Raw genomic sequence first — 115,343 nt, 5'->3', positions numbered from 1 at the left:
GATTTGGAATCAAAACATTGGCCACAAAGCCCAGTAATTCTGTCACAATAATCAAACTTGTCAAAAGCACGAGTACCAATAGAAAGTATTGCCAGAAAGGTACGGCATGCCAAGTATGATGATAATAGACAGCCGTTGGATAGTGCCAATCCCCCCATCGTCCGATCACCGACATGGCCGCAGTGATTCCTAGAAGCAACAGGCTGATCGTTGCCAGATGACCAATCATCTTTACCCCGACTTTACTGATCATCCTTATAGGGAAGACTTGTGGATAGGAATGGATCAGAGAAAAATGGCGCTTTTCTTCCAGCAAATTATCGCTAGCAAAAAATGCCAGGAATAAAAAGCCAAATCCCAATAACACTTGAATAGTCAACGCAACAGCAGTCTGCGCATTGTCAACAGTAAGAAAAGGAGCTTTTTCCTGTTCTTCTAATTGCGCTGCTACCACTTTATTTTGCTGCAATTGCCAGATAGATGGTAAAAAGGCTTTATCTGGTAAAGCGGTTTCCCATAATTGCAGCTGAATTGTTGCAATCTCTTCACTGGTCCGATTGAAACGAGGAAATTCTTCCATGATTAGATTCGAGGCTTGCCGATTAGATAATGTGTTGTTTGCCAGCAGCAGTTGATAGGTTTCTTGCTTGTCCTGAGATTCATTTGGATAATTCTGATAATTGTCTACAAGCCGTAATGCTTGCGCTTTTTGCATAGTGATTTCTGCCTGTACATTCACTGGTTCCATGAATGTAAGATAAAAAGCGAGCCCCACACCAATCAAGAACGCTGCCATCATCGTAAACAAAAAACGGCGCTGCCGAATCGATTTAGCCAGCAGATTTTTAAAGTAGTTCATTTATCAATCTCCTTAAAGCTTCAAAGTTATTTTCTCATTATACCAGATTCTGCCACTTAAATATTTTTTTTCAATAAAAAGCAAGAAAAATGTCCTTTTATAAATCCCTAAAATAGCATTGACAAACGTGAAGATAATCGGTAACATGTTTTTTAGACGTGATGGCTGCAATCAGCTGTCAGTCTACAAAAACAATAAGCAGACGTGGTGGAACGGCAGACACGCACGCTTGAGGGGCGTGTGAGCTTAGCTCGTGTGGGTTCAAATCCCATCGTCTGCATCGTACCGGCAAATTACTTCGGTAATTTGCTTTTTTTGTATTTCCAGTTCAATTAGTTGTATGCAATTGTTATTTATAAATCTATGACAAAAACACAACTAGGACGAAATTGCCGTCCTAGTTATGTGGTTTTGTCATTTTCGGTTATACTGTTTCTAAGTATTTCTTCTATTTGTCTATACGTAGAGTCAAACACATAGAAGATTGCATGGAAATTCTATCTTGATCAAAGGAGCGAGAACATGTCTGATGAACGATGGCTGCAATTGAGGAGACGCCGAAAAATCGAATTGTATCTTTGCTTGATCGTGGTTATGCCGATGGTCTACGGATTATGGTTCAATCTAATTTTTCTTATCAGATATACGACTTTACTTTTTTGCATTGCAGTACTCACGGCTCTCTATGAGTTGCTCAAACTTCTCTATGATAAAAGAAACCAAAAAAAAGAAACTAGAGTCAGCAAATAATTGCTTTTCATTTAGACCGTCGTTAGTCAGATCTCACTAATTAACAGCACTCGATTGACCAGTAAAAAAGAATGAACTTGTCTATAAAAAGACACAGACAACCGAGCTGTTTTGGTTTAAACATTGTTTGGTAAATACGTGCAGGACACTTTCTTGATCCTTTAGTATTTTTACACCATTCTCATCGATCTCCCCCTTAACATATACGTACGAATAAAATCATAAAAAAGGAGAAATAAGATGAAAAAAATCTGTTTCGTTTTGACTGCAAGTAATGGGCTCAGTTATACCACATTGTCACCAGCGTTCTTTTTTGCAGATTATTCTGAGCTTAAGAATTATTTCGCCAATGATTATGATGTCTCAATCAATTATTTCCGCGATAAAGACCAAGTGGATTATTTGGTTGTACCTGATCCATTTGTCCCGTTTGACAACGAAAATGATCTGCCGATCATCAATGTCCCAGCCAACTATTTTGTTACAAAAGACTATCAACAAATAAAAAAAACACTAGCTGCGTTTTTTATTAACAATCCCTAACTATACCAGAATAATAGCTACGGTTTTGAGCCAATCAATCGATTACAGGAGTTCATATTGAAAAATCAAATAAAGCTACATTATTACCCAAAAGTTTGGGCATCTTTACTCTATTTACTACTGATTTTTTTGGCACTATTTGCCTATTTATCAAAATATCTAGATATAACCTTTTTTACAGCGATTTACCCCGACTTTTATTTACACATTTCCAATTTCTCTATTAGCTTGATCATTGGTCTGCTAGGGTATTTTTGGTTATTGATGGGCGTCAAATTCACCTATACTCTCGGATTGACTATTTTCTTGCTGATTGCCAATTTATTAAGCGAAACGGTATTAGGCGTTATGAATACCCCCGATCCCCTAGACATGTTTTTTGGATTTGTTGGTACCCTGATTGCTGCTGTTCTACTGTGGGTGATCTCTAAATTTGGTCTCAAACTTGCAGCCGAAGAATCTCAGTAACTTTCTGCTTATGAATCTTTGGAAAAATAATTTGGTAACGAGACGCTTACTTGCTCTTTATCAAGCAAAAGGGGGTATTTTGACAACTAATGGCAGAATCAGCCTGTAAAAAGCAGCTTCTTCTCACTGACAGACGCTCGATCCATGCGCATGACGAAAGCTCTTTGCTCCTCAATTCTTTATGAGAAATTTTTTCAGATCTGTTTTCAGATTTCGATCACTAAAGTTAACGACCTACACTAGCAGCTACGCTGCTTTTTTGTTACTCTCTCTATCTTTCATGCGATTGAATAGGCATTTTAAAACTTATACTTATGATATAGTAATAAAAAAGAGACTAGGAGTTGATCGTATTGGATCCTTTTGAATCTGTTGCTGCAAAACTGACCGACTTGAACATTTCCTTTGAAGTGATCGAACACCCGCCTGCAAGTACAACTGCGGAAGCAGACAGCTATATTGCTGGAATTGATGGGGTTCGAACAAAATCGATGTTTTTAACCAATAAAAAAAAGACCGCCTATTATCTCCTAATAATGGACGATCAAAAACGGCTTGATCTAAATCTGCTCAAAGAAATCACTGGTGAATCACGAGTCAAATTAGCTTCTCCTGATCTTTTGAGGAAAAAAATGCACTTACCACCTGGCGTTGTCTCCATATTTGGGCTCTTAAACAATTCGGAGCGAGATATTCAGATTTTCTTTGAGCGCGAAATCACTAAAGAACCACGAATGAGTTTCCATCCTAATACAAATACCAAGACGATCTTCCTTGCTACCAAGGATGTATTCAACTTTTTAACGGTCAATGGCTTTTCTTATCAGATCATAGATATCTCCTGATTTTCATGGGGTTGTGCTGGAATCAGTCCGCACAGCCCTGATACTTTTTACTGGCATCTATTTTGTCAAACCCGCCAGTCACCCCTCATCAATGTGCACAAAACTTGCTGCCCGGCAAACTATCATCTAAAAGGTATTTTTTGCTTCACATCCGCAACTGACTTTCAAAAACAAAAAAGGACCCGCTGGCGGGTCCCCGCTTATTTTTTTGTCATTGATACTTTCATTAATTGATGTTTCCAGACGGATTGGACGCCATATAATCCAATCGCAAGAATACCAATCAATGCCAAGTAAGCAAATTTCGCCATTGGATCGATGCCATAATTAGTCATAAATGGGTCTTGAACAAATAGTACCAGCAAACTGGTTAAAATCAATGAAACCCATAGCGTATTCATCAGATGCCACCATTTCATGTTCCTGCACTCCTTTTTTGATATGCCAAGTATCTCATAAAGCCGATCTTTCCCCATCCGTCTTTAGACTGAAACTGCTATCAAGGATTCAAAAACATCAAAAGCTATCATTTTTACCTAGTATTCCATTTTGACTTGGATACCATTTGGATCCAATAAAGCCAAACGCCTACTTGATTCAAGAGTAAAGGATACATTTTCCTTCTCAAGATGCGTGAGCAATGACTCAAAGGCTTCTTTGTCTGGGAGCACAAAGGTATAATAAGCCAATCCTAGATCATTGTCTGCCATAGGAGTCACACCTTTGCCCATCCAAGTATTCGAGCCAATATGGTGATGATAATCTCCTGCCGCAAAAAATTTTGCTTGGTTCCCAAAATTATTTTTTAAGCTCAGTCCTACGACTTGGGTATAAAAAGTTTCTGTCTGGGCTAAATCAGCAACTTTTAAATGAACATGTCCCACAATAGTACCTGTGGGGAAACTTGATTGTTGGCTGTCTGCTGCTGCGACAACCCCCTCTGCATCCATTTCTTTTGTAATTCCAACAATTTCGCCATCTTCTCGAATATCCCATTCAGATTTTGGTTTATCACGATACACTTCAATCCCATTCCCCTCGGGATCTGTTAAGTACAATGCTTCGCTGTAGCCATGATCACTGGCGCCATCGATCGGTGCATTGCTTTGCAAATAATGGATCAATGTATTGCCTAAATCTTTGCGAGTCGGCAAAAGGAAAGCGACATGAAACAGTCCTGTTTTCCTTGTGAGAGGCAATGGATTTTCGACTTTGATCAATTCAAGCAGTATTTTCTCTGTCGTACCTAAGCGAGCTGTCTGCTGATTTTTTTCGATCAATGATAGTCCGATCACTTGAGTATAAAAAACAATCATTTTTTCTAAGTTGGCTACTTTTAAGACAACTTTCCCAATTTGAGTCTGTTCATGAAGTTGAAATTCTGGAATAATCACCGTCATTGTTTCTGCTCCTTTTCTCATCTCGAATGGATGACTTGTTACTTTAATAATAACACTAACTTAAAGTAAGTAAAGAGATTTGCTTGACTAGCAGAATTCTTCATTTTTTGCCAAAACACGCATCCTTCTCCCGAAGCGATCGGTGGCTGTCTCAATTTGTTGATAGCCCAATTTTTCATACAAACCTGTCAGCTGAGTGACAATATAGATCGTATCAAAACCGATCTGATGCAAGCGCCGTTCTGCAGCAGATACCAATTGCTGACTAAGATGATTGCCGCGATAGCTGGGAGCAACATACACGGTCGCAATAAAAGGAGCGACTTGAAGAGGGACAATATCCTCTTTGACGATCGTACAAAATCCAGCTAATTGATTGTGGGCAACAGCCACAAAAACGCCTTCCCAGTCGTTATAGCTTCTCTGACGCATCTTATTTGCTACAAATGTAGCAGCTTTCCAATCGACGCTGGCAATTTGATCCGCATAAGCCAACCAGTTTGGTTGATCTTTTTGCAAAAATTTAATTTCCATTTCAAAAACCCTTCCTTATTGAAATTAAGCAGCATTCGCATTATTTTACCACTTTCGGCTTGATAATTGTTTATTCGGAAACCCCTTTTGGCGTAGTTGGCTTCTCTAATATAATAAGTTCTTATAAAGCACAGACGATATAAAACGGCTGGCAAGCCCCCTCTAGGCTGCCAGCCGTTTTTATATCTGATTTACTTTCTGATCCATCAATACGCTTCATTGTAGATTCAGAACTGTTGATTGTTATTGAGTATGGTGGTCCAGAGTGGTTTGTTCTATGAACTAAAATTTTAAAACACCGTACTTTCACCATGTTTTCTCTCACCAAATTCCCAAATATCGATTGCTCCACCTGCATAGCCCTCAGCGATCAATGTTTCTAGAAAACTTTCTGGCTGCAAATAATGACTGCTACTGCGTAATTCTTCTTTGTCAATAGAAAAACTGCCTCCATGAGAGTGGTTGAAAAGAACAAAAGGCACTAGCTTTTTCTCATAAGGATAGGCAAAAATAAGCCGACACTGGTTCTTGTTAATTGAGTTCTAACAAAAACTTTTCGAGACAATCGTTTTCTCATAAAAGAACTTTCTTACAAGAACTATTGGTTCCTTTCTATGAAATGATCCAAACCTTTGCAACGTTTGCCGCTGTTTCACGAAAAATCACCATGAAGCACGAGAGGCTTACCATTTTCTTGGGAACGGTCAACTTCAATCCCCTGGCTATTCTCGATATGGAAGGCATGTTCAACATCGACTAATTCTAAACGGTCAAAATGAACATTTTTAGCACAGCCAATATAGAATCCTTGACTGGTCATCTCTTCCATTCCAGTCATCATAGCTGGTTTTCCGGGTATGGGCTCTTTTGCCATGGAAATTGCTACTTCATGAAACGAGATATCTGAAATGAATTGTTCAGATAAACCATAAATAAAACCAGCAGCAGCATGAACATTTCGCGCGGAGATATTGGCAAAATGAATTCTCCTAAACTGAGGAGTCTCCTCAGAGATTGGGTAAGGATTTTTATCCCAAACATACTTTTCTTTTCCTTTGGGACCACAAAAATAATACAAATTCAGCGTAAATGGGCAAATCACATTGTCCATAATTAGGTTGTTCACTCGAATATCCTCAATAACCCCGCCGCGTCCTCTACGAGATTTCAAACGAATGCCGCGATCGGTGTCTTGGAATATACAATTTGAGATGGTCACATTACGAATATCTCCGCTCATTTCGCTTCCTAAAACGACCCCACCATGACCATGGAGCATTTGACAGTTGCTGATCGTGATATTTTCACAGGAAACGCGTTCTTTTGTCTCTTCTGTTCCTGATTTAATGGCAATACAATCATCCCCTACATCGATCAAACAATTGCTGATACGAACATTTTTGCAAGACTCCGGATCAATGCCATCAGTATTTGGCGAGTCTGCAGGATTTTTGATCTTAATATTATCCACAGTGATGTCTTGGCATAAGATTGGATTGACTGTCCAGCTAGGAGAATTAACCAAACTAACATCTCGCAATGTGATTTGCTGACAAGAATCAAAACTGATCAGTTTTGGTCGCGGATATTCTAGCTGCTCTGGATGATCGCGAAAGACATCCCACCATTTCTGACCTTGACCATCTATCGTGCCAAAACCTGTGATTGCAATATTTTCGGCACCGTCGGCATAGATACAAGAAGCATAGACTTCCCGTTTCACCCCTTCCCAACGCGAAACCACCACTGGATACTCTTTGGGATCATCCGAGAATCGAAGAACAGCTCCCGGTTGTAGATGGAGTTCAACATTACTTTTTAATATCAGTGAACCTGTTGGATACACACCCGAGGCAAACATCAGCCTCCCTCCTCCTGCCTGATGAAGCTGATCGATATACCCTTGGATTGTTGCTGTCACTGACTTTTCATTTAAATAATCGTTGATGTCAATACTAATTTCCATTCTTTTCCCCTTCCTTCTTTAAAGGTTCTATTAAAAGGCTAGTTTGCACAGCTGTGCAAATCCTTTAAAGCGATCTGAATTTTTTGATCGAGATTTCCTTTGACTTGCTGAACGAAATTTTGCTGATTTTGGACCAATGTTTTCTGAATATCCTTATATGTGCGATGATAAATGAAACTTCCAAACCCTATTATTAAAACGCTTCCAATTATAGAAAATGGAAGGAAAATGTTATAAAAAAAGGTTGAATGTTTCTGAATAGCCCCTACCCTTTTCATGGGATTCCTCCTGTAATTACTGACAAAATCATTTCTTAAGATATTTCCATTCTAGCACAAAAAAATTCACATGAACACAGGTCTATAGAAAAAAGTTAACGTGTGCATCATTGGTATATTGACATTCTTATCTTTAAGAGATATGCTAAAACCAACGAGAAAGTTGAGGGATAAGTATGGTCACTATCAAAGATATTGCAAAAATCGCAGGCGTCTCCCATACCACGGTTTCAAGAGCGTTAAATGACAGTCCACTAATCAAGCCAGCCACAAAAAAGAAAATTGGTGACATTGCGCGTTCTTTAAATTATACGCCGAATGTCAATGCCAAAAGTCTAGTCAATCAGAAGTCGTATATTATTGGCCTTTACTTTTCTAATTTGTCGGCAGGTACATCGGATCGCTTTTTGGTTGAAGTGATCAAGGGGATCAATACCACCCTACCGCCAGAGTATCGCTTAGCGGTCCACGATATGACGACCCTCACCAGTCCAGTTGAGGACTTGCCAAGGATGGATGGCATCATCGTTATGAGTCAAAGCGATCAAGATGACACTTTCATCGAAGAAATCAGTCACTTAGATTTGCCGGTGGTCGTTCTCAATCGGCAAATTGATAGACCATCATTTTTAAATGTCACAAGCAATGATGCGCAAGGCGTTTATCAAGCCATTGACTACGCGATTCAGTTAGGCTATAAAAAAGTTGCGATCATTGAAGGCAAGCCAACTTTTCGTTCCAGTATAGAGCGTAAGAAAGGTTTCATGCGGGCTCTTACTGAGCACGGACTAGCGTTTCCAACAGAATACGCTGTCACTGGAGACTATTCTATCGAGAGCGGTCGAAAATGTGCCAAACAATTACTGGAACTTGCAGAGCCGCCAGAAGTGATTTTCTGTTCCAACGATGACATGGCCATTGGCGCAATCAACACTTGTCTTGAATATGGCCTTGCAATCCCTGCCGATATCGCCATTATTGGATTTGACAATGTCCCGTTTTCAAAATATACGAATCCCCCGTTGACAACCATTAGCAAGCCCGTTTTTGAAATGAGTCAGCTTGGGGCACAACTGCTTCTAGATTCAATCAACGGCTCTGTTTCACAAAAACAATACCTTTTAGATACAGAACTAACAATCAGAGATTCCCTCTAGCATTCGCTTCTTGAATGCTTTTGGCTGTTGCCAAAAATGTTAACGTGTGCAAAATGGCAGACGTTCATTATAAATCAATGAATATTGGAGGTTACAATGAAAAAAATAACTGAAATGACTCATCCTACTCGCAAGTCGGAAAAAGTGATTCAATTCGGCGAAGGAAACTTTATGCGAGGCTTTTTTAACTGGCAGCTACAGCAGATGAATAAGCAAGGTCTCTTCAATGGCAGCGCTGTAGTAGTCCAACCAATTCAACAAGGTCTAGGATCTCTATTGGCGGAGCAGAATCATTTGTATACGGTAATTTTAGAAGGATTAGCAGACGGCCGTCCTGTCCAAACCTCTGAGATCATCACGACGATTAGCCGCGTATTGAATCCCTATGAACAATGGCAGGATTATTTAGCTCTAGCTGAAATTGATGACTTGGACATCATTGTTTCCAATACGACTGAAGCAGGAATTGCCTTTGATCCTCAAGATAAATGGACAGATATGCCGCCAAAAAGTTTTCCGGCTAAATTAACTGCGCTGCTCTATCAACGATACCAAGCGAATAAATCAGGTTACACGATCATTCCCTGTGAGTTGATCGATCGAAATGGAGAAAAATTAAAAGCGTGTATCCAACAATATTGCTCACTGTGGCAACTAGAGGACAGCTTTCATACTTGGTTAGAAAATGAAAACACTTTCTGCTGTAGTTTAGTCGATCGAATCGTTCCTGGCTACCCCTATTCAAAAGCAGAGGAGTTGAATCAATTACACGGGTATGAGGACCGTTTGATGGTCACTGCCGAACCATTCATGTTGTGGGTGATCGAAGACCCATCGCATACCGTATCTCAGAAACTTCCATTGCCAGCTGCGAGTTTGAATGTAATCTTTACTGAAGACCTAACCCCCTATCGTGAACGGAAGGTGCATCTTTTGAATGGCCCTCATACAGCCATGGTCCCTCTGGCCCTTCTAGCTGGTTTGGCAACGGTTGAAGAGGTGATGCTTGATCCTGATTTTACATGCTTCATTGATGAGCTATTCAATGAAGAACTGATTCCTATGCTAGACCTGCCGCAAGAAGAATTGATCCAGTATGCGGAACAGATCAAAGAACGGTTTAAAAATCCTTATGTTCATCATCAACTGCAGTCGATCGCCTTGAATAGCGTCTCAAAATTTAAAGCACGTCTCTTGCCGTTGTTGCTCCGTCATCATCAGCAACAGTTACTGCCGCCAAGAATCCTTGCATCATTAGCCGGACTGATTTACTTGTATTTAACGACCGATTGTCAAGACGATGAAGCTGTGCTAGCTCTCTTTGAAAAGGCACGCGCCCTCGACTCTTCTGAACAAGTCAGTTTTATTCTAGGACAAGAAAAGTTATGGGGAGTGGACTTGAGCGTGTTCAACAAAGAAGTTTCACAAATGGTAGTGCTACTTTCAAACAAGGGTTCTCGATACCTCGTTGACTCATTAAAAAATGAGCCGACTCAAAAAAAGGCGGAATGATTATGACAGAAATAAAAAACAAGACCGATTTTCTCAAATTGCATCCAAAAGACAATGTTGCGGTTGCTTTGCATGCAATCACGAAAGAGACACAGCTTACATTTGAAGGGCGATCCTATAGTTTTACAGAGGAGATTCCTCAAGGTCACAAGATCGCACTTATTGATTTGAATAAAGGCGATCACGTCATCAAGTATGGTTACCCTATTGGTCATCTTTTGTCCGATGTAAAAGCTGGACAGTGGCTACATACCCACAATGTCAAGACCAATCTTTCAGGAACGCTGGCTTATACCTATGAGCCGAACCTACAACCAGTAGTGTATCCAAAAAGTCAATTGACTTTTAAAGGCTACCGGAGAAAAAATGGCAAAGTCGGGATTCGTAATGATTTGTATGTCGTACCCACAGTGGGCTGTATCAATGGAATCGCTGAGATCATCGTCGAAAATTTCAAACAAAGTCATCCCGACTTAGGAACTTTTGACTCGATCACGATTCTCAAACATCCTTACGGGTGTTCGCAATTAGGGCAAGATCACCAAAACACCCGGCAAATTTTGATTGATGCTGTGCAACACCCAAATGCTGGTGGGGTGCTCGTTTTCGGACTCGGATGTGAGAACAATACGGTCGCTGAATTTAAAGAAAAGCTAGGTGATTATGACACAGATCGTGTCAAATTCTTAGTCGCTCAAGAAAGCCAAGATGAAATCGAAGCGGGTGAAGCATTATTGCACGAATTGCTGCAAGCTACCAAAGACGACCGGCGGGAAGATGTGCCTTTAAGTGAATTAAAAGTTGGTTTAAAATGCGGCGGCTCAGATGGATTTTCTGGTATCACTGCCAACCCGTTATTAGGAGCATTTTCAGATTTCTTGGTTTCTCAAGGTGGCAGCACTGTGTTGACGGAAGTACCGGAAATGTTTGGTGCCGAGCAAGTATTGATGTCTCGTGCCAAAGACCAAGCAACTTTTGAAAAGATTCTTCATCTGATCAATGACTTTAAAGATTATTTTCTTTCGTATGGCGAACCTGTTTATGAGAATCCTTCTCCAGGCAATAAAGCGGGTGGAATCACCACATTGGAAGATAAGTCTTTAGGCTGCACGCAAAAATCCGGCACCTCTGCGGTCGTCGACGTCTTGAAATACGGAGATAAAATCCGCGAAAGCGGTCTCAGTCTTCTTGAAGGACCTGGTAATGACCTAGTGGCTGCTTCTGCTCTCGCTTCGGCTGATTGTCAGTTGGTCTTATTTACGACAGGACGAGGAACCCCCTTTGGTGCCTTTGTCCCTACGATGAAAGTTGCCACCAACCAAGAATTATTCGAGAAGAAACCCCATTGGATGGATTTCAATGCAGGTCGGTTATTATATGAACCAATGGAAGACGTTCTCGCTGATTTTATTCAAGCGATCATTGCGGTCGCTAGTGGGACCAAAACCCGTAATGAAGCAAATAATGTTCGAGAAATCGCCATCTTCAAGAATGGTGTCACTTTATAAACGAAGAAAAGAGGAAGCCAATGTTTTTAAATGATGATTTTTTACTAACGAATGACTTTGCCAAAGATTTGTATCATCAATACGCCAAGAAAATGCCTATCATTGACTACCACTGCCATTTAGATCCCCAAGAGATTTATGATGATCATCCTTTCCGAAATATCACCGAAGCTTGGTTGGCCGGTGACCACTACAAATGGCGGTTGATGCGGGCATGTGGAGTAGATGAATCGTTGATTACTGGCGAAGCAGCGGATTATGACAAATTTATTGCTTGGTGCCAGACAGTTCCTAAAATTATCGGCAACCCCCTTTACGTCTGGACCCACTTGGAGTTAAAACGTTTCTTTGGTGTCGATCTTATGATCAATGAAGAAAACGCGCCAGAAATCTGGCAAATCGTCAACCAAAAATTGCAATCAAAGACCTTTAGCAGAAGAGAAATCATCGCCAACAGCAATGTGCAACTCATTTGTACTACCGATGATCCGACAGATTCACTAGCATTTCATCGCAAATTGGCTAACGAAGAAAGCCGCTTTCGGGTATTACCAACCTTTCGTCCTGATAAAGCCTTAAATATCCAACAAAGTGGATTTAACGACTATATCGATCAATTAGCAACAGTTGTTGGCCACAGGATCGATAGCTATGAAGATTTGTTAACAGCACTTGACTGCCGAATTACTTTTTTTCACCAAATGAATTGTCGCTTATCCGATCATGCATTGGATCACTTGCATTTCCTAGAAAACAGCGTGTCTCCTCAAGCTATCTTTGAAAAAGCGAGAAATCAGGAAATCATTACAGAAGCAGAAGCAGCAGTCTATCGCTCTGCCCTCTTGCTTCATTTATTTGAACAATATCACAACCATGACTGGACGATGCAACTGCATCTTCATGCTTATAGAAACTGCAACACGAATATGCTCAATCAATTGGGACCTGACACAGGTTATGACGGCATCAACGATCAGCCGATCACTGGCTCACTTCAAGCATTACTGGATGCTGCGGAGAGGAAAGAGGCTCTTCCTCAAACGATTTTGTATTCATTGAATCCTAATGATTATGACGTACTGGTGGCACTGATGGGCTGTTATCAAAAAGAAAGTAAAAATAAAATACAATTAGGTTCTGGCTGGTGGTACAACGATACCCGTGCCGGCATGCGTCAGCAATTGACGAAGTTTGCAGATGGTAGCGTGTTAGCAAATTTTGTTGGTATGCTGACTGATTCCCGTAGTTTTCTTTCGTATACCAGACATGAATATTTCCGAAGAGTTTTTTGTGAATGGTTGGGAGAACTCATTCTTCGCGGCGAAGCACCATGTGATACCAGACAGTTAAAAGAATTTGTTGAAGGTATCTGTTACCAAAATGCAGCGGATTATTTTGATTTTTAGAGGTGGATGATGGTTAAACTAATTATTGCCGGTGATTCAACTGCTGCAACAAAAATGACTGACAAGCGTCCGGAAACTGGCTGGGGAGAAAAATACCAACCTTCCTCTCCCCAGAGGTTACGGTCATTCATTTAGCAATGAATGGACGTTCAACCAAAAGCTTCATTCAAGAAAAACGCCTCTTAGCAGCCGACGAGCAGCTTATACCCGGAGACTATTTCTTGATTCAGTTTGGGCATAACGATCAGAAAACAGATCCTGAACGAGGAACGACGCCAAAAGAACATCAAGAAAATTTAGCACAGTTTATTGCTGTTGCACAAAAAAGCAAGCAAATCCAGTTTTACTGACTTCTATCACTCGCTTGAAGTTCCATCAGCATAATGACTTGGATCACCTAGCCGCGTGACCTTATCCAGAAGCTATGAGAGATTTTGCTGCTGCCTTTGAGATTCCTTGTCTGGATATATTCACGATGACGCAAAACTATTTTTCCACATTTGCAACTAGGCAAGCTCGCCAGTATTTTTTGCATCTTTCAAAAAACGAATATCCGAATTATCCCGAAGGTATCAGTGACAATACTCACTTGAATGATCAAGGGGCTTTAATCGTTGCTCGCTTGATTTGTCAAGCAATCAAAGAAGCGAATCTTTCTCTCAGCAGTGAGATATTGCTGTAATTCGGTTAGAATTCTTTGTTTACCAATCAACAACAAGCAACGTGTTTCCACAGGGAGAAAAACACGTTGCTTGTTTATTTCAGCTATGTGAATGTCGCAGCCTTAGTGAATGAAGGGCTTGTTTCTTACTTTGCTTTATTATGAAAAAAGGTTGAACTTTACGGATAGAAAATTTTTTTACTGAGGCGCATCTTCAAACATCCAAACCAGCGAGCCGTGATACTCCCCGACATGATCCGTTGGTCGCAATAACAGCTTCAATCGATTCTCAGCTAATGTGGCGGATCCACTGCCTTCCCAGACCGGCTGTGCTTTGTCCGACAAGAGAATATCCCCTGTTTTATCAACAAAAATCAGCGCATCTCGCAGCTCTTGTTGCTGACTGTTTTTAAGCGGCGTATCGATTTTTACTTTCACTGTCCATTTGCTTTTTTCTAAGCGACTGTTATCTTCCACTTTGATTGGCTGACTTTCAGCAAAAAGATACTGATTAAAAGCTGGAATAGGGTGTGTTCCAAAAGATAAGACTGCCGGCACTTGCAGCCTTGGTCCTGACTCAGGAACAAACACGCGAGTTTCTGCTGCTGATTGATCCCCCTCTTTATTCTCTAGATATAATTTTACCTCTTTATTAAGCCATTCTTCTGGTACTTCGAAAACGACCGAGTCTTCCGTTTGTGTATTTCCCACATCATAGTTTCTTAGCACCTGTTTTTTCTCTCCATATTGGGCAACAACTTGGACGCTTTGATGGCTGTCATGGGAAAGGTCATAAGATAACTTGACTTCTTTAGAAAAGCGTGGAATCACGATTCTTTGTTGTCGGTCTTTTAATGTAAAGAGTAGTGGGACACCTTTTTTGTAATGATGGAAAACTTCTTGAGAACCTGGCATGACAATGATGTGGTCTTTTTCTTCTCGGATCGGATAGTAACCAGTAATGGTGGGATAGAACGAAGATAAATCAACAGAATGGGTGATCAGCCCTCTGATTTCCCCCGAATCTAAGAGTGGTTGATTGTTTTCATCAACAAAATTGATCTTCACTTCGTTATAGTAGTAAATGGACGCAGAAAGTTTTCCGATTAACTGTTCACCATCACCAATATCTTCATAAAGAATTGGTTGAAGTTGAAAACAGTCATTCTCGATCAGTGCAGGATCGACCGGTTGTTCTGCACTTCCAGTGAAGGTGTGGTGAATGATAAACTGATAACTATTGTCATAAAAGGCCCGGTTTTTTAGTGTAGAAGCTTTTGCATGAACAAGCAAATTCCCCTCATCATCGATGGTCTGGTCAAACCAATTTGTTCGATCCGTTCCAGAAAAATCTTTGATCTCGACTCCTTTTAATTGAAACTGATTTTGATCTGGATTTTCGATTCTGTAAGATAAAGTTGTTCGAGAATTGTTTGTTTCAGTGTAAGGAACTGTTTGTTGGAAACGAGTGATCACTTCATTGTTTTCAATGTTCTGAGTGGCTAGTGTTTGTGGATAGGCATAAGGAAATTCAACTGCTGGGAAAAAAACGGATAAATACTTTAATTCAGATATCCCAGCGATAGAAGATCTTGAGTCATTATTTTTGACAATAAACTGAAACTTCGAGATAGATTTTGTTGTGATTGCCAGTTTACAAGCATCATCTGACCAATTATCTGCGTTTCCTTGTCCTTTTAACGTCAAAGTGCCTTGCTCGTCTTCGCTGTATTGGATCGTGGAATCGGGAGCAGCAAAGATATGTTCTATGGCAGTAGCAGCCTGAGGAATTCGTATGTCTTTCCATTTGTTCAAACCCATTTCATTAAAAGTCGTCTTTAGTTGAATTGGCTGCATCTTATCGTCTAAAAATTCATAGGTGATTTCTGAGGTACCATTTGCCCATATTTTCAATCTTAGAAATTCGTTTTTCGTGATAAGCATATCCGCACCTGAAGGTTCCAACATCTTGACAGTCACCTTGACATTGACCGGTTGCCCTTGATAATACCCAACATTTCTTATCAGAGCAGCGCTCTCTTTTACAGAATTAATCCCAGTAACTATTCTTTCACTATTCACGACTCCAGACACTTTTTCTATCGTGGTTGATTCACCATTTCTCATAATAAAAGCATTATCTGCAGGAATCTTCTCGGTTAAAGCGTTGCGATAATAAGAGGATTCTATGATCGATCCCTCCGTTTGGGCAGCTGCCTTTTGCGTACTAACAAAGACACTACAAATAAATAGCATTGCTACTAGAAACCATTTTTTCATCTTAATCCTCCTAATTTAATTTGTTCTTTCTATCAATTGATTTAGTGGAAAATCGATAGAACCCCTAATTTATTTACTCATATCCACTGACAATTGAATAGTCTAAAAAATTTATCAAATAAAGAAAAAAACTAGAGCAAAGCTGCAAGAAAACTAACTGTTTGTTCTTTAGTAAGCGGCTCCCCCCCTTCTTCTTGATCGAACTTGGCTAGAACCACGATCCGCCTTCTCAGAGAAGAGGTTCTTCCATTCATTTTTTTATCGGAAAATTCGACAAAGAAAACCCCTACTCTTTGCAAAATCCATTGAGGATGTGCGAAGAATAGGAGCTTTTTTGATTGCTAAGTTCGCCTGTTTTAGAAATCAGGAACTTAGGAGGATTACTCAGGCTGTTTGCCAATATAAGCCAAAATACCACCGTCCACATAGAGAACATGTCCGTTGACAAAATTAGAAGCGTCAGAAGCCAAGAAGACAGCAGGACCGGCTAAGTCTACGGGCTCTCCCCAACGCGCTGCTGGCGTTTTTGCCACAATGAACTGATCAAAGGGATGACGAGATCCATCTGGTTGGATCTCTCTTAAGGGTGCAGTTTGCGGTGTCGCGATATAACCAGGGCCAATGCCGTTACACTGAATGTTTGCTTCACCAAACTCAGAACAGATGTTTTTGGTTAGCATTTTAAGCCCACCTTTAGCAGCTGCATAACCAGCAACGGTTTCGCGGCCAAGTTCACTCATCATAGAACAAATATTGATAATTTTGCCATGTCCTTTTTTGATCATGGAAGGCAAAACGGCTTTAGAAACGATGAATGGCGCATTCAAATCAACATCAACTACCTGACGGAAATCAGCGGCTGACATCTCCAACATTGGAATCCGTTTGATGATCCCTGCATTGTTGACTAAGATATCAATGACACCTACTTCTTCCTCTATGGTTTTGACCATTTCATTGACTGCTGCTTCATCGGTGACATCACAGACATAGCCATGGGCTTTGATGCCGGCTGCTTGATAATTTTTTAAGCCTTCATCGACTGATTCTTGTGTTAAATTATTAAAGACGATCGTTGCACCAGCTGCTGCCAAAGATTGGGCGATCGTAAAGCCAATCCCATAAACTGCGCCGGTAACTAATGCAATCTTGCCATCTAAACGAAAGTGATCCATTGAAAAATCCATCTTCATCCTTCTTTCTTTTATTATTTCAACTCATCCATGGGAACCATGTCCATATCTGTGTATGTGATGTTCTCCCCGCACATTGCCCAAATAAAGGAATAGTTGCTTGTTCCGACTCCAGAATGGATCGACCAACTTGGGGAAATGACTGCTTGCTCTTCTGCGACTACTAAATGTTTGGTTTCATCTGGTTTACCCATCATATGGAAAACTTTTGTGTCCTCATTGGCGAAATCAAAATAAACATAGGCTTCCATACGGCGTTCATGGGTATGACAAGGCATCGTATTCCAAGCGCTACCTGGTTCTAAGATCGTATACCCCATTTGCAGCTGGCAACTTTCACACACATTCGGATGAATATACTGATAAATCTTCCGTTCATTCAGCGTCAAGCCTTCACCTGTTTCCATTGGTTTGACCTGATCGATACTGATTTTTACATTCGGGTATTTATGATGTGCCGGTACACTGGATACATAGAATTTCGCCGGATCATTTGGATCTTTTGAAGAAAAGACTACATGTTTCGTTTCTTTTCCGATATAGTATCCGTCTTGCTTTTTCATGTCTTCTTTGGTGCCGTCAATTTCAATGGTTCCTGCACCGCCAATATTGATCACACCAAGTTCACGGCGTTCCAAAAAGTATTCTACGCCTAACTCTTTGCTCAATTGAATCTCTAATGGTTGATCCGTAGGCGTTACTCCGCCAAAGATCATGCGATCATTATGGGTATAAGTCAACTGGATCGTTCCGGGTACAAAAATTTTCTCTACCAAAAATTCATTGCGTAATTGTTCGGTACTATAGTGTCGAATATCTTCTGGGCTGTGTGTATAACGGGTTTCCATTTCTTGCATGCTGGTTCCTCCTAGCGAATGATTTTTCCAGATCCGGCTGCTAAAAATTCAGCTACTTCCGCTTCTGTAAATTGATTACAATCTCCATGAATCGTGTGCTTTAATGCAGATGCTGCGGTAGCAAAGTCAATGGTTTCCTGAGAGGAATACCCACTTAGAATGCCATGCAGGACGCCTGCACAAAAAGCATCCCCTCCGCCTACTCGATCAACAATAGGATCGATGCGGTGTTCTTGAGAAGCTGCATATTGGCCGTTACGCCAAAGAGTACCCATCAATGTATTAGCACTGGCGGAAAGCACTTCTCGTTTTGTCGAATAAAACAGTTCAATATTCGGATAACGCTGGTTCATTTGTTGGTAATAATACAGCAACTCATTTCCTTGCCCTGTATAGGCTGGAATCTCCATAAAAACTTGTGCATCCAACTTGCCCGCCGAACAATAATCGACCAAAGGAAGGATTTCCTTTAGAAAGGCGGCGGCTTCATTTGTCGTCCACAGTTTGCCACGATAATTGATATCGAAACTGATTTTGCAACCTGCTTTTTTCGCACGCTTAACAAGTGAAAGGGTCAAATCCCGCCACGTCTCGGATAACGCTGGTGTAATGCCGGATACATGGAAAAGTGCGACATCTTTAAAGATCGCTTCTGACCATTCATTGGTCTTGATTTCCGCAAAACTTGACCCTGCACGGTCATAAATGACTTTTGCTGCACGTTCTCCTACACCAGATTCCATATAGTAAGTACCCAGCCGGGGACCACCGCTTAGAAGCAGACTGCAATCCACTCCGTAATTGCGTAAATGATGGGTAACAGCTTTTCCGAGATCATTTGCCGGGACTTTACTTGCAAAAGAGACGTCGTGCCCATAGTTAGCTAAAGAGATAGCAACATTTGCTTCACCACCGCCATAGTGTGCAGCAAAATGTCCGCTTTGCTCCAAGCGTACACCAGAACTAGTCGATAAGCGCAACATAATCTCGCCTAAGGTAATAATTCTAGTCATCTCAGTTACCTCGAATGTCATTTAACTTGGCCACATATTGTGAAGCAACCGCTGTCACTTTCTCGAAATCACCACTAGCAGCTGGCGCTAACAAATTACCACCGACACCAACAGCGACCACTCCGGCATTGAACCACTCAGACATATTTTCCAAGCTGACTCCGCCAGTAGGCATAATATTCAATTGGGGCAATGGTGCTTTGAAAGCGGAAATGATACTAGGACCATAGGCACTTCCTGGAAACAGCTTGATGATGTCTGCGCCTGATTTCAAGGCTTCTTTCATTTCAGTGATCGTCATACAGCCTGGCAAATAAGGTACTTGATACAAATTACAAATCTCAGCTGTATCGCGATCAAATGTCGGACTGACGATATACTCTGCGCCAGCCATAATCGCTAAGCGGGCAGTCACTGCGTCAAGTACCGTGCCAGCTCCTATGATCACTTCTTGGTCCTCTTGATAGTCATTGACTAACTCTGCAATCACTTCAGCAGCTTGCGGAACCGTGAAGGTCAATTCAATTCCTTTAATACCGCCTCGGACGATGGCACGACTAGCTTCCAGCGCTTCTTGCCTTGTAGTGCCTCGAACGACTGCAACGATTCCACAGGCTTTTAACTTTGATAATCGCTCTACTTTTTTCATAAACCCCTCCGTTCTTAATTTCCTATTTGGAAATTAAGTTTTATTATAAAGAAATCTTATCTTTATTATACCTGGTCTTTTTTCTTTTGCAAGGGGTTTCCAAAAGTATTTCAAATGGCTGCTTCGATTTTATCTTTTGTGGCACGTATTTCTTGAAGCAATGTTTGTTTATAGCTCTCGGTCAATCGGTATTTTGGCAGACTGACTGAGAAAGCACCGACAATTTCCTCATCTTTCAAAAGAGCCGCGCCGATACAAAAAATCTCTTTCTCCATTTCTTCATCATCAAAAGCGATCTTCAGCTGACGCACTTCTCTTAACTCTTGATTTAATTTAAGAACATTCGTGATGGTGTTCTCAGTATAAGGTTGTAAAGGTGTTTCATCTAAATAAGCTTCATAGCTTGTCTCATCGAATTCTGCCAATACAGCTTTCCCCATCGCTGAGCTATATAAAGGTCTTGAAATTCCCACCTTCGACGACATGCGAATAGTTTGATTTTGAGGTTCCAGTTTATTGACATACAAGATTTCATTCGCTGTCAAAACCCCCAAATGGATGGTCTCATCGGCTTTTTCCTGCAATTCTTCCAAAAATGGCAGACTGATCTCTACCAAGTCAAGTTCTTGAATATTTTTATTGGCATATTTGACGAGTTTAGATCCTAAGCGGTATTCTTTTTGCTTGTCCTTTGCAACATAGCCGATCAGCTGTAATGTTTCGAGAATCTTTAACGCGGTTGAATTGGTTAAGTCTGTAGCAGCTGCAATCTCTTGCAACGATTTGTTGGGTTCTTCCGCAAGATAATCCATGATTTTCGCGGCTTTAATCAAAACAGTCCCATAGGGTTTCGTCATTTGTATTCCACCTTTGTTTTTTCTATATAAGAAATTATAATCTCTTATAATGAAATAAACAACCAAACTTATCCATCTTCTCTTGCGAAGACGGTATAAGAAGGTTGTTTAAAAAAAGGATAAAGAAAAAAGTTTTACTTTCTGTTTCTCTTCATTGTATGATGATATTACCACGAAAAGGAGCAATAGCATGGACTTAAATGTATTGACCAAAGGAAAAAAAATTTCCGAAAGCGAGCAGCACATCCTCACTTATTTGGTGTCTCATACGGACAAAATCGAAGGCGTCCCTTTGCGAAAAATCGCGCAAGAGCTTTATACTTCTCCAGCAACACTGGTGCGATTAGCACAAAAATTAGGTTTTTCCGGCTATTTGGAATTACTTTATTTCTTAAAAAATCGGCTGAATCGTCAAATGACCACTGAAGCAGCCATTGACTATCAGATCAACACAGAAGGCATTGCAGCCTCTATTGATGCGATCAAAGAAATTTATGCTCAAAACAATGATAAATTCATTACCATTTATGCCACTGGCTTTTCTGGTATCATAGCAGAATACCTTCATAAAAAAATGTTGGTTAATGGTATTAAAACTTTACTGGTGAGTGCTTCTGATTCCGGCGGTATCATTAGTAATAATATCGACAACATCAGTATGCTGATCACGATTTCTAAATCGGGGGAGACACAGAAAGTGCTAGAAAAAATGCAACTAGCGAATGACCATCAAATCCCCACTGTCCTTTTTTGCGGCAATGGTGAACACCGAGCCCATCAACTAGCAAATTTTTCTTTTGGTGTCACTGATGAACGACCATATGATACGCAGAACATCCAATATACGAGTTTTTACGGAAAGCTTTTACTGCTAATGGAGTACCTCGTAGAGGCATTTACTGCCGAAATCAACTAAAAGAGTCCGGGGCTTCAACATATGGAATAGCCAAAAAAATCTAGGATCACCCCTGCTATCTGGCTGGCCCGCTTCGCATCTACTCGATAAATGAAGCCATTCAGTTGCTTTCAGGTCGTTCAATCTTGTTGTTCAATCTCGCTGATACTTCAGCCGCAACCCTTTCTGCTAGTCAAAATAATGTTCAGCGAGCGACGCGTAGGCAGCGCTCGTTTTTTGATTCGGCGTAATGGTCTGCAAGTGGTCTCTTGCTGCCAAACGATGACCAAAATAAAGATCATAAAGACCAAAAATTGGTTCGTTTGCCGGTGACAAATAACATGTCACGCCCAAGATATCAGCTGTTAATTGTGCAATGGCTTTCGATTGGAAAACGCCACCGCTGATCGTCACTTCATCAGTAATTGCTGCCATTTCTTTTAAAACACCAATATTCAACAACATCCCCTCAATTGCTCCACGAATCATATCTGCCCGAGTATGTTGAATCGTCAAACCATGATAAGACGCCTTGATATCAGATGTCCAATAAGGAGCCCGTTCCCCATTGATAAACGGAAAAAAGCGCAGACCATGGCTACCGATTGTGGTTTCTTCAATGATTCTTGGGAGACTCTCATAGAAAGTGTCAGGATCTTGTGCCAATGTTTCTTTGATCCAAGCAAGGACGCACCCCCCATTATTCGACGGAGCACCAATGACATATTGACCCTCTTTAAGGTAATAACAAAAATTTTGCCGCTGATCGAACACCGGTTGATCCGTCACCTTTCGAACAGCAGCACTAGTGCCGATCGTCAAACTATTTTTGATTCCAGTCGATACATACCCTGCATAAGCCGCCAAACAGCCATCACTGGCGCCGCACATGATCTCTACTGTTTCATTCAATCCATAGCGAGCGGCAGCGGACGCAGCAATAGGAAACCGATCGGTCGTGTCACAGATTGGCGCAAACTGTTCAATGGAAAGGTCCAAATAGTGAAGAATCTCTTGACTCCAATTTTTTTCTTCAAGAGAGTAGAGGCCTGTTGCCGATGCAGTACTTCGGTCGATCCAAGGAGCTCCGGTAAATAAAAGCATCACCAATTCTTTCAGCCCATACCATTTCGTCTTGCCATCAAAACCGCCAGCGGATTTGAAGTGAAGCAACTTAGCAAATGGCGACATCGCATGGATCGGTGTCCCAGTCTGCCGATAAAACGATTCTGACAATGAGGATTGACGAAACTCTGCAATCACTTGGCTAGCCTGATTATCTGACCAAATATAGATTTCTTCAAATTTCTCATTTATCACTGGCATTAGACTATGCATCGCTGTACTGAACCCAATCACTGTTATTTGCTCTCGTAAAGAGGAGGGAATCTCCGTGATCCCTTTCAAAAGTACAGCTATAATTTCTGACGCAGACTGTGTGCGACCTTTTTCTGTTTTGGTATAAATAGGAAAAGAACGTTGATAAATGATTTTCCGTTCTTCCAACAAACCGATTTTTATTGCCGTCGTTCCAATATCAATCCCTAAAAACATTCCTCTCGCTCCCTTATCTCTGCTAATTCATTTCTATTTTAGCATACTTAAAAAAGATCCCCGCAAAAAGACCATTGCTCATCTCCCTTTGAATTCTTGACAAACATTTAGAATGTCAGTGATTCCAGCAAAAAAATCCGAATGATTGACAAGAGGGTTGGCAAACATCCAGCTTGCAGCCATCAACTACTGCACCACAGATGCACTCCCTCTCGTTTATCATTCAGATCCTCTATCTCCTCTGTCATCCTCAGACTTTTTAGTGAGCACTAATTGTTGTAAGGTTTTTCAAAGTGACATCTTTTGATCAGAAATGTTTCTCAGCATGTGAAACATTTTAGTGGAGTCCCGGCCAATAATCACCATTTTCTGAGACCAGATCATCTAAGAGATCTTTGGCTACTTTTGCGCTAGGAATGGTTTTGGAAAGGGTTAACGCCTGCCACATTTTTTGGTAACTCTTTTCCACATATGCCTCCACCACTAATTTTTCCACAGTGACTTGTTGGAACATCAAGGCTTGTTGGAAAGATGGTATCTTGCCTTGTGCCAAAGCTTCTGGTCCATCAGAGCCAACAATACAAGGAACTTCCACCATGGCATCATCAGGAAAGTTAGCGATTGCCCCGTTATTCTCAACAATCATGACCATTCGTTCATGCGTATTGAACGCAATTGCTCGTGCCAGATCCACAATAAATGTTGCATGAGCATCGATTTCAAATGCGATACCCTCTGCCGATCCTTGTTCGATGATTTTTTTCGCATGGTCGAAGACTCGCTTTTCTCTTCCTTCCATGACCTCATTCGAACGCGTATATTCGGGATGCTCTTTCATATGATCATAAACGTAATCTGGGTATAAGTAATATTTTAAATACGTATTTGGCAAATACTCTGGTGTCAGAGCCAAAAGATCTTTGGCTTTTTTGTGGGTTTCTTGCCAACTAGGATCTGTATGTTGGGTGTCCACTTCAACTTGAGTGAGATAGCCATTCTGTGCAACATATTCCCTGATTTGTTGGATGTATTCGTTGCCTTCTTTGTCCTTGATGCTGGTCCACCAGCCAAAATGATTCAAGCCAAAATAACGAACTTCTAAGTCTGCTGGATTTTTATCAATAATTTGCGACATCCGTCGCAAGGTGCCCACTGGCATATCGCAAATATTCAATACTTTTGCGTCAGGTCGCAACACACGACAGGCTTCTGCTACAATCGCTGCCGGATTCGAATAATTTAACATCCAGCAATCTGGCGAATACGTTTCCATATAATCAATGATTTCCAACATTCCGGTGATACTGCGCATACCATAAGCGATACCGCCAGGTCCGCAAGTCTCTTGACCGAACACACCATGGCGTAAAGGAACCTTCTCATCTTTTTCCCGCATGTCATATTTGCCTACTCGAATATGAGCCATACAAAAGTCAGCACCAGTAAAAGCTGCTTGCGGATCCGTCGTATAAGAAAATTCGATCTGTGGTGCCTGTTCTTTTAACAAGATCGTCAATGCTTCACCTAAAGTTCTTTGTCGCGCTTCATCATTATCATAAAGTGTCAGCTTTCTCAATGGGAAGCGGTTTTGATTATCTAACAGCATCATCACGATCCCTGGTGTGAAGGTACTTCCTCCACCGGCAATCACTACTGAAAAATTCTTCATCATTCAATCTCTCCTTCTCGTCCAAGAAACTTTTCTAATTCTTCTCGTACTTTTGGTACAGTCAATCCATAAACAACATGGACATTCTCACCATTCTTGATAACGCCTTTGGCTTGGGTTTCTTCTTTTAGCAATGTCTCATCCACTAGTTCTGGATTTTTTAGTTTCAAACGCAATCGTGTGTAACAGTTGTCAATCGTTTTAATATTACTGTCTCCACCTAAACCTTTTGTGATCAATGCTGAAATCGAGTCCGTTGGTACAGATGAAGGGATTACTTCTGCCGTCACTCCAACACCAGCTCCTGCTAACCGTTTCTCTTTGTACTCTTTTTTTGAATACAATTTTGTTTCATTCCCTTCATCTTCCCGACCGACTGTTTTCAAATTCATTTTAGTAATCAAAAAGCGGAAAAGAGCATAATAGAGAAAGAAAAATACTACGCCAACGGCGATATAGATGGGCCAGCGAGTCTTTTCAATCCCTAACGGCAAGTTATACAAAAGGAAATCAATAAAGCCATTCGGACCAATCGCTCTTGAGCCAAAAATATTCAAAGCAACCATACTCAGTCCACTTAATGCGGAATGGATCACGAACAAAACTGGTGCAACGAACATAAACGAAAATTCGATCGGTTCCGTTACCCCAGCAATAAAGGAAGTCACCACTGCTGGGATCAAAATAGCTTTGACCTTGACTCTATTCTCTGGTTTTGCGGTCTGATACATAGCTAGACAGGCACCAAGCAAGCCAAACATTTTTGAAATTCCTCGTGCATCCCAGATGACACTTTGCGAGAGAACCTTTACTGCCGGATCCGCAATTTCTGCAAAGTAAATGTTACGGGCTCCTTCAAAGACTTGACCACCGACTTCAGCGACTCCTCCAAGTGATGTATAGAGAAATGGCGTATAGATCAGATGATGGAGTCCAGTTGGAATCAATAATCTTTCTAGCGTCCCATACAAGAAGATACCGAAGTTTCCTGTTTCTTGAATGATTCCACCTAAGCCATCAATACCCGTTTGAATCACTGGCCATACGATCGAAGACAGAATGGCCAACAAAACGACGGCTGGAATCAAAATGATAAACACAAAACGAGCACCACCATATACCTGAAAGGCGTTATTGAACGTGGTATCGATGAAACGATTATGAATCAATGCAACAATAATTCCTAAAATGATTCCTAAAAAAACACCCATGTCTAAAACTTGAATCCCTAAGACCAGTGCTTGTCCTGATCCTTGAAGTGCATCTGCCGCTACTAGCATCCCCCGAAGTTCCAAGAATTTATTCATGGCATATAAGAATACCAGATAGCCTAATAACGCTGTAAAACCGGCTTCTGCCTTTTTCTTTTTGGCAAGACCAAGAGCGATCCCTACACAAAATATGATGCCGAGATTCGTCAAAATCGGTAGAAGCGAAGCAGATAATATACTCCCAAAACCAGTTGTGATCGGATTATCCAAAAATGGGAAACGCTCAATCAAACGAACGTTTGTGAAAACATTACCAATTGCGATCAAGATTCCGGCAATCGGCAATATCAGTACCGGAACAAACATGGCTTTCGAAAACTTCTGCATCGCATCCATCACTTTTTCTTTCATTGATGAGACTCCTTTACTTTTTTATCGGTAGGTATATTATAGGGAAGTTTGGCGTCCATTGGAACAGGAACCGCTTTCAAATCAACCTGTTGCAAAGTTTGGAATGCGTTTCAGCATTCTAACAAACTCCGCACAAGAAAAATAAAAAAGCGAACCTCGAATTGGCTCGCTTGAGATAACGTGATAGACGATTTTTTGATCATAACGGCTTCACAAAAAACAATTCCAACGGCTGTTCAAAACCTGGTACGTCCATAAGCAACCCACCGGCATCTTTGTAGCCACATTTTCGATAGAAATGCTGACCGCTCTCATCAGACTGAGTAGAGGTCATACACATCCCATACCCTTGTTTCCGCATTTCTGCTTCCCAAAGGCGGAGGAAGTGCCTTCCTCTCCCCTTTCTCTGCTGGGATTCGTTGACCACCAGCATGGTACAAAAGGGAGTGGTATCCCAAAACAATTGATAGCGAAGAATCCCCACAGGTTCTTCCTCATCGGTCAAGATCAACGCCTGTTGATCTTGGAACTTTTTTGCTAATCCTGCTTTTGACAAATGATTATCTAGCTCTAACCAGAATGTCATATCACTTTTTTGCGCATAACGAATCTTCAGCATTTTGGTTTCTCCTTGTCTTTTCCTGAATCGTAAAGCAGCACTATTTTTCTGTTGTTTCTCGGTATTCTTTCAACACAGCCAGAAACGCATCACCGTATTTATCTAACTTGTTTTGACCAACACCTTTGATCTGTAGAAATTCGATAGGAGTTTTAGGCTGCTGCTCCGCAAGTTCCCGCAATGTCTTGTCCGAAAAGACGACATACGGCGGCAAGTTTTGTTCTTGTGCGAGCGTCAATCGCAGGGAACGTAATTGGTCAAACAATTCGTCATCGACGACCAATTGACGTACTTTGGCTTGTTTCCGGTAAACCTTTGCCTTACCTAAAAGAACCTCTACACCGGCAGCTGACACACTGAGCAGGGGGTATTGTCCTTCCGAAGGGACTAAATAGCCTGATGCGGTTAAGTAGTCAATGAGTTGATTGACTTCTTTTTGTGACCAATCTTTCAACAAACCATAGGTTGGCAATTTTTCAAATCCCCATTGGGTGACTTTCTGATCTGCTGATCCGGTCAACACTTTCCCCACTAACGCTTTGCCAAAACGTTCACCCATTCGTTTCACACAGGACAACACTTTTTGCGTCTCAACGGTGATATCTACCTGTTCTCGTTCATCTAAGCAATTGCTGCAGCGGCCACAATCGGGACCGTCTTCCCCAAAATACCGCAATATGTAACGTTGAAGACACATTTGTGTATGCCCATATTGACTCATTTCTCTCAACTTGAGGTATTCATTTTGACGATACTGAATATCGGACTCAGATTGATCGATAAAAAACTGCTGAATCTGCAAATCCTGCGGAGCGTATAATAAAATGGCTTCGCTAGGTTCACCATCTCGTCCGGCACGTCCGGCTTCTTGATAATAAGATTCTAAATTACCGGGGATTTGGGCGTGGATCACAAAGCGCACATTGCTTTTGTTGATTCCCATACCAAAAGCATTGGTTGCTACCATCACTTGAAGACGATCAAAAAGAAAATCTTCTTGGTTTTGCGTACGTTCTTCTTCAGTTAATCCGCCATGATAGCGTCCAGCATTGATAGATTGTTGTTTCAATAAACGATAGATTCGTTCGACTTCTTTGCGTGTGCTGGCATAAATAATCCCTGATTGCCCTTTGTTCATCTTTAAATAGGTCAGCAAATAAGTATCTTTCTGCTCTTTGATAACTTCAAAAGATAGATTTTCGCGAGCAAAACCCGTTTTCACTTGGTTCTCTGGTGGAATCAGCAACAGTCGTTCAATATCTTGGGCAACTTTTGGCGTTGCTGTAGCTGTCAATGCCACCACCGTTGGCCGCTGATCAAAACTATGGATCGTTTCCGCTAAGCGTAAATAGCTAGGACGAAAATCATGTCCCCATTGTGAAATACAGTGGGCTTCATCAACAGCGAGTAGGGATATAGGAACATAGCGCAGCAATTCGCGAAAATGATCTGATTCCAAACGCTCTGGAGCGACATACAGGAGTTTGATTTCTCCTTTCGATGCTTGCCTTAACCGTTGGTTGATTTCCGGAGCTGATAAGGTACTATTGATATAAGCGGCCGGGATACCCATGTCATTCAATGCATCTACTTGATCTTTCATCAATGAAATCAATGGTGAAATAACTAATGTCAGACCGTCTAACAATAAAGCCGGGAGCTGATAACATACAGATTTTCCTCCGCCAGTCGGCATGATGCCTAAAACATTTTGATGAGAAAGAATGGCATTGATGATTGATTCTTGACCTTCCCGAAAGCTGGTATAACCGAATTTATCTCTTAAAACTTGATTGATTGATTGCATAATATCCTCTTTTCCATGTCCATTATACGAGAAAATCCAGTCATTTGAAATGGGAACAGTTTGGGAATCACTTTCGACAGGAACTTTCAGTCTTTGATTTTTTGAGAAAAATATGGAACAATGATTGAAACAAAAAAGGAGTTTGCAGTTTTATGGAAAAAATCGTAATTATCGGTGGCGGCATCATTGGGATGACCTTAGCAAATTATCTAGATACGACGAAGTACCAAGTGACCGTGGTTGACGACCCTACGGGACAAGCTACTAAAGCGAGTGCCGGGATCATTTCCCCCTGGCTTTCGAAACGGCGAAACAAACGATGGTATCAATTAGCTAAAGATGGGGCTGCTTTTTTCGAAAAATTGGCACAAGATTTCTCACTGACCACAGATATTTATCAACGCTCAGGTACATTGATCATTCGCCCAGAAAATCAGTTGGCAGCATTAGCGGAACTGGCGGAGGAACGGCGCAAAGAGGCACCGGAAATCGGTCAAATCACCTGTCTTTCTCCTGCTGAAACGCAGCAAGCTTTACCTTTGCTCAAACCACTCCCGGCTTTGAAAATTTCCGGAGGAGGTCGACTAGATGGCGCTGCTTATCTAGCGTTCCTAGAAGAACGGGCCCGTACCAATGGGGTCGTTTTCATCCAAGGGAAGGCTAGACTTTATAAAGAAAAAAATTGGGTCGTTTCTACTACATACGCAGAAATTCCAGCGGATCATGTTTGTTTAACCGCCGGACCAGGATTAGGCCAACTGTTAGAACACTTGAACTACCACGTCGATGTTCGTCCCCAAAAAGGACAGCTGCTCTCCTTTGAAACGACAGCGTCAGCAAAAGATTGGCCAGTGGCGATGTTAGAAGGCGAAGGCGATTTGATTCCTTTTGCGAATGGGAAGATCCTTTTAGGAGCGACTCACGAAAATGATGGCGGTTGGGATCTGACTCCCACTGAAGCAGCAAAGCAACAATTGCTGACTGGCATCGGTTCATTTTTGGCAGCCCCCGAGAAATTGTTTGCTGCGCCAATGACAGTTCGCGTAGGAACACGGGCCTATACTTCTGACTTTGCGCCATTTTTTGGACTGCTTCCCAGTGAGCCAGGATTAGTGGTCGCCAGCGGACTGGGGTCTTCTGGATTAACCACAGGTCCCTATATCGGTTATTTACTGGCTGAATATTTTAATCAAGGTCAGAACCCTTCTGAAAAGCAAAAACTTTTTGAGAAATATAGTAAACCTATAGCTGCCTATATTACTCAACGTCACTGATGGTAAAAAAAAGGAGCTGTGACAAAAGTCTTGTCGCAGCTCTTTCTTTCGAACAATTGGACAGAATATGCCGCAGCTGTTTTTGCCAGGTGCATCTCCCCTCTTGTTAAACCTCTTTTTTTCTTGAATTTAAGCGTTTAAAATTACCTTTTCTAATAGGGCACCGGCTTGATGATTTCCTTCAAGACCGATCGTTCCTGAAAATTGTTGGACACGTTCCATGTTCGTGATTAGGACGATGACCATCGTTTCTTTGCCTTGTTGTTCGATATAAGGCAAGTCCATCGCTGCTAGTTTCGATTGTGGGGTTACTTGCTCTCCTACTTTTACGAATACTTCAAAGCCTTTGCCATCAAGAGAAACTGTATCGATTCCCATATGGACTAGAACTTCCACACCATTCGATGTGGTGATTCCCACCGCATGTTTGGAAGGGAAAACCGAAGTGACTTCACCACTGACTGGCGAATAGATTTGGCCGTCTTTAGAGTGAATGGCATACCCTTCACCCATCATTTTTGTTGAAAACACTTCGTCGGGTACATCTTCCAATGGAATGTATTCTCCTTGCGTTACAGCATGTAAATCAAGTTCGTTGGTGAAGGTTTCTGTTTCTGCTTGATTAGGGACTAGGAAATAAGTCAGAGCAAAAGAGGAACCGATCGCCAAGACAATGCCTAGGACCGCATAGATAAAGTATTCACCAATATAAGCCGGCAAACTAAAGATACTGGATAAAATATAGCCATAGATCCTTACGCCAAAAAAGCTGATGAACGCTGATGCAATCGAACTACCGATGGTAGCTGCTAAAAATGCTTTTTTATATTTTGATAAAATCCCAAACAATGCTGGCTCAGTGATGCCCAGCAATCCTGACACAGCTGAGGACAAAATGATTGATTTTTCTTCTTTTGATCTTACTTTAAAGTAAATCGCTGCGGTTGCGCCGGTGATCGCCATATTTGCCATGAACATCATTGGCATCAACATATCATACCCTTGATTGGCAAAGTTTTGTAATGCGATTGGCGTCATTGCATGGTGTAATCCGGTAAAGATCGCAATTGGACGAATAGCACCTACAACAATTCCTGCCAATACAGGAGAAATCGTAAACAAGCCAGCTACACCATCTGCAAGCAAATTGCCTAAATGAATACTGATTGGACCAATAACTGTCAGTGTAATCAGTCCAGCCACAAACAAGGAAATCGTCGGTGTAAAGACGGTCCGCAGAACTTGCGGCAATACCTTGTCTACCAAGCGATAAATGTAGCTTAATGCTAAAACAGCAAAAATGATTGGAATAACGGTACCCGCATAATTGAAAACGGGAACTGGTAAAACCCCAAACAGTCGAAAGGCCGAAATATTGCCTTCAGCAACTGCATTCGTCATCGTTGGAAATTGTAATGTTGCAGCAATGGCGATTGCCAAGTATTGATTCGTTTTAAAGATGCGCGCAGCAGAAGCAGCAACAAAAAATGGCAAGAAGGTAAATACGCCGCTGGCGATCATATCAATGACTAAATACGTATCTGTTTGATTGGAAATCACATTTAAGGCAACCAATCCTGCCATCAACCCTTTAATCATTCCTGCCCCAGCGATTGCTGGAACAATTGGTCCGAATACACCGGAGACTGTATCCATAAACAACGAGACAGCGCCTTTTTTCTCTGAAGACTCTTGACTCTTTTCATCCAAACCAAGTTCTTTGGCTAATGGAGCATAATAATCCGCTACATCTGTACCGATCACCACTTGGAGCTGATTGCTTTGATATTTCGTTCCCACCACTTTAGGTATTTTTTCTAAAGCAGTATAGTCAACTTTCTTTTCATCCTTCAAATCAAAACGAAGCCGCGTCATACAATGCCAAGCATTATTGATATTCTCGGATCCACCAACATCTTTTATGATCTGTTTTACGATGTCTTCTTTCATCATCATTTTTTCCTCCTGTTGTTTGCTAACGGACTTGAATCTTGAGGCGCCTTTTCAAGTGGGTCCGTTTTCACACACATAGTAGCATGGCTGCACCCGCTTGTAAAACCAGTCCTTTTATTAAAAAAACCGACCAAAAAGGCTATGTATCAACAAATAAATAAGAATCTATCTAAAATTGGACTGGTTTTATGAGCCATAGCCATCTTTTTTTGGACCAAATTGACAGCGGTTGCTCTGCGTGTTTCAATGGCTATATCAACTAGATACAAAAATTGGAGTGAATAAAATGACACCAACGATCATCACCGACGTCAAATCCTTTGCGATCAAACCTGATCGCCATAACCTTGTTGTCGTTAAAGTAGAAACCAATAAAGGAATTTCCGGACTAGGCTGTAGTACGTTTCAATTTCGTCCTTTAGCAGTCAAAACAGTCGTTGACGAATATTTACGTCCCCTTCTGATGGGTAGAGACGCGAATGAAATCGAAGACATCTGGCAAGTCATGAATGTCAATTCCTATTGGCGCAACGGTCCGATCACAAACAATGCCATCTCTGGTGTTGATATGGCATTATGGGATATCAAGGGACAGTTAGCTGATATGCCTCTGTATCAACTGCTGGGGGGAAAAGCAAGAACCGCGATCCCTGCTTATACTCATGCGGTAGCAGATAATTTAGACGATCTCTATCACGAAATCGATCGCTTTTTGGCAGCCGGTTATCGCTATATTCGTTGCCAGCTCGGGTTCTATGGCGGGAATCCAAGCCAGCTGCAAACACCCGAAGAACCAATCTCCGGCTCTTACTTTGATCAGACAGATTATATGGAAACGACTTTGAAGATGTTCGCAGCGATCAAAGAAAAATATGGCAACCAATTTCAAATGCTGCATGATGTTCATGAACGCCTCCATCCGAATCAAGCCATTCAGTTTGCCAAAGCAGCAGAACCTTATCAGCTCTTTTTCTTGGAAGATATTCTGCCGCCTGACCAAAATCACTGGCTGACACAATTACGCAGTCAGTCAGCAACCCCCATTGCAACAGGTGAATTGTTCAATAATCCAATGGAATGGCAAGAACTAGTCAAAAATCGGCAGATCGATTTCATGCGGGCCCATGTATCACAGATTGGCGGCATTACGCCAGCATTGAAGCTGGCTCATTTTTGCGATGCGATGGGGGTTCGAATTGCCTGGCATACGCCTTCTGATATCAGTCCAGTCGGCTTGGCAGTCAATACGCATTTGAATATCCATCTGCACAATGCCGCGATCCAAGAAACGATCGAGTTGCCGGCAAATACCCAATCCGTGTTTGTTGGCAGTCCCCAACCCAAAGGCGGCTTCTTCTATCCAATGGAAAAAAGCGGGATCGGTATTACATTTGATGAAGAAGCTGCGGCTGATTTTCCGGTCGTTTACCGCCCCCATGAGTGGACACAAAGCAGAACGCCGGATGGTACACTAATCACACCTTAAATAATGATCCTAAAAAACTCAGCAGCCTGACTCAAATTGTTGAATCAGAGCTCTGAGTTTTTTTGATTTATCGTCTAGGAAATTTGTGGCTCTTCCTCTGCCGATCAATCGATGCGTGAACGATGGATTTCTCGATCGAAAGGTCGAATATAGGTGACTGCATAGTCGATGGCGACGATGTTGCTGAATTCATAGACCCGCCCATCTTCCAAAATTGCCCGATTCGTGATTTGCATCGCTGGGGTCCCCCGTTTGCACAGCAAGATTGCCGACTGGGCCATTGAAGTCGCAATCGGGGTATAACTACTGATGTAGTGGGAAATCCGATATCCGCAACTCTCAACATAGCGCTGAATTGAATGTTCTACTACCTCTTGAGTGACATTAGGAAATAATCCTACCGGTAGCTTCGACGTTTCTAGCTGTTCAATCTTATAATTGACGATTCGCACCCGTTCAAAGGTCCAAACTTCTTCATTGTCTGCTAACTGAAAGATTTTTTGTTCATCTGGGGTAGCGGGTGCTTTACTCAAAGAAATCATTTTGGAGTGGATCCGATCGTAAGGAGTCCGTGTCAAGGAATTAAAGATCATGGGATTTTTGACCCACTTCTCATGGATAAAGATTCCCGATCCTTGGACCACACGAACGATGCCGATTTCTTCTAAATTTTTGATTGCTTGTTGAATCGTAAAGCGGGAAACGCCATAATTTCTGGCAAGTTCTCTTTGATTCGGTAATTTTCCTTCAATAAATTCTTCCTGATAAATTTTACTAAGCAAATCTTGAACGATAAATTCTCGTTTTTTCATAAAAACTCCCCTCACTTGCTCTCAGCTGTCGCCAGAACAGATAGCCCATCTTCTAGAGCGATTGAAAGATGCACCTCACAGCAGATAGAGCATCGTCGCTTGTCCAGTATCATTACGAACTATTGTACTCGAATGTACTCGAAAATCAATCTGCTGAATCATTGGCTCTAGAGTTAAAAAATTAGAATCTGTATCAAACCAGGCGTGTCGCCACAGAAATGAGTATTTCTATATCAGCTAGCTTGATGTAGTTCATGAATGGTCAACACCTTAATCAAACAAGGATCAATCAAAAAAGATGTCACGAACTGTTAAACAGATTCGTCACACCATCGTATGAATCGATTATTGCACTTATTCCGAGAAAAAAATTAGTCGGACGGATCAGATTCCCAGTAATCCCGGAGTTCTTCATTGATTGTTTCAACATTCACTGATTCTCTTTGTTCCTCTGGTTGCTCTTCGTTTGGCACATCACCAACCGCTTTTAGACAATCAGGCGTGACTGTTTCACCTGCTTCAGCAGCCGTCAGTATTTTCTCAATTTTTATTTTGTGGGTCCAGTCAGCACCCATGTCATAAATGTAGGTCAGTGTTTGGCAGGTTTGGAAATCATGGTCGATCACTAATGCATTTGTAGGTTCCGTGTTCGGCACATCGATTGAATTATTGCCGGCAAGAAAAAGGTAGAGCTGTGAATCCTGCCATTGAAAAGCAATTTGGATCATATTATGGAGTTGTTCATAACTAATGCCTGCAGGAATGAGCATCCTTCGCCAAATCGGCGGCTTGAAACCTTCCAAATCAATACGGATTTGATATGCAGCGATTCTTTCTTCGCTAGCTTCAGGAACTTTTTTTATTGGAAAAGGGACGATTTTTGGCGATCGTTGATTTTCATAGGGATGTTCGATCGGAACCAAATCATGATCTTCCGGTTCGACATCATGAAGCATCTCTAGCATTGCCGCTTTCTTCTCTGAAGACCAGAAATGCGGTTTTGACATGCGAGAGTAAAACACAGGCTGTTTTTCTGCAAGAACAAAGATAATCTCTTGGTATTGTTCTTTTGTGATGTGCTGTTCTTTATACATGCAATAATAAAAATCTTCAATAGCTAATTTAGCAAAGGGGAGGAAATTCAAATCATAAGGAATCTCTTGAGGCATCATTTCCGTATAGACCCATTCGACAAACTCTTTGTCTGTCAGCATTCTTTTATTCGTCTTTTGTTCTGCACAAAAAATCAAATAAAAAACCGGATCTAAGTAATGATCTAAATCATCATTACTGACAACACTCGGACCGCCGAACAACGCGACATGATCCATCATGTGATCGATTACTTTTGCTAATTTTTTCAATGTTTTTTCCAAAAAAATACCGCTCCTTTCTATCAGTTTAACTTTGACGAAAAGAGCAGTAATTGTCAATCTTTTTTTTAATGAGCAAGCATTTCCTGTGCAATTTCTAATCCAGACAGATCAGTCGGATAGAACGTTGGCCAATGATCCATTTCCGACAATAATGCTTCTTGACTTTCATTGCCAAAATAAAGGTGAAAATGATGGGAATCAGTTGGTGCAATCGAGTGATCGCTAAATTGAATATATTTGAAGGCTGCATCGTTATCTTTTGATTCAAACAAATAACGGATGCCGCGATTCCCTGCTTGGTAATTCAAGATATTTTTGCCTACATATTGATAGGTTGCTTTCTTGGTTGTGCCATCTTCAAAGGTAAATGCCATCGTATCTCCTGTGATCGTAATTTCTGCAACATCTGTTTGGTAGCCAGTTGTATAATAGTCTTTGTATTCCTCGGCCGTCATGCTTTTATTCTGTTTTGCTTTGTAGTCAAAAACTTGATCCAGCGTGCCGTCTTTCAAATAAGGATAGACCGATTGCCACTTTCCCTTCCAGTCCGTGAGTGAGCGGTCTTGAACATCTGCGTCGTCGAAATACCCATTATAAACGGTTTTTTCTTTCTCTGCTTCTTTCACTTCTTTCTCATTGGCTTGTGAAGTAGTCAGCATCAATGCGTCTCGGTTTTGTTCCATGATGGAAATGTAATCTTCCCCACGATCCATTTGTTCCTGTGTCAATCCTTCCAGCGGATTCAAAACGGATAAATCGACACCAGCTTCTGTTGCCAGTGTTTTGGCAATACTGTCTTTGGCATTTTCTTCAAAGTAAATCGTCTTGATCCCGGTATCTTCTACAAAATGCTTCAACTCAGCAATACGTGCCGCTGAAGGCTCTTCATTGGGAGACAGTCCGGCAATCGGAACTTGTGTCAGTCCGTATTCCAAAGCGAGGTAGCCAAAAGCAGCATGCTGGGTGACAAAATGCGTTTGCTTGGCATTCTTAAATGCTGACTGATAAGAATCATCCAATGACTGCAATTTTTCTAAATAGGCCGCAGCATTCCTTTCAAAAGCAGCTTTCTTTTCTGGATAAGCCCTGCTTAGCTGATCACGAATGCTTGCTACTTGTTTGATTGCAAGGCTTGGTGCTAGCCAGACATGAGGATCTAATTCATGAGAGTGCCCTTCTTCATGATCGTGCTCGTGATCGTGGTCATGCTCTTCATCACCCGGCAGCAACACCATCCCCTCCGTAGCTTTCACAACGGTGACATCTCCTTCTTTCAATGTAGATTCAATGGCAGGAACCCACATTTCCATGTTCTCATTATTGTAAACAAAGACATCCGCTTCTTGGATTTTTGCCATATCTTTAGCCGATGGTTCATAGTCATGTGAGTCTGTCCCTGCCGGCATCAACAATTCGACATTGCCTTCATTTCCCACCACATTGCGAGTAAAATCATACATAGGATAAAAACTAGCGAGGACTTGAATCGTTGGATCACTTGATTGTTCTGTCTGTTCATTCGCTGATTCCTTTGTCACACTGCAAGCAGCCAACCCTAGAGCCAAAAGCGAAATACCTGTTATTTTTAAAAATTTCTTCATCTCTTTACCAGCACCCCTTTTTGATTTAGCAAAACGACCATTTCTCCTAAAAAAACATCAGAGAGCCTGTTACGATTTGCTTTTCACAAATCGTAACATTTACGTTTTACTTTCGATTAATTACTTTACACAAGGGAAAACAATCTGTCAACACCTAAAAAGATGTTTTTTATATGTCTATTCTTTCATATCTGCAGTGATTCATTTGTCTTTTTGCTCGCGCTGTCTGACTTGTTCTTTCAAATCGTCTGTGCTACACTCAGAAAGTAATTGAATCGAATTATCCACTAGGGGCGCTTTATGCTGAGATAGACAGTTTGTCTGGTCCCTTTGAACCTGATTTGGTTAATACCAACGTAGGGAAGTGGTTGCGCAGCTTATTTCGCGTTCCCATTTTTCTGTCTACCCGTGGATAGAAAAGGAGGAACGCTTTTTTTGTAGACAGAAAATCATTCGAAAGGAAGAATACTATGGAAAATTGTTCAATGAATCAAATCGATATCACGGGATGCCGCATCAGTCTTTATCCAATGAAAGATGATTTTGCCTCTCACATTCTTCGAAGCATCAAAGAGACCGATACCACAGCCGTTTGGCAGCAGACAGATCTTTTCAGTACACTCTACCGTGGTGAAGCTGCCAGTGTGATTGATGCGGCAGCAGCTCTTTTTGTCAATGCCTATGACCCAAAAACACATTTGGTCGGTGAGTTCACTTTTTCGAAAGGCTGTCCAGGAGATCTGGCTGGTGATGCCTTTCTCAGCGGCAAGCATGAACGGCCAAATCATCAGCAAATTACTGCAAAAGGTACGTTCATCGTTCAGTGCAAATATTCTTTTTATGTCTTTGGACGTGAAGATTATATGGAAGAAATTGCGCATATCGTCTCGTTGGCGGATGCCATGGGCTTACAACCGCAATCGGCCCATTACGTGACGCTACTATCTGGCACAGCCGCTCAATTATTCGCCTATTTTGAACAAGCACTGGCCTATGCACACGAAAAGCTGCCTCATTATGTTCTTGAAGGAACCGTTTCAGTCAATAGTCCCTCGTTGAAGGAGGCCTCTTTGCATGAGTAAGTGGCAATTAAAGGATGTGATCATGGTAGGCATCGTTTCTCTCGTATTCGGTGTCGTTTATTTAGGGGCCGTTCACTTGGGGGTTTTACTCAGCACCTTGTTAACCCCATTTGGCCTCGCCATTCTAGCGAATGAATTTCTCTTTGGGATTTGGTTTATGGCATCTGCATTTGCCGGTTACGTACTAAGAAAACCAGGTGCAGCCACGATTACTGAAATGATCGCCGCTTTGTTGGAGGTTTTCATGGGTAACTTTTATGGTCCAATTATCTTTGTCAGCGGCTTTCTTCAAGGAATCGGCACAGAGGCTGGCTTTGCCGCTTTTCGCTATCGAAAATTCGGCTGGTCTTCTTTGATCCTGGGAGCTTTGGGAGCGACTGTCACCAGTTTTATTTGGGGCATGATCCGTTCCAGCTTTCTTGATTTAAAGTGGCAATTACTGCTGACTATTTTCGTGATCCGTCTGCTTTCCGCGCTCCTTTTTTCAGCTGTCCTTGTTAAAGTGGTTTGTGATCACTTAGCAAAAATGGGGGTTTTGAATAGCTATCCGATTGCTCAACATACTCGCTTCAAACAAAGCCGTGTGAAAGAATGAGTTTAGCACTAGACTCCTGTGTCTTTACGATTGATGAGCAAAAACTTACCGCTACCTTTGAATTAGCTCCTGGGGAAATCAAAGGGATCTATGGTCCTTCTGGTTCAGGAAAAAGTACGTTTTTTCGCTTATTAGCCGGTTTGTCGGATCAAGGGTTCGAATCTGGACACTATGTGATCGATGAGAAAGATTTTACTGATTTATCCCCTGTACAACGGATTGCGTCCGTTAGTTTGATGTTTCAAAATCCCGATACGCAGTTTTGTATGCGAACTCCCCGAGAAGAGCTGTTATTTTGTTTGGAAAACAGAGCCATTCCATTAAACGAAATGACTCGTCGTATTGAGACGGCACTCGATTTTTGCGAGATTCGTCATTTAGAAGATCGAGTGCTGACAACCCTCTCAGGTGGGGAGAAACAACTAGTAGCGTTAGCATGCTGTCTTGTTTTAGAAAGCCGCTATCTTCTATTAGATGAACCTTTCGCTAATCTCGATTCGCTGACCGCCCAATCATTGATTGAAAAATTAACAGAAATTCAACAAAAAAAGAAAATCGGAATTCTTTTAATCGACCATCAAGTAGCACCGGTCGCTGACTGGGTGCAGGAATGGCTCCTATTAACAGATGCTTTTCAGTCGGTTCCTTCTCAGTTGCTTTTAGAGCAAGAAGAGCAGCTAAGACAAACTATGATTAAACCGTCCCCCACTCCTATTGAGCCGCAGCCCCTCTTGCGGTTTGTAAATTTTCGTTTGCCAATTGGCAGACATTCTCTGCTGATCAAAGACGAAGTCTTTTCGACCGGAGAACGAATAGGCATCACAGGAAAAAGCGGGATAGGAAAATCAACCTTTTTTAAAGCCCTGTTGCAGCAAGTTCCCTATGATGGAACAATCTATTACCAAGAGCAATGCTTGACCTCTCGCAGTCGTCCTTTTGATCGGATGAGCTGGGTCATGCAAAACCCGCAGGATCAGTTTCTAGCTTCCTCCGTGGCACAAGAATTAGCTAATGGTCAAGAAAGAGAGGATCTCTCTGAAAAGCTGAACCAATTGGGACTATGGGAGAAACAGGAAGATTCTCCTTTCCTATTAAGCCAAGGACAACAACGGCGATTAGCTGTTGCCTGTTTGATCGATCGTGAAATCCCGATTTTGCTTGTTGATGAGCCAACCTATGGACAAGATTTGCGGCAGTCTTGGCAATTGATGTCGTTATTGGCAGACAAAGCGGCCAGCGGTACACTGGTCTTCATCATTAGCCATGATTTGCGCCTTCTGTCAGATTTTTGTGACCGAACATTCGATTTCAATCATTTTGTAAAGGAGTCTTCCAATGAAGTACCGAAACCCAACAGTCAAGCTGCTGACTTTATCCGCGCTGGCTTTGCTCGTCTCTTTTCAAAATAATTTGTTGCTAAATAGCAGTTTGACTTTATTTTTCTTGTTGCTGCTCTTGGTTTATCTGCCTCTGAAAAAATTGCTCAAGTTACTTTTTCTCTTGTCTTTAAGTGCAGTCGGGATCTTTTTTACCGGGCTATTATTTTTTCAAGAAGGTCAAAACGGCAGCACGACAGCGGCATATGCCTATGGCATTCGTCTCGCCAGTCGCGTTTATTGTTTTGGGACATTAGGAAGTGTCTTTGCCGCTACGACCTCACTAACAGAGCTGATCTATTCTTTACAACAGCAACTTCGCTTGCCTCCTGTTTTTGCTTATGGCTTAATGGCAGCCTTTCATATGGCACCTATGATTCCTAAAGAGTACCGCAACATCCAGTTTAGTCTGAAATCTCGAGGAATCACTTATTCCAAACTATCCTTAAAACCACTGATTCCACTGATGGTCAAATCGATCCGCTGGTCAGAACTTCTAGCTGCAGCCATGGAATCTCGCGGATTTGTCGGTGATGCACCTCGAACCTATGCAGTGAATTATTTAGTCACCCTTAAGGATTGGTTGTTTGGACTTGGACTTCTTGGCGCTGGATTGATCCTTACCTTGCTTCCAGTATGAAGCTAAAAAAAGGGATAGAATAAACAACAAATCTGATTCTAAACAAAAAGATACCGCAAACAAGACAGCACTTGCTGAACTTGTTTGCGGTATTTGTTATTGATTAGTGAACTTACATTACCATTCGTTTCCCTTGTTTGATCTGAGAAATCATCACCAAAAAAGTGGTTGCTGTAATATAAATGGTGAAAACCAAATAAAGCTTTTTTACAATAGAAACAGTTTCACTCGTGACTAGATGACCGATTCGAGGCAAATGGAACAAAGGTTGGCCAAGTAATTGACTTTTTCTGATTTTGGTCGTTTCCATGTGGTCTTGATTGTCTCCGATCGTATACATCACTTGCTCATTTTGATCAATTGCAGCAATTCGCCGCGTGTATATTTGTTCCCCTTGATTCACAAAATAAGTGATTGCATCGCCGACAATCAAATTTTCTGCATCCACACTTTTAACAAATAATAAACTTCCAGAGGAATATGTTGGTTCCATTGCATCACTCTTCACAATAGCGATGCGTAACCCTAACATTTTTGGAATAACAATCATGAGTAAAGAAAGAAGCATAATAATTAATGTTGTAAAAGAAAGAAGGATACTTGTTTTAGAAATTTTTTTCATCACAGTTCTCCTTTATTTTTGATATTTTTGTATATTACGTTTATATTATAACGATTAATGATTTTTTTCAAATAATATGAGTCCGCTTTTTTAAATGGTTTTTTTATTAGTTATTTTATTATTTCTGGTATAACACCCATTATCATTTGACTTAATCAATTATTTTGTTTTATTCTAGACGTGAATAAAAAAACAGGAGAATTCATATATGTTTAAAAAAAATAACAAACTAAACTTGAAGAATGCAATTCCCTTCTTAACGATTTCTGCTTTTTCTCTGGGAATTATCTTGTTCTATATTTCTGCTCTGATTAATCCAGTGATCAGTCTTCCTTCTATTGAAAAACAGGAAGATTGGCTGTATTATTCTGCAGCAGAACCAGAAACAACTTTCGACAGTAACTATGTGAATTTTTTGCCTAATATTCCTACCAATGAAAATTTGGTAATGGAACGTAAAATCACCAATGAGCACTACTACCCGACATTGCTGTTGGTGGGCGATCATCAGAAAATGACGGTTTATTTAAATGATAAACTTTTATATACCAATAAAAAAGAAGTAGCAGAAGGTCTTGTGAATCCTGGGAAAACCCTCTCTTTTGTCACCTTGCCAGAAAATTACCAAGGCCAAACACTACGTATCTATGTATCTAGTCCTTTCAAAAATTATTCAGGATATCCCGCTGAGGTCTTTCTTGGTTCTTCAAACGCTTTAGTCAGTTATGTCTTTCGTCATTCGATTCCCAATATTTTCATGCTTCTTCTGACAGGTTTTATCAGCTTGCTTAATTTGATTTATGTAGGGATTAAATTAGTTAAGAAACGAAAATTACTCGTTTCGAAATTATTATTCAGTGCTTTTGCACTGTCAGCTGGACTAGAAGCCGGTTTTGGCGATATTCTTGGAGGGTTGCTCTTTAACCCCACCATAAATTCAGTGATGTTGAATGTCTTATCGATCATTACCCCAATGTTCTTGATCGGCTTTTATTTATCGAAAATGGAAGTTCTTCAACAGAAGTACAAGATTTGGGTGATCTTCCATGGCATTTGTGGTGCAGCAGCCATTTTATCTGTCTTTTCCCATCAACTCCACTTACCGGAGATTATGGATTATATCCATTTACTGAATATTTTTAGCACTTTTGTGACATCCTTCGCTGCCATCTATGAAGCGGTTAAAAAGAATCAATTTTTTGTTCTTTGTTCTCCCTGGATCGTTTTATCCGCGATTGGTCACTGCTTCATCTACATTCAAGATGTCCTAAACAGCGATCAATCAAAAATCAATTGGAATACGATTTTCTTCGTACTCTTGATTATTGTCTGCTGGTGCTATGATTTGCTGCGTTTGTTTTTCTATAGTGAGGGGAAAACAAAAAAACAGGATATCGCAGGACTCAAGATTCGCTTGTATGAAGAACAACAACCGATAATTCAACAACAAATCAATCAATGGCAACAAGCTTTTCTCGGTTTTCGCAAACAGTTGAATACTGCAAAAGTCATGCTGGAAGACAACAGTTTGCTGGGAGCTTTTGATCAAATCAACCTAATCGAGCAGACGCTAGAAGAATCCTGTCCAATCAAAAGTGAAGATCATTCTCTAACAACCCTGCTATTGACAAGTTATCAGCAATTGACTCAGCAAAAAAGCATTGAATTCTCTTATGATGTGGATATTCCCGCAATCAAAGAACTAGCTGAAGAAGATTTTCTACAATTATTTGCTCATTTAATGGACTATGCAATTCGGGAAACGTATCTACTCAAAGATCGCGCCCTGCGGAAGATTCATCTAAGTGCTATCAAACAGCAGAATCAGTTGTTCGTCAGCTGTCAGTTTCCAACTTTGGCTACTTCGGAAAAAGAAGCCATACCGAATATTGAAACCTTTGAAGAAGAAAACTATTTTGATCTTCAGATTATTGAAAAACTGACCCAGCAAAATTTTGGGTCTTGCTCGGTCTTACATGAGGAACAAGCCACTCGTTTTTCTCTGACATTTTCTTCAGATGGGTTGCCAGATTTCCTAGAGCTAGTCAGTAATGAATAACAAAATGACAAAAAAAGCTTGCTTTTTTCCGAGTTTCGATTTAGCATGAATGTAAGATTTGGATCAGTATTCTTATGATGGTTAAAGAGAGTTGGAGCAAGCTGGAAATCCAATACCCGCTAATAAGAAGAACCTGCCAATGGTAGTGACCGCAAAACGGTCGGTGTGAAGACCTTATCCTTCATGAGTTGGACTAGCAATAGTCAACAAAGGTGGTACCGCGAAATCCAAGCATTTCGTCCTTTTTATAGGACGGAATGCTTTTTTATTTTTTAAGGAGGAAAAACAATGACACAAAAAAATGATTTTACAGAATGGTACATTCAGACCATTCAAAAAGCCGAATTGATGGCTTATTCGCCAGTTAAAGGATCAATCATCTTCCGTCCTGATGGCTTTGAGCTATGGGAACATATTCAAGAAGAATTTAATCGCTTTTTAAAAGCAGAAGGCATTCGCAATGCGTATTTCCCAATGCTGATCCCCCAAAGTTTTTTCATGAAAGAAGCGGATCACATTGAAGGATTTGCTCCTGAATTGCCTTGGGTGACAGAAGTCGGTAATGAAAAATTAGAAGAACCATTAGCATTGCGTCCTACTTCTGAAACTATGATCGGTTCAGCCTTTTCTGATTGGATCAATTCTTACCGTGATCTACCATATGAAATCAATCAATGGGCCAATGTTTTTCGTTGGGAAAAGAAAACACTGCCTTTTCTCCGCACTTCTGAATTCTTATGGCAAGAAGGACATACCGCCCATGAAGATGAAGCAGATGCAAGAAAGCGGACGTTAGGAATTTTAGATGAATATGCACGTCTTTGCGAAGAATTTTTAGCCATTCCCGTGTACAAAGGACAAAAAACACCTTCTGAACGTTTTGCTGGCGCGGTGGATACCTACTCCATCGAAGCCATGATGAAAGATGGAAAAGCTGTCCAAGCCGGTACGAGCCATTATATGGGGACGAAATTTGCGGAAGCTTTCGATATTACTTATTTATCGAAAGAAAACAAACATACCTATGCACATACAACTTCTTGGGGTGTTTCTACACGTTTGTTAGGCGCATTGATCATGACTCACGGTGATGAAAATGGATTGGTTTTCCCACCAACGATCGCCCCTACGCAAATCGTCTTGATGCCAGTCGGACCTTGGAAGAAAAATCCTGCCATTTTAGAAAAATTGGAAGAGTTGTTTGCATCTTTCAAAGCCAAAGGTATTCGAGTTCGCTTAGATGATTCTGACAATTCGCCAGGTTACAAATTTAACGAGTGGGAATTAAAGGGCGCTTGCTTACGAATCGAATGTGGTCCAAGAGATTTAGAAAATGGGCATGTAATGGTCAAAGTCCGTGATCTTGCCGAAAAACAAACCGTAGCATTTGATGACCTTGCTGATTTCGTGGATCAGCAATTGGCTGCGATGACACCACGTTTGCTTGAAGCAGCTCGTAACAGAAACAAAGAGAACGAGTATTACGATATCGAAACACTGGAAGAGTTAAAAGCACATATCGAAACCTGCAAAAAAGAAGATAAAGTCACTGGTTTTGTCTTAATTGGTTGGGACGGGACAGAAGAAACTGAAGCCAAGATCAAAGAAGAAACTGGCTTTACTACCAGAAATATCCCATTTGAAGCTCCTATGGAAAAAACAGTTGACATCGTCAGCGGGAAACCTGCTAAACACACCGTTTGGATTGCCCGAGCTTACTAAGCAAAGAGCAAAAAGAAAAAAGCGCAACCCGTAAAAAAAGGCATGTTCACTAAGAGAAAAAGCAGCCACAGATCGTAGGATCTGTGGCTGCTTTTTCTTAGTGCATTTCAGCTATTCTATAGATTTTCGTTATATCCACATCTTTTTTTGATTTGCTGGAAAATCAATAAACTAATTCCAACAAATCCTCAGGGGTAATATTGCCAAAATATTTTTTGACATCAATTTGATCAATCACATCTTTCAATGCAGATTTATCATAGCGGGTGCCGATAAAAGCTTGTTCAACGTCAGCAATATCTCCTAATCCAAAGAAATCTCCATAAATCTTTGCTTCTGTAATCTTGCCTTCTTGAACGTTAAAGCGAACTTCGATCGATCCAATTGGAAATCGTTTGCGGCGTTCAATATCAAACGCAGGAGATTTCCCGTAATTCCAATCCCAGTTTCGATAATACTTGTCGGAAATTTCATTGATTTTGACCCAATCTTCCTCAGTCAATGTATAGGTCTTGACTTGGTCGACTGAATCCACACCAAAAATCTTCAAAAGAATCTCTTCACGAAATGCTTCGGTCGTCATATCTTGTTTGTCTTTTGGTAAGAAAGGTTTGATATTCGTCACGCGAGAACGAATCGATTTGATCCCTTTTGATTCGATTTTATCTTTGCGCACTTTCAACGCATTGACCACTTCATTAATGTCACTGTCAAACATGATGGTCCCATGAGCAAACATTCGACCATTGGTGGCGTACATTGCATTCCCAGAGAACTTCATATCATCAATGACTAGGTCGTTGCGGCCTTTTAATTGTGCCCCTTCGACGCCCATTTCATGAAGCGCCTGAACAATTGGTTTCGTCAATTTTTCGAAATCACGGAATGAATTACCGTCATCCGGCATGATAAAGCTAAAATTCAAGTTTCCAAAATCATGATAGACAGCCCCACCGCCACTAAAACGGCGAACCACATGAATCCCATGAGCATCGACATAGTCTTTATTGATTTCTTCGATCGTATTTTGATTTCGTCCAATAATAATCGACGGCTCATTGATATAAAACAGCAGGATCGGTTCATCCACCTTCATTTCCTGCAGCAAAAAGATCTCAATGGCTAGGTTGATTCTTGGGTCGTTGTTTTCATTTGGTACAAAAAGCATCTGCTACTCCTCCTCGGGTTTAAATCTCAAAGATTTTTTGAACTGCTGCCAATTCAACCGGTATCCCGTTGGCCGCCGCTGCTGCCTCTTCTTTCAGTTGCTCCAGATCACCATGCTGTGGCAGATGAGTCAAAACCAGTTTTTTGACCTTCGCTGCGGCAGCAATTTCTCCAGACTCTTGAGAAGTAAAATGAGCTTTGTGGCGTTCATTCCCTGCAAAGAGGTAGGTATCTGCTAAAAATAAGTCGGCATCTTTGGCAAAATCGACAAAACTTTCTAAGTAGCCGGAATCGCCTGTGAATACAAATATTTTACCTGTACTATTCTCCACAAAGCGCATGGCATAACAAGTTACAGGATGAATCGTCTTCATAAATGTAACAGAAAACGGTCCCAATTCCAACTGTTTTGTTTGTAAATAATCATGCCCTTCTGTAACTCCCGCCATGGTCAACTCATTGAAATGAATACTGTCTTCTCCATGCCCATAAATGGGCAATACGTTCCGCTCTGCTTGCTTAGGAAATAGCTGCCAATAATACTGTAAGACACCCAGATCTGCGATATGATCGTGATGGTAATGACTCAAAATCACAGCATCCAATGCTAACGGATCCAAGATTTTTTCCAATTGAATCAGTGTCGTGCTGCCAGCATCCAGCAACAAATGATATCCCTCAGACTCTAATAAATAGCCAGTAGTTCCCTCACCCTTATAGGGATATGCGCCTAAACATCCTAAAACTGTTAGTTTCATACTTCCGCCTCCTTATCCCTATGCTATCACAAAAGCATTGGATTACTCAAAAATAAACAGCAAAAACGGCTGCGACATCTGGAGCTCATTAGCAAAAGAAATCGATGATTTTCTCTCTCATTGCTGCATTGAGTCACCCAACGTCACAACCGTGGATCATATCTTTACAAGAGGTGTTCTTTAGCTAAGAACGCGATCATTTTCTTTTTCGATCAACGCTTGATAAAAGGCGGCATTCGCAGTGTTTGCGTAGGCCAGCGCCCAAAATAGACCGATAACAAAAGCAAACAAACCTAAAACCATCCATCCTAATAAAGAAATCTGCAGCAAAATATACTGACCGATATGATTCTTCATTAAATGCCAAGCTCCTTTTATCGCTTGTAGCGTCGTCATTTCTGGATGGTCGTATCGTACATAGATCGCAAACTGAAATAATCCGCTTATGATCTGGGAGACAAATAAGAAAAGGACCACAGAAATAAGAAAACTGATGATGAAGGAAATCGACGAACGGAAGAGACTCCAGTCAACAGTGATCCGACTGTTGACATTCAAGACTAAATCAAGGTACTGATTCATTCCGCCAACAACTAAATGGGGTAAAAACGTCACAAAACTAATCAGATAATTTACGAGAGCATTCACCAAATTCAGCAATAGAAAAGGTACGTAATAACGCTTGTCATAAACAAGAAAAATATCCGACACATGGATCTCCCGCTGACGAATCAAGAACAGTGCCATGATATTTAAACTTATCGTCAATGCGAAAAAAACAAAGTATTCCAAAGTATAATCAATGATTGTTTCTCGTGTCTGTTGAAAGGTATGGTTTGTCAATGACAGCACCAAACTGCTAACCATGCTTTGAATGGCTATCGTAGCAATAAAGGCTAAAATATACCGCCCCCACATGCCCTTTAATGCACGTGATGCCATGGAGCGGATCTCACTATTTTTTCTCATCCTCTACTCCTTCTAATAGCTTCGTAATTCTTTCACGGTTTTGTCATCTAAGCGACGAACAACTTCTGTTACTAATTTTACTGTATTTAAGTAGTCATCTTCATGAATGACAGAAGTATGGGAATGCAAGTAGCGCACTGGAACTGTAATCGCGATCGATGGTACACCATCACGGGTCAGATGCATTTGACCGGCATCTGTTCCCCCACCGGTGATCACCGTATATTGGAAAGGAATCTCTAATTCTTCCGCAACATTGATCACAAAATTCAAGAGTTTCTTATGAGGGATCATCGATGCATCAAAAATCAAAACTTGCGGCCCCTTGCCCAAGACAGAATCTGCTTCTTTTGGAGTCATTCCTGGCGTATCACCAGCTGTCCCCGTATCAAGAGCAATCGCGATGTCTGGATTCACTAGGTGCGTACTTGTTCGTGCGCCACGCAATCCTACTTCTTCCATGACATCACTGCCAGCAAACAAGCAATTTGGATGCCCTTCAGCAGCCAACGTTTCCAACACACGCAAAGAAACTGCTGTTCCAATACGATTATCCCACGCTTTAGCTAGCAAAAACTTACTGTCATTCATCCGTTTGTATTGGATATATGGCGTAATCATATCTCCAGGACGTACGCCCCAATCTTTTGCTTCTTCCTCACTAGAAGCACCGATATCAATGAACATGTCTTTGATATCATAAGGCTTGTTGCGAACTTCCGGCGTCAACACATGAGGTGGTTTAGAACCGATTACACCATGAACCAATTTGCCAGCTTGCGTTTTGATTTCTACTTCTTGTGCCAGCATCACTTGGCCCCACCAGCCGCCTAATGTTTGAAACTCGATGAAACCTTTATCGGTGATCTTTGTCACCATAAAGCCAACTTCATCCATATGTCCGGAAATAAAAACTTTAGGTCCGCCGCCATCCCCTACATGTTTGGCAATCACGCTTCCTAACCCATCGTAAAAAATATCTTCGGCAAAGTCTTTCGCATATGCTTTGAAGACTTCCCGTACTTCTTCTTCATTCCCCGGAACACCACGGGCAGTTGTCAGATCAATCAGTAATTGCTCTTCTTTTTTATCCATCCTATCTACTCCTCTACTCATTTATCCCTTAAATTATACCATTCCTCGTGTCTTGTACCAGCTCAAAATTGAAAAAAATCTGACAGCTTACTCTTCAATGATCCGTAAGCATAACTTAACTGTAATCAAATAAGCAATAAAGAATACGACGGCTGCAACACCTGCAAACAGATGTGCCACCCAATACCCTGGACTCACGATGATTTGCGTCAGCGTGTTGATTGCGAATGCGGCATGTAAAATCGCGAGTAATGTACCTGGCATGAAAACCCAAAAATTCTGCCAGTAGACGATCGATCGAATTTCTTTTTTGCTATAACCGAGTGTACGCAATAAACGATAATTTCTTTTTTCCCGCTCCGTATTAGAAAATTGCCGTACAATCAAACTGCTAGACGTAGTGATCAAAACGATCACCCCGACGAATAAAGAAACGAACAAAATAATACCGCCCTGCCGTCTAATGGCCCGCATATTCGGATAGCGATTGGCGAAGTTCAAGCGATAACCAGTAATAAACTCCTTCGATGATTGTTGCTTCTCTGAGATCTCCGTTTGCAGCTGATACTTGACTTGGCCTTTGTCCTGTGTTCGCTTGTAATAAAACGGATAGGTCCATTCGACTGAAAGTCGATCATCTAACGTCCGAGTTAATTGCTCTTGATTCTCCGTTTGAACATTGAAATAAGTCAATCGATAGTCAAATCCCGACATGTCCTGAAAATCCTTGTCATTGACGACTAATACATTGGGTAAGGTGTAACGCAACGCAATATCACCAAAATAATCTTGATACGTGTTGTCTAAGAGGAGTTTTTTACCATTTTCCAGCGCAATATTTTTTTGGTAAGTTCTCAAGTTGTATGCAATATCATAATCATCATCAAACAAAACAGCAGTATTTTCTCCTAAAGAAACCGCAGGTGCATCCGGCACCAATCGACGAAATGCTCGGTAATCGGATAAAGAAAGCGCATTGACCAATACGGTTTCTTGTCCTGTACTTATCGGATTGGCCAAGTATTTCGCGTTGATGTTTAACGGCACGATACGAAAAGTGAGTGTCTGCTCCGCGACGACCTGACTCTGATTTTCCAGAATCACTTGCTTTAACTCTTCCGCATTTTCTGCTGCGACTTGAAAATCGACGGGATAATCACGATTGGTCGCCTGATAATTCAAGGAAATCACCCCCATCGTGCCACCAATCAAAGAAATCGCGATCGCAGTAATGATCGTCAGTAATGAAAAACTTTTCCATGTCCGCTGCAAATAAGCCCGGATATTGTTGAATGCAATCAAGCGTGTGCCTTTGCTGATTTTTTTGCGGGGGAGCGTTAAGACATGTAACAACATTGGCAATGTGCAGTCAAAGAACAAATACGTCGCTGTGATACAGCAAAATAAAATCAGCAATGGAATCCATAAAACAGCAGTATAATCTTCTGTATAATTAATATAGCGCTCCAGTGTCGTTCGTAGCGTCAGAGCTAAGTAATAGCCGATCCCTAACAGAAGCAAACCGATGATCCCCATTGCCATCCGAAATGGGCGACACTTCATTTTGCTCACTGGCAGTGTATAGTTGTTCTTCATTAGATCGATCAAAGGATTCTGCCAGACAAACAAAACCACTTGACCACTCAAAACTACCATGGCAAGCAAAAATACCCACACGGTAGTCAAAATCGAACGAGGCGAATTAAAAAAATGACTAGTGATGGATAGTCCCATCACTCGAATCAAGATCATTGAGAAAAATTTCGAAAATATAATCCCCATGAAAATGCCCACAACAAGGGAAAAAAGATTTAGGAGGAACGTTTCTCTCAGCAGCAGCCAGCTTAACCTTGCTCTGCGCAAACCCAGGAGCTGATAAACACTGATCTCTTTTTGCCGTTGATTCAAGAAGAAATGATTGGCACTTAGCATAAAAAAAAGCACCACAACAGCAACGATCGTACTACCAAAACCTAATACGCCATCGATGCGAATGTCTTGCTGCACTCGTTGAGTCAGCAAACGGTCATTCATCATAGCACTAAATGAATAAAAAATCATGACTGCCGTCATCATGCACACAAAGTAAACGACATAATTGCGAAACTGCTGCAAAAAACTGCGCCAGCCAATTTTATAGAGCATGGCGATCCCCGCCTCCAATCGTCGCTTGCATATCGATGATTTTTTCGAAAAACTCTTTGCGGGACCCTTTTTTGACTACCTCTGCAAAAAAGACACCATCTCTAATAAACAAAATCCGATTGCAATAACTTGCAGTGAAAGGATCGTGGGTCACCATGAGAATCGTCATATCTTCTTGCAGATTGATTTCAGCTAAATAACGCAACAGCTCTGTCGCCGCTTTTGAGTCTAAGGATCCCGTGGGTTCATCTGCAAACAACACGGAAGGACGGCTGATGATTGCTCTGGCGGCGGCCACCCGTTGCTTTTGACCGACCGATAGTTCTTCTGGGTAGCGGTCTAACAAATGAGCGAGTCCCAATAAGTTCGCCAGATGTACCAATCGCCGGTCAACTTCATTGACCGAAAGGCGGTCGATCGCCAGTGGCAAGATAATGTTGTCTTTGGCAGTCAACGTGTCTAGTAAATTAAAATCTTGAAAAATAAAGCCGATTTCTTTTCGGCGAAAATCGCTTAGCTCATTTTCTGACAAGCGGGTGATTTCTTGTCCTCCGATTGCAACAGAACCTAGACTCGGACGTAAGATGGAGGAAAGGATATTCATCAGTGTCGTCTTTCCAGCACCACTTGGTCCCATGATCCCCACAAATTCCCCTTGATCAACGGAAAAAGACAGATTGTCTAGGACTTTGGTTTGATTGAAGCGGGTTCCATAGGTTTTTGTCAGGTGCTTCACATCGATCATTTTTTTCATGCAAATTCTCCTTGATCTATTTCTACTTTTCTTCATATTTTCTTTATGGTAGCATATTTTCTTCTCTATCGCCCCTGCTTCGTTTTTACACATAAAAATTTTTTACAATTTTTATTCATTTTGTGAAACGTGAAACATGCAAGTCCTTGTTATCATCAAGTTTTTATTGAAAACCGCTTTTGAATATACACTACATATTGTGCATACTGAATTATTTAGCGAATAAAAGCCACTATATATAGTTGCCGAAAACCATATTTTGTTTTATGATATTGGAGAAGATAAGGAGTGATAGTAATGATGGACTTAAAGAGAAATACTGAACAAAGCGGGGGTAGCCATCCTCAATTAACCCAATTGAAGATCGTGAAACGTGATGGTCGCTTAGTAGATTTCGATGACCAAAAAATTTACGATGCATTAGTAAAAGCCCAAAGAAAAGTTAAAGGAGAACTATCTCCCCTCGATCATGAACGGATTTTAGAAATCGTAGAAGGAATCGATCATGAGATCGCCGAACGGTTTACCAAAAACGTTAAAATTTATGAAATCCAAAACATCGTTGAGCATATTTTATTAGCAAAAAATGAATATGCATTGGCCGAAGAGTATATCAACTATCGGACACGTCGCGATTTTGAACGCAGCAAAGCGACGGATATCAACTTTACGATCAATAAATTAATGAATAAAGATCAAACAGTGGTCAACGAAAATGCCAATAAAGACAGCAATGTCTTCAATACTCAAAGAGACTTGACTGCAGGGATCGTAGGGAAATCCATCGGCTTGAAAATGCTGCCCCCTCATGTGGCGAACGCCCATCAAAAAGGTGATATCCATTATCATGATTTAGATTATCATCCTTATACTCCGATGACTAACTGCTGTCTAATCGATTTCAAAGGCATGCTGAACAATGGTTTCAAAATCGGAAACGCAGAAGTCGAATCACCAAAATCGATTCAAACGGCGACAGCTCAGATCTCTCAAATCATTGCCAATGTGGCATCTAGTCAATATGGCGGTTGTTCTGCAGACCGGACGGATGAATTACTTGCACCTTTTGCTGAATTGAACTATCAAAAACACTTGCAAGATGCGCGTGAATGGATCGACGGCGAGGATCGCCAAGAAGCTTACGCGAAGAACAAGACAAGAAAAGACATTTACGATGCGATGCAAAGTTTGGAATATGAGATCAATACTTTGTTTACTTCAAACGGACAGACACCTTTCACTTCCTTAGGCTTTGGTCTGGGAACAAACTGGTTTGAGCGAGAAATCCAACGTGCAATCTTACAGATCCGGATCAACGGACTTGGCAGCGAAAAACGGACAGCAATCTTTCCGAAGCTGATTTTCAGTATCAAACGCGGCGTAAATCTGGAACCCACAGATCCAAACTACGACATCAAAGAATTGGCTCTGGAATGTGCAACGAAACGGATGTATCCAGATGTCTTGAATTATGACAAGTTGATTGAATTGACGGGTAGTTTCAAAGTACCGATGGGCTGCCGTTCTTTCTTGCAAGGCTGGAAAGATGAACATGGCGAAGAAGTCAATGTAGGACGGATGAACCTTGGGGTCGTAACATTGAATATTCCCCGCATTGCCCTAGAAGCTAACGGAGATCGCGACAAATTCTGGTCTCTTCTGGAGCAGCGTCTGCAAATCGTCAAAGATGCGCTTGTTTACCGAGTAGAACGTTGCAAAGAAGCGAGTCCGGCAAATGCACCAATCCTATACATGTATGGCGCATTCGGCAAACGCCTCGATCGCAAAGACAGTGTCAACGAGTTGTTCAAAAATAAACGTGCTACTGTTTCCTTAGGGTATATTGGATTGTATGAAGCAGCTGCTGCTTTCTTTGGTGGTGAGTGGGAAAATGATCCTGAAGCAAAAGAATTCACGTTAGCCATCGTGAAAGAGTTAAAAGCCCATGCAGATGCTTGGGGCGATGAATACGGCTATCATTTTAGCGTCTATTCCACACCAAGCGAAAGCTTGACCGATCGCTTCTGTCGTTTAGATACAGAAAAATTCGGCATCGTTGAAGACATCACAGATAAAGAATATTACACAAATAGCTTCCACTATGATGTCCGCAAAAATCCAACGCCATTTGAAAAGTTGGATTTTGAAAAAGACTATCCAAAGTATTGTTCGGGCGGCTTTATTCATTATTGTGAATACCCAGTTCTGCAACAAAATCCCAAAGCTCTTGAAGCAGTTTGGAATTATGCGTATGATCGTGTCGCTTATCTAGGAACCAACACTCCGATCGATCATTGTTATGAATGCGGATATGAAGGTGATTTCAATCCAACTGAACGCGGCTTCGAATGTCCACAATGTGGCAATCACGATCCAAAGAGTTGTGACGTCGTCAAACGAACATGCGGTTACCTAGGAAATCCTCAAGCTCGACCAATGGTTCACGGTCGTCACAAAGAAATTTCCGCTCGTGTCAAACATATGAAACATAATGACTGAAACAAGTGTCCCCTACGCGACTAAAGCGTAAGCAAATTCTGCTTCTTTCTAACTGACAACTGTTGGTCAGGAGTCCGCAGAAAACGAGTGCTGGAATTGCTCGCGCATTTGTGCTTTCTAGTGGTTTTTGCTACAGTCGCGAAGGACATTTTTATCGAATAATCGAATAATCGAATAGTTAGAAAGAAGTTTTGCACATGAGAAATCCTCGCCCCAAAGAATGGCAAGCAAAAGAGTATAGTCAAAATCATATTGCAGATTATAAAGCCTTCAACTTTGTTGACGGCGAAGGTATCCGCAATAGCCTGTATGTCAGTGGTTGTTTATTTGCTTGCGAAGGCTGTTTCAATAAAGCAGTCCAAAATTTCCGCTATGGCACCCCATTCACAGCAGAACTCGAAGAACAGATCATTGAAGATTTGCGGCACGATTATGTTCAGGGACTAACACTATTGGGCGGCGAACCTTTTTTGAATACTGAAGTATGTCTGCAAGTGGTAAACAGAGTCCGTTCCGAGTTCGGTTATGGCAAAGATATTTGGAGCTGGTCTGGTTACACCTTCGAGGAACTACTGTTGGAAACAGAAGATAAGCTTGAGTTGCTGTCTCGCATCGATATCCTAGTTGATGGCCGTTTCGAATTGAGCAAACGCAACTTGAATCTGCAATTTCGCGGTAGCAGCAATCAACGGATCATTGATGTTCCTAAATCCCTAGCACTAGGCGAAGCGGTGATTTGGGACAAATGCAAAGACGCAGAAAAAAGCTATGAACAAATCAAAAAGAGTATTTGACGACTTGAATAAACTTCAGTTTTCAAACTGATACAAAAGATAAAAGGGACTGTGACATAAGTCATCATCCAACAAGTTAAACCGAATAATAGTCTGTTGCTGGATAGATTCCTCTGACTTTTGCGACGAGGAGTCCCTGCACCGCAGGAGCAATAATCATTAATGTTCGGATAGTATTACTTGTAGGAGACTTATGGCACAGTCCCTTTTATTTTGATCATAAAACACACCATCATTACAAATGTTTGCTTGCTTCTTTGATACTTAACGGAGCTAACTGATCTTTGTGCGTTAACAGAAAAGCCTGCACCCACTCAGGGTTTGTTTTAGCATAATCGCGCAAACTCCAGCCAATCGCTTTATTGATAAAGAATTCATCGCTACCTAAATTATTTAAAAGGATCGTCTCTAAAAGCTCGCGATCGGTTTTTTCTTTTCTAAGCAGTTGGTGGTCAATGGCGATGCGCCGGAGCCATAAATTTTCTGCTTTGCTCCAAGCAACCATCTTTTGGCTCAATTCCGGGTAGGTCATAGTCAGCCCACCAACAACTTTATTCAAGCCATCAACAGTATCCCACCAAGACTTTTGAAGGACTAATTCACTTATTTTCTCCAGTTCGTCTGGTTGGAGGACCGACTGCATCGTTACCAGATAGTCGATAGCTACATATTGCATTTCACGATAAGGTAGTTGCCAACAGGTTTCAACAAATGCCCAATCGATGGCGGCCTTTTTCATTGCAGCAAAATAAGGTCTTTGTATTTGTTTGCGTACAGGTGACGGAATCCCTAAAAAGTCAAATTGGTTCCGCATGTACGCCCGCATTTGAACTTTTCGTGCTGGATTTTCTTGCGCCATGAATTCCTCTAGTAACGCTTTCCATTGACTGTTTGTCGTCATTATGCGCCTCCATATATTTTATTCGGTTTCCCACAAAGGCAATACGATATTTTCATAAGCTAATGGATCAAGATTCGTAACTGTGATCCCCAATAAGCGGATCCCTTTTTCGATTCCTAGAATCTCCTCCCAAATCAAACTAGCTTGTGAAAAAATAGCTTCTTTCTTGTGCATATACTCTGGCAACGTGACCCGTTTTGTGATGGTGGAGTAATCGGCATAACGCACTTTCAACACCACAGTCTTTCCGTGTTTTTGCGTACGTTTCAATGATCTTTCTACTTCTTCTGCCAGGTTTCTTAGCTGACTGATGACTTGATCTTCTGTGGTTAACGCATTGCCATACGTATGTTCTTTTCCGACTGATTTGCGTTCTCTCGTCACACTGACCGGAGAATCATGGATTCCTCGAACTTTCCGGTATAACGAGTAGCCCATTTTTCCAAATTCTTGGATCAATGCCATTTCGCTCCATTCATAAAGGTCAGATCCTTTATAAATCCCTAATTCATGCATTCTCGGCACTGTCTTCTTACCGATACCATGAAATTTGTCAATCGGTAATTTTTTTAAAAAGACCACGGCATCTTCCGGCATTACTACCGTCAACCCCCGGGGTTTGTGAAAATCCGAAGATAATTTGGCTAAAAACTTATTGTAGCTGACACCTGCTGAACAAGTAAGCTGGGTCGTCTGCCAAATGTCTTGCTGGATCATGCGAGCAATTTTGATCGCTGAAGGACAGTTGATCTTGTTGACGGTCACATCCAGATAAGCCTCATCGATAGAAACCGGTTCAATCACATCGGTATAGCGCCCAAAGATCTCTCGGACTTGCTGAGAAATTTCGCGGTATTTCTGATGGTTGCCAGGTATAAAGACGGCATGAGGACACAATTCAAAGGCTTTTTGCGCACTCATTGCAGAATGGATCCCATACTGACGTGCTTTATAATTGGCAGTCGTGACGACACCTCTACCCCCAGTATCACTTGGGTGGCGGGCAATCACTAAGGGATGTTTAGCCAATTCAGGATTGTCTCTTTCTTCTACTGATGCAAAAAAGGCATCCATATCGATATGGATAATTTTCCGAGACGTATCGTTTTTTAACGGAAAACGCAACTCAGCCATCTTCACCACTCCATTCTCCTCTATTATAAACGAACAGAAGTTCCCTATCAAGAGGCTCATTCCAAGCATCGGCGATTGTTGCAAACAAAAAGAATCCCTGTAAAAAAGACAGAAATTCTTTTTGCTTCCCGTTATGATTTAAGACTTCAAATTTGGTTCGCTTCGTTAAAAACGTCTAGACTTACAGCGCTGATGGGCCTCGTTCATTGGTTCGGATTCGTACTGCTTCTTCGATCGGGTAAATAAAAATTTTACCATCACCTACTTCACCTGTATGGCAGATAGACAAAATCAGTTCAATGATTGCTTCAACCTCTTCATCTGCTACAACAAAACTCGCCTTTACTTTAGGCAAAAGTGTCGTAATCACTGCTTGTCCCCGAACAAATTCTTTGACCCCTTTTTGATTACCACAGCCCAATACTTGACTCACCGTCATTCCAGCCATATCTATTTGATCAAGAGCTGCCTTTAATTCTTCTAATTTTTCTTGTCGAATGATCGCTTCTACTTTTTTCATCTGCATTCCTCCATCTATGAATCCAGCCCCATGAACGTTGGATAAGCTGTTTCATCATGTTCACTGCGATCCATTCCAATAGCTTCTTCTTGTTCTGTGACCCGGATCGGTAGCACGCGTTTGATCACATGGATCAATAGAAAGGATATGCCCCCCGCAAAAAGAATCGTAAATACGATACTAATGATCTGCGCAATGAACAATTCTGTTCCACCATAGAGCAACCCAGTTTGATGATTGACAGCAGGATCAGCGAAAATCCCCGTCATGATTCCACCAAAGATTCCGCCAATCCCATGACAACCAAAAGCATCCAAAGCGTCATCCAGACCTAAGCGATGCTTGATGACCGAAATAAAGTAATAACAAAACGGACTCACTAATGCCCCGATCACAAAGGATGACCAAAGGGAAACAAAACCTGCGCCAGGAGTAATTGCTACCAGACCCACGACAGCTCCGGTACAAGCTCCGACAATGGTTGGCTTCCCTAATAGAACTTTTTCAATCAACATCCAGGAGAGCATCGCAGCTGCGGCTGCCGTATTGGTCGTTAACAACGCTTGAATGGCGATCCCGTCAGCAGCTAATGCTGATCCAGCATTGAAGCCAAACCAGCCAAACCATAGCAACCCTGCACCTAATACGACAAATGGAATATTATGGGGACGATACTCCGTTTGATGAAACTCGCGTCTCTTACCCACGACTAATGCTAGCACGAGACCGCTGATTCCTGAACTAATATGGACAACGTTGCCTCCTGCAAAATCAATCGAACCGATAGCATCTAAGAAGCCGCCACCCCAAACCATATGGGCCATCGGAAAGTAAACCAAAAACAGCCAGCAGCCAATAAATAAGAAAACAGCTGAAAAACGCATTCGTCCTACGACTGATCCGGTAATGATCGCTGTTGTGATTAGTGCAAACATCATTTGAAAAGCCGCAAACAATCCTTCAGGAATCCCTTCTCCGTCCGTCATGGAAACTTGCTGGAAAAATAACTTATCGATGTTGCCGATAAAGGCACCGGTACCACTGAAAGAAAGCGAATACCCAGCCGCCACCCACAGAACTGAAGCTAATCCCATGGTGCAAATCACCATCATCATTGTATTCAAGATATTTTTTCGCCTTTCCAATCCACCATAAAAAAAAGCTAGCGCAGGAGTCATTAAAAAAACCATCCCACTGCAAACCAAAATAAACCCACTATTGCCTGTTCCCATTCCAATCACTCCCTTTTATGTTAGATATCCTACCATCATATTCAGGAGATCGCTAGTGTTTTTTTAAATTTTTGCAATTATTCTGAAAAAAGCTCACTTTATATGTTATGAAATCTAACATTCGCAATTCGACTGATGGCTTTCTTGGGTAATGGCGATCAAAACGACGCATAAAAAGTCACATTATCCGTCAAAGGCTTAAAGCCATTCTTTTTATAAAAATCGGCAGCTGGCATCTTTTCTTCTGTATCTAATAGTATCGTGGGAATGCCTTTTTTGACCAACTCTTCTTTGATCATTTCTAAAAAAGCAGAGCCGAAACCTTTCCCTTGATGCTTGCCAGCAATTAAAAAGGTATCGATGACATATTCTTTTCCTTGGTACCACGGCTTAATAAAGCCTAACGAGTACCCTATCTTTTCATTGGTCAATGAGTCCGTTAGAAAATAGCCAATATAAGTATTCATCGCCATCATGGATGACACATATTCTGTAATTTGAGGAACGGTCAGTTGATCATTCCATGGCTCCGCTGAAAAGACTGCAATATACATTTCAACAGCTTCCTTTAAATCTTTTTCTGTTAGCTCACGCATGCTTAAGTTGGTTGTCATTTCGTTTCCCACTTCCTTTAACAATTCATTGTCAGTTCAATCGAATGACGAACCATCATTCATCGATTCGTTTTGCATACCCATTGCCATAACTGGTATAGCGGCGGGCTTGGTTGATTTTCATTTTTTTCTGAATCTCTCCGTCTAGATCAATCGATAAGATCTCCGCTAAACCGAGAAGGTAGATGGCTACATCTGCCAATTCTTCCCCCACATTTTGTTTTTTGCGATAAGCATCAAAAGCTTCAGCCACTTCACCATATAATGACAAAAATTCCTTTTCAATATTGGTGACATTAAATTGATGATCGATTTTGTTTTGATAGATCGCTTTTTGCATGTCTCGTATGTTCATCTTTTTCTCCTTTTTAAACTAGTATATCATGTCCTTTTGTGACGGTTTCACTCAATCATCCATGCCACTAAAAATGAAACTCATTATTCAAAAAAACCGATGCACAGGCATCGGTTAAGCGTCTAAGTGATAGGCATGATAGACCGTTTGTTTTTTTACTTGATTGCGTTTCGCCACTTCCTTGATAGCCTCCTTAGAAGACATCCCGGTCTCCATCAGAGCTGTTACTTGCTCTTTAAGGCTTCCGTCATAAACGATTTCGACAGAGTCCGTCGATCCCTCAACCAAAAGGCAGCACTCTCCTTTGACTGTATTTTCCCCTAGATAGTCCAACAGTTCCTTTAAAGAACCTCGCAAGTATTCCTCGTGGATTTTTGTCAACTCTCGACAGATGACTGCAGAACGTTCTGCACCAAAAACAGTAATCATATTTTCGATCGTCGCTGCCAAGCGGTAAGGTGATTCATAAAAGATCATCGTAGCCGGCTGGTTCGCCAGCTCAGCCAATGCTTCTTTTTGCTCTTTCTTTTTTCGAGGTAAGAAGCCATAAAAAAGATTGGGCTGCGGAGACAAACCAGAAGCGATCAAAGCAGTCAATCCGGCTGTAGGACCAGGCAAGGCAATCACTGGAATATCAGCTGCAATGCACGCTTTGACTAATTCATGACCAGGGTCACTGATCGATGGCATCCCTGCGTCACTACATTGTGCAATTATTTTTCCAGCTAGCAATTGATCGATGAGTTGCGGCACACGTTCCTTGAAATTGTGTTCATGCAAACTTCGTTGCGGTGTCGTTATTTCAAAATGGTTCAACAATTTTTGGGTATTCCTAGTATCTTCGCTGGCAATCAAATCGGCTTCCCCTAAAATTTTGACACAACGAACGGTCATGTCTTCCAAATTTCCGATTGGTGTCGGCACTAAATAAAGCGTTCCATTCGATTGTTTATAGCTTTGTTGTTTCTGCATACTTTCCCTACTTTCAAAAAAAGACCAGCAACCTGCGCTGGTCATTTCCTATTATCGTCCGCTTTCTCGATAGATCACTTCAAGACAAAAAGCACACGGTTCATCATGTTCTCTTCTAGATCCATATAAGTCATAACAAACATGGAATCCTTCTTCGTATATCTTTTCCAAATTCATTCGCGATTTGGACAATTCTTGTTTGACCGATTCTGCGGGCGCTTCGGCCACTTGATTCAATTCACGGATATGTTCCCGTAAACGTTGATTTTCTAATTCTAGCGTCGTATTTTTTTCAACGATTTCTTGCAAAGACTGTTTCATTTCTGCTAAGTTATTCAACGAATTTTGCAGTTCATTTTCTAACTGATTCAATCCATCATAAATCGATCGCTTGTCCATGCTCATTATGGTCACCTACTTATTTTGTCACTAGTTCTTCATATTCATAGTCTATGGGCGTTTGTCGATCGTACAAGCGGACTTTGATAATGCGCTGCAATAAATCCAGACCGACTACTTTTCCTTTTCCATCCGGAGTCTCAACTTCTTTGCCGCGATCCGGTAATTCTCGTTTTGCTTGTTCATATTCATCATTCTCATACTTCAAACAGCACATCAAACGACCACACAACCCGGAAATTTTCGTCGGATTCAAAGACAGCCCTTGATCTTTGGCCATCTTGATCGAGACAGGGATAAAATCGCCTAAGAACGTCGAACAGCAGAGCTTGCGGCCGCATGGACCAATTCCGCCGATCGCCTTTGCTTCATCTCGTACACCGATTTGTCGCAACTCGATCCTTGTATGAAAATGACTCGCCAAATCTTTGACTAGTTCGCGGAAATCAACTCGACCATCCGCTGTAAAATAATACAGCATCTTTGACCGCTCAAATGTATATTCTGCCCTAACAAGTTTCATAGGTAAATTGTGCGCTCGAATCTTCTGCTTGCCAATGATCAGCGCTTCTTCAGCATCTTGACGATTTTTCTTTTCTTTCTCGATATCTTTAGGCGTGGCCTGTCTAATGATTGGCTTTATGTCATAAGGCAAATCTTGCGAATCGATCAACTGCTTAGGAATCGCGACGGTCGCCATAAACTTTGCTTCTTGTGATTCAACGATCACTCGTTCCCCCGACGTGTAATCTCGCTTCTCAGGCGCATAAAAATAGATTTGTCCCGCAGCGCGAAAGCGTACACCGACTACTTCTATCATAACATTGCTCCCCCTTTAGGGTACTGTTATGCCATAGATGATCTTCACTGAAAATTGTTCAGCAACGCCTTGAAAAGCTACATTCGCTTGCAGTTTCTTTTGGGCTTGCAAGGCAGCTTCGATGGCAAGATTGATCTCTTTTCCCCATAAGCCTTGTGCCAATAACTGGTCTCGTTCTTCCTGCAAATAAAATAACAGAATCGAAAAAATAACTCTCTGCTGTTCTTTTTCTTTTGCTAAAGCGAGCAGCTTTTTTTGAACGAAAATAAACGCTTGCGGATCTTTCTTCAAGAGATACTTCACCCATTGTGCAACAGCATCCTTAGTTTCATTAAACCATTCCTCTTGGGAGATTTCAACTGCTTTATGATAACTATTTGTCAAGTAACTCAAAAGACGGCTACTCTCTTGAGAAAGTCCTTCTTTTTGCAGCTTTGTCCGCAATTTGTCTTTCGCCAATGGTGAAAAATGAATGATTTGACAACGGGACTGGATCGTCGGCAAGATCCGTCCAACACTTTCCGTTTCTAAAATCGCTAAGAAATTCCCTACAGGTTCTTCCAAAAATTTCAGTAAACTATTTGCTGCACTTATATTCATTTTTTCTGATTGCGAAAGAATAAAGATTTTCAAGCGACTTTCGAAGCCGCTCTTAGAAAATTCTTCTTGCAATTGACGAATTTGATCTACTTTGATCGTCTGTCCATCTGGTTCCACCATGAGTACGTCCGGGTGCTCCCCTTGAGCGATCCGCAAACAATTACTGCAAGATCCGCAAGGTTCATCTGATTGAACATTCGTACAAAAGAGACGTTTCGCCAGCCACAAACTCATCTCATGTTTGCCCGTTCCTGCATCGCCTTCAAAAAGATAAGCATGGGCAATCCGCCCATGCTCGACACTTTTCTTCAGTTGGGCAAAAACCAGAGGTTGATATTCTTGTAAAAAAAGTTCCTCCATGGTCTGCTCCTTTTTAGTATTGATGGAAGCCATCGACTGGTAGAACAAAAACCGTTGCACCGCCAACTTCTACTTCCACTGGATAAGGTACTTGCCCATCAAGTGAGATGTCTAACGACATTGGTGTGGAAACATATTGTTTTCTAGACTGACAGGTTTTCTTGATCAGTTCCAATGCGTCTTGGACCCGCTCATCCTCAAGACCAATAATAAATGTACTGTTGCCGGCTTTTAAGAATCCGCCGGTAGATGAAAGTTTCGTAGCGCGAATGTTGGCATCGATGAATTCATTTGCTAATCGGTTGCTGTCTTTGTCTTGCACGATTGCCATAATCAATTTCATGAGATCATCTCCTTATTATTGTCGTCAGCGATCACATTGTTTTGAAGTAGGAAGGATATGCTTCAACGATTGCTGAAAAACTTGTCTCAACGACATCTTGTAATCCCATTCTAGCATCAACCTTATGGATGCGTACAGGATTTTCTTCTGCCAGCTTCAAATAAGCATGACGAACTCGTTGGTGAAATTCTAATCCTTCCGCGTCCAAGCGATCCAACTGATGAGCCCGATGCTCTTGAATCCTTCTTAAACCTGTATCCGAATCGACATCCAAATACAAGGTGAAGTCAGGCTCCGTGCCTTCGGTGGCAAATTCATTGATACGTGCAATCTCAGGAATACCGATCCGGCGCCCTGCCCCTTGATAAGCTAAAGAACTGTCTACAAATCGATCACAGATCACGATTTTGCCTTCATTCAATGCTGGTAAAATCACTTGGATCAAATGTTGGCGTCTTGCAGCAGCATACAGCAATGCTTCAGTCCGTTCATCCATCTCAGAATTTTTGGGATCCAGTATGATCCGCCGAATTTTTTCTGCGATTTTTACACCGCCTGGTTCTCTCGTTTTAACAATGTCTCGTTTGGCTTCTAGCTGCAAACGAGGATATAGTTCTTCTAAAACACTGGTTTTGCCAGCGCCATCTGGTCCTTCAATGGTTATGAACAGTCCACTCACCCTTGTTGCCTCCAATTTCTTATAATTCACGTCTTCCTTCCACTGCTTTAAGCAATGTCACTTCGTCCGCATATTCAATATCGCTGCCGACAGATAAGCCGTGAGCCAACCGCGTCACTTTGATCCCCGCTGGTTTGATCAGTCGGGAAAGATAGATCGCGGTAGCTTCGCCTTCTGTCGTGGCGTTCGTAGCAATGATCACTTCTTTCACTTGGTCATCATGCAGGCGCTGAATCAAAGGAGCAATATTGATATCTTCTGGTCCAGTCCCTTCCATTGGAGACAGAACACCATGCAAAACATGATAGAGTCCATGGTACTCACGAACTTTTTCTAACGCCATGACATCCTTTGGTTCTTCTACTACTAAGATCGTGCCTTTATCTCGTGAAGGGTCACTGCAGATCTCACAGGGATCTCCTTCTGTAATGTTTCCGCAAATACTGCAAAAATGCAGATCACGTTTGACGCTCAACAGTGATTTAGCAAACTCATTGACGACTTCATCTTTCATATCGATCGTATAAAAAGCCAATCTAGTTGCTGTTTTTTGTCCGATACCTGGCAGCTTCATGTAGCTGTCGATTAATCGTGCGATCGGTTCTGGATACTGCACGCCACATTTCTCCTTTTATAAACCGGGGATTCCTTTAGTGTATTTACCCATAGTCCGTTCGGTTTCTTTTTCAATTTTAGTTAATCCATCATTTACTGCCAAGATCAGCATATCTTGTAACATGTCGACATCTTCCGGATCGACGATTGCTTGATCGATCGAAAGATCGCGTAATTTTTTATCACCTGTAAAAGTTGCCTTCACATAGCCATTTGTTGACTCGCCGATAAATTCTTTACTGTTTAGGGCTTCTTGTTCTTTTACCATCTCTTTTTGCATTTTTTGTACTTGCTTCATCATGCCTTGCATATTTCCCATGCCTCGCATCATTGTTCTTCACTCCAATTCTCTCAATTTTCTTCGATGCTCGCCAATTCACCAAAAAGCTCTTGGGCTTTGGTAACGACGACTTCATTTTCAGGTTCTTCCGTAGTTGGTTCTGGTTCAGCTTCCCCTTCATCTAATTCGCCTGTATTGAAGGTTTGTCCGCCAGCAATAAATTCTTGTCGTAAGATTGGCCAGCTTTCTTTCGTGATAAACACGGCTTGCGGTGCATAATCAGAAATCATTCGTGAAATTTGATTATGCAATGTCAGCTGCAAGTCTTGGTCATTAGCTGCCCGTTGACAGACAATCTCATAATCAAAGGCAATCACTACACCAGATGCACTGGCTGCTTTTGCTTCGCTCGCGTGGAGCATTGCTCGTTGTGTCACCGACAATGACATCAACAGATCATCCCAAATGTTCCGCACATTTGCGAGATCTTTTTTTGTGGCTTCTTTCAAGACTTGAAAGACCCGTTCTTTCGGCACTCGGAAAGTGCTGCTATTTTTGGTCTTCTTGGCAGGTGGATTGACCGGTTCACTGCTGGCCGCCGATGGGTTTTCTTGTAGTTTTCGTACTTCTGACTGCAGCTTCTGAATTTCTTGACGAAGCTGCTGAACTTCTTGATTCGACACCGAAACTTCTCCTGAAGCTGGCAATCTCCTCTGATTTGCTAGTTTAACAACTGCTACTTCCAAATAAATGGTCGGATTATTGGTGAATCGCACCTCGTTTTGCGTCTCATTCAAAACAGTGATCCAATGGTAGATTTGATCTGCAGTAGCTGCCTGAGCTAAAGTTTTGAAGCCTGGTGTGATCTGCAGTGATTTTTCTTCTAATAATTGTGGTGCTTGCTGATATAAGAGCAAGTCACGACAATAGACCAGCAAGTTCTCCAACAACCGCCGTGCTTCTTTGCCCGAAGACAGCAGCTGGCGCAATGTCTCTAATGCATCTGGTACTGCTTGGTCTTCGCAAAATTGCATCAAACGGTCCATCATCTCATAAGACAAACTGCCGGTTACTTCTAATGCGTCTTGAGTCGTGACTTTGCCATCACTAAAGGCAATAGCTTGGTCAGCAATGCTTAACGCATCCCGCATCCCACCTTCTGCGGCTCGTGCGATCACTTGCAGCGCCTCTTCTTCATAGGCAATTTGACTGCCGTCTAAAACTGTCTTTAGATGATCAACGATATCTTGCGTATTGATTCGCTTAAAATCAAATCGTTGCGTTCGAGAAATGATCGTTGCAGGAATCTTGTGCGGCTCTGTCGTCGCCAAAATAAACACTACATTTTTTCGTGGTTCTTCTAACGTCTTCAGTAACGCGTTGAAGGCGCCGGTCGACAACATATGAACTTCATCCACGATATATACTTTATATTCAGCTTGTGTTGGTGCATAATTTGCACGGTCTCGGATAAAGCGGATCTCTTCGACCCCATTGTTGCTGGCTGCGTCGATTTCGATAACGTCTTCTTGCGTACCAGCTGTGATCGAACGGCACATCTCGCATTCATTGCAGGGCTCTCCATTGACTTGGTTTGGACAATTGATTGCTTTTGCAAAGATTTTGGCAGCACTCGTTTTTCCCGTTCCCCGAGGACCGGTAAATAAATAAGCATGCGAAATTTGATTTTGCTCGATCGCATTTTTCAAGGTTTGCGTAATTGCTTTTTGTCCAACGACATCCTCGAACCGTTGGGATCGCCATACACGGTACAATGCTTGATAGGCCATATTTTTCCTCACTCTTTTCAAAATTCGCTATTATCTATTATACGTAATATTTACAAAAAAAACTACCTTGAGTTGCCTATCTGCTGAAAAAGAAATGATTTTTTAAGGGAGCAATCTTTTAATAAAAATCCGCACATCCTAGAGAACGATACTTTGAAAAAAGTATTGTTTTATAGACGATTTTTTATTCAACTTTTGCCTACACTTCTACAACTTTGGTCTAATACATAGAAAATACGGAGCTATGGTATAATGAATGTACATTCATCCATTGGATGATGAAAATTTGTAAGGAGGACTGAAAATGGGTATTATCAAAGCTGCAACAAGCACGATTGGCGGAGGTCTTGCCGACCAATGGCTAGAGGTCTTCGAACCTGACAATATGGGCGACACGACAGTGATGACTAAAGGTGTGAAGGTACGGCGCAATGACAAACGCGGTTCGAACCGAAAAGGAACGGAGGATGTCATAACAGATGGATCTGTAATCCACGTCTACCCTAATATGATGATGCTGCTGGTCGATGGTGGAAAAATCATTGATTATACAGCAGAGGAAGGCTACTATACCGTCAAAAATGACTTGGCTCCTTCCATGTTCAACGGTTCCTTAAAGGATGCCATCTCTGAAACGTTTAATCGCTTCAAATTTGGTGGCGTAACACCTCAAAAACAACAAGTTTTCTATATCAATTTGCAGGAAATCAAAGGAATCCGCTTCGGGACTTCTTCTCCATTAAATTATTTTGACAACTTTTATAATGCAGAATTATTCCTAAGAGCCCATGGAAATTACTCATTGCGAATTACTGATCCGATCTTATTCTACACCAACGCGATTCCAAAAAATAAAACACAAGTTGACATCAATGACATTAACGAACAATATTTAGCAGAGTTTCTGACTGCTTTACAGACAGCCATCAACAAAATGTCAGCGGATGGCGAGCGCATCTCCTATGTTCCATCAAAAAGTATGGAATTAAGCAAATACATGGGTGAGGTTTTAGACGACAGTTGGCGCGAACTGCGAGGAATGGAAATCGTTTCAGTCGCTGTTGCAAGCATCTCTTATACGGATGATTCAGTGAAACTGATCAACATGCGTAATCAAGGTGCCATGTTGGGTGACCCAAATGTTCGTGAAGGGTATGTTCAAGGTTCGATCGCACGTGGGATGGAATCCGCAGGTAGTAATGCTGCCGGTGCAACAACCGGATTTGTTGGTATGGGCATGGGGATGAACACAACTGGCGGTTACTTGAATCAAGCAGCTCAAAACAATCAGCAACAAATCCAGCAAAACCAAGAAAATCAGCAGAAACAAAACAATGGCGATAGTTGGGACTGCCCTCAGTGTGGAACAAGCAATACGGGTAAGTTCTGCAGCAATTGCGGTACAGCAAAACCTACAGGAACCCCAAGTTTACAAATGAAATGTTCAGAATGTAGTGAAATAATTGATTTAGCAAATGGAATCCCGAAATTCTGTCCCAACTGCGGCAAGCCATTTAAGGGAGTTCCTTTAGACTAAATGAAGGAGGAACTTAAATGGATGTCATTACGCATAAATGCCCCAACTGCGGCGGTGCGCTAACCTTTGATCCTGGTGATCAAAAATTCCACTGCCCCTTCTGTTTGAGTATTTTTACAGAAGCAGAAGTAACAGCCTTTGAACAAAAACAAAAAGAAGCCCAACTTGCAGATGGGACTGCGCCGGAAAATCAGCCGATCACTGATAATACGGAACCGGCGCTAAAAGAAGCTATCACAGAAAAAACCGAAGAAAAGGCGGCCCAAATGGACTTGTTCCTTTGTCCTAACTGCGGCGCAGAGATCGTCACTGATGCTACGACAGCAGCTACTTACTGTTATTTCTGCCACAATCCAGTCGTCCTTTCCGGCCGTCTTTCTGGAGAATTCTTACCTAACAAAGTTTTACCTTTTGCAATCGAAAAAGAAGAAGCAACCGCTAAATTTCTGGAATGGGCACAAAAAAAATGGTTCGTACCAAGAGACTTCTTCGATCAAGCGCAAGTTGAAAAATTGACCGGTGTTTATTTCCCTTACTGGAGGATCGATGCCGAACTAGATGGCCAACTATCTGGAACTGGAACTTCTTTAAGAATTTGGCGTGTCGGCGAGATCGAATATACAGAACACAAACAATTTGCTGTTTCCAGACGCGGAAAAATGCGTATCAATGAACTGATCAAAAACGCTTTATCCAAGAATGTCCAACAAAAAATGGTTACCGGGGTCCAGCCTTTCCCATTGGATAAGGCCGTTGACTTTCGCAGCCAGTATCTGGCAGGATTTCAAGCAGAAAAACGCGACATTGAGTATCAAGCACTTAAGAATGAAGTACAACAGGAACTTTCCGGTTATGCTGAAAACCTCCTAAGCAGTACCGTTAATGGGTACACTAGCTTCAATCGGACACAGCGGAACATTGAGATTACGAAAGAGACCAATCATTACGTACTGCTGCCGGTCTGGCTTGTCACCTATCGCGCTGATGATCCAAATAAGAACGTCTTTTATTATGCGATGAACGGCCAAACCGGTAAAGTCAGCGGTGTCTTGCCCATCAGTTACAAACGCTTAGGATTTACGAGTGCAGCGATTTTTGCTGTGATTGCGATTCTAGGGATGATTGGAGGGTATTTCTTATGAGAAAATTTTCCTGTTTTTTCCTAATGATTGCCGGCTTTCTGCTGACAACGGTCACTGGCGTGGCGGCAGAAAATACCGTTACTGATAACGCTGGTCTTTTTACTCCCTCCGAAATCCAGAGTTTGAGCGAACAAGCCGATCAGTTGAATGAGAAAATCAAAGGTGAAGTTTTTATCGCAACGACAAATAACGGCATTGATGATATTGAATACACCACCGACCGTTTTCTCGCGGATCGTATCGGGAATGATCAGAATGGCTCAGCATTGATGATCGATATGGGCAACCGTAATCTTCATGTGTCCACCTCAGGAAATATGCTCGATTATATCAACGACGCTCGTCTTGATGATATGTTGGATAATATTTATGATCAGATGACGGCGGGTAATTACTATCAAGCCGCCCGGGTCTACTTGGAGAATGCAGCCAGCTATGTAGAAGCGGGGGTTCCCGGCGGTCACTATCATGTGGATCGTGAGACAGGCAAGATCACTTATTATAAAGTGCTGACCCCTTTAGAAATCGGCATTAGCTTATTGGTAGCTGCAGTGATCAGTATTGCTTTTTTCATTATTGTCAAATCAAGATACCAATTAAAAATGGGTGGATACAAATACCCTTACAGAGAAAAATCCAGCATCAAATTGACTCAAAAAGAAGATCGTCTGGTCAACTCCTTCGTAACGACTCGCCGAATCCCACGTCCACCTAAAAATAATGGCGGCGGCGGTTTTGGCGGTGGCACCACTACTCATTCTTCCGGCGGCGGAACATTTGGCGGCGGCGGTCGCAGTTTTTAGTAAACGTTTCTTCTCCTCTGAAAACTGGATCGAAAACGGACTAAAAAAGATGATCTTCAGACGACTAGTTGGTCTGAGATCATCTTTTTTTAAATGATTTCTTTAAAAACAGAGAAATCGATATTCCCGCCTGAAACGATTGCGACTGTTCGTTTGCCTTTCAGCAAATGATCGATTTGTCCGCTTAGGATAGCAGCCGTACTCAGAGCACCTGCCCCTTCAGCAATCACTTTTTCTTTTAAAGCCAAATAATGGATAGCAGTTTCGATATCTTTCTCTTCAACTAAAACGGTTTCATCTATGCGCGAGCGCAACGTTTCATAAGTCAATTCTCCAGCCAAAGCCACATCGCACCCATCTGCCAATGTCTTACTGCTGCGATTGGCTATCAGTTCTTGTCGCCATATAGAGGAAATCATCCCATGCACTTGATAAGATTGAACACCAATAATATTAGTTTCCGAGCGTAATTGTTTGATTGCTAACGCAATGCCTGCGATCAAGCCGCCTCCACCGATCGGTACGATGACATTATCCACATTAGGCAAATCTTGTAAAATCTCTAACCCAATCGTTCCTTGCCCTTCCATTACCGCTCGATCATCAAAGGGGGAGACAAAGACCTCACCGCTACGTGACATCGCTTCCAAAGTAATTTGTTTTGTATCGTCGAATGTCTCTCCTGCTAAGATCACTTCAGCGCCATAATTTCTCGTTGCTTCTATTTTTGTCTTCGCTGCTTGAAGCGGCATAAAGATCCGTACATGTATCCCTAGCAGGGCGCCTGCTAGTGCAACACCTTGCGCATGATTACCTGCTGAACAAGCAATTACCCCTCTTTTTTTCTCTTCCTCTGTCAATGTTGCTAATTTGTTGTAGGCCCCTCGCGCCTTAAAGGATCCTGTACGCTGCAGATTCTCTAGTTTCAGATAAATTTCTCCTGTCTTTTCTGCGCTAAGAATATTGCTTGGTGCGGCAGGTGTATGGATCATGATTGGTGCCAGTCGCTGATAAGCATCCAGGACACCTTGGATTTCAGAAACCGCTTCTTTGATCACCGAAAGTCCTCCTAATCGATTTTTTTCTACCCTTATTGAAGCATATCTGTTCCGTAAATACAATCTAAAGTGCTCGACGTTCTGCCAAAATCCTTCCCCCTTTTTATCAACAACTGCAGAGCTCCAGATAGGCTTGAAAAAAATTCTGTGAATATAAAGCCTCTAGTAATAAGCTTTCATCATGATGTTAGAAATGAAAATCATTGCGATGAATTTTCAGAAAATAATGACTTGATGGGCGTTCCATGCTATACTAGGAAAAATTAAAAAAGGAAGTGACTCTATGCAAATCGATTGGGAAAATTTAGGGTTTTCGTATATTAAAACCCCTTGGCGCTTTGTCGCAAAATGGAAAAATGGCTCTTGGGAACAAGGAGCATTGACTGAAGATAATATTCTGCATATTCATGAAGGTTCTCCAGCATTGCATTACGGTCAGCAATGCTTTGAAGGCTTGAAGGCGTATCGACGACCAGATGGCGGGATCAACTTGTTTCGTCCAGATGAGAATAGTAAACGATTGAATCGAAGCGCTCGTCGCTTGCGTATGCCGTTCGTTCCCGAAGAGATGTTCCTCGATGCGGTCAATCAAGTGGTCAAAGCAAACCAAGAATTTGTACCGCCTTACGGTACCGGGGCTACTCTATATTTACGGCCGCTATTGATTGGTGTAGGCGAGAATATCGGCGTTGCACCTGCGCCAGAATACTTGTTTATTATTTTTTGCATGCCGGTCGGATCATATTTCAAAGGCGAGCTGGCCCCAACGAACTTTATTGTTTCAGATTATGATCGTGCAGCACCAAATGGTACCGGCGCTGCAAAAGTAGGCGGAAATTATGCTGCCAGCTTATTACCAGGATACGAAGCCCATGAACGGAATTTTTCAGATTGCATTTATTTAGACCCTGAAACACATACAAAAATTGAGGAAGTGGGGTCCGCTAACTTCTTTGGGATCACGGCCGAAAATGAATTCGTGACACCAAAATCGCCATCAATTTTGCCAAGTATCACCAAATATTCTCTCCTTTATCTTGCAGAACATGCTTTAGGATTAACACCTGTCGAAGGAGATGTGTATGTGGATCAACTGGATCGCTTTGTTGAAGCAGGCGCTTGTGGAACCGCTGCGGTTATTTCACCTATTGGCGGAATCCAAAATGGAGAGTCTTTCCATGTGTTTTACAGTGAAACGGAGGTCGGTCCTAAAACTCGTGCGCTATACGATGAATTGACGGGTATCCAATTTGGTGAGCGCAAGGCTCCAGCTGGCTGGATTTTTGATGTTCCTCTTGATTAATCAATGAACTGATTGGGAGAATCAAAAAAATTTATAGGGCTCCCCTCTTTGCTCTCACGCCTGAAAGCACCCAAAACAATTAAAGAATGGCGCATCTTTTTTTCGTTTTGACAGGAGCCTTTTCTTAAAATAATTGCTCTCTCGTCAGTCAATTGTTACAATCAAAGGCAAGGGGGAATTATGATGGCAAAACGCTTAATTTTTTCATTGATTGCTACGGTCATCTATTTGGTCGTATCCAATATTGGGAATCTTTTTTTTGGGATCAGTCGTACCTTTAGTTGGACAACTACTTTATGGGAAGCATTATTCTTTTTTATCTTCATTTTTCTTGTTCAGCAATTTCGCAAAAAATAAACAAGCCTAAGTCAGCGGCGCTCAGCGCTAGTCTTAGGCTTGTTTTTTTTTGCAACTGTTCCTCTAATTCAGATAGCCTTAGCCGTCAGAACTAAAAAGATATTCTCAAAAATATCTTTCCAAACGGCCAAAAATAAATGTTATCTATTAAACTTATCTGATACAATGAAATAAAAATAACAAAGTAATTACTAAATGTCAAAGCTCCATATTGTTAAAGAAAGTCGTGGTGGCGGCTGAGGGTGCAGATGCATCGGGTTGTTATTCTTTTTGATCTTCGGAAGTTTAATCCTCTCAGTTCTTCCCTATCTAATGATTTTTCTTGTGATAACAGGAATTATTTTAGCCATGATTTATATTTCTAAAAATAAAACACGCTTAGCAAAGACAGAAAGAAGAAGCGGAACTTGATGAAAGAGAACGTAGACTCAAATTAGAACGTCGGCATTTTTTATACTGCCAAAATAAAGTCAGAACTTGGCTCATAGGTAAACTATTTTCATTTCCGATACTTGACTAAGAAGGTCCCCCCTCCTTTTAGGAATAAACAACTATCATCAAGTGCAAACAAAATAAGCCCAATGGATAAATACTAACTGATACTTACAAAAATGAAAGAGTTTTATTAGCTTATTAGATTTCAAAACATTCGTTACTCCTATATTCTCGAGTATATATTAAAGGAGATTTTTTCTATGGCAAATTCAGAGACACATTACCACTGGTTCTATCCTATGCTATTAATCACTTATGGAATAGGACCCTATTTATCTTTAATGCAAGTCACAGGATTTTTCATTTTAAAAAAAGGAATAGTCGATCCTGAAATACCTGGGTTCGATTTTATTTATCAATTATCGAATACTATTTCCAAATTTTCCCCCTTAGAGACAGAGCCGATGTATTTGGGAATCATAATAGCCATCATTTTAATTTCTCTCACCATACCACTTTATTGTTTTATTAAAAATATTGAACGTCACTTTTTAGGTTGGCTATTAGCACTAAATCTTCTTCTTTCTACTCCTACACTGCTACTAATTTTCATGGGTACAGCAATGAATATGTGATCGAAAAATACCATCAGTTTGTTCATTTGAATTACGTTGGGCTTAAAACTACAAGCTCTTCAAAGAACACACGAAATCTCGGCCCGGACGAAAAAATGAAAAGCAAATTACAAAATGAAGAAAAGAGGATAAACAATGATAGAAACAGATTATTCTTATAGCAACCAACTCTTGGAATTATACTCAAAAGATATAGATGACTATGGAAGTGAATCCTTCTCACTCGGATACATTTTGCAAGATCTTGGTTCATTTATCTTATTTATGTCTATCAGTGAAACTGGAACACTTGACAGTATTCAGATTAGAAGTAAAAAGTATTTAGTAAAAATTATTGACAACTCAGCCTACATTAGAATGTACGAATTTTTTGTAAGTTATAATAAAATCAACAAATCATTTGATAACTATGATCTTGGTTCTATAATTAATTTAGAAAAAATAAAAACTATCGATGACTTACTCACAAATAATTTAGTTCTCAAAAAAAGCGTAACTGTGATACATTCTAATGACGAGAGCGTCTTTACCGGAAAAATCAATCTTTTAGATTCAAAAAAACTAGTACTTTCTATAATAGATTACGAAAGCATCACAAAGACGAACAAAAAAACAATAAATATAGATGATTTGATTTGCATTGACATCGTCAGCGTGGAAAACTTTCTCTTGGACAAGTATATCGAAACAAATCATCTTTAAAGAGCCAAATCAAAAAGATTAGGTCCGATCATATTTTGTGCTGGTGTAAAATCGAGGTTGATTTTTACCAACATTTTTTTTAGTCTTCAATCAAAAAGAAACTCAAAATTACTAAAATCTAGTCGGCAAAAATATTCCCCAATCAATGTGGTTTCTCAATGGATATTATTAAGAAATTACTCTAATAAAACTCATTTAGACTCAAGAAATTATTTTTGTAGCAAAAAGCTACCCAACCCCACTGAGTTCCAATAGCATTCAAAAAAAGCTTTGGAAGAAAAGGGGTTAAAAGCAATTGGTCACGGATTTCGTCATCCACACTGTTATTTACTCTTTGAAACTGCCTTATCAATGCAAAAAGTGAGATCACGTCTCGGACACTCTGATATTCAGACAACGATAAACATCTATGCTCATCTAACAAAAGAGCTCTTTGCAGAAAAAATTGCATGCTACCTTCGTTTCTAAATATATGGTCAAAAGGATGGTCAAAAAACAAAAAAAAGAGCTAGAACCCTTACTTAAAAGGAATTCTAGCTCAAAAAAATCAAAAATAATTATTTAACTGTTACTGAAGCGCCAACTTCTTCTAAAGCAGCTTTCAATGCTTCAGCTTCGTCTTTAGAGATGCCTTCTTTAACTGCTGAAGGAGCTCCGTCAACTACAGCTTTAGCTTCTTTCAAGCCTAAACCAGTTGCTTCACGAACTGCTTTGATAACTTTAACTTTTTGGTCGCCAGCTGCAGTCAATTCTACAGTGAATTCAGTTTGTTCTTCAGCAGCACCAGCGTCGCCAGCAGCACCAGCTACAGCTACAGGAGCAGCAGCAGATACGCCAAATTCTTCTTCGATAGCTTTAATTAAGTCGTTTAATTCTAAGATTGTCGCGCCTTTTAGCTCTTCGACAATGTTTTCAATGTTCAATGCCATTTTGTTTTCCTCCATTTAATTAGATAGTTTAGTTTATAGTGTGATTATGCGGCAATTAAGCTGCATCTTCTTCTTTTTCGGCCACTGCTTTGACAGCGTAAGCCACGTTGCGGATAGGTGCTTGTAGCACAGATAGCAACATTGAAAGAAGTCCTTCGCGGTTTGGCAATTTTGCCAATGCTGTGATTTCTTCCAAAGAAGAAACTTTGCCTTCGATGATACCGCCTTTGATTTCTAATGCTTTAGCCTCTTTAGCAAAATCGTTCATGATTTTTGCAGGTGCGACAACGTCTTCGTTACTGAACGCTACAGCAGTTGGGCCAGTGAATACTTCACCAAGACCTTCTAGACCAGCTTGTTCAGCAGCACGTGAAAGGATAGAATTTTTGATAACTTTCATTTCAACGTTTGCGTCGCGTAATTGTTTACGTAGACGAGTTACTTCGTCAACAGTCAATCCACGGTAGTCAACGACTACTACAGATGCGGCTGCTTTGAATTTTTCACTCACTTCATCCACAATTGCGGCTTTTTTAGCGATAGCTGCTTCACTCATTTTAAATTTCACCTCCTGATTTTGATGGAAGAGTTTCAAGAAAACATTTCTGTCTTCATTTGTCTTTATCAAGAGATAAAAACAAAAAAACTCTATGCCACCGTAGACATAGAGGGACTATTGAAGTTTCTCAATAAACGTCCTCGGTAGGAAATTAAGACTGACGTCACCTACTGTCTTCGGTACAGTTAAACTTTTAACCTTGACTACCTTACCATAGATAAGGCAGTCAAGTCAACAAAAGTTTTGTTTTTTATTCAAATTAGAAAGAAGCTTGATCTACATGGATACCAGGTCCGAAAGTTGTCGTTACAGAAATGTTTTTCATGTATTGACCTTTCGCTGCAGATGGTTTAGCTTTTACTAAAGTTTCGTGGATTGTTTTGAAGTTTTCAACTAATTTGTCATCTTCAAATGAAACTTTACCGATTGGTACATGAACGTTACCAGCTTTGTCAACACGGTAAGTCACTTTACCAGCTTTTACTTCGTTAACAGCTTTTGTTACGTCCATTGTAACTGTACCAGTTTTAGGGTTTGGCATTAAACCTTTAGGACCTAAAACACGACCAAGTTTACCGACAGTTGCCATCATATCTGGTGTTGCAACAACAACATCAAAATCGAACCATCCGCCTTGGATTTTTTGAACCATGTCGTCGTCTCCAACGAAATCAGCACCAGCTGCTTCTGCTTCTTTGGCTTTTTCACCTTTCGCAAAAACTAACACTGTTTGTGTTTTACCAGTACCGTTTGGTAGTACGACCGCACCACGGATTTGTTGGTCCGCTTTTTTAGGATCGACATTTAGTTTGTAAGCAACTTCAACCGTTGCGTCGAATTTTGCAATATTTGTTTCTTTTGCCAAAGCTACTGCTTCTTCAACTGAATAAGCTTTTGCAGCGTCAACTTTTTTCAATGCTTCTTGCATTTTTTTGCTTTTTTTAGCCATTTTGTTTCCTCCTTGATGTGGTTATAACGGTAGAACCTCCCACGTGTCCCATATTTTTCAATATAGAGCCGACTGAGAAGCTACTTCCTTAGGGTCTGTAAAAATTATTCTACAGTGATCCCCATGCTTCGTGCAGTTCCTTCAACCATGCGCATAGCTGCTTCAACGTCAGCTGCGTTTAGGTCTTCCATTTTCAATTCAGCGATTTCTTTTACTTGATCGCGTGAAACTTTTGCAACTTTGTTTTTGTTTGGTTCGCCTGAACCTTTTTCAACGTTTGCTGCTTTTTTCAACAATACTGCTGCTGGTGGTGTTTTTGTAACGAATGTGAATGAACGGTCTTCGTATACAGAGATCACTACTGGAATGATCAAGCCTGCTTGATCAGCTGTACGTGCATTGAATTCTTTTGTGAATCCCATGATATTGATACCCGCTTGACCTAGTGCAGGACCTACTGGCGGAGCTGGTGTTGCTTTACCTGCAGGAATTTGCAATTTAACGATTTTTTCTACTTTTTTTGCCACGAGACATACCTCCTTGAGTCCGTGATGTGGTTAATTGGAGATCCATATTTCTCCTCCCACTTTAGTGAATCATGTGCGCACACAAAAAACGTGTGAATAATGCACACTGAGATATTATAGCATCTCAAAAGAAATTTGCAAGAACTCTTGGCGAATTTTTTTGCTTTTTATGGAGAAAATCGGTAAAACAAAAAAAAGATTAAAAAAATCCCATACAGTTCCACTCATTGCTCTATTTCTCCATATTTTATGCTAAACTACATCTGGATTTCTCCCATCAATTAAATGAGGTGAATAGAATGGAACCTTTAAAATACCGAAGTGTCTTTGATATTATTGGACCAATTATGGTTGGACCCAGCAGTTCCCATACCGCAGGTGCTGCTCGAATTGGCAAAATCGTGCGCCACATCTTTGGCGAACAGCCTGACAGTGTCGATATCCTTTTGTATGAGTCCTTCGCGAAAACTTATCGCGGCCACGGAACAGATATTGCACTTGTCGGCGGTTTGTTAGGAATGGAGCCCGATGATCAGCGCCTTGCTGACTCATTAAAGTTAGCCTATGAGCAAGGTCTAGAAGTACTCTTTGTTCCGAAAAACGAAAAAGCCGAACATCCGAATATGGTCAAAATGATTTTAAAAAAAGGTGACCGCAAAATGTCCGTTACCGGCATTTCAATCGGCGGTGGGAATATACAAATTTCTGAATTGAATGGTTTTAAAATCTCATTGACTTTAGGTACCCCTACCTATGTCATCGTTCATCAAGATGTTCCCGGAATGGTCGCACGTGTCACGAATCTACTTTCTGAGGCACAAATCAATATTGGTACGATGACTGTTACCCGAGAGTCCAAAGGAGAAAAAGCCATTATGATCATTGAAGTGGATGAACGAAATGATCAATTGGCACAACAAATCAAAGCACTGCCCCACGTTTATAGTGCGGCTTATTTCGATTAAAGGAGGATTCGTCATGTTTTATACGATTGAAGATCTTGTTCTTCAAAGCAAAAATTATGCATCGATTGCAGAGATGATGATTGCGGTCGAATGCGAAAACTCAGGGCGCACTCGCGAGCAAGTCATTGCACTAATGGACAAAAACCTGACGGTCATGGAACAATCCGTTGCCGAGGGCGTTGCTGGAGTGACCTCTGTGACGGGATTAACCGGTGGCGATGCCACACGAATGAATGATTATATACAGGCTGGTGATTTTCTAAGTGGTGAGACGATCTTGCAAGCCGTTCAAAATGCCATTGCTGTCAATGAAGTCAATGCCAAAATGGGATTGATTTGTGCCACTCCTACAGCTGGGAGTGCCGGTGTTGTCTCTGGTGTGCTGATGGCTGTTCGCGATCGTTTGCAGCTGTCTCGTTCTCAACAAATCGATTTCCTCTTTACTGCCGGAGCCTTCGGACTAGTCATTGCGAACAATGCTTCGATATCCGGAGCAGAAGGCGGTTGTCAAGCAGAGGTTGGTTCTGCCAGTGCCATGGCAGCAGCAGCCCTCGTCTGTGCTAAGGGTGGGAGCGGACATCAAGCTGCTCAAGCAGTAGCCATTACACTAAAGAATATGATGGGATTGATTTGTGATCCTGTCGCTGGGTTAGTCGAAGTTCCTTGCGTGAAGCGAAATGCTCTCGGTTCCTCACAAGCATTTATTTCTGCTGATATGGCTTTAGCAGGAATCGAAAGTGTGATTCCTCCGGATGAAGTCGTCCACGCGATGTACCAAGTAGGACGGCAAATGCCAAGTATTTTTAAAGAAACAGCCGAGGGCGGGTTGGCCACAACGCCTACAGCACAACGTCTACAAGCGCAAATTTTAGATGCCGCTGAACACTAAAAGATGTAAGAGTCTCAACAAATAACATATCCGAATGATCATTAGATAGCTCCCGCGGCTCTGCAGGTCCTCGTTACCTATGCACGAGAAGAATAAGCGATCTCCGATCATTCGGATATTTTTATCTATTTGCTACTACTAAAAAAAACAGATAGAACTTATATCAAAGTTATTCTTACAGCCTTTTGACGACTATCAGTTATTTCTCCCATAAAAAAGCAGCAATATCTTCATCTACTTCTTGATTTTCATGCAGCTGACTATGCTGTGCCTGTGATCCTTTAATGATTTTTTCAGTCACAGAATAGCCATTCGCTGCCAATAAGTGGTTGATCGCCAAGGCACTTGTGGTCGGCACAGTGCCGTCCGATAGCTCTTCATCAGATAATTGCCCAGCAATCAGCTCAATCGGGAGTCGATGCCCCCCTTGCTTCAATAGTCCTTGAAATTCCTGGTAGCGTGGAGAAGTCTCCGTTGGTCCGTTTGTCACTAAATCAGTGACAGTCTGTCGTGAACTCGTATCAATAAATTCATTGAAAGGCGCCCCGATCGCTATAAATTTAGCTACTTTTGGCAATGCGGGATCCAGTGCTTCAGCCCCAGCTGCACTCAGCTCTCCAAATGTTGTGAGATAGCGAAAACCACTAACTCCCCCCATGGAATGTCCGACTAAATTTACTTGCTCTATTCCTTCCTTTTTCAGATAAAGCAACGCTTGTCGGATCCATTCTGCTTGATTCCATTCATTATTTTGATTGTCAGCGAACAAGACCTGAATGGTTGGATTTACAGCTTTTTTAGAAAGCACTCCTTCCGTTGAAACTGTCCCATCTGGTGAAATTGTTAGAACCATTTCATTGCTCACCCAATCTTTTTGGGCAAAACGCTGTATCATCCCTCCAAATGATGAGGGACCTCCTTGATAACCATGAATAAAGAGTGTTGGCGTGGTCGTTTTCTGAACGGGTTCGGTGGTTGATGTTTCTGCCGAAGCAGTCGTTGTCTCCGTTGGCTTCTGTGTACTTTTTTGTGCTGAAACATTTGAGTGAGTTGCTGCTTGACAGCCGCTAAGCAAAACAACCAGACATAGAAATAGCCATTTTTTCATTTACAGTCCCTCCAAATCGGGTCTAGTATAATCCCTTTTGAAACAAGAAACAAGCAATAGCTGATGTTTACTCTTTATTCAAGAACACTTCATTCTTTACTCGTTGCTTGGTAGGTTACCTTTTCTTTGCCTCCGGACTGTTTCTTCCGTTTAAAAATCGAGGTGTCCGCGATTTGTGAAAAAAAATCGAGCAATGGAATGATCATCATCGCAACGAGCCCTCCGGAAAAGCCATTATTGTACAGATTCAATCCACCATGAAGCACATCGATATTCAAAACCATCGACGTATGAATGAATCCCACGATCATCCCCCCTTTCCACCCGTAAGCATTAGTCACCGCACAGAGCATCATTGCAAAAATAGCCGCTGTAACGGTTACTGTTTCAGTCATTGCGTAGATATTCATTGTATTTGCTAATAGCACACCGGCAAATAAGGGCAGCGCGTTAAAGACATGGGCACCACAAGCAGAAAAACCAATGACACAAAACATCGCACCTGCAATGGGACCATTGAGGTTGACACCTAGCATACTCACATAACTCATTAACAGCAATCCCATTAACCCCATATTAATCATCGTATTATAAACGCCACTTTCACGTAAAATATCGTATTCGATTTTGCCGCTATGAGACCATATTGCCCGCATGTTCAACCGCTTGCGTTTAACAGCCATTGCTAACCCATAGCCAATCATTAATAAAGACAGCGACACCATCATAATAACCAGTGGAAGATTGGAGCCTTTAGAAACGATTGCTCGCAATTCGATATCAAAACCAAACATTCGGCAAATTCCTGCAACCATCGTACACAACATGCCAGAAGTAAAGCCGGCACTATAGATACTGACTTTTTTAAATAATGCTTGAAAATGCAGTGCTAAAGGAACCATGATCAATCCAGTCAAAACACCGATCAAATAACCGATGAAGCTACCGAAATAAGCGGGAAGTGAGTCATTGAATGCAAAAAAACTAACGATGGGTGAAACGGAGGAACCGTACAAAGCAATGAGAAGATATTTTTTGAGGGGTTGATTCATTAAATAGGAATAGAGACGAACACCTAAGAAGATTGGAATAAAATTGAACAGATTTTTGCCAAACAAACCATACCCCGTAACCATAAAGACGGCTGATATCATTCCTCCAGTAACCGGAACTCGGTAATGGTAACAGACCGCGATCGCAACAAAAGTCATGATCGACGCATTGAACAGTGCGCCACCTACAGAAGTCAGCGCAACGTAATCCGTTACTAAATGGCTTTCCGAGAACATGATTGTAAGCATTTCACGAAACACTTTTTGAGGTTCCATAAAGATCACGGCAGAAAGCAGCAAAAACAAATTAAAAGCAAACAACAAACTATAACCATTATGTACGGAAATCACACCTCTTTTTTCCAAATGTTGATCAAAAAAATGGCGTTGACAAATCGATGCGAGAATTTTCTTCATAGGACCCCCTTTTTATAAAACGCTTTCTTTTCGTGAGATAAAAACAGCGGGCCAATAACGGTCCGCTATCACCAATTTTCAATTTTATTTTACCTTATTTTGACAAAAAACACTACAGTTTTATACTTAGATTTTATCTACTTGTTCAAAATCCAATTCTGTACTTGTTTCTCGACCAAACATATCAATATTGACTTTTAATTTTTGTTTTTCTTCGTCGATCTCAGCGACTTGTCCTTCTAATCCAGAGAATGCACCTTCGATGATTTTAACTGTTTCACCAATCTCCACTTCCAATTCAACTGTTCGAGTGCTCATACCGATTGAACGTAAGATAGAGTTGATTTCTTCTTGTAAAAGCGGAGCTGGTTTGCTTCCTGCTCCATGAGAGCCGACAAACCCAGTCACTCCTGGTGTATTACGAACAACATACCATGATTGATCCGTCATGACCATTTCGACGAGGACATAACCTGGAAAAGTTTTGTGAACGATCTCTTTCTTTTTCCCATTCTTTTCTTCCGTTTCGACTTCTTCTGGTACGACAACACGAAAGATGTAATCGCCCATCCCCATGCTTTGCGCCCGTGATTCCAAGTTCGCTTTCACCTTGTTTTCATAGCCGGAGTAAGTATGCAAGACATACCAATTTTTTTCAAAAGATTCCATTGTATTCGGTCTCCCTATCTTTTTGTAAAATAAAAAAACCTCAGTTGCACCGAAGTTTTTCCTCGAATCAATTATACCACGATTTGTTTTACTTGACTAGTTGCTGATAATCCAGCAGCATTTATTTCAAAATCAAATCAAAAACAGTTTGAATCAGCGTATCCATCACAAAAAACATCACTGCAAAAATAATTGTCGTTTGGATCACAACAAAAGTATCTCTGCGTAATTGCTTTCTTGATGGCCAAGAAACATTTTTCATTTCAGCAAAAACATTTTTCATAAAGTTCATCAAGATTCCTCCTTACTTCGTTTCACGATGTAGCGTGTATTGATTGCAGTATTTGCAAAATTTGTTAATTTCAAGGCGATCGCCTTTTTTTCCTTCACTGACTGATTTCGAATAGTTGCGGGATCCGCAGACAGAACAAGCCAAAGCTGCTTTTTTTGTTGCCATTTCTGATGTCCTCCCCCTTTATACAAAGTTTTCCAAAGTTAAAAATACCATTTTTCAGTGAAAGTGTCAATTTTAGATTTTGACACGCAAAAATATAGTTTCCGCTGATTTTATGGTATTATAGAGATGTGAATTGGGTATTTGGGAGGGAATTGTTATGTTACTAAAAACAATGGTTTACAAAAAACGCGACTTAACTACGATCAAAGAAACAGCTACTTTAGAAGAAGCCTTGGAAATTTTAGAAGATTCTGGCTATCGCTGTGTACCGATCTTAGATGAATCCGGCAAAATCTTCCGGGGAAACATCTATAAAATGCACATCTATCGTCACAAATCGAATGGTGGAGATATGACATTACCAGTGACACACCTGCTTAAAAACGCGACAAAATTTATTTATGTCAATTCTTCATTTTTTAAAGTCTTTTTCACGATCAAAGAGTTGCCATACATTGCCGTATTAGATGAAAACAATGAGTTCTATGGGATTTTGACCCACAGTTCATTATTGAATATGCTGTCTCAATCTTGGAATGTCGAACAAGGAAGCTACGTGCTGACTATCGCATCAACTGGCACACAAGGCGATTTAGCGATCATTTCAAAAATCATCGCGAAATACAGCAGTATTGCCAGCTGTATCACATTGGACATCGGCAAGGATGAATTTATTCGTCGGACATTGATTACTTTACCAGCGAATACGTCAAAAGAGCTGTGCGATAAGATCATTTATCAGTTAGAGGCAAAAAACTTCAAAGTTGTTGAAATTGAAGATTTGAATGCAGAATAACAAAAAAGATCATCTCCACCAAAACCTACGGTAGAGATGATCTTTTTTTATTTGTTTTTTGGGAACCATCAAAGCAAAAAACAAATGATTGATTAAAATCGCTTATCGAAGCGAACACCTGTATTCACGATATACATTATAGGCGCTGTGATTGTCATGATAATCAACTCACTTAGCGCTGTTGTACCAAAGGTCGCCCAAAATGGTAATGCGAGAGTCAGATGCAGCATGATTGCAATCAAGAACATGCTCAACGAGAAGAAAATCGTATTAAGCGCTAAACGGACAAAGACATTCGGAACTTTCTTCTGCAATAGCGCCGTTGCTGACAATGCAAGCAAGGTTTGGCCTCCACCAAAGACGACGTCCAAAATTCCCATACCAAAAAATAAATTGTACAATACAACTCCGCCAAAAACACCCCACATCAGTTTTCTGTTAAAGACTACCAGATGATTCAGCCCTTCTGAGACACGAAATTGAATGGCACCAGAAGCCACTGGGGCGACTAAGACTGTCACTGCAACATACAGTGCCATGATCAAACCGTTCGCGACGACAACTCGCAACCGCTGGTTTGATAAAGTGGATGATTTATCCATTTGATCCCTTCTTTCTCCGAGTTTTGATTACGCGGGATGGTTGATGAACCGCGATGCGTTACGCACAAATAATTATTATACAGAAGATTACTGATTTATCAAGCTTACATTATTGATTTGGTTCTTATTGATTTCCATTGTCCAATTAAATTGGAGAATTCATGTGGATGTTTTGTGGATGAAAGTCTAAAAACCTATTTTCCCCCAAGCTGTTCTTCAGTAACAAGGTCGTACAATCTCCTTCTAAAGCAACCCACTTGTCAAATAGCAAAGTGTTAAAATCAACAAAAAAGAAAGAGGAACGATCTATCTATCAGCGAGGCTGAAAAAGATACCGGAAATGACTAGAATATTTTAAATACATAACCATTAAAACGGTGGTTCTGCTTTGAATAGGAATCTTCCAGCAAAACAGGCCAAAGACGAGCATTGAGTATTTATTTGCTCGCAATTCATTCTGTTCTTCCTCTCCTACTAATTCTCATTGTCCTCCTTACAATTTTGTTTGCTTATTCTCAGCCTTTAGATTGATTTATTTCATTATTCATAGATGTAATCTATCCCTCGAAAGGAATGATTTTATATGAAAAAACTATTATCTTTTACTGTAGTAACCCTTCTTCTGATGGGTGGAGGCTGGTTCTGATATGAGCAATCTTATGGAACGACAGATTACTACACTAAGATAACTTCGAAAGGGGAACGCGTTTCGATTGGTAGAGGTAGCGGGAGAGAACACTTTAGATACAAGTACAACTTAGCTAGCTATACATCAGACAATAATGAAAAAGATGTGTCTTTTAATTCCTATGGAGACAAGCCACTAAAAGAGAATGCATACCTTGTATTACATGTAAATAATCATAAAGGAGTAATGGGATGGGAAGAAGTCTCGCCTAATGATGTTCCATCAGCTATATTGAATAAACTTGGATAAAGAACTCAAAGAGACGGACATCCGTCTCTTTATTCGTCAAACCAACTTCATGTAAACTTGATGTCTGTGAATCGTTCAATTGTTCATTTTCCTCTAAGTTCCTGTTTGCTTATGAGGGGAATCGTACACCTTCATTGTTCATCGACTTAATGGCTAATAAGTTCAAGAGTGCTATCTTTTGATATCTTTAAATTTATCTAAAGATAGTGACAAAGACCATGTAAGCGGTTGCTTCTATCCGTTTTCGTGCTATACTATAAGTGTAAGGAGCAAGGATTCCCAGTAAAGCAGACGATGAAGGATCTGCAAGAAAAGAATTGTTGTCAACTTAGAAAAACAGACAAAGGATGTGGGAATTTGAGTTACTCCTTACTAATTGAATAGGATTCGGCGAATGTGAGCAATACGGATGTGATCATAGTGGACATAAGAACCTTAGATCACAAAAACAACAGCGAAAATAGTAGCTTGTTGTTACGTACCTTTCGTCGAATCTATTTTTTTGTCAAAAAATAGTTAAGCATCACTAGCCAAACTTGTCAGCAATCGTGCTATAATAAACAGCATTGATTTTAGATTAGATGGAGCATTTATTGTATGAAATATTATTATCATTTTGTTGTTAACCCTGAAGCAGGCAGTGGACGTGGCCTAAAAGTAGCCAAAAAAATTGAAGCAATCGTCAAGAAGCGGCGTTTTCCCCATCAGTTCTACTATACAGAATATGCCGGGCAAGAACAGGAACTTACTACTTCTTTACTGGCACAAGTATTGTTGCCATGGGATGACATCTATCGAGAAAATTCAGAAATGCTTTACCCTTTACTGGTGGTGATCGGTGGCGATGGCACCTTACATCAAGTAGTTTCCTCCCTTCAAGAATCAGAAAAAAATATTCCACTAGGCTACATTCCGGCAGGATCAGGGAATGACTTTGCCAGAGGAATGCGTTTACCTAAGGAACCAGAGCAAGTATTTTGGAAAATCGCTGGGACCGCTACTCCTCAATCGGTTACGATCATCAAGTATCATGATCAAATCCAAGATGAAACTGGGTTCGCAATCAACAATATCGGTATTGGATTAGATGCATCGATCGTTTACGCAGCAAATCATTCTGCTGCGAAATCAAACTTAAACAAGTTCAATTTAGGTTCATTTGCCTACTTGTCCGCAGTAGTGAATGTCTTGTTCCGGCAAAAAGGATTTCCCATCCTGGTAGAAACCAATGGAAAACAATTGAATTTTACAAAGGCTTTCTTGTGCACAACGACAAATCACCCCTACTTCGGTGGCGGTGTGGCGATCGCACCTACAGCAAACCTCAACGAAGATAAGATCGATTTCGTTCTCGTTGAGCGAGTCGCTTTGTTCAAAATTTTTTGGCTTTTAGCCTTACTAACCCGCAAGAAACAAATGAGATCTCGCTACTTCCATCATTTATCTACGAATAAGCTCCGAATCGTCTCCACAGTACCACAGCATGGTCAAGAAGACGGCGAAGAAATGGGTAAGCGGCCATTTGATATCACCATAACCACTACCAAACAATTGATATGGAGTTAGAAATAGTGAGAGAAGAAAAAACGATGCAGCTGTTGAGTCAGCGGCATCATTTTTTTATGACTCATGCAACCCTTTTTTGATTAAACCAGCGGCTGTCTTTTTTCAAAACGAACTGTATTATCAAAAAGGCACAGGCAAATAAGACCAATATCAAGCAGTTCAACCAGAATTTCGTAATGAAATCCGCATTCACTGAGAGGGTGTTCCCAATCAATTGATTGTTTTGTACAAACCAATAAGTCGGTGTAAAAGAAGCGATCTTACTAATAAAGTCTGGTAAAAAATCTGATGAAACAAAAACTCCCCCTAAAAAACAGCTTCCCATAATATACACATTCGAAATTCCATTCAACGCCTCACTATTTTTGACAAATGACGTAACACACGTTGAAAATGTGACAATCGGCAAGAAAAAACACAAAAGATTAATCACTAGATAGCCGGTCATGACGGACCACGTGCTACGAGTAAATAGGAGTAATCCCGCTGTAAAACAACTAGTCAGAAGCAGTGAATACCCCAACATACCAATAGAAACGGCTCGGTTCAACCGCCGTGTTGATAAAGGAGATACTTGATTGCGATTCCGGATTTCTTTCCGATTGAACACTAGATTGACCACTCCATAGCCACTAAAAATAGAAAGAAACAAACCGTAAGCAAGTGCATTGAATACTAAGCTGCCGAATTGCTGGTTCATCCGTTCACTGTATCCACGACTAATCGTTACTTCGCCATTTGCGGCCAAAGTAGATTGCGTATTTTTCAATGCCTCTTCCCTATTGCCAGTTACATGATAAAAAGCCGTATAAGTCGACAAAAAGGTATCTACTTGCCCTTCAATCAATGTTTTAGCAAAAGCATCGGGACGAGATTGTGCATCGATTGCTGACGGTACACCTGCTTCAATATTCGTAGTAAAATCTTTAGGCAAAAATAAAACATAGTCGATTTTTCCAAAATACAGCGCATCATCAATCGATTTTTGGCTCTTATCAGACAATTCCACAACCGTTTGTTCTTCTTTTAAATAGTCAATCAGTGCTTTACTTAATGCGGAGTTGTCTTCTGTAACAATGGTCATTGTCCCCCGATCCAATTTTGCATCCGGTGCTGCTGTATTTTGCGCATAGAAGAAGGTGATGATCACAGTTACAATGACTGCAATCAACAAATTTGTTTTGTTCGCTTTTAAAATTTTCAAAACGGCTTTATACAGCGACATATTGAACCCTCCTTTCAAACATTAGATTACTAAAGGCTAAGATAACCATAAAGGCTACTAACCAGAAAAGATTCAAATAGAAATCCTCTAGTGAGCGATAAAAATAGAGCTGATAGAAACTCTCACTAATTAAGTTGACAAGATTCAGTTTTCCTAGCACCGAAATGTGCAGATCGATCCAGTATTTGATATCTTGGGAGCCCATCATACCAGCAAAAAAACTCATCGCCATTGTAACAGCCACACCCAATCCTTCTTTTTGTGCCAGCCCCATATTAGGAAACAAATTCCCAACCAAATTCCCTAATAATAATGCATTCAATGCACCCAAAGCGGATAGGACGAATAACCACTGCCAGCGGTTTCCGAAGTCGACTTGATAAATAAAATGAAAAACACTTAGAATCACTAAAACTTCTAAGAAAAATATCGTGAATCCAGCAAGGATATTTGCTGAAAAAACCAGCAATCGGTTTCGAGGGATGATCGAAAGGCGAATCCCTTTGGAAGACTGATTTGCTTGCTGGTCTTGGGCGTTTCTGACCCCCCACATGAATCCATACAAAATAGCCATTCCCACCAAGGTAAAGAAATAAAAACTTTTGATACTCATGTTTCTAGTCTGATTTTCTTGCTGAACAAAAGATTCTCCAACTAGAAAAGATGTGAGCTGGTCTTCTGTCAAAGTAGAGTCAATTGCCACCAACTTATTGGCCAGGTCAGTATTTTGTAAAAATCGGTCCATCATGTTTTTTAGAATGGTTTGAGAAAGACCGGTACGTGCAATAGCCAATTGGATCGATGACTGTTCAAAGGAATAATATCCAGCAAGATCCCCTGCATCTAATCGTTTTTCAGCCTCTTGAGGAGAGACTTCTTGTAGTGAAAACAATGGTTCTCCACCAGACTTTGTTTGCTTCAAAACATTCATAAATGCGACTTGCTGAGTCAGTTGTCCCTCATTTGTTTTCTGATTTTGTTCTTCTTTGATAATCCCAACGGGAATCGTTTCGATCGTTCCCGCTTGATCAATCTCGCTAAATGCTACAGAAAACATCAACCCTAATAAAATCGGGAAGATCAATGTCCAAAATAGTAAGGAATTATTACGAACTAAAACGTTCAAGCGATACCGATATAAGTGTCCAAACATAATCTCCCTCCTAGTCTCTTAATTCTTTACCGGTAATTTCCAGAAACACATCGTTTAATGTTGCTTCTCCTGTGTGAATCTTAGTAAATGCGATATGTTCATCCTCCAAATAGCTTAGTACTGGTAAAAGAATCTCTTTCATCTTTTTGGCTGTGATCGTCAAACGCTCTTTATCATAGGCAGTTTCAAGAACTTGAGGCAATGACTTGATAAATTCGATCGCTGTATCTGGAAGTAAAGGGATATCGATCACAAGATTTTCCGTACTTCGAACCATGTCCTTCAACTCTTCTTTTGTTCCTTTCGCGATGACTTGTCCCTGATCCATAATCACAATCTGATCACAAAGTATTTCGACTTCCTCCATATAATGAGTCGTATAAACAATTGTTGCACCTTGCTGATTCAACTTTTTGATACTGTCCAAAATTTTGTTCCGACTTTGGGGATCCACGGCAACAGTTGGTTCATCAAGAAAAATCAGTTGTGGTTTATGGGCAATGCCACAAGCAATGTTTAAACGCCGTTTCAAGCCACCACTTAATTGTTTTGGATAGAATCCTTTGAACTCTTCTAATCCCACAAGCGAAATGACTTCCTCGATCAATAGTTTCCGCTTCTTCTTGTCAGCAACATACAGACCACAGAAGTAATCAACATTGTCGTAGACAGTCAACTCTTCAAATACAGCGATATCTTGCGGAACGACGCCAATTTTTTGCTTTATTTCATAACTTATCGGTGACATTTTTTCCCCGAACAATTTAATAGTCCCTTTATCAAAAGATAATAAGGACAACATACAGTTGATAGCTGTTGATTTGCCGCTTCCATTAGGTCCTAAAAGCCCGAGAACTTCACCTTCCCTGACTTGCAAATTAAAATGATTCAATGCGAGAAAATCACCATAACGTTTTACCAAGTTATCAATTTCAATAATCATCGAAAAAACTCCTTTCCAAACACTTCTTATTCTGACTATAATAAAAAGCGAAAAGAATAACTAGTGAGGATACGCCAAAACAAAAATGACATTTGTCATTATTTAGGAGCCAGATATGAATAAACCATTGTCGATTAATGAGGTTGTTTTTTATTTTCTTCTCTGTGGAGGGCTAATGTCCCTGAATGGCTTCCAAGCCCTAGACTTAATTTATCTTTTGACGACAATCATCTTAAGTGGTCTCTGTCTGCTATTCAAAAAAGGAACGTGGCTGGCATTGGGCATTTTGATAGGTCTTAGTTTGGTTTGGCCAATTTATAGCTATTTTTTCCCATGCGTCTTTCGTTCAGCCCAGATTGGTGAAAAGCAAGAAAAGATCCTCCTGCTCATTCTTTGTATACTCTTATTTTCCTTGGTTCCTTCTTGGCCGATACGGATTATACTGATGCTTTTGGTCTACTCTGCTTCTTACTTGCGAAACAATAGTTTTGAATTTCATTCGTTACAAAAAAAATTCAACTCGACTCAAGATGCCAATTGGGAAAATGAGAGCCGATTGCGTGAGCAAAACGACTACCTTAAAAGCTCTCAAGAAACAGAAGTCGCCTTACAGATCGCTGAAGAGCGGAATCGAATCGCTCGTGATATCCATGATAATGTTGGTCATCTGCTTTCAAGTGCCATCTTACAATTAGGTGCCATTCAAGCAATTAATCAAAATAAGCAACTTCACTTACCATTGGATCAATTGAACCGAACCATGAACTTGGGTATGGACCGCATCCGAGAAAGTGTTCACGATTTACATCATCACTCGCTTCCTTTTCCAGAAGCATTAGATCTTTTGCTATCAGACTTTCAATTTTGTACAGTTGAGGTAATAGGAACACCGCCAAGTATTCTCTCTCAAACACAACAAACTGTCCTAATCACGATCATAAAAGAAGCCTTGACCAACGTCATGAAGCACAGTCAAGCAACAAAAGTGACTTGCGATTTTAAACAACTACCTGCTTTTCATCGATTACAAATCAAGAATGACAAACCAAAGGATAGGCTCAATCACACCCACGGGATCGGTTTGCAGACGATGCGCCAGCGAATCAACCAGGTAAACGGACAACTCCATGCCCTTGAAAAAGAGAATTTATTTCAACTTACGATTATTTTACCTAAGGAGGAGGACCAATGATCCAAGTAGTAATCATCGATGACGATCCCCTAGTTACCGCATCATTAAAAACCATCTTGGAAGTTTCAAACGAAATTGAGGTAACAGGCATTGGTCATTGTGCCAAAGAAGCAGTTGCATTGTACGAAGAAAGAAAACCTGCGATTATACTAACAGATATTCGGATGCCCGATGGGACTGGATTAGATGCTGCTCGCAAGATTTTAACCCGGGATCCGAATGCCGTCATTTTACTCTTAACTACTTTTGATGATGATGCCTATATACGAGAAGCTTTGGATCTCGGAGTCAAAGGCTATCTCATCAAGCAAAATCTTTCGGCTATTGTACCCTCTATCAAAGCTGCATACAATGGCCAAGCAGTGTTTGGCGCTGAAATCGTCACGAAGTTTCCTACACTGTTAAAAAATAATGACTCTTATTTGACTACTCATTTCTCAGAACGAGAAAAAATGATCTTGAAGGAAATTGCCACTGGAAAAAACAATAAAGAAATTGCGCAAGCGTTGTTTCTCAGCGAAGGAACGGTCCGCAATTATATCAGTAAGTTATTAGAAAAATTAGAACTTCGGGATCGTACCCAGTTAGCCATTTATTATTACCAGCATTTACAATAAAAAACACGTAAGAGGCAATCTCCTCTTACGCGTTTTTTTGATTTCAGCCTTAAATGCTTCCTGAACTATTCGGATTGGTTGGGTTAGTCGGATTTGTGTTTGGTGCCCAAACTGGCGGAACTTTGTCTAATTTTTTCTCTAACCCGGTTTCCTCTCCTTGCTCGTTTTCGGCATCTGGACTTTCATCAAGTTTGTATTCTTTCTCCAACTCATCCAATTTCTTGAAGTTATTGCTGGATTCTTTTGCTAATTTTTCTAATTTGTCATCTGTTTCTTTCGCCATTTGAAAACGCCTCCTTTTGGTATTAGCTTAGCATGTTTCGCTAAAAAACCAAAAGAAAGCGCTCATTTTCATTAACTGTAAAAAATTCTTTTTTAAGAGACGAGAAAATCATATGGAGAAAGATTTTCCATCCCAATCATTGGATCAACCACATTTTTTTGAACCATTTCGATTGTCAATTCTCTCGAAAGCGGTTCTTTTGAGATAGTTCCTTCCGGTAGTGTTTCTTCGATGATGGATTCACTCGGTGTTGTGGCAAACAAATCAAGTTCCTGTTTCTGAACCGACTGCTTACTGCTCACCGGCTCACGGGCAGTATCTGTTTTCTTTTCACTTTTCATTGTGGCTGTTGTCTGTGAGTTAGACTCTGAGAAAGGATCATCTGCTTCTTCAAACTGTGCCAACCTTTGACGTTGCAAAGGTGTCATCTCGTCGCTGCCGTTGATCCGCTCTTGCAAGGTAGTCAGTCGAGTGGCGGACTCATGTGTCACACATGTTTGATAAGCTTGGGGTTCTCCTAATAAAATCAACAGCTCTTTGCTGCGGGTCACTGCCGTATAGAGTAAATTTCGTTGCAGCATTCGTTGGTATTGATGAACCATCGGCATGATCACCATTTTGAACTCGCTTCCTTGCGCTTTATGGATCGAGCAGCAATAGGATAATGTGATTTTATTCCATTCATTTCGCTTATAGGTAACTTCTGTGGCATCGAATTGGATCACTAATTCGTCCACTTTGTCTTCTGACTGTTTGGCAGGAATAATGCCGACGATTTGTCCCATATCCCCATTGAAAACATTGTCTTCTGGCGAATTGACCAGCTGCAAAACTTTATCTCCGATCCGGTAGACTGTTTCATTCCAAGTGACTTCTTTTTTGGTCCCATCGTTTGGATTAAAGATTTCCTGCATCATCTTGTTTAGTGCATCGATCCCTGCTGCTCCGCGGTACATTGGCGCTAGAACTTGAATGTCTTGCGGTGTGAAGCCTTTCGCTTTCGCCCGTTGCACGATTTGTGCGATCAACGGTTCAATTTTGTAAGCATCACAAGCAAAGAAAGAGCGATCTCTTTGATTTTGGGTAAAGTCTGCAGGCAGTTGCCCATTTTTTATCGCATGAGCCAATGGAATGATGCTTGACCCATCTCCTTGACGATAGATCTCGGTCAATTCTTGTTTTGGAATCTGTTCGATTTCTAAAAGATCATGCAGCACTTGTCCTGGTCCTACTGAAGGCAGTTGGTCTTTGTCGCCAACAAAAATAACTTGCATATTTGTAGGGATCGATTTGAACAATGTATTAGCCAACCACGTATCCACCATCGACATTTCATCAACAATCAACAAACCGCCTTCAAGTTCTTTCGCAGCGACACTAGGCGTCTTCTCACGGCCGTTAAGCCCAAGCAAACGATGAATCGTCCCACTGGGAAGTCCCGTCGTCTCATTCATCCGTTTGGCTGCCCTACCTGTAGGAGCTGCCAACAAGATGGGGAACATTTCTTCCGTGTATTTTGCGGGATCTAAATCAAGATCATTCAATTCAGCAAATAATTGAACGATCCCATTGATTACTGTCGTTTTCCCTGTTCCAGGTCCGCCAGTCAAAATAAATAATGGGGAATGGATGGCTTCTTTGATGGCTTCTTCTTGGGAAGATCCATAGACGATCCCTAATCGCTTCTCGATTTTTCGCAGTGTTTTTTCAACTGTTTTTTTGGGGTAGTTGATTTCTTTTTTGCGAGCTAATAATCGTTGGATCGAATTGGCGATCCCCCACTCTGAAAAATAGAGACTGTTTTCATACAACTTCGTTTCTTCTTGTTGGATCTTGCCTTCTTCTACCAATCCAATAATCGTATTTGCCAAGTCATCCGGTGGAATTTCGATGGGTCGACTCGTTTCCAACAACCGAAGTGTTTGCTCGAGCAAATCTTGTGCGTGAATATACGTGTTCCCAGTCTGTAAAGATTGGGCAAAAATCTGGTGCAAAACTGCCACACGATAGCGCTGGGGCGAGGTGGCTTCAATTCCTAATTGATCGGCGATGTTATCTGCCCGTTTGAAGCCAATCCCTTCAATATCTTCGACTAATTGATAAGGATTTTCTTGGATGATCTCTAATGCTTCATTTTTGTATGCTTGGTAAATGGCAAAAGAAAGCTGACTACCAAATCCATAGCGGCTTAAACCAACGATCACTTGATCCATCCCATGATTGAGTCGAACCGTATCAAGAATCATTTTTCGCTTGCTTTCATTCAATCCAGGAATTTGCTCCAACAATTCCGGGTCCTCTAACATGCGATCGATCGCCTGGTCTCCTAGAAGCCCCACAATTTTTTCAGCCGTCTTCTTACCGATACCAGGAAACTTCTCTCCTGAAAGATAATTGATCAGACCTTGCTCTGATGTAGGTTGTTCTTGCTGATAGCTGTCCACTTTTAATTGGACGCCATATTTGGGATGATTGACTAACTCACCGTAGAATCGGTAACTCTCCTCTTCTTGGATCTCACCGAAGCTTCCAGTGACGACGATCTCAGATTCTTTGTAATCCGCATTATTTTCTGTCACTTTGACTAAAAGTACCTTATAGAAATTGCTAGGATTTTGAAAAAAGATCGCGGCAACATGGCCGACAAAAAATGTTCTTTCTGGATTCACGACGCCGCTCCTTTCACCTATAGTAAGGCATCTAAACTGTCTTGATTTTTTAGAAAACTTGCATCATTCCAACAGGTCATCTCAAAAGGCAATTGTTTATCTGCTCCTGTCTCTAAAATGGTCAAGCTATTATTAACAAGACCACCTTGTTCCCGCAATTGTGCCAATTCTTTTCCGGTCAACCATTGGATAGCTGCCGTCAATGAGGCCCCATGACCGACAAAAAGTAACGGACCATTGTGGGCTTGCACAGCAGTCATCACCACTGTTTCAATGCGCTTCAGGGCATCTTCGATGGGCTCTCCTTGAAATATCGTTGGGTCATAACGGTCAAGATGGTGGCGCAAATCAGCCAGTTCTTGCGGGTATTTTGCCTGCATTTCATCAATGAACTGCCCTTCTAAATCGCCTAGTCCAAGTTCACGTAATCCTTCTGTATAAACAATCTCGACTGGTTGCTTTAATCTTTCCACTATCCCTTGTGCGGTTGTACGGGCACGTAACGAGGTACTTGAATAGATTTTTTCAAAAGGAACATTTGCGATTGCGTCACCCAAAAGCTGGATCTCCTGATAACTTTCAGGCAACAATGGTGAATCGCCCATCATTCCTTGAAATCGTCGTGCTTGATTCCATTCTGTTTTGCCATGACGAGTAAAATATAATTGCATCGAACAAGTCTCTCCTATCGATTTTATCTAATCTAATTTGTCATTATCGTAGTGATGAGTCAATTCTAGCTCTGGAAATCCTTGTTGCCGTAAAGCTTCATAAATAATCAACGCGGCAGTGTTAGATAAATTCAATGATCGGACATGGGCATCATTCATTGGAATTCGTAAACATTTGTCCGCATGTTCGCGCATGAATGTTTCAGGCAATCCAGTTGTTTCCTTCCCAAAAAGGAAAAATTGGTCTTCATGAGTCGTATAATCTACTTCAGAATAGACACGATTGGCAAACTTAGAGATCAGGTACAGTGGACGATCACCTAAAAAGGACATAAATGCCGCTAAATCTTTGTGATAAGTAATATGAACATCATGCCAGTAATCAAGTCCAGCACGCTTCAAATGCTTGTCATCTGTTGAAAAGCCTAATGGCTCAATTAGGTGTAAATGTGTATTGGTGGCCGCGCAAGTCCGAGCGATATTGCCGGTATTGGCAGGAATTTGTGGTTCAAATAAAACAATGTGATTCATCTGGTAAGACTCCTTTCAATTGGTTCGAGCCAATTGTCTCTCAATAGATTCTATAGTACCATATTTTAACGAAAATCGTTTTGCGAACTTCTATCTGATTTACTGAAACTTTGAGCATAAAAAAAAACGTACCAACTCGGTGTCAATCACTGCGAGTCGTTACGTTAGTGAAGCTCTTTTCACTAACTTTTATCAGAACAGGAACCTGATAAAAACCAATGAAAAATGACTTGAGAACAATATATCACTCCCATGACATGATTGCAAGGGTAAATAACAAAAAAGTTCAAAAATTTTTCAAGAAACTTTCGCGACTAACAACTCAATATCGACTGTTATTTCGTGTAACGGGTTTTCCCGAACTTTTGCTATTTGCTCGTTTGACGCACCCCACTCCAATGGCGACATCGCCAACAAGTCCAGTCGCCGGTCTTCTGGGATTGAGAATGGATAACAAATCCGTTCTCGGCTCGCTTGCGGATATTTTGCAAAAAATTTATCAACGACACGTTCATTAGAATAGACTTGTTTTGCAGAATCATCTGGATAAAAAGCTTGCCGCAGCTCTTTAAGGTAGCCTGCTGCTGGCACAACTTTGATCACTTGTCCGCCCGGCTTCAAGATGCGGTCGAATTCCTGATAATTGGAAGGCGAAAATAAATTCAAAATCGTATCAAAACTAGCGAAGGCAAAAGGAAGATTCGTGAGATCTGCGACACACCAAAAGGCAGAAGCAGCATGATTGGTTGCCAAATAGACGCCTTCCTTGGCAATGTCAAATCCTACTGCCGTTTTTTCTTGTCCGGCTAATAATTGGGCAAGAAAGCTGCCTTCCCCACAACCAATATCTAAAATGTTTTCGGATTGTTCAATCTGGTGGGAGATGGCCTCTAAGACTGGATGATACATCCCACTTTGGATCATCCGACTTCGAGGAACAAACATTCCTTGATCATACTCCGTTTTCACAGGATGATCCAAAAAAAATAAAGTACCCTTTTTTGAAAGATCAAAACGATGACGATTCAGACAAATCAGTCCACTCTCATTGGCAAAGACCTGCTGATGACACAATGGACACTCAAATAAGTCGCTATGGGCCTCAAGAAAAAGTCGCCCACGATCGATTTTTTTTAACATATCAAATCCCTCTTCTCTTTCTTACTTTAGCATAGACTTATGGTAAAATGCTAGTATAGAATAACAGCTGAAAAACGGAGGGAAACAGATGTTAAAAGAATTTTGTGCCGAAAATTATACGATGATCCCATTAGCGATCGGCCGAGGAGCAAAACGGATCGAGTTATGCGACAATTTGGCTGTCGGCGGGACCACACCTAGCACGGGTGTGATTGAAGAAGCACTGAGTTACGCTGGTGAAAAAAGTGTACCGATCATGACAATGATTCGACCAAGAGGCGGTGATTTTGTTTATAATGACATCGAGTTAAAAATCATGCACACCGATTTGATCGAAGCCAAGAAATTAGGAACTGATGGTGTGGTCTTTGGCTGTCTGACACCGAACGGCTGGCTCGATGAGGAAGCACTGGAACTTCTGATTGATACAGCTGAAGGATTACAGATCACTTTTCACATGGCATTTGATACCATTCCGGAATCTCGCCAATTTGAAGCCATTGATTGGCTTGCTGATCACGGCGTCCACCGGATCCTCACACATGGCGGGCCAGTAGGAACAGCTATCGAAGAGAACTTAGAACGGTTAAAAGCATTGATCGACTATGCAGGAGACCGCTTGATTATTTTACCAGGTGCAGGTATTTCATACAAGAATGCCCAGTCAATTGCCGATCAGCTTGGTGTCTCTGAACTCCACGGAACGAAAATCGTTGATTTGACAGATCATTAAGCAAAAAAAGACATTCGCTGATAAACGAATGTCTTTTTTGCGCAAAGCCTACTACCATTTATCATATCGCCTGCAACAAATCGTACTGTGATTGGTACAAGTGATGATAGAGACCTTTTAAGGCCATCAGCTGGTCGTGATTGCCCGATTCAGCAATTTTTCCTCCAGCGACATAAAAAATACGGTCGGAATTTTTGATCGTTGACAGGCGATGGGCAATAATGAAGGACGTCCTGCCTTCCAGAAGTTTTAAAAGCCCTTCTTGCAGCAGCTCTTCAGTCTTTGTATCAATACTTGAAGTTGCTTCGTCTAGAATCAATATCTTTGGATCTGCCAGTAATGCTCGGGCAAAGGAAATTAACTGGCGTTGCCCTGCGGATAACGTACTTCCTCGCTCTTCAACAACTGTGTGGTAACCATCTTTCAACTCCTTGATAAACTCGTGGGCTCGAACGATTTTTGCAGCTTCGATGATTTCTTCTTCGGTTGCTGCCAGATTTCCATAACGAATATTTTCCATGATCGTCCCCGAGAAAATAAAAGTATCCTGCAGCATGACACCCATTTGTGAGCGCAATGATTCCAAGGTCACATCCCGAACGTCATAACCGTCAACTTTGACACTGCCTTCATTCACATCATAAAACCGACTCAACAAGTTGATGATCGTCGTTTTACCTGCGCCGGTAGGACCAACTAACGCAATACTTTCTCCTGCCTGAATCTGGAAGTTAACATCAGACAAGATATTTTTGCCTTCTTCGTAACGGAAAGTCACATGATTGAAAGCCACTTCCCCTTTGATGCTCGGCAATTCTATCGCATCAGCTTTATCTTCAATATCCGGTACTTCATCCATCGTCTCAAAGATCCGTTCAAGGTACGCCGTTGCCGTGATCAGTGAATTATAAAAATTTCCGATATTGATTACTGGATTCCAAAAATTATTGATGTAACTAATAAAAGCAATCAACGTGCCAGTACTGACATCAACACCGATTTGACGAATACCAACAAAGTAAATCAGACAAGTAGTGATCACAGAGATGTTTTGCACCCCTGGCCACATCAAAAATTGGACTCTGACAGCTTTCATCCAAGATGTACGGTAATCATTGCTGACTTCTTCAAAAATTTGGGCATTTTCTTCTTCACGGGCGAAGGATTGAGTGATCTTGATACCAGCGATACTTTCGTGAATATACGCATTTAGATTCGACTGTTTGTTGCTTAAAACTTGATAAGCTTTGCGCTGTTTATTTTTAATCACCATGACCATCACGAACAAGATCGGTAAGAGTGCCAATGAATACAATGTCAGTTTGACGTCGATGACTAACATGAAAATCAGTGTGATCACTACATTGAAAACATCGGAGATCAGATTGATCAGTCCATTGCTTAATAGATCGCTCAGTGTATTGATATAGTTGACCACACGGATCAAAATCTTTCCATGAGGCCGCGTATCAAAATAGGAAAAAGGCAAGCGCTGTAAATGTTCAAAGATATCGTAACGCATGTCTTTCAAGACGTCTTGGCCAATATTCGTAATATGATAAATCCGGTAACGCATGCACAGTCCAATGATCAGCAGTGTCACAACAAACGCAGCACCGATCAAAAACAGCTGCATTTTATTCTGGTCAGGAATAGCTGAATCGATCGCAATTTTTGTAAATACCGGAGCAAGCATTCCCGCCAAATTGGCTAAGATGATCGTAAAGAGGACTTTACCGATACTCGCTTTATAAGGGACGACATAGCGGGCCAATCGTTTAAAGTCTTTCCAACTGAACTCCTGTTCCAGTTCTTCATCCACATCAAATTTATTGCGCGCCATTGTCGTCACCTCCAGTCAATCCCAATTGTTTTTGGTATACCTCGAAGTATCTGCCTTTTTTGGCAACTAGTTCTTCGTGGGTTCCCTGCTCGATCACGCGTCCTTTTTCCATCATCAGAATTTGATCTGCTTCACGGACAGAAGAGATCCGATGAGCAATGATGAAAGTCGTTTTTTCTCCAGTTAGTTTGGTTAGCTCTTGTTGGATCTTGGATTCTGTCTCCATGTCAACCGCTGAAGTGGTATCATCAAGAATCAAGATCGATGGATCTTTCGCCAAAGCCCGTGCCAATGAAATACGTTGTTTTTGGCCACCGGATAAGCCTACTCCCCGCTCACCGACGATGGTTTCATAACCTTGAGGCATTCGGGAAATAAAGGTGTCGGCATCCGCTACCACCGCCATTTGCCGGATAAAGTTTTCGTCTGCCAACGGATTTCCAAAAGCGATATTGTCAGAGATCGTGTTAGAAAACAAGAATACATCTTGCATGACCATTGAAATGTTCTCCCGCATTTGGCGGACCGGATATTCTTTCGCATTTTTGCCATCAATCAGCACTTCACCCTCAGTAGGATCATAAAACCGGCCTACAAGATTGACCAATGTTGTTTTACCAGAGCCGGTTTCACCTAAAATCCCTAACGTTTGCCCAGGTCCTATTTTAAAGCTAACATCTTCCAAAACATTTTGATCCGGATCATCGGAAAAATGAAAGGAAACATGTTTAAATTCCACAAAGCCTTTGATTGGTTCCAAGGCTTTCTTTTCATGGACAGGAATTTTCGACTCTTGTGCGAGCATTTGACGAATCTTGATACAGGCGGCAGAAAAACGTTGAACATCATTGATCAGCCAGCCACTCATTCGCATCGGGTTATTCAACATCCATAGGTACCCGTTGAATGCCACTAGATCACCTAATGTCATGTCTCCATTGATCACAAAGATTCCTCCTAAGACCAAAGCAATGACATTCAAACTTCCGGCTAATCCATCCAACCATGGCAAATAGGTTCGGGATACTTCGGCAGAAGCCATGTTGCGGGTCTTGAAATCTTGGTTGTACGCTTTAAACTTGTCGATCTCATAATTTTCTCTGGCAAATGCTTTGACGACGCGATTGCCACCAATATTTTCTTCTACCATCGAATTCAACCGAGAAAAGCTTTCCCGAATCTCAAAGAACAATGGATGAGCTTTTTTTGACATTTGATTCGTTAATAGAAAGATGATTGGCGTCACAGCGACTAAAGCAAGCATCAATTTCCAGTCAATAAAACTCATGACCACTACGGCTGAGAAAAACCACAAAAAACATTCGGCTATATTATAGGTCACCCAAGAAACAAAGTGTCGAATAGCATCGGTATCCCCTGTCATACGCGCCATAATATCCCCAACTCGCGTATGATTAAAGAAGTCAAAATCCAGTTCTTGCAGTTTGTGATACAAATCTTCTCGTAAATGATAGAGCGTGTTTTGTCCAACTCGTTCAAATAATAGTTGATACGCATAGCGGACAATGGTTCGGATCACTGTCGTTGCGATCATAATCAGTAATAATGGAATCAATAAGTGCGTTTGCTGCTGATTGATCACATCATCGATCACCATTCCCCCTAGATATGGATTGACGACGATCAACGCAGCATTAATAAGTAAAAACAGGATTGCTAAAATGATTCGGCCACGATTTTTTTTCGCATATCGCCAGATCCATTGTGTGTTACTCATCTAATTCCCCCTCTCGTTGTTAAGCTTAGCGATTTACTAGGCGATTAAAATGGTTTTTCTTACTCATTTTGATGTAAAATATTACTAAGAAGCCGTCGACCTGAAATTACCAGGTTCTGACACCATTGGAGTGATAAATGAATGAATCTAGTAAATCCCAGAACCTTTAATCCCGAAATCATCTACTTGTTTGATCCTTGGACACAGTCTGAAAGTCATGGAGAAATGCATCACCATGATTTCTTGGAAATCAGTATCGTTTTGGAAGGAGAAAGCAATTATTATTTTGAAGAGGCGCCAGCTACTAAAATCAAGGCAGGCAGTATCATGTTGTTTAACCCTGGTGTCAATCATTGTGAGTTTCAGGAGTCAGGGACTTGTTCCCACCAACTGCATATTGGCTTAAAGAATATTTCTTTAGAAGGATTTAAACGCAACTTTTTCCCCAACAAGCAACCGTTACTGGATTTAGGAAAATACCACCACCAAGTTTTAGATAAAGCGTGGCAGCTCGTTCGGGAGAGTAATGAGGAGCAAGATGAATTCCAATTAATGCAAAAAGCATTGATTATCGAGATGCTGGTCTATATATTAAGAGGCTTAAACGACAAACGTCTGAATGTGGTGCCCTATCTCACGAAAAGCCAACGCCGCCACCAACAAATCGTTAACTACACCATCTACTTTTTAGAGAACCACTATAAAGAAGAAATCACTTTAGAAAAGCTCGCACAAGATCAGTTTCTCAGTCCAACCTATCTTTCAAAAGTTTTTAAAGAGGCTACTGGAGTCAGCCCAATCAATTATTTAATCGAGATCCGGCTAAAACGTGCGAGAGATATGCTGACAAACGAGAAACTCACGATCAAAGAAGTCGCTTCTGCTGTTGGTTATCAAGACGCGTATCACTTTAGCAAGTCTTTTAAAAAACTTTTTGGCGTTTCTCCTTCGTCAGTCATTCCCAAGTTGCAAAAATAAATTTACCATCATGGTCCCATCATCGATACGAATAAGACAAAAAAGCGAGGCGTCTCTTATAGAAAAGAGGCGCCTCGCTTTTGATGAATGGAACTACTTTGATTGAAAGGAATACCTAGGTTTTTCAACGAATAAAATAGTTCATAAATATGCTAGCAATGTTGAAATAAATCAAGACACTAGTCAAATCACTAAGTGTTGTAATGAATGGACCACTGGCAACGGCTGGATCAAAGCCTAATTTATCCATTAACATTGGAATCAGACTTCCTGCGAGATTCGCTACCGTAATGGCACACATCATCGCCATTCCAATAACAAAACCTAAGATCGGGTTTTGTTTCCAGACAGCCACGATCGCAAAAATCGTTAAACCGGTGACAGCACCAGTCACTAACCCTGTGAGGACTTCACCGATCACCGTTCGCATAAAGCTTTTTTCTTTATCATCTGAGATGGCCAAACGGCGGACCGCAACCGCTAAAGATTGCGTACCGGCATTCCCTGCTGTACCAGTGATCAATGAAATAAAAACGGCTAAAATACTTGCTTCACTTACAAGCTCTTCATAATGACTGATCAAGCTTGCTGTTGCCATCCCCAAGAAAAGCAATGTGATCAGCCATGGCAAGCGTCGTGAAGAGGCTTTGAGGGGATTTTCACTGACTTCTTCCACGTTGACCCCGGCTAATCCGGAATAGTCACTGGCAGCTTCATCATCGATTACGTCAATGATGTCATCGACAGTTACGATCCCTAATAAATGGTCATCGTAATCTGTAACTGGCAAAGCTAGAAAGTCATAATCCCGGAATGTCTGAGCTACATCTTCCTGATCATCCCCCACATGCACGGACATGACCCGTTCATTCAAAATATCTGCAATCATCGTATCATCATCATTGATGATCAAATCCCGCAAAGAGATTACTCCGACCAGTTTGTTGTCCGTATCGACGACATAAATATAGTAAATCGTTTCGGCGACATCTGCTGCATTTTTTAGGACATACATTGCGGATCGTACCGTTTGATTGGCCACGATCGAAACAAACTCTGTCGTCATCAATGAACCAGCTGTCTCATCTTCATAATGCAGGAGCTCTTTGATTTCACTAGCATCTTCTGCCGGCATCAAACTCAAATATTTTGCTACTTGCTTCTTATCTAACGTATTCAGAAGATCGACGGCATTGTCGGTATACATCTCTGCTAGCATGTCAGCCGCATAGCCGGGACGCATTTCCGAAAGATACTCTGTCATATGTTCATCATCTTCTTCGATCACGTCAAACATATCCGCCAATTCTTTGGGTGAAAGGTACGTATAAACGATTTGGCGCTGCGACTCATCGAGAGATTGGTAGAATTGTCCCTGCTCATAAATATGCAGATCCAAAAACACTTCACGAAATTTTTGGATATCTGTTTCATTCAACGCCTGAGTCAGCTGCTCAAAGCGCTCATTAAGTTCTTGATTTTCATCCAATCTCTTCACCTCTTTTATTCACTCATTGCTTGTTTGATTGATGCCATATCTGCCGGCAAGTCTGCTTTAAAATGCAGCGATTTGCCGCTGAAAGGATGGGTAAAAGCCAATTCGCAACAATGAAGGGCCTGACGATCAATGCCAAGATCCATCGCACCGCCATAAAGTTCATCTCCCAGTAATGGACAATGGATGGCAGCAAAATGAACGCGAATCTGATGGGTACGACCGGTATGAAGAAGAATCGTAACCACAGCAACTTGCTGATCCTTTTTCGTCAACCAATATTCCGTACGTGCGGATTTCCCTTCCAAACTTGTTTTTCGTTTTAATAATGAACTGAGATCTCGTGCAATCGGATAAGTGATTTCTCCGTGAGAAGCCAATTCTTGAATCTGTCCCGCAACGATTGCTTGATATTTTTTTATCAATTGCTTTTGCCGCAGCTGAACATCTAACTTCGCATGGGCAAAGCCATGCTTGGCAAACAACATCAATCCAGATGTATCCCGATCTAAGCGAGTGACCACATGAATGACCTGATCTTGATAACCTTGCTGTTTATAATAAGCTTTGACACGATTAGCCATCGTCCCATTAGGATGATATTGAGCCGGGATCGAGGCAATGCCTGCTGGTTTGTTTACAATCAAAAGATGCTGGTCTTCATAAACGATCTCGATTGGCGTCTCATCTAATAAGACCGTTTCATGTTCACCTTCGTCTGGGATCACAATGGTTACCGTATCATTTTGCACCAAAGAATACAAGACATTTTGTCTTTGGTCATTAACAAAAATCTTGCCTCCTTGAAACTTGATTTTTGCCAACAATCCTTTAGAAATCCCTTGCTCTTTCAAAAAGTATTTTAACTGTTGCGGCTCTTGCCGCTCATAATGATAAGTAAATTCCATAACTGTTAAATTTCTCCAATAAACGCATCTTTGACACGGTTCCAAAAGTGCATATGCCGATAGGAGGCAAAGTGGATCCGTTCGTCTGCAATACGATAATAAATCGCATCGATTTCTTCCTGTTCAATCGTAAATTGATCAATGGTCACTAGATAGTCCGTACTAGCTTGTAGTTTGACTTTGACCCACTCATGATCTCCGACAATGATCGGTGACCCTAACGTTCGGAAAACACGATTGTTTAAAGAAGCGATTTCTGCTAGTTGAAAAGCATTGATACTTGGATGCAATACTGCCCCTCCCACGCTTTTGTTGTAAGCTGTTGAGCCTGTAGGTGTCGAAATCGATAAGCCATCTCCACGAAATTTCTCAAAAAGATCTTCTTTGATTGAAATATCAGCTACCATTGTCCGATTTCCCCGCTTGATCGTTGATTCATTCAATGCAAGAAAATGTTTGTCTGATTTCCCATTGGTATAAGTGATGCGGACATCAAGCAAAGGATAGCTCACACTCTTTTGACGATCATTGCACAACGTATCGACCAATTCTTCCAATTCATAGTCTCGCCAGTCGGTATAAAACCCAAGGTGTCCTGTATGGACCCCCAAAAAACGAACCTCTGCTAAGCGATGACTGAACAAGTGAAACGCAGACAACAGTGTCCCGTCTCCGCCCACTGAAATAACCAATTCTGGGTTCTCTTGGTCAATCGTATTATCAGACTGGGCCAACAATTCTGTTAATCGCTTTGTGACAAGCATCGACTTTTCTTCTTGATTGTTGATAATTGCTACTTTGATCCCTGTCATGCTTCATCCCCCTGCCGCTGTTCCTTATGATTGCCTTTCCCATGTGAAAACAGCCGTTGCGCTTCTTGGATTTCTTCGCGAATATTCGACATCTCCTCATCTAATTGGTAGGCAGCTTCTGCAGACCGACGCAGGCGCTCGCTGATTTCATCTGGAAATTCTCCTTGATATTTATAATTCAGTGAATGCTCGATCGTTGCCCAGAAGTTCATCGCTAATGTACGAATCTGGATCTCTGCTAAAATGATCTTTTCACCATCGATCAATTGGACAGGATACTCGATCACTAAATGATAGGAACGATAGCCGCTCGCTTTTTTATTTGTAATATAATCTCTTTCAATAATTACCTTCATATCATGTCGGGTGCGCAAAAGATCAACTACTTGATGGATGTCTTCAACAAACTGACACATGATCCTCAAGCCGGCAATATCTGACATTTCTTCTTCTAAACGATCCAAAGGGATTCCCCGCAATTTGCTTTTAGTTAAAATACTATAGACTGGTTTTACACGACCCGTGACAAATTCGATCGGCACGTGTTTATTTTGTTCTCGATATTGTTTGCGGATTCCCCGCAACTTTACTTTTAGTTCTGAGACGGCTTGTTCATATGGTGCCAAAAAATCTTCCCAATCTCGAATCATTTCTATCCCTCGATTCTTTTCATAACATACGGTTCTATTTTACCACAATCTTAAAGGAAAACAGAATGTTCAATCGGTGCCACCTGCAAGAAAAATAACAGAGCTCTTTTTTGCTTCAACTCTTCCAAGGGTTTTCATTTGACTTATTGCCCATCGTTATGTAAACTTGATGGACTGTAAGGAAAGAGGAAAACAATGACACATCAAGTAGAAATCGAATTTAAAACATTGTTGACTCGTGAAGAATATCAGAGAGTCATTGCCTTCTATCAGCTTGATCGCTCCGCCTTTCATACCCAAACAAATCTTTATTTTGATACATTGGATCATCAATTAAAACAAAAAAAGTTTGGTTTGCGGATTCGGACGACGGAAGATAAAGCAGAATTAACGCTTAAATCACCTCTTAAAGAAGGGTTATTGGAAACGACCGATATCCTTTCGTTAGGTGAAGCAGCTGATTTGCGTGAGGATCAAAGAATCTTATTTACCGGTGCGGTTGCCGATCTCTTGATCCAAGAGCAAATTGATCCGGCAGCTGTGAAACCTTTTGCTGAGTTGACGACTCGTCGAGCAGAATTCAGCGTAACAGAAGGTTTACTTGCTTTAGATGAAAGCTGGTATGGCCAATCCCATGACTATGAGCTCGAACTGGAAGTCTCAGAGGCTTCTTCAGGAAAACGAGCATTTTTGTCTTTGCTTGATCGCCTGCATATCAGTTATCGTCCAGCAAAAAATAAAATTATTCGTGCCTTAGAAGAGAAGTTGTCAAAAAAAGAGTATGAATAGTTCTCATTAGGCATTTCTCATTTATAATAATTTCTGTTATATTTAATATATACAAAAGAAAAAGAATCTTAATTGGGGAGAGATTCAGATGATCGAGATTTATTTGTTTGTGAATCCGATAGGTCCAATTTGTTATCAATCCGAGTTGACCTTGTTGGACGCACTGAGTGATCAAAGAAAAAAAATACAATTGCATATATTACCAATCATGAATTTACACACTGTGGGGATTTCAATGGATTACCTTTCAATGGATCGATCCGATCTAGGATTGCGTAATCAACAAACCAGTCAAATCTATGAGGCTTCATTGGACTACAAAGCAGCTCAGCTTCAAGGTCGAAAAATCGCCCGCGACTTTTTACTTAAACTTCAATGTCAAGTAGGCGTAAATAAAGAACCTTATTCCTTCGAATTAGTCAAACAGATTTTCGCTGAAACAAACGGCGATCTTGACATGTTTTTAGAAGATCGCAAGTCTGATTTGATCAAGCAGAATTTCGCATCCGACCAAAGTGTTGCTCGCGAAATGGGCATTACGATGTCTCCTTCGGCTGTAGTGTATAATTTCGGTTGTGAACGAGATTATGGTGTCTTATTAGAAGGAATGGAAGCTCTTAGAAATATTCCACACCTTTGCCGAACAGATCAGGAAAACTATCGTTTATTCTATCAAAAGAAAGATATCAGGGATGCTGATGTTCCTCGTATCGACTCGTTGAATCGACGACTTGTCTTGCTTTAAACAATCAATAAAACATCCAAACGCTGATCGAGTCACCCTCGTTTTGGTGGTCTCCTATTAATAAGAGACCGTCAAAGGGTGGATCCATCGTTTGGATGTTTTTTCTATTCAGTCCTATCAGAATTTTTCTTTGAAGGATCTTTTTTAGAAAGCTCTTTTTTATCTGTAGGGTCTTGATCCGGCAATTCGGTCTGCTTCTCTTTGTGGGCAGATACAGCTTCTTTCGTGACAACTTCCCGTTTTTTCTTGCTATTATCCAAGCGACGGGCAAAAATTTCTTCCTTGTCCATTCCAAAGGCCCCCTTTCCTCTTTCATTTCTATCGTAACATGGAAATACTTTTGCTTCTTGCAATTTGCTTACTCATAAAAAAAGATTTTCTCACTTTAAAGTTTAAATTGAGGTTTCTGTTGACAAGCAAATCCTTCCTATACTTACTTTTTTTCTAGGCGTCACCATCAAAATAAGGCAATCAACCTGTTGCTTAAAAAAGCCACTGACGATCGATCAACGATCCTTCAGTGGCTAAGACAGTCTTGCTTATGCTTCTAATTCCTTGACTAATGCTTCCAATTCATCCAACCGTTGTTCAAAGACTTTCATCGCGTCTTTGATATAATCTGCTTTAGTCATATCAACTCCAGCTTTTTTCATCACTTCAATTGGATAATCGCTGTTGCCTGCTTTTAGATAGGTCAAATATTTCGTTAAGGCATCAGGCTCTCCTGTTAAAATTTTCTTAGCTAGTGCAGAAGCTGCCGAAAAGCCTGTTGCGTATTGATAGACATAGTAATTGTAGTAAAAATGCGGGATACGTGACCACTCTAGACTGATCTCAGGATCTTTTTCTACAGAAGGACCGTAGTATTTAGCATTCAGCTCACCATAGCTGTCACTCAAAAATTCACTAGTCAATGGCGTTCCTTTGGCATCTTCTACGTGCATAAAGTGTTCAAACTCAGCAAATTGTGTCTGACGGAAAATCGTTCCTTTAAATCCATCCAGAAAATGATTCAAGACATAGGCTTTTACGCGAGGATCAGTTTCAGTTTGCAACATGTATTCTGTCAAGATGTTCTCGTTAGTTGTTGAAGCAATTTCCGCCAAGAAAATGGAATAATCGCCATAAACATAAGGTTGATTGTTGCGAGTAAAATAACTGTGGACACTGTGACCCATCTCATGCACCAATGTGAACAATTGATCCAAACGATCATTCCAGTTCATCAAAATATAGGGTAATGTGTCGTACGCGCCAGATGAATAGGCGCCACTGCGTTTGCCTTTATTTTCGACAACATCGATCCAGCGATTTTCAAACGCTTCGTTTACCACGGCTAAATATTCTTCACCTAGAGGTTTTAAAGCATCTTTGGCTTTTGCGACAGCTTCTTCATAGCTATAGCGAATCGGAGCTTCCCCTAGAATTGGTGTATAGACATCATACATATGCAAAGTATCAACAGTCAATAAGCGTTTTCTTAACTCCATGTAACGATGCAGCAGCGGCAAATGTTCATTCACGACAGCTACCAAGGTGTCATAGACACTTTCCGGGATGTGGTTGGCACTTAATGCAGCTTGTCGAGCAGACTCATAGTGGCGTGCTTTAGCTTTAAAGTTATGGGCTTTGATATTGGTACTTAATGTTTGGGCAAATGTATTACGGAACTGCTCATAGACACCATACAACCCTTTAAAGGCAGCTTCCCGTACGGAACGGTCGGTATTTTCCATCAATTGACCATAAACACCATGAGATAATTGAACTTTCTCTCCATTCTCGTCTTCAACGATCGGAAATTCTAAATCGGCATTGTTTAATACGGAAAAAATATTTCCAGAAGCGCCGAATATTTCTCCTGCACCTGCTAGTAAAGCTTCTTGTTCAGCCGGCAAAACATGGGAACGGTTATTGACAGTTTTTTCAATAAGATGGCGGTAAATGGCCAATTCCGGCTCTTGGTCGAAATAACCCCAAATAGTTGCATCATCCATTGAAAGCAATTCAGGATCAAACCAGGCAATCGCTTCACTTACTTGAGCAACAAGGTTGCTGGCTTTTGCATAAAGCCCTTGATAGGTTGTGTTGGCTGTATCTTGATCATTTTTCAGATGACTGTATACATAGAGTTTTTCCAGTTTACGGGAGATCGCTAACACATATTCTAATGCTTCCTTGAAAGCTGCTGGTCCTTGTGATAATGTCCCTTTGAAATCATCAGCCTGCTTCAACTCAGCCACGATCTCTTGGAACGCTTCTTCAAATGCCCCATCATCGGCATAGATCTTTGTAAGGTCCCATGTTAATGCTTCCGGTAGATCCGCACGATCTGGTAATTGTTTTGTTTCTGACATATTCTTCACTCCTTTACATACTAAAATAATCTTAACATACTTTTGGCGGGAACCGAGCTAAGAGAATCAAAAAGGTTGAATTTTCTGGAAATCAGAACATTCTTGATAAATACGTTTCAATAGTTGCCCTTGATCAATCATAGGAAACAACCAGTTCCAATTCATTTTGCGCAACTGATTCAGCCAGTGAGAAAAATTTCGATTTGCATTTTGATGAAATAAAAAACGCAGGACTAAAATTCGATGTTCCAACAAAAAACCATAATCACTGGGATGATAGCACCAATGCGGCAGATTGCCGATATGTCCTCCGAGAGGGTAAAGGAGTGCTTGAAGACTGAGGATCTGTTTTTGCTGTTGCATCAGCTTGTGTAATAACCAGACTCGGTAAGCTTCCGGCTGCCACCTTTGATGGTATGTTCGACAGGACTTTCTAGAATAATTGTTTAGCGATGGGCAGCAGCCGATAGGTTCTCCTTTCCGAAAATAACGTCTACGAAAAGAAACACCCCACTTATAATGCCAATTGATCTCGTATATGAGACCAACGCGTTGCTCTTGTGTATCTATGATCCACAAATAAAACCCCGGTTGCTCCGCAAAACGGCAACAGGCCTTTTGCAAAACGGTCCATCGATGGTGGAGTTGCGGCTGTAGATGTTTGCCTAGAAGCCACCAAGGAGAATAGTTATAGGCAAGATACTTCTCTGTTCGTTGGACAAAGCGGCTCCAAGACAAAGCCGAACACTGTACTTCAATCGCTGTTTTGCCCACAAGAAGATCCGGTCGCTGCTGCAAATCCGGCAAGTAAGCTTCTATTTCGATCGTTTCATCTGTTAGCCATTCGTAGAGGAGCTCCTTTGCTGACAAATGTTCCTCCGTCTCTCCTTCACTAAACACTTCGCAGTTAGCCGCAGCATAATGAGCGAAATGATGGCGTTTCAGGAGGCCTTTCCTTAAGTGCACCGGTCCATGACATCCTGGACAATAAAAGGGTTCTGAATCTTTCTTCGCCTGATCAGCTTTGATCCGCTGCTGCTGGTTGTCATACGCAATAATCATCTTCTCACCTCAAAAAGAAATACGCAAAAAAGCGAGAAAATGATTGTAGCCATTTTCTCGCTTTTACGATTATAAGTGAACATTAGACATTTTTGAAGTAGTAACGGGTCAATTCCAATGCGTCATGCTCCATAATGATTTTTCCATACTCTGCCAAAACCTCTGAAGTGACTTGTGTCCGGTTAGCAAATTCCATTAAATAAGCCAGTGCATTCTCAACTTCGATGTCTGTCGTATCGTTATCCATAAATTGGACTTCTAGATAGTAACGGTCATTCATTTGATAAAGATTCGTGGTCACTGAATCCAAATACACTTCGGACGCTAATTGAACCATTGCTTCAAAGCTGTTCAATTCAAAAATAAAACGATTGCCTAACTCCGGCTGGGACTCTGTCTCTTGTAATTGTGACGCGACATGCTTCTTCAACATATCCGTAATGTCCTCAGTTGAACCATCGCTCATATCATCAAAGTTTTCCATTCCTTCAGGCGGTAGATTTTTGCTGATAAACAATTCTAAGCCATCCCCTTTAGGTAAGACTTGAAAGGTCACCGCTTCACTGCCTTTAAATTCTTCATCAATATCTACTTCTTCTAATATGCTATAAAAAAAGTTTTCAATCTCATTGTGATTTCCAAGAAGGTCAAGAAAAGTGATGCCCCTAGCAGCTAAATCTTCGCTCTTGATCAGTACACGAATCGTATTTTCATTGATATGTTCCATTTCCATATTAGCTACACCTCACTTTTGCTAATCACTATAGGTTCATTTTAACGAAACCTGTTGAAAAGTAAAGAGAAAACGCATATCCTCTTAAGAAAATCCTAAAATGCCAAAAAAAGAGATCAGCTTTTCATTCACTGATCTCATAACTATTTGATTTTTATAAGCCTGCCATCAATTGTGCTTGACGTAGTTCTAGTTGACGAACATCTCTTGGCAAGAAACGACGGATTTCATCTTCATTAAAACCAACTTGGAGTCGTTTTTCATCAATCATGATCGGACGACGCAATAATCCTGGGTTCTCTTGTACAAGTGTCAATAAATCTTTTAGCGGCAGGTCATCAAGATCCATGTTCAATTTTTGAAAAACTTTGGATCTTGTAGAGATAATTTCTTCTGTACCATCTTCTGTCATTTGTAAGATTGCTTTTAATTCAGAAATATTTAAAGGTTCTGAGAAAATATTTCTTTCAACAAAAGGAATCTCATGCTCTTGCAACCACGCACGAGCTTTGCGACAAGATGTGCAACTTGGGGAAGTATATAGTGTCAACAACGTGCATCTCTCCTTTTTTAAATTCCATTCGCAAGTTCTGTTGTCTTGCTTGATTTTAATTATACAGAACTATTTTAAAAAAATCTAGTGTAAATTTTGTATTTTTTAATAAAACTCTCAAGTTATATTAAAAGAGAAACCTCTCAAACAAAAGCTTTCACAAACTTTACATCAATTTAAATGAGAAAAATCAAATTTTTTTTTAATTTCATTTCTTTTGTATAACAGTGTGTCAAAATTGTATCATGAACCATAGATTTATTTAAATCACTCTAGTGATTTAATTCTATCGTTTTTTAATTTTGATAAAATATTCGATAATATCTGACTCCTCTATACAAGTTTCTTTCTATAATACTAGTACTCTCTCATTGGTCTTTACCAATCTTTTTTTACACCTAAAACTCGTTAAAAACTTACAAACAAAGAAAAGAACTTGTTATTAAAAGATTTCAAAAAAGCGGAAATCTGTATTATCACGTATTCTATTCCGAGTCATTAGTGGCTCATTATGAGTGAAAAATCATTTCATCGGCAACGAATATGACAAATGTTACAAACAAAGAAAGCGTTTGATAAGTAAATCCTAACAAATCTCTTTGAAGAAATCAGCGATATCCACTGAATATGTTTATTTGCATATAAACGAAAAAAGCGATCGAAGTCGCTTTTTTCGTTTAATTTTTGAACTGGGCATCATATAATGCTTTGTAATGTCCCCCTGTTCCTAACAGTTGCTCGTGGGTTCCTTCTTCCAAGATCCCTTTATCGCTGACAACAATGATCCTTGTCGCATGTTTGATGGTAGCCAAACGATGGGCAATAATCAATGTGGTCCGTCCATCAGCTAATGAGTTCAATGATTCTTGAATCACTTGTTCTGTTTCTGTATCCAACGCAGAGGTCGCTTCATCTAAGATCAAGATTGGCGGATTTTTTAGAAACATTCGGGCAATCGCTACCCGTTGCTTTTGACCACCAGAAAGTTTGACCCCGCGTTCTCCAATGACTGTTTCCAGTCCTTCAGGCATTTGGTCGATTACTTGTTCTAAATGAGCGAGTTTCACGGCTTGAGCAATTTCTTCTTCTGACGCATCCAATTTCCCATAAGCAATGTTTTCTCGAATCGTTCCCGGGAACAAGAAAACATCTTGCTGAACAGTTCCGATCTGGCCCCGTAGTGAGGCAAGCGTCATGTCTTGGATATTGATTCCGTCAATCGTGATCTGACCCTCAGTTACTTCATAAAACCGCGGCAGTAAATTGCAAAGCGTTGTTTTTCCAGAACCGCTTTGTCCCACAAAAGCGACAGTCTCGCCGGATTGAATCGTTAGATCAATATGGTTCAATACCTTCGTCGCATCTGCATAAGCAAAGGAAACATCTTGATAAACGATATCGCCTTTTAGTGCGTGTACATCGATGGCATTTGGCTTATCTTGAATCGCCGGTCTCTTGTCCAGCTCTTCTGTCAGGCGTTTGAAGCCAGCAAATCCTTTCGGATAGCTTTCAATCATGGTATTGACCTTTTCGATTGGCCGAACAAAGACATTGGATAACAAGATAAATCCAACAAACTGTCCATTCGTCAATTCCCCTTTGATCACGTAATAGGCCCCAAAAATCAAGGCAAACAAATTGATCAGTCGAATCAGAAAGTAATTATAGGCAGAACTGATTGCCATCACTTTATAAAAGACGATTTTTGAACGACGATAAAGGCCGCTCAGACCGTCAAATCGTTGATGTTCAAACGTCTCATTGGCAAAAGACTGAGTCACGCGAATGCCGCTGACTGCTGCTTCTACCCCAGCATTGAATTCACCTAGATTGT

Annotated in this window: 112 protein-coding genes, 1 tRNA gene, 2 pseudogenes, 1 riboswitch and 1 other annotated feature (2 of these 117 only partly in view); of the genes and pseudogenes, 41 read left to right on the top strand and 74 right to left on the bottom strand. The window is 41.0% G+C overall.

Going from position 1 to position 115,343, the window contains the following annotated elements:
- Positions 1–859 carry the 5' portion of a hypothetical protein gene (locus FE005_RS11215; protein WP_138371796.1) on the bottom strand. The gene continues 251 nt to the left of window position 1, outside the view, so the window shows 859 of its 1,110 coding nt (coding positions 1–859); it begins with the start codon at positions 857–859; its stop codon lies off the left edge, out of view.
- Positions 860–1,057: 198 nt separating this feature from the next.
- Here FE005_RS11215 and FE005_RS11210 point away from each other — a divergent pair.
- From FE005_RS11210 to FE005_RS11190, 4 genes are all read left to right on the top strand, one after another.
- A tRNA-Leu gene (locus FE005_RS11210) sits at positions 1,058–1,139 on the top strand.
- 710 nt (positions 1,140–1,849) lie between these two features.
- Positions 1,850–2,152 carry a hypothetical protein gene (locus tag FE005_RS11200; RefSeq protein WP_138371795.1) on the top strand — a complete coding sequence of 101 codons (303 nt, stop codon included), beginning with the start codon at positions 1,850–1,852 and terminating at the stop codon, positions 2,150–2,152.
- A gap of 57 nt (positions 2,153–2,209) precedes the next feature.
- Positions 2,210–2,620, top strand: coding sequence for a hypothetical protein (locus FE005_RS11195; RefSeq protein WP_003127172.1), 411 nt, complete (start codon positions 2,210–2,212; stop codon positions 2,618–2,620).
- 353 nt (positions 2,621–2,973) lie between these two features.
- The gene (locus FE005_RS11190) at positions 2,974–3,465 is read left to right on the top strand and encodes a prolyl-tRNA synthetase associated domain-containing protein (protein WP_138371794.1); all 492 of its coding nucleotides are present in this window, start codon (positions 2,974–2,976) and stop codon (positions 3,463–3,465) included.
- 200 nt (positions 3,466–3,665) lie between these two features.
- On the opposite strand, the gene FE005_RS11185 is transcribed toward FE005_RS11190, so the two are convergent.
- From FE005_RS11185 to FE005_RS11165, 5 genes are all read right to left on the bottom strand, one after another.
- Positions 3,666–3,884, bottom strand: coding sequence for a hypothetical protein (locus tag FE005_RS11185; protein ID WP_005472469.1), 219 nt, complete (start codon positions 3,882–3,884; stop codon positions 3,666–3,668).
- Between the two features lie 117 nt (positions 3,885–4,001).
- Positions 4,002–4,865, bottom strand: a complete 864-nt coding sequence (locus tag FE005_RS11180; protein WP_138372214.1) for a VOC family protein — start codon at positions 4,863–4,865, stop codon at positions 4,002–4,004.
- Between the two features lie 87 nt (positions 4,866–4,952).
- Positions 4,953–5,399 (bottom strand): GNAT family N-acetyltransferase, encoded by a 447-nt coding sequence (locus tag FE005_RS11175; RefSeq protein ID WP_113849843.1) that lies wholly within the window; start codon positions 5,397–5,399, stop codon positions 4,953–4,955.
- A gap of 290 nt (positions 5,400–5,689) precedes the next feature.
- Positions 5,690–5,881: a hypothetical protein gene (locus FE005_RS11170; RefSeq protein WP_138371793.1), complete on the bottom strand. Its 192-nt coding sequence runs from the start codon at positions 5,879–5,881 to the stop codon at positions 5,690–5,692.
- 170 nt (positions 5,882–6,051) lie between these two features.
- Positions 6,052–7,365: a glycoside hydrolase family 28 protein gene (locus FE005_RS11165; RefSeq protein WP_138371792.1), complete on the bottom strand. Its 1,314-nt coding sequence runs from the start codon at positions 7,363–7,365 to the stop codon at positions 6,052–6,054.
- Between the two features lie 454 nt (positions 7,366–7,819).
- Between FE005_RS11165 and FE005_RS11155 the strand changes: the two genes are divergently transcribed.
- The 7 genes from FE005_RS11155 (at position 7,820) to FE005_RS17010 (ending at position 13,908) form a co-directional block, all read left to right on the top strand.
- Positions 7,820–8,800, top strand: a complete 981-nt coding sequence (locus FE005_RS11155) for a LacI family DNA-binding transcriptional regulator (protein ID WP_138371790.1) — start codon at positions 7,820–7,822, stop codon at positions 8,798–8,800.
- A 96-nt stretch (positions 8,801–8,896) separates the two neighbouring features.
- A complete protein-coding gene (locus tag FE005_RS11150) occupies positions 8,897–10,312 on the top strand; it encodes a tagaturonate reductase (protein WP_138371789.1) in 1,416 nt (471 codons plus the stop codon).
- A 2-nt stretch (positions 10,313–10,314) separates the two neighbouring features.
- Entirely contained in the window at positions 10,315–11,820 is a 1,506-nt protein-coding gene (locus tag FE005_RS11145; protein WP_041119267.1) for a UxaA family hydrolase, read from the top strand.
- A 20-nt stretch (positions 11,821–11,840) separates the two neighbouring features.
- Complete coding sequence (gene uxaC / locus FE005_RS11140; protein ID WP_138371788.1) at positions 11,841–13,226, top strand: glucuronate isomerase; 1,386 nt, start codon at positions 11,841–11,843, stop codon at positions 13,224–13,226.
- Between the two features lie 9 nt (positions 13,227–13,235).
- The gene (locus tag FE005_RS17140; RefSeq protein ID WP_255200729.1) at positions 13,236–13,361 is read left to right on the top strand and encodes a hypothetical protein; all 126 of its coding nucleotides are present in this window, start codon (positions 13,236–13,238) and stop codon (positions 13,359–13,361) included.
- 2 nt (positions 13,362–13,363) lie between these two features.
- Positions 13,364–13,576 carry a hypothetical protein gene (locus FE005_RS17015; protein WP_230321046.1) on the top strand — a complete coding sequence of 71 codons (213 nt, stop codon included), beginning with the start codon at positions 13,364–13,366 and terminating at the stop codon, positions 13,574–13,576.
- A 125-nt stretch (positions 13,577–13,701) separates the two neighbouring features.
- The gene (locus FE005_RS17010) at positions 13,702–13,908 is read left to right on the top strand and encodes a hypothetical protein (protein WP_230321045.1); all 207 of its coding nucleotides are present in this window, start codon (positions 13,702–13,704) and stop codon (positions 13,906–13,908) included.
- A 177-nt stretch (positions 13,909–14,085) separates the two neighbouring features.
- On the opposite strand, the gene FE005_RS11130 is transcribed toward FE005_RS17010, so the two are convergent.
- From FE005_RS11130 to FE005_RS11105, 6 genes are all read right to left on the bottom strand, one after another.
- Positions 14,086–16,167, bottom strand: a complete 2,082-nt coding sequence (locus FE005_RS11130; protein ID WP_138371787.1) for a hypothetical protein — start codon at positions 16,165–16,167, stop codon at positions 14,086–14,088.
- Positions 16,168–16,547: 380 nt separating this feature from the next.
- On the bottom strand, positions 16,548–17,354 hold the full coding sequence (locus tag FE005_RS11125) for a gluconate 5-dehydrogenase (protein ID WP_034704712.1): 807 nt from the start codon (positions 17,352–17,354) through the stop codon (positions 16,548–16,550).
- 20 nt (positions 17,355–17,374) lie between these two features.
- Entirely contained in the window at positions 17,375–18,217 is an 843-nt protein-coding gene (gene kduI / locus FE005_RS11120; RefSeq protein WP_138371786.1) for a 5-dehydro-4-deoxy-D-glucuronate isomerase, read from the bottom strand.
- An 11-nt stretch (positions 18,218–18,228) separates the two neighbouring features.
- Entirely contained in the window at positions 18,229–19,230 is a 1,002-nt protein-coding gene (locus FE005_RS11115; protein WP_138371785.1) for a sugar kinase, read from the bottom strand.
- A 1-nt stretch (position 19,231) separates the two neighbouring features.
- Positions 19,232–19,879 carry a bifunctional 4-hydroxy-2-oxoglutarate aldolase/2-dehydro-3-deoxy-phosphogluconate aldolase gene (locus FE005_RS11110; protein WP_003127150.1) on the bottom strand — a complete coding sequence of 216 codons (648 nt, stop codon included), beginning with the start codon at positions 19,877–19,879 and terminating at the stop codon, positions 19,232–19,234.
- Positions 19,880–19,989: 110 nt separating this feature from the next.
- Complete coding sequence (locus FE005_RS11105; RefSeq protein WP_029486913.1) at positions 19,990–20,742, bottom strand: IclR family transcriptional regulator; 753 nt, start codon at positions 20,740–20,742, stop codon at positions 19,990–19,992.
- A 184-nt stretch (positions 20,743–20,926) separates the two neighbouring features.
- Between FE005_RS11105 and FE005_RS11100 the strand changes: the two genes are divergently transcribed.
- Positions 20,927–21,652 carry a MurR/RpiR family transcriptional regulator gene (locus FE005_RS11100; protein ID WP_086269236.1) on the top strand — a complete coding sequence of 242 codons (726 nt, stop codon included), beginning with the start codon at positions 20,927–20,929 and terminating at the stop codon, positions 21,650–21,652.
- Positions 21,653–21,820: 168 nt separating this feature from the next.
- On the opposite strand, the gene FE005_RS11095 is transcribed toward FE005_RS11100, so the two are convergent.
- The 5 genes from FE005_RS11095 to recQ all read right to left on the bottom strand — a co-directional run bounded on the left by FE005_RS11095 (position 21,821) and on the right by recQ (position 28,902).
- Positions 21,821–23,185, bottom strand: coding sequence for a gluconokinase (locus tag FE005_RS11095; RefSeq protein ID WP_113849851.1), 1,365 nt, complete (start codon positions 23,183–23,185; stop codon positions 21,821–21,823).
- Between the two features lie 337 nt (positions 23,186–23,522).
- Positions 23,523–24,857 carry a 6-phospho-alpha-glucosidase gene (locus FE005_RS11090; protein ID WP_196774967.1) on the bottom strand — a complete coding sequence of 445 codons (1,335 nt, stop codon included), beginning with the start codon at positions 24,855–24,857 and terminating at the stop codon, positions 23,523–23,525.
- Positions 24,854–26,476, bottom strand: coding sequence for a PTS transporter subunit EIIC (locus FE005_RS11085; protein ID WP_138371784.1), 1,623 nt, complete (start codon positions 26,474–26,476; stop codon positions 24,854–24,856). The genes FE005_RS11090 and FE005_RS11085 overlap by 4 nt, the downstream gene beginning before the upstream one ends.
- 199 nt (positions 26,477–26,675) lie before the next feature.
- The gene (locus tag FE005_RS11080) at positions 26,676–27,095 is read right to left on the bottom strand and encodes a GNAT family N-acetyltransferase (RefSeq protein WP_138371783.1); all 420 of its coding nucleotides are present in this window, start codon (positions 27,093–27,095) and stop codon (positions 26,676–26,678) included.
- 40 nt (positions 27,096–27,135) lie between these two features.
- Positions 27,136–28,902: a DNA helicase RecQ gene (gene recQ, locus FE005_RS11075; protein ID WP_003127130.1), complete on the bottom strand. Its 1,767-nt coding sequence runs from the start codon at positions 28,900–28,902 to the stop codon at positions 27,136–27,138.
- 152 nt (positions 28,903–29,054) lie between these two features.
- On the opposite strand from recQ, the gene FE005_RS11070 reads away from it, so the two are divergent.
- Positions 29,055–30,176 carry an FAD-binding oxidoreductase gene (locus tag FE005_RS11070; RefSeq protein WP_103300034.1) on the top strand — a complete coding sequence of 374 codons (1,122 nt, stop codon included), beginning with the start codon at positions 29,055–29,057 and terminating at the stop codon, positions 30,174–30,176.
- 129 nt (positions 30,177–30,305) lie between these two features.
- Here the strand turns inward: FE005_RS11070 and FE005_RS11065 are convergent, their stop codons facing one another.
- Entirely contained in the window at positions 30,306–32,129 is a 1,824-nt protein-coding gene (locus FE005_RS11065; RefSeq protein ID WP_138372213.1) for a glucose PTS transporter subunit IIA, read from the bottom strand.
- A 286-nt stretch (positions 32,130–32,415) separates the two neighbouring features.
- Here FE005_RS11065 and FE005_RS11060 point away from each other — a divergent pair, with 286 nt between their 5' ends.
- The gene (locus tag FE005_RS11060; RefSeq protein ID WP_103300033.1) at positions 32,416–33,615 is read left to right on the top strand and encodes an enolase C-terminal domain-like protein; all 1,200 of its coding nucleotides are present in this window, start codon (positions 32,416–32,418) and stop codon (positions 33,613–33,615) included.
- A gap of 104 nt (positions 33,616–33,719) precedes the next feature.
- On the opposite strand, the gene FE005_RS11055 is transcribed toward FE005_RS11060, so the two are convergent.
- The 3 genes from FE005_RS11055 to FE005_RS11045 all read right to left on the bottom strand — a co-directional run bounded on the left by FE005_RS11055 (position 33,720) and on the right by FE005_RS11045 (position 37,404).
- Positions 33,720–34,427 carry a GntR family transcriptional regulator gene (locus FE005_RS11055; protein WP_005472428.1) on the bottom strand — a complete coding sequence of 236 codons (708 nt, stop codon included), beginning with the start codon at positions 34,425–34,427 and terminating at the stop codon, positions 33,720–33,722.
- Between the two features lie 371 nt (positions 34,428–34,798).
- Positions 34,799–35,803, bottom strand: coding sequence for a plasmid pRiA4b ORF-3 family protein (locus FE005_RS11050; RefSeq protein WP_005472426.1), 1,005 nt, complete (start codon positions 35,801–35,803; stop codon positions 34,799–34,801).
- A 65-nt stretch (positions 35,804–35,868) separates the two neighbouring features.
- On the bottom strand, positions 35,869–37,404 hold the full coding sequence (locus FE005_RS11045) for a zinc ABC transporter substrate-binding protein AdcA (protein ID WP_138371782.1): 1,536 nt from the start codon (positions 37,402–37,404) through the stop codon (positions 35,869–35,871).
- A gap of 279 nt (positions 37,405–37,683) precedes the next feature.
- Positions 37,684–37,784: riboswitch (TPP riboswitch) on the top strand.
- Between the two features lie 90 nt (positions 37,785–37,874).
- On the opposite strand from FE005_RS11045, the gene FE005_RS11040 reads away from it, so the two are divergent.
- The 4 genes from FE005_RS11040 to FE005_RS11025 are packed head-to-tail and all read left to right on the top strand — an operon-like array spanning position 37,875 to position 41,097.
- Positions 37,875–38,486: a YkoF family thiamine/hydroxymethylpyrimidine-binding protein gene (locus FE005_RS11040; RefSeq protein WP_003127122.1), complete on the top strand. Its 612-nt coding sequence runs from the start codon at positions 37,875–37,877 to the stop codon at positions 38,484–38,486.
- Complete coding sequence (locus FE005_RS11035; protein ID WP_103300031.1) at positions 38,479–39,081, top strand: ECF transporter S component; 603 nt, start codon at positions 38,479–38,481, stop codon at positions 39,079–39,081. Before FE005_RS11040 ends, FE005_RS11035 begins: the two co-directional genes overlap by 8 nt.
- A complete protein-coding gene (locus FE005_RS11030) occupies positions 39,078–40,490 on the top strand; it encodes an ATP-binding cassette domain-containing protein (protein WP_138371781.1) in 1,413 nt (470 codons plus the stop codon). The genes FE005_RS11035 and FE005_RS11030 overlap by 4 nt, the downstream gene beginning before the upstream one ends.
- A complete protein-coding gene (locus FE005_RS11025) occupies positions 40,417–41,097 on the top strand; it encodes an energy-coupling factor transporter transmembrane component T (protein WP_138371780.1) in 681 nt (226 codons plus the stop codon). Before FE005_RS11030 ends, FE005_RS11025 begins: the two co-directional genes overlap by 74 nt.
- Positions 41,098–41,209: 112 nt before the next feature.
- Here FE005_RS11025 and FE005_RS11020 read toward each other — a convergent pair whose 3' ends face one another.
- Positions 41,210–41,719: a signal peptidase I gene (locus tag FE005_RS11020; protein ID WP_103300029.1), complete on the bottom strand. Its 510-nt coding sequence runs from the start codon at positions 41,717–41,719 to the stop codon at positions 41,210–41,212.
- A gap of 208 nt (positions 41,720–41,927) precedes the next feature.
- Here FE005_RS11020 and FE005_RS17005 point away from each other — a divergent pair, with 208 nt between their 5' ends.
- Entirely contained in the window at positions 41,928–43,778 is a 1,851-nt protein-coding gene (locus FE005_RS17005) for a hypothetical protein (protein WP_230321044.1), read from the top strand.
- 288 nt (positions 43,779–44,066) lie between these two features.
- Positions 44,067–45,500 (top strand): proline--tRNA ligase, encoded by a 1,434-nt coding sequence (gene proS, locus FE005_RS11005; RefSeq protein ID WP_113849856.1) that lies wholly within the window; start codon positions 44,067–44,069, stop codon positions 45,498–45,500.
- 163 nt (positions 45,501–45,663) lie between these two features.
- Here proS and FE005_RS11000 read toward each other — a convergent pair whose 3' ends face one another.
- The 6 genes from FE005_RS11000 to FE005_RS10975 all read right to left on the bottom strand — a co-directional run bounded on the left by FE005_RS11000 (position 45,664) and on the right by FE005_RS10975 (position 52,388).
- Complete coding sequence (locus tag FE005_RS11000; RefSeq protein ID WP_003127112.1) at positions 45,664–46,668, bottom strand: lipoate--protein ligase; 1,005 nt, start codon at positions 46,666–46,668, stop codon at positions 45,664–45,666.
- A gap of 19 nt (positions 46,669–46,687) precedes the next feature.
- Entirely contained in the window at positions 46,688–47,425 is a 738-nt protein-coding gene (locus FE005_RS10995) for an MBL fold metallo-hydrolase (RefSeq protein WP_003127111.1), read from the bottom strand.
- Positions 47,426–47,605: 180 nt separating this feature from the next.
- Entirely contained in the window at positions 47,606–48,394 is a 789-nt protein-coding gene (locus FE005_RS10990; protein ID WP_138371779.1) for a DUF975 family protein, read from the bottom strand.
- A 12-nt stretch (positions 48,395–48,406) separates the two neighbouring features.
- Positions 48,407–49,489 carry a M42 family metallopeptidase gene (locus tag FE005_RS10985; protein WP_003127109.1) on the bottom strand — a complete coding sequence of 361 codons (1,083 nt, stop codon included), beginning with the start codon at positions 49,487–49,489 and terminating at the stop codon, positions 48,407–48,409.
- 87 nt (positions 49,490–49,576) lie between these two features.
- A complete protein-coding gene (locus FE005_RS10980; protein WP_138371778.1) occupies positions 49,577–51,634 on the bottom strand; it encodes an FtsX-like permease family protein in 2,058 nt (685 codons plus the stop codon).
- Positions 51,624–52,388 carry an ABC transporter ATP-binding protein gene (locus FE005_RS10975; protein ID WP_138371777.1) on the bottom strand — a complete coding sequence of 255 codons (765 nt, stop codon included), beginning with the start codon at positions 52,386–52,388 and terminating at the stop codon, positions 51,624–51,626. The genes FE005_RS10980 and FE005_RS10975 overlap by 11 nt, the downstream gene beginning before the upstream one ends.
- Before the next feature lie 297 nt (positions 52,389–52,685).
- Between FE005_RS10975 and nrdD the strand changes: the two genes are divergently transcribed.
- A complete protein-coding gene (gene nrdD, locus FE005_RS10970) occupies positions 52,686–54,887 on the top strand; it encodes an anaerobic ribonucleoside-triphosphate reductase (RefSeq protein ID WP_138371776.1) in 2,202 nt (733 codons plus the stop codon).
- Positions 54,888–55,084: 197 nt separating this feature from the next.
- On the top strand, positions 55,085–55,681 hold the full coding sequence (gene nrdG, locus FE005_RS10965; protein ID WP_138371775.1) for an anaerobic ribonucleoside-triphosphate reductase activating protein: 597 nt from the start codon (positions 55,085–55,087) through the stop codon (positions 55,679–55,681).
- Between the two features lie 235 nt (positions 55,682–55,916).
- Here nrdG and FE005_RS10960 read toward each other — a convergent pair whose 3' ends face one another.
- From FE005_RS10960 to dnaX, 15 genes are all read right to left on the bottom strand, one after another.
- Entirely contained in the window at positions 55,917–56,540 is a 624-nt protein-coding gene (locus tag FE005_RS10960) for a DNA alkylation repair protein (protein WP_138372211.1), read from the bottom strand.
- A gap of 60 nt (positions 56,541–56,600) precedes the next feature.
- Positions 56,601–57,716, bottom strand: a complete 1,116-nt coding sequence (gene dinB / locus FE005_RS10955) for a DNA polymerase IV (RefSeq protein WP_005472399.1) — start codon at positions 57,714–57,716, stop codon at positions 56,601–56,603.
- Between the two features lie 181 nt (positions 57,717–57,897).
- On the bottom strand, positions 57,898–58,236 hold the full coding sequence (locus tag FE005_RS10950) for a P-II family nitrogen regulator (RefSeq protein WP_103300023.1): 339 nt from the start codon (positions 58,234–58,236) through the stop codon (positions 57,898–57,900).
- Between the two features lie 14 nt (positions 58,237–58,250).
- A complete protein-coding gene (locus tag FE005_RS10945) occupies positions 58,251–59,468 on the bottom strand; it encodes an ammonium transporter (RefSeq protein ID WP_113849861.1) in 1,218 nt (405 codons plus the stop codon).
- A 158-nt stretch (positions 59,469–59,626) separates the two neighbouring features.
- Positions 59,627–60,082 (bottom strand): GNAT family N-acetyltransferase, encoded by a 456-nt coding sequence (locus tag FE005_RS10940; protein ID WP_103300021.1) that lies wholly within the window; start codon positions 60,080–60,082, stop codon positions 59,627–59,629.
- A gap of 55 nt (positions 60,083–60,137) precedes the next feature.
- Complete coding sequence (locus FE005_RS10935; RefSeq protein WP_003127098.1) at positions 60,138–60,437, bottom strand: MazG-like family protein; 300 nt, start codon at positions 60,435–60,437, stop codon at positions 60,138–60,140.
- Positions 60,438–60,551: 114 nt separating this feature from the next.
- Positions 60,552–61,409 (bottom strand): 16S rRNA (cytidine(1402)-2'-O)-methyltransferase, encoded by an 858-nt coding sequence (gene rsmI, locus FE005_RS10930; protein WP_003127097.1) that lies wholly within the window; start codon positions 61,407–61,409, stop codon positions 60,552–60,554.
- A gap of 51 nt (positions 61,410–61,460) precedes the next feature.
- Positions 61,461–61,808, bottom strand: coding sequence for a DNA replication initiation control protein YabA (locus FE005_RS10925; RefSeq protein WP_003127096.1), 348 nt, complete (start codon positions 61,806–61,808; stop codon positions 61,461–61,463).
- A 19-nt stretch (positions 61,809–61,827) separates the two neighbouring features.
- The gene (locus FE005_RS10920; protein ID WP_003127095.1) at positions 61,828–62,628 is read right to left on the bottom strand and encodes a regulatory iron-sulfur-containing complex subunit RicT; all 801 of its coding nucleotides are present in this window, start codon (positions 62,626–62,628) and stop codon (positions 61,828–61,830) included.
- Between the two features lie 15 nt (positions 62,629–62,643).
- Entirely contained in the window at positions 62,644–63,588 is a 945-nt protein-coding gene (gene holB, locus FE005_RS10915; RefSeq protein WP_138371774.1) for a DNA polymerase III subunit delta', read from the bottom strand.
- 13 nt (positions 63,589–63,601) lie between these two features.
- The gene (locus FE005_RS10910) at positions 63,602–63,931 is read right to left on the bottom strand and encodes a cyclic-di-AMP receptor (RefSeq protein WP_003127092.1); all 330 of its coding nucleotides are present in this window, start codon (positions 63,929–63,931) and stop codon (positions 63,602–63,604) included.
- 31 nt (positions 63,932–63,962) lie between these two features.
- Positions 63,963–64,610, bottom strand: a complete 648-nt coding sequence (tmk, locus tag FE005_RS10905) for a dTMP kinase (RefSeq protein WP_003127091.1) — start codon at positions 64,608–64,610, stop codon at positions 63,963–63,965.
- A gap of 19 nt (positions 64,611–64,629) precedes the next feature.
- Positions 64,630–65,226 carry a recombination mediator RecR gene (recR, locus tag FE005_RS10900; protein WP_003127090.1) on the bottom strand — a complete coding sequence of 199 codons (597 nt, stop codon included), beginning with the start codon at positions 65,224–65,226 and terminating at the stop codon, positions 64,630–64,632.
- A 15-nt stretch (positions 65,227–65,241) separates the two neighbouring features.
- A complete protein-coding gene (locus FE005_RS10895) occupies positions 65,242–65,556 on the bottom strand; it encodes a YbaB/EbfC family nucleoid-associated protein (protein ID WP_003127089.1) in 315 nt (104 codons plus the stop codon).
- Between the two features lie 20 nt (positions 65,557–65,576).
- Positions 65,577–67,295, bottom strand: a complete 1,719-nt coding sequence (dnaX, locus tag FE005_RS10890; RefSeq protein ID WP_005472384.1) for a DNA polymerase III subunit gamma/tau — start codon at positions 67,293–67,295, stop codon at positions 65,577–65,579.
- A 304-nt stretch (positions 67,296–67,599) separates the two neighbouring features.
- Here dnaX and FE005_RS10880 point away from each other — a divergent pair, with 304 nt between their 5' ends.
- The 3 genes from FE005_RS10880 to FE005_RS10870 are packed head-to-tail and all read left to right on the top strand — an operon-like array spanning position 67,600 to position 70,777.
- Positions 67,600–68,832, top strand: a complete 1,233-nt coding sequence (locus FE005_RS10880; protein ID WP_005472382.1) for an SPFH domain-containing protein — start codon at positions 67,600–67,602, stop codon at positions 68,830–68,832.
- Between the two features lie 17 nt (positions 68,833–68,849).
- On the top strand, positions 68,850–69,974 hold the full coding sequence (locus tag FE005_RS10875; protein ID WP_138371773.1) for a TFIIB-type zinc ribbon-containing protein: 1,125 nt from the start codon (positions 68,850–68,852) through the stop codon (positions 69,972–69,974).
- Positions 69,971–70,777, top strand: coding sequence for a TPM domain-containing protein (locus FE005_RS10870; protein WP_103300015.1), 807 nt, complete (start codon positions 69,971–69,973; stop codon positions 70,775–70,777). Before FE005_RS10875 ends, FE005_RS10870 begins: the two co-directional genes overlap by 4 nt.
- 89 nt (positions 70,778–70,866) lie before the next feature.
- Here FE005_RS10870 and FE005_RS10865 read toward each other — a convergent pair whose 3' ends face one another.
- Positions 70,867–71,835: a pyridoxal-phosphate dependent enzyme gene (locus FE005_RS10865; protein ID WP_138371772.1), complete on the bottom strand. Its 969-nt coding sequence runs from the start codon at positions 71,833–71,835 to the stop codon at positions 70,867–70,869.
- A 283-nt stretch (positions 71,836–72,118) separates the two neighbouring features.
- Between FE005_RS10865 and FE005_RS10860 the strand changes: the two genes are divergently transcribed.
- The 5 genes and pseudogenes from FE005_RS10860 to FE005_RS10845 form a co-directional block, all read left to right on the top strand.
- Complete coding sequence (locus tag FE005_RS10860) at positions 72,119–73,138, top strand: branched-chain amino acid aminotransferase (protein WP_003127083.1); 1,020 nt, start codon at positions 72,119–72,121, stop codon at positions 73,136–73,138.
- Between the two features lie 183 nt (positions 73,139–73,321).
- The gene (locus FE005_RS16860; RefSeq protein WP_005472376.1) at positions 73,322–73,495 is read left to right on the top strand and encodes a hypothetical protein; all 174 of its coding nucleotides are present in this window, start codon (positions 73,322–73,324) and stop codon (positions 73,493–73,495) included.
- A 695-nt stretch (positions 73,496–74,190) separates the two neighbouring features.
- Positions 74,191–74,565 (top strand): hypothetical protein, encoded by a 375-nt coding sequence (locus tag FE005_RS10855; protein WP_138371771.1) that lies wholly within the window; start codon positions 74,191–74,193, stop codon positions 74,563–74,565.
- Positions 74,566–74,700: 135 nt separating this feature from the next.
- Positions 74,701–75,267, top strand: coding sequence for a hypothetical protein (locus FE005_RS10850; protein WP_103300012.1), 567 nt, complete (start codon positions 74,701–74,703; stop codon positions 75,265–75,267).
- Between the two features lie 300 nt (positions 75,268–75,567).
- Positions 75,568–75,735 (top strand): annotated as a pseudogene (locus FE005_RS10845) (tyrosine-type recombinase/integrase); the annotation flags it as partial.
- An 89-nt stretch (positions 75,736–75,824) separates the two neighbouring features.
- On the opposite strand, the gene rplL reads toward FE005_RS10845, so the two are convergent.
- The 4 genes from rplL to rplK all read right to left on the bottom strand — a co-directional run bounded on the left by rplL (position 75,825) and on the right by rplK (position 78,231).
- Positions 75,825–76,196, bottom strand: coding sequence for a 50S ribosomal protein L7/L12 (gene rplL / locus FE005_RS10840; RefSeq protein WP_103300010.1), 372 nt, complete (start codon positions 76,194–76,196; stop codon positions 75,825–75,827).
- A gap of 55 nt (positions 76,197–76,251) precedes the next feature.
- Positions 76,252–76,752 carry a 50S ribosomal protein L10 gene (rplJ, locus tag FE005_RS10835; protein WP_003127079.1) on the bottom strand — a complete coding sequence of 167 codons (501 nt, stop codon included), beginning with the start codon at positions 76,750–76,752 and terminating at the stop codon, positions 76,252–76,254.
- Between the two features lie 74 nt (positions 76,753–76,826).
- Positions 76,827–76,953 (bottom strand) — a sequence feature (ribosomal protein L10 leader region).
- Between the two features lie 61 nt (positions 76,954–77,014).
- Complete coding sequence (gene rplA / locus FE005_RS10830) at positions 77,015–77,704, bottom strand: 50S ribosomal protein L1 (protein WP_003127078.1); 690 nt, start codon at positions 77,702–77,704, stop codon at positions 77,015–77,017.
- A 104-nt stretch (positions 77,705–77,808) separates the two neighbouring features.
- Positions 77,809–78,231 (bottom strand): 50S ribosomal protein L11, encoded by a 423-nt coding sequence (gene rplK, locus FE005_RS10825; protein WP_003127077.1) that lies wholly within the window; start codon positions 78,229–78,231, stop codon positions 77,809–77,811.
- A gap of 299 nt (positions 78,232–78,530) precedes the next feature.
- On the opposite strand from rplK, the gene sdaAB reads away from it, so the two are divergent.
- Positions 78,531–79,196 (top strand): L-serine ammonia-lyase, iron-sulfur-dependent subunit beta, encoded by a 666-nt coding sequence (sdaAB, locus tag FE005_RS10820; RefSeq protein WP_003127076.1) that lies wholly within the window; start codon positions 78,531–78,533, stop codon positions 79,194–79,196.
- A 13-nt stretch (positions 79,197–79,209) separates the two neighbouring features.
- Complete coding sequence (gene sdaAA, locus FE005_RS10815) at positions 79,210–80,085, top strand: L-serine ammonia-lyase, iron-sulfur-dependent, subunit alpha (protein WP_003127075.1); 876 nt, start codon at positions 79,210–79,212, stop codon at positions 80,083–80,085.
- A gap of 199 nt (positions 80,086–80,284) precedes the next feature.
- On the opposite strand, the gene FE005_RS10810 is transcribed toward sdaAA, so the two are convergent.
- From FE005_RS10810 to rpmG, 5 genes are all read right to left on the bottom strand, one after another.
- Positions 80,285–81,193 (bottom strand): alpha/beta hydrolase, encoded by a 909-nt coding sequence (locus FE005_RS10810; RefSeq protein ID WP_138371769.1) that lies wholly within the window; start codon positions 81,191–81,193, stop codon positions 80,285–80,287.
- 89 nt (positions 81,194–81,282) lie between these two features.
- On the bottom strand, positions 81,283–82,662 hold the full coding sequence (locus FE005_RS10805) for a DUF1576 domain-containing protein (RefSeq protein ID WP_086269247.1): 1,380 nt from the start codon (positions 82,660–82,662) through the stop codon (positions 81,283–81,285).
- Positions 82,663–82,788: 126 nt separating this feature from the next.
- On the bottom strand, positions 82,789–83,331 hold the full coding sequence (gene nusG, locus FE005_RS10800) for a transcription termination/antitermination protein NusG (RefSeq protein ID WP_003127071.1): 543 nt from the start codon (positions 83,329–83,331) through the stop codon (positions 82,789–82,791).
- Between the two features lie 121 nt (positions 83,332–83,452).
- Positions 83,453–83,623, bottom strand: coding sequence for a preprotein translocase subunit SecE (gene secE / locus FE005_RS10795; RefSeq protein WP_003127070.1), 171 nt, complete (start codon positions 83,621–83,623; stop codon positions 83,453–83,455).
- A 12-nt stretch (positions 83,624–83,635) separates the two neighbouring features.
- Positions 83,636–83,788: a 50S ribosomal protein L33 gene (rpmG, locus tag FE005_RS10790; protein ID WP_005472365.1), complete on the bottom strand. Its 153-nt coding sequence runs from the start codon at positions 83,786–83,788 to the stop codon at positions 83,636–83,638.
- A 157-nt stretch (positions 83,789–83,945) separates the two neighbouring features.
- Here rpmG and cbpA point away from each other — a divergent pair, with 157 nt between their 5' ends.
- Positions 83,946–84,584, top strand: coding sequence for a cyclic di-AMP binding protein CbpA (cbpA, locus tag FE005_RS10785; protein WP_003127068.1), 639 nt, complete (start codon positions 83,946–83,948; stop codon positions 84,582–84,584).
- 92 nt (positions 84,585–84,676) lie between these two features.
- Here the strand turns inward: cbpA and FE005_RS10780 are convergent, their stop codons facing one another.
- Positions 84,677–85,186 (bottom strand): QueT transporter family protein, encoded by a 510-nt coding sequence (locus FE005_RS10780; protein ID WP_103300006.1) that lies wholly within the window; start codon positions 85,184–85,186, stop codon positions 84,677–84,679.
- A 667-nt stretch (positions 85,187–85,853) separates the two neighbouring features.
- On the opposite strand from FE005_RS10780, the pseudogene FE005_RS17000 reads away from it, so the two are divergent.
- Together FE005_RS17000 and FE005_RS10770 are read left to right on the top strand one after the other, a co-directional pair.
- Positions 85,854–86,123, top strand: a pseudogene (locus tag FE005_RS17000) (YxeA family protein); the annotation flags it as partial.
- A 597-nt stretch (positions 86,124–86,720) separates the two neighbouring features.
- Entirely contained in the window at positions 86,721–87,689 is a 969-nt protein-coding gene (locus FE005_RS10770) for a diacylglycerol kinase family protein (protein ID WP_003127064.1), read from the top strand.
- Positions 87,690–87,750: 61 nt separating this feature from the next.
- Here FE005_RS10770 and FE005_RS10765 read toward each other — a convergent pair whose 3' ends face one another.
- The 3 genes from FE005_RS10765 to FE005_RS10755 are packed head-to-tail and all read right to left on the bottom strand — an operon-like array spanning position 87,751 to position 91,010.
- The gene (locus FE005_RS10765) at positions 87,751–88,914 is read right to left on the bottom strand and encodes an ABC transporter permease (protein ID WP_005472361.1); all 1,164 of its coding nucleotides are present in this window, start codon (positions 88,912–88,914) and stop codon (positions 87,751–87,753) included.
- Positions 88,901–90,067 (bottom strand): ABC transporter permease, encoded by a 1,167-nt coding sequence (locus FE005_RS10760; protein WP_138371768.1) that lies wholly within the window; start codon positions 90,065–90,067, stop codon positions 88,901–88,903. Before FE005_RS10760 ends, FE005_RS10765 begins: the two co-directional genes overlap by 14 nt.
- Before the next feature lie 10 nt (positions 90,068–90,077).
- On the bottom strand, positions 90,078–91,010 hold the full coding sequence (locus tag FE005_RS10755) for an ABC transporter ATP-binding protein (RefSeq protein WP_138371767.1): 933 nt from the start codon (positions 91,008–91,010) through the stop codon (positions 90,078–90,080).
- A 115-nt stretch (positions 91,011–91,125) separates the two neighbouring features.
- Here FE005_RS10755 and FE005_RS10750 point away from each other — a divergent pair, with 115 nt between their 5' ends.
- The gene (locus FE005_RS10750; protein WP_138371766.1) at positions 91,126–92,202 is read left to right on the top strand and encodes a sensor histidine kinase; all 1,077 of its coding nucleotides are present in this window, start codon (positions 91,126–91,128) and stop codon (positions 92,200–92,202) included.
- Positions 92,199–92,819, top strand: coding sequence for a response regulator transcription factor (locus FE005_RS10745; protein ID WP_005472357.1), 621 nt, complete (start codon positions 92,199–92,201; stop codon positions 92,817–92,819). The genes FE005_RS10750 and FE005_RS10745 overlap by 4 nt, the downstream gene beginning before the upstream one ends.
- A gap of 49 nt (positions 92,820–92,868) precedes the next feature.
- On the opposite strand, the gene FE005_RS10740 is transcribed toward FE005_RS10745, so the two are convergent.
- From FE005_RS10740 to FE005_RS10720, 5 genes are all read right to left on the bottom strand, one after another.
- Entirely contained in the window at positions 92,869–93,102 is a 234-nt protein-coding gene (locus FE005_RS10740; protein ID WP_041119103.1) for a hypothetical protein, read from the bottom strand.
- 92 nt (positions 93,103–93,194) lie between these two features.
- The gene (locus tag FE005_RS10735; RefSeq protein ID WP_138371765.1) at positions 93,195–95,771 is read right to left on the bottom strand and encodes an ATP-dependent RecD-like DNA helicase; all 2,577 of its coding nucleotides are present in this window, start codon (positions 95,769–95,771) and stop codon (positions 93,195–93,197) included.
- 17 nt (positions 95,772–95,788) lie between these two features.
- Positions 95,789–96,442 carry a histidine phosphatase family protein gene (locus FE005_RS10730; RefSeq protein WP_138371764.1) on the bottom strand — a complete coding sequence of 218 codons (654 nt, stop codon included), beginning with the start codon at positions 96,440–96,442 and terminating at the stop codon, positions 95,789–95,791.
- Between the two features lie 27 nt (positions 96,443–96,469).
- The gene (gene trmL, locus FE005_RS10725) at positions 96,470–96,973 is read right to left on the bottom strand and encodes a tRNA (uridine(34)/cytosine(34)/5-carboxymethylaminomethyluridine(34)-2'-O)-methyltransferase TrmL (RefSeq protein WP_003127047.1); all 504 of its coding nucleotides are present in this window, start codon (positions 96,971–96,973) and stop codon (positions 96,470–96,472) included.
- A 297-nt stretch (positions 96,974–97,270) separates the two neighbouring features.
- A complete protein-coding gene (locus FE005_RS10720; RefSeq protein ID WP_138371763.1) occupies positions 97,271–98,113 on the bottom strand; it encodes a methyltransferase domain-containing protein in 843 nt (280 codons plus the stop codon).
- An 88-nt stretch (positions 98,114–98,201) separates the two neighbouring features.
- Between FE005_RS10720 and FE005_RS10715 the strand changes: the two genes are divergently transcribed.
- The gene (locus FE005_RS10715) at positions 98,202–98,846 is read left to right on the top strand and encodes a copper homeostasis protein CutC (protein ID WP_138371762.1); all 645 of its coding nucleotides are present in this window, start codon (positions 98,202–98,204) and stop codon (positions 98,844–98,846) included.
- A 61-nt stretch (positions 98,847–98,907) separates the two neighbouring features.
- Here the strand turns inward: FE005_RS10715 and FE005_RS10710 are convergent, their stop codons facing one another.
- Entirely contained in the window at positions 98,908–100,689 is a 1,782-nt protein-coding gene (locus FE005_RS10710; protein ID WP_138371761.1) for an ABC transporter ATP-binding protein, read from the bottom strand.
- The gene (locus tag FE005_RS10705) at positions 100,676–102,427 is read right to left on the bottom strand and encodes an ABC transporter ATP-binding protein (protein WP_003127043.1); all 1,752 of its coding nucleotides are present in this window, start codon (positions 102,425–102,427) and stop codon (positions 100,676–100,678) included. Before FE005_RS10705 ends, FE005_RS10710 begins: the two co-directional genes overlap by 14 nt.
- A 141-nt stretch (positions 102,428–102,568) precedes the next feature.
- On the opposite strand from FE005_RS10705, the gene FE005_RS10700 reads away from it, so the two are divergent.
- The gene (locus FE005_RS10700; protein ID WP_003127042.1) at positions 102,569–103,405 is read left to right on the top strand and encodes an AraC family transcriptional regulator; all 837 of its coding nucleotides are present in this window, start codon (positions 102,569–102,571) and stop codon (positions 103,403–103,405) included.
- A gap of 124 nt (positions 103,406–103,529) precedes the next feature.
- Here FE005_RS10700 and mgtE read toward each other — a convergent pair whose 3' ends face one another.
- The 4 genes from mgtE to FE005_RS10680 are packed head-to-tail and all read right to left on the bottom strand — an operon-like array spanning position 103,530 to position 107,270.
- Positions 103,530–104,894, bottom strand: a complete 1,365-nt coding sequence (gene mgtE, locus FE005_RS10695; protein ID WP_138371760.1) for a magnesium transporter — start codon at positions 104,892–104,894, stop codon at positions 103,530–103,532.
- 14 nt (positions 104,895–104,908) lie between these two features.
- Positions 104,909–105,808 carry an RluA family pseudouridine synthase gene (locus FE005_RS10690; protein ID WP_003127040.1) on the bottom strand — a complete coding sequence of 300 codons (900 nt, stop codon included), beginning with the start codon at positions 105,806–105,808 and terminating at the stop codon, positions 104,909–104,911.
- Between the two features lie 5 nt (positions 105,809–105,813).
- Positions 105,814–106,611, bottom strand: a complete 798-nt coding sequence (locus FE005_RS10685; RefSeq protein WP_029486937.1) for an NAD kinase — start codon at positions 106,609–106,611, stop codon at positions 105,814–105,816.
- Between the two features lie 5 nt (positions 106,612–106,616).
- Positions 106,617–107,270: a GTP pyrophosphokinase family protein gene (locus FE005_RS10680; protein ID WP_138371759.1), complete on the bottom strand. Its 654-nt coding sequence runs from the start codon at positions 107,268–107,270 to the stop codon at positions 106,617–106,619.
- 195 nt (positions 107,271–107,465) lie between these two features.
- On the opposite strand from FE005_RS10680, the gene FE005_RS10675 reads away from it, so the two are divergent.
- Together FE005_RS10675 and FE005_RS10670 are read left to right on the top strand one after the other, a co-directional pair.
- On the top strand, positions 107,466–108,059 hold the full coding sequence (locus FE005_RS10675) for a CYTH domain-containing protein (RefSeq protein WP_138371758.1): 594 nt from the start codon (positions 107,466–107,468) through the stop codon (positions 108,057–108,059).
- An 88-nt stretch (positions 108,060–108,147) separates the two neighbouring features.
- Entirely contained in the window at positions 108,148–108,804 is a 657-nt protein-coding gene (locus tag FE005_RS10670) for a DsbA family protein (RefSeq protein WP_103299933.1), read from the top strand.
- 104 nt (positions 108,805–108,908) lie between these two features.
- Here FE005_RS10670 and FE005_RS10665 read toward each other — a convergent pair whose 3' ends face one another.
- The 6 genes from FE005_RS10665 to FE005_RS10640 form a co-directional block, all read right to left on the bottom strand.
- Complete coding sequence (locus FE005_RS10665) at positions 108,909–109,157, bottom strand: hypothetical protein (RefSeq protein ID WP_113849878.1); 249 nt, start codon at positions 109,155–109,157, stop codon at positions 108,909–108,911.
- 186 nt (positions 109,158–109,343) lie between these two features.
- Positions 109,344–111,161: an oligoendopeptidase F gene (gene pepF, locus FE005_RS10660; RefSeq protein ID WP_113849879.1), complete on the bottom strand. Its 1,818-nt coding sequence runs from the start codon at positions 111,159–111,161 to the stop codon at positions 109,344–109,346.
- A gap of 66 nt (positions 111,162–111,227) precedes the next feature.
- On the bottom strand, positions 111,228–112,223 hold the full coding sequence (locus tag FE005_RS10655) for a competence protein CoiA (RefSeq protein ID WP_138371757.1): 996 nt from the start codon (positions 112,221–112,223) through the stop codon (positions 111,228–111,230).
- Positions 112,224–112,305: 82 nt separating this feature from the next.
- Complete coding sequence (locus FE005_RS10650; RefSeq protein WP_003127031.1) at positions 112,306–112,956, bottom strand: adaptor protein MecA; 651 nt, start codon at positions 112,954–112,956, stop codon at positions 112,306–112,308.
- A gap of 154 nt (positions 112,957–113,110) precedes the next feature.
- Complete coding sequence (spxA, locus tag FE005_RS10645; protein WP_003127030.1) at positions 113,111–113,509, bottom strand: transcriptional regulator SpxA; 399 nt, start codon at positions 113,507–113,509, stop codon at positions 113,111–113,113.
- A gap of 677 nt (positions 113,510–114,186) precedes the next feature.
- Positions 114,187–115,343: the 3' portion of an ABC transporter ATP-binding protein gene (locus tag FE005_RS10640; RefSeq protein WP_138371756.1), read on the bottom strand. The gene runs 559 nt beyond the window's last position; only the last 1,157 of its 1,716 coding nucleotides appear in the window; the start codon falls outside the window, past its right edge; it ends in the stop codon at positions 114,187–114,189.

Origin of the sequence: Enterococcus sp. M190262 (assembly GCF_005843965.1) — a bacterium.
GTDB lineage: Bacteria > Bacillota > Bacilli > Lactobacillales > Enterococcaceae > Enterococcus_D > Enterococcus_D gallinarum.
This window is presented reverse-complemented; position numbering and strand designations above follow the sequence as displayed.

Bases quoted from the DNA above. Each gene is read 5' to 3' on its own strand.
- FE005_RS11200 (WP_138371795.1), top strand. From the start codon at position 1,850: ATGAAAAAAATCTGTTTCGTTTTGACTGCAAGTAATGGGCTCAGTTAT.
- FE005_RS11185 (WP_005472469.1), bottom strand. From the start codon at position 3,884: ATGAAATGGTGGCATCTGATGAATACGCTATGGGTTTCATTGATTTTA.
- FE005_RS11180 (WP_138372214.1), bottom strand. From the start codon at position 4,865: ATGACGGTGATTATTCCAGAATTTCAACTTCATGAACAGACTCAAATT.
- FE005_RS11175 (WP_113849843.1), bottom strand. From the start codon at position 5,399: ATGGAAATTAAATTTTTGCAAAAAGATCAACCAAACTGGTTGGCTTAT.
- FE005_RS11165 (WP_138371792.1), bottom strand. From the start codon at position 7,365: ATGGAAATTAGTATTGACATCAACGATTATTTAAATGAAAAGTCAGTG.
- FE005_RS11155 (WP_138371790.1), top strand. From the start codon at position 7,820: ATGGTCACTATCAAAGATATTGCAAAAATCGCAGGCGTCTCCCATACC.
- FE005_RS11150 (WP_138371789.1), top strand. From the start codon at position 8,897: ATGAAAAAAATAACTGAAATGACTCATCCTACTCGCAAGTCGGAAAAA.
- FE005_RS11145 (WP_041119267.1), top strand. From the start codon at position 10,315: ATGACAGAAATAAAAAACAAGACCGATTTTCTCAAATTGCATCCAAAA.
- uxaC (WP_138371788.1), top strand. From the start codon at position 11,841: ATGTTTTTAAATGATGATTTTTTACTAACGAATGACTTTGCCAAAGAT.
- FE005_RS17140 (WP_255200729.1), top strand. From the start codon at position 13,236: ATGGTTAAACTAATTATTGCCGGTGATTCAACTGCTGCAACAAAAATG.
- FE005_RS17015 (WP_230321046.1), top strand. From the start codon at position 13,364: ATGAATGGACGTTCAACCAAAAGCTTCATTCAAGAAAAACGCCTCTTA.
- FE005_RS17010 (WP_230321045.1), top strand. From the start codon at position 13,702: ATGACGCAAAACTATTTTTCCACATTTGCAACTAGGCAAGCTCGCCAG.
- FE005_RS11130 (WP_138371787.1), bottom strand. From the start codon at position 16,167: ATGAAAAAATGGTTTCTAGTAGCAATGCTATTTATTTGTAGTGTCTTT.
- FE005_RS11125 (WP_034704712.1), bottom strand. From the start codon at position 17,354: ATGGATTTTTCAATGGATCACTTTCGTTTAGATGGCAAGATTGCATTA.
- kduI (WP_138371786.1), bottom strand. From the start codon at position 18,217: ATGCAAGAAATGGAAACCCGTTATACACACAGCCCAGAAGATATTCGA.
- FE005_RS11115 (WP_138371785.1), bottom strand. From the start codon at position 19,230: ATGACTAGAATTATTACCTTAGGCGAGATTATGTTGCGCTTATCGACT.
- FE005_RS11110 (WP_003127150.1), bottom strand. From the start codon at position 19,879: ATGAAAAAAGTAGAGCGATTATCAAAGTTAAAAGCCTGTGGAATCGTT.
- FE005_RS11100 (WP_086269236.1), top strand. From the start codon at position 20,927: ATGGACTTAAATGTATTGACCAAAGGAAAAAAAATTTCCGAAAGCGAG.
- FE005_RS11095 (WP_113849851.1), bottom strand. From the start codon at position 23,185: ATGTTTTTAGGGATTGATATTGGAACGACGGCAATAAAAATCGGTTTG.
- FE005_RS11090 (WP_196774967.1), bottom strand. From the start codon at position 24,857: ATGATGAAGAATTTTTCAGTAGTGATTGCCGGTGGAGGAAGTACCTTC.
- FE005_RS11085 (WP_138371784.1), bottom strand. From the start codon at position 26,476: ATGAAAGAAAAAGTGATGGATGCGATGCAGAAGTTTTCGAAAGCCATG.
- FE005_RS11080 (WP_138371783.1), bottom strand. From the start codon at position 27,095: ATGCTGAAGATTCGTTATGCGCAAAAAAGTGATATGACATTCTGGTTA.
- recQ (WP_003127130.1), bottom strand. From the start codon at position 28,902: ATGCAATCAATCAATCAAGTTTTAAGAGATAAATTCGGTTATACCAGC.
- FE005_RS11070 (WP_103300034.1), top strand. From the start codon at position 29,055: ATGGAAAAAATCGTAATTATCGGTGGCGGCATCATTGGGATGACCTTA.
- FE005_RS11065 (WP_138372213.1), bottom strand. From the start codon at position 32,129: ATGATGAAAGAAGACATCGTAAAACAGATCATAAAAGATGTTGGTGGA.
- FE005_RS11060 (WP_103300033.1), top strand. From the start codon at position 32,416: ATGACACCAACGATCATCACCGACGTCAAATCCTTTGCGATCAAACCT.
- FE005_RS11055 (WP_005472428.1), bottom strand. From the start codon at position 34,427: ATGAAAAAACGAGAATTTATCGTTCAAGATTTGCTTAGTAAAATTTAT.
- FE005_RS11045 (WP_138371782.1), bottom strand. From the start codon at position 37,404: ATGAAGAAATTTTTAAAAATAACAGGTATTTCGCTTTTGGCTCTAGGG.
- FE005_RS11040 (WP_003127122.1), top strand. From the start codon at position 37,875: ATGGAAAATTGTTCAATGAATCAAATCGATATCACGGGATGCCGCATC.
- FE005_RS11035 (WP_103300031.1), top strand. From the start codon at position 38,479: ATGAGTAAGTGGCAATTAAAGGATGTGATCATGGTAGGCATCGTTTCT.
- FE005_RS11030 (WP_138371781.1), top strand. From the start codon at position 39,078: ATGAGTTTAGCACTAGACTCCTGTGTCTTTACGATTGATGAGCAAAAA.
- FE005_RS11025 (WP_138371780.1), top strand. From the start codon at position 40,417: ATGAAGTACCGAAACCCAACAGTCAAGCTGCTGACTTTATCCGCGCTG.
- FE005_RS11020 (WP_103300029.1), bottom strand. From the start codon at position 41,719: ATGAAAAAAATTTCTAAAACAAGTATCCTTCTTTCTTTTACAACATTA.
- FE005_RS17005 (WP_230321044.1), top strand. From the start codon at position 41,928: ATGTTTAAAAAAAATAACAAACTAAACTTGAAGAATGCAATTCCCTTC.
- proS (WP_113849856.1), top strand. From the start codon at position 44,067: ATGACACAAAAAAATGATTTTACAGAATGGTACATTCAGACCATTCAA.
- FE005_RS11000 (WP_003127112.1), bottom strand. From the start codon at position 46,668: ATGCTTTTTGTACCAAATGAAAACAACGACCCAAGAATCAACCTAGCC.
- FE005_RS10995 (WP_003127111.1), bottom strand. From the start codon at position 47,425: ATGAAACTAACAGTTTTAGGATGTTTAGGCGCATATCCCTATAAGGGT.
- FE005_RS10990 (WP_138371779.1), bottom strand. From the start codon at position 48,394: ATGAGAAAAAATAGTGAGATCCGCTCCATGGCATCACGTGCATTAAAG.
- FE005_RS10985 (WP_003127109.1), bottom strand. From the start codon at position 49,489: ATGGATAAAAAAGAAGAGCAATTACTGATTGATCTGACAACTGCCCGT.
- FE005_RS10980 (WP_138371778.1), bottom strand. From the start codon at position 51,634: ATGCTCTATAAAATTGGCTGGCGCAGTTTTTTGCAGCAGTTTCGCAAT.
- FE005_RS10975 (WP_138371777.1), bottom strand. From the start codon at position 52,388: ATGAAAAAAATGATCGATGTGAAGCACCTGACAAAAACCTATGGAACC.
- nrdD (WP_138371776.1), top strand. From the start codon at position 52,686: ATGATGGACTTAAAGAGAAATACTGAACAAAGCGGGGGTAGCCATCCT.
- nrdG (WP_138371775.1), top strand. From the start codon at position 55,085: ATGAGAAATCCTCGCCCCAAAGAATGGCAAGCAAAAGAGTATAGTCAA.
- FE005_RS10960 (WP_138372211.1), bottom strand. From the start codon at position 56,540: ATGGCGCAAGAAAATCCAGCACGAAAAGTTCAAATGCGGGCGTACATG.
- dinB (WP_005472399.1), bottom strand. From the start codon at position 57,716: ATGGCTGAGTTGCGTTTTCCGTTAAAAAACGATACGTCTCGGAAAATT.
- FE005_RS10950 (WP_103300023.1), bottom strand. From the start codon at position 58,236: ATGAAAAAAGTAGAAGCGATCATTCGACAAGAAAAATTAGAAGAATTA.
- FE005_RS10945 (WP_113849861.1), bottom strand. From the start codon at position 59,468: ATGGGAACAGGCAATAGTGGGTTTATTTTGGTTTGCAGTGGGATGGTT.
- FE005_RS10940 (WP_103300021.1), bottom strand. From the start codon at position 60,082: ATGACAACCAACTTAAGCATGCGTGAGCTAACAGAAAAAGATTTAAAG.
- FE005_RS10935 (WP_003127098.1), bottom strand. From the start codon at position 60,437: ATGAACATACGAGACATGCAAAAAGCGATCTATCAAAACAAAATCGAT.
- rsmI (WP_003127097.1), bottom strand. From the start codon at position 61,409: ATGCAGAAACAACAAAGCTATAAACAATCGAATGGAACGCTTTATTTA.
- FE005_RS10925 (WP_003127096.1), bottom strand. From the start codon at position 61,808: ATGGACAAGCGATCGATTTATGATGGATTGAATCAGTTAGAAAATGAA.
- FE005_RS10920 (WP_003127095.1), bottom strand. From the start codon at position 62,628: ATGATAGAAGTAGTCGGTGTACGCTTTCGCGCTGCGGGACAAATCTAT.
- holB (WP_138371774.1), bottom strand. From the start codon at position 63,588: ATGGAGGAACTTTTTTTACAAGAATATCAACCTCTGGTTTTTGCCCAA.
- FE005_RS10910 (WP_003127092.1), bottom strand. From the start codon at position 63,931: ATGAAATTGATTATGGCAATCGTGCAAGACAAAGACAGCAACCGATTA.
- FE005_RS10895 (WP_003127089.1), bottom strand. From the start codon at position 65,556: ATGATGCGAGGCATGGGAAATATGCAAGGCATGATGAAGCAAGTACAA.
- dnaX (WP_005472384.1), bottom strand. From the start codon at position 67,295: ATGGCCTATCAAGCATTGTACCGTGTATGGCGATCCCAACGGTTCGAG.
- FE005_RS10880 (WP_005472382.1), top strand. From the start codon at position 67,600: ATGGGTATTATCAAAGCTGCAACAAGCACGATTGGCGGAGGTCTTGCC.
- FE005_RS10875 (WP_138371773.1), top strand. From the start codon at position 68,850: ATGGATGTCATTACGCATAAATGCCCCAACTGCGGCGGTGCGCTAACC.
- FE005_RS10870 (WP_103300015.1), top strand. From the start codon at position 69,971: ATGAGAAAATTTTCCTGTTTTTTCCTAATGATTGCCGGCTTTCTGCTG.
- FE005_RS10860 (WP_003127083.1), top strand. From the start codon at position 72,119: ATGCAAATCGATTGGGAAAATTTAGGGTTTTCGTATATTAAAACCCCT.
- FE005_RS16860 (WP_005472376.1), top strand. From the start codon at position 73,322: ATGGCAAAACGCTTAATTTTTTCATTGATTGCTACGGTCATCTATTTG.
- FE005_RS10855 (WP_138371771.1), top strand. From the start codon at position 74,191: ATGGCAAATTCAGAGACACATTACCACTGGTTCTATCCTATGCTATTA.
- FE005_RS10850 (WP_103300012.1), top strand. From the start codon at position 74,701: ATGATAGAAACAGATTATTCTTATAGCAACCAACTCTTGGAATTATAC.
- rplL (WP_103300010.1), bottom strand. From the start codon at position 76,196: ATGGCATTGAACATTGAAAACATTGTCGAAGAGCTAAAAGGCGCGACA.
- rplJ (WP_003127079.1), bottom strand. From the start codon at position 76,752: ATGAGTGAAGCAGCTATCGCTAAAAAAGCCGCAATTGTGGATGAAGTG.
- rplA (WP_003127078.1), bottom strand. From the start codon at position 77,704: ATGGCTAAAAAAAGCAAAAAAATGCAAGAAGCATTGAAAAAAGTTGAC.
- sdaAB (WP_003127076.1), top strand. From the start codon at position 78,531: ATGGAACCTTTAAAATACCGAAGTGTCTTTGATATTATTGGACCAATT.
- sdaAA (WP_003127075.1), top strand. From the start codon at position 79,210: ATGTTTTATACGATTGAAGATCTTGTTCTTCAAAGCAAAAATTATGCA.
- FE005_RS10810 (WP_138371769.1), bottom strand. From the start codon at position 81,193: ATGAAAAAATGGCTATTTCTATGTCTGGTTGTTTTGCTTAGCGGCTGT.
- FE005_RS10805 (WP_086269247.1), bottom strand. From the start codon at position 82,662: ATGAAGAAAATTCTCGCATCGATTTGTCAACGCCATTTTTTTGATCAA.
- nusG (WP_003127071.1), bottom strand. From the start codon at position 83,331: ATGGAATCTTTTGAAAAAAATTGGTATGTCTTGCATACTTACTCCGGC.
- secE (WP_003127070.1), bottom strand. From the start codon at position 83,623: ATGAACTTTATGAAAAATGTTTTTGCTGAAATGAAAAATGTTTCTTGG.
- rpmG (WP_005472365.1), bottom strand. From the start codon at position 83,788: ATGGCAACAAAAAAAGCAGCTTTGGCTTGTTCTGTCTGCGGATCCCGC.
- cbpA (WP_003127068.1), top strand. From the start codon at position 83,946: ATGTTACTAAAAACAATGGTTTACAAAAAACGCGACTTAACTACGATC.
- FE005_RS10780 (WP_103300006.1), bottom strand. From the start codon at position 85,186: ATGGATAAATCATCCACTTTATCAAACCAGCGGTTGCGAGTTGTCGTC.
- FE005_RS10770 (WP_003127064.1), top strand. From the start codon at position 86,721: ATGAAATATTATTATCATTTTGTTGTTAACCCTGAAGCAGGCAGTGGA.
- FE005_RS10765 (WP_005472361.1), bottom strand. From the start codon at position 88,914: ATGTCGCTGTATAAAGCCGTTTTGAAAATTTTAAAAGCGAACAAAACA.
- FE005_RS10760 (WP_138371768.1), bottom strand. From the start codon at position 90,067: ATGTTTGGACACTTATATCGGTATCGCTTGAACGTTTTAGTTCGTAAT.
- FE005_RS10755 (WP_138371767.1), bottom strand. From the start codon at position 91,010: ATGATTATTGAAATTGATAACTTGGTAAAACGTTATGGTGATTTTCTC.
- FE005_RS10750 (WP_138371766.1), top strand. From the start codon at position 91,126: ATGAATAAACCATTGTCGATTAATGAGGTTGTTTTTTATTTTCTTCTC.
- FE005_RS10745 (WP_005472357.1), top strand. From the start codon at position 92,199: ATGATCCAAGTAGTAATCATCGATGACGATCCCCTAGTTACCGCATCA.
- FE005_RS10740 (WP_041119103.1), bottom strand. From the start codon at position 93,102: ATGGCGAAAGAAACAGATGACAAATTAGAAAAATTAGCAAAAGAATCC.
- FE005_RS10730 (WP_138371764.1), bottom strand. From the start codon at position 96,442: ATGCAATTATATTTTACTCGTCATGGCAAAACAGAATGGAATCAAGCA.
- trmL (WP_003127047.1), bottom strand. From the start codon at position 96,973: ATGAATCACATTGTTTTATTTGAACCACAAATTCCTGCCAATACCGGC.
- FE005_RS10720 (WP_138371763.1), bottom strand. From the start codon at position 98,113: ATGTTAAAAAAAATCGATCGTGGGCGACTTTTTCTTGAGGCCCATAGC.
- FE005_RS10715 (WP_138371762.1), top strand. From the start codon at position 98,202: ATGTTAAAAGAATTTTGTGCCGAAAATTATACGATGATCCCATTAGCG.
- FE005_RS10710 (WP_138371761.1), bottom strand. From the start codon at position 100,689: ATGGCGCGCAATAAATTTGATGTGGATGAAGAACTGGAACAGGAGTTC.
- FE005_RS10705 (WP_003127043.1), bottom strand. From the start codon at position 102,427: ATGAGTAACACACAATGGATCTGGCGATATGCGAAAAAAAATCGTGGC.
- FE005_RS10700 (WP_003127042.1), top strand. From the start codon at position 102,569: ATGAATCTAGTAAATCCCAGAACCTTTAATCCCGAAATCATCTACTTG.
- FE005_RS10690 (WP_003127040.1), bottom strand. From the start codon at position 105,808: ATGGAATTTACTTATCATTATGAGCGGCAAGAGCCGCAACAGTTAAAA.
- FE005_RS10680 (WP_138371759.1), bottom strand. From the start codon at position 107,270: ATGATTCGAGATTGGGAAGATTTTTTGGCACCATATGAACAAGCCGTC.
- FE005_RS10675 (WP_138371758.1), top strand. From the start codon at position 107,466: ATGACACATCAAGTAGAAATCGAATTTAAAACATTGTTGACTCGTGAA.
- FE005_RS10670 (WP_103299933.1), top strand. From the start codon at position 108,148: ATGATCGAGATTTATTTGTTTGTGAATCCGATAGGTCCAATTTGTTAT.
- pepF (WP_113849879.1), bottom strand. From the start codon at position 111,161: ATGTCAGAAACAAAACAATTACCAGATCGTGCGGATCTACCGGAAGCA.
- FE005_RS10655 (WP_138371757.1), bottom strand. From the start codon at position 112,223: ATGATTATTGCGTATGACAACCAGCAGCAGCGGATCAAAGCTGATCAG.
- FE005_RS10650 (WP_003127031.1), bottom strand. From the start codon at position 112,956: ATGGAAATGGAACATATCAATGAAAATACGATTCGTGTACTGATCAAG.